This window comes from Actinoplanes subglobosus (assembly GCF_042650585.1).
GTDB lineage: Bacteria > Actinomycetota > Actinomycetes > Mycobacteriales > Micromonosporaceae > Actinoplanes > Actinoplanes subglobosus.
On record NZ_JBHSBL010000027.1, the window covers coordinates 1 to 103,448 of the forward strand.

Sequence of the window (103,448 nt, forward strand, 5' to 3'; positions counted from 1 at the left end):
CGCGCTGCCGGCACGTCGCCCTCCGCGCTGCCGGCACGTCGCCCTCCGCGCTGCCCGCTCGTCGCCCTCCGCGCCGCCCGCACCTCGCCCCCTCCGCCCCCGCTCGCCCGTCGTCCCTCCGCCCCGTCTTACTCGCCCGCCTTGCCGGCCTTGCCTGCCCGTTCCGCGTTCCGGCGCCGGTTGCCCGTTCAACGTTTCGGCTGGCCATCCCGTCCACGGCCTCCCGTTCCTGTCCTTTCTTTATTTTTTGTCGGTTTTGGTCGAATCGTGGAACGGTTCTGCTCCATCCGCAACGACGACGGGAGCACCCGCAACGCGACCGTGTGATCTCACCGTCGTCCTCACGCGTTACCGGGAGGATGAACGCACCCAATCCCTTGATGGGGATCGCTGAGCGCTGCTATAGCGGCGATGGGAGCCCACGGTCGCGGATTGGGTGCGTTGACCGACGCTGCTGGCTCCCACGGCGCTCACGGTGCGGTCGCGGCGCAAGGCGCAGTCGGCCATGGCGGCCGGCAGTGGATCGGTAGAGCCGGCAATGAACCGGTAGAGCCGGCAGTGGATCGGTAGAGCCGGCAATGAACCGGTAGAGCCGGCAGTGGACCGGTAGCCCCAGCAGCCGATCCACGGGCAACCCGACGGGCGGATCGTTTGCGGGCCTGACCCCTCGATCCCACTCGGGTGGGGTGTGGCGGTGGTGTGTGCGATCCGTGCGGATTCGGTGAAGGGTGCGGTTTCGGGGAAGTGGCCGGGGCGCGGGGTGGTTCGGTGTCCGGCATGACTGCCTTGCAGAAGTTGGTGTACACGGGCTACGCGCGGCGGCTCCGGAAGCGCCTCGACGGGGCGAACCTGCCGCGCCATCTGGCGATGGTGATGGACGGCAACCGGCGGTGGGCCCGGCAGATGGGGTTCGAGGACGCGCGCGTCGGGCACCGGTACGGCGCCGAGCACCTGGACGAGGTGCTCGGCTGGTGCGTGGAGATGGGGATTCGGCACGTCACGGTCTTCGTCGCGTCGGTCGACAACGTGCGCAAACGCGATGCCGGTGAGGTCGGCAACCTGATGCGGATGATCGAGGAGGTGGTGGCCGAGCGGCTGTCCCGGCCGTCCAGCGTGTGGCGGCTCCATCTGGCCGGTCGTCTCGAAGTGCTTCCGGATTCCACCCGCGACGCCCTGAAGCTGGCCGCGGACTCCACCCGGGACGCTCCGGGGGTGCTCGCGGAGTCCACCGGGGACGGTGGCTTCCACCTGAACATCGCCATCGGCTACGACGGGCGAGAGGAGATCGTCACCGCCATCCGTTCTCTGCTCGACGAGGAGGCGAGTGCCGGGTACAGCGCCGCCGACATCGCGCAGCGGCTCACCGCCGAGCGGATCGCCGCCCACCTGTACACCGGCGGTCAGCCCGACCCGGACCTGGTCATCCGCACCAGCGGGGAACGGCGGACGTCCGGGTTCCTGTTGTGGCAGGCCGCCTACTCGGAGCTGCACTTCTGCGACGTCTACTGGCCCGGCTTCCGCAAGGTCGACTTCCTCCGGGCGCTGCGTTCCTACGCGGCCCGCAACCGTCGCTTCGGCGCCTGACCACGGCTGCCGTCGGTCAGGTGTCTTTCGGGTGGCGAGGGCGTTGTGGGCGACGGCTGGCGGTCGGGTGGGTTCGTCGGCCGTCGGTCTGGTGTGTTTCGGGTGGCGAGGGCGTTGTGGGCGACGGCTGGCGGTCGGGTGAGCTTGCGGGGCGTCGGTCAGGCGGAGCAGGCGGCGGGCGGTGTGGGAACGCCCTCCGGGCGGGGAGCGCTCGGAGGGCGTACCGGGAAGGAGGGCGTACCGGGAAGGAGGGCGTACCGGGAAGGAGGGCGTACCGGGAAGGAGGGCGTACCGGGAAGGAGGGTTTAAAGGACCGCGGCCGCCAGGGGGAGCGGGTTGCCGAATCGGTGGGCGGTGATGCTGATCGCCTGTTCGTGCAGGAACGGCAGCAGCTCGACGCGTCCGGCCTCGGTGACTGGTCCCGACCAGACCGCCAGGTCAGGGCGTCCGCCGGTGGCGGCGGCCAGTGCGGGTGCGTCGCCGCCGATCAGGCGGACCCGGCCCGCGGTGAGGCCGGCCGCGAACGTCGCGTCGTCCTCGACGGTGAGGCCGGGGCAGCGGGCGGCCAGCGCCTCGGGCAGCGGGACCGCGCTGGAGACCCGCAGGTCGGAGCCGGTGAGCACGCCGGCCGCGAGGACCCGGACCAGGTCGGTGACCGAGCCGTCGGTAGCGAGCCGGACGGTGACCGGAACCGGCAGGTAGCGGAGGACGTTGCGTTCCACGGCTAGCCCGGTGACGTCCGACGGCGTGCTGAAATCGAACGCGGCGTCACTGCGGGCGGCACGTTCCACCGAGGCACGTCCGGCGGCGTCGAGCACCGTCGACGAGGAGGCGAGCAGTGCCCGTACCCCGGGGTGGGTGATCTCGGCGCCGGAGGTCGCCGGCCGGGACGCCCAGCCGGTGAGGCCGACCAGGTAGTTGGGGCCGCCGGCCTTCGTGCCGGGCCCGACCGCCGAGCGCTTCCATCCGCCGAACGGCTGCCGCTGCACGATCGCGCCGGTGATGCCGCGGTTGACGTACAGGTTGCCGGCCTGGATCCGGTCGAGCCAGGTCCGGATCTCGTCCTCGTCGAGCGAGTGCAGGCCCGAGGTCAGGCCGTAGTCGACCTCGTTCACGATGTCGATGGCCGCGTCGAGGGTGTCGGCGGTCATGATGCCGAGGATCGGGCCGAAGTACTCGGTGCGGTGGTAGGCCGACCCGCGGGCCACCCCGTCCCGCACGCCGGGGCTCCACAGTTTGCCCGAGTCATCGAGTTTGCGGGGTTCGACGAGCCACGTCTCACCGGCGCCGAGCGTGGTCAGCCCGTCGAGGAGTTTCCCGGCGGCCGGTTCGACGAGCGGGCCCATCTTGGTACGCGCGTCCGCCGGATATCCCACTTCGAGCGACGACACCGCGTCCAGCAGCTGGGTGCGGAACCGCTGTGACCGGGCGACACTGCCGACCAGCACGACCAGCGACGCCGCCGAGCACTTCTGGCCGGCGTGCCCGAACGCCGACGACACCACGTCCTTGACGGCCAGGTCGAGGTCGGCGCTGGGGGTGACGATGACGGCGTTCTTGCCGCTGGTCTCGGCGAGCAGCGGCAGGTCCTGGCGGAACGACCGGAACAGTTCGGCGGTCTCGTAGGCGCCGGTCAGGATGACCCGGTCGACGAGCGGGTGCGCGATCAGCTCCCGGCCGAGGGTGCCCTCGTCGACCTGGAGCAGGGTGACCAGGTTCGGGTCGGCTCCGGCGGCGGAGAGGGCGTCGCGGAGGATGCCGGCCAGCACGGTTCCGCAGCGTTCGGTGGGCCCGGCCGGCTTGAGCACGACCGAGGATCCGGCGGCGAGGGCGGCCAGCACCGATCCGGCGGGGATGGCGACCGGGAAGTTCCACGGCGGCGTGACCAGGGTGAGCCGGGCCGGAACCGGGACGGCGCCGTCGGTTTCGAGCAGAGCACCAGCCAGCTCGGCGTAGTAGTGGGCGAAGTCGATCGCCTCGGACACCTCGGGGTCGGCCTGGTCGATCGTCTTGCCGGCTTCGGCGGCCATCACCTCGAGCAGCGTGTACCGGTGCTCCTCCAGCGCGTCACCGACGGCGTGCAGCACGGCCCGGCGGTCGGCGGCGCCCCAATTCGCGGCGGCCGCCTTCTCCAGGGCCTCGTCCAGGTGCTCGCGGTCGCTGATCCGCGGCACGTCGGCACCGAGCGTGGACGACTCGACCCGGGCCAGGACCTCGCGGACCCGGGTGCGGTTGGCGGCGACGGCCGGGTCGGTGTCGGGGGTGCTGACGAATGAGCCGGGAGTCGACCGCGGGACGGCGGCGAAGCGATCGGCCACCCGGTGCGGCTGCGGGACCTCGGAGTCCAGGTCGGCCAGCGAGGCGAGGAAACGGTCCTTCTCCCGCTCGAACAGAGCCGAGTCACTGTGCAGTTCGAACACCGCCGACATGAAGTTGTCGGAGCTCGCGCCCTCTTCGAGACGGCGGATCAGGTAGGCGATCGCCACGTCGAACTGCTCCGGGCGTACCACCGGCGTGTAGAGCAACAGACCGCCGACCTCGCGCCGGACCGCCTCGGCCTGGCCCTCGGCCATGCCGAGCAGCATCTCGAACTCGATGCCGTCGCGGACGTCGCGTTCACCGGCCAGAACCCAGGCGTAGGCGACGTCGAACAGGTTGTGCCCGGCCACGCCGAGACGCACGTTACGGATCCGGTCCGGGTGCAGCGCGTAGTCGAGGACCCGCTTGTAGTTGGTGTCGGTGGCCTGCTTGCTGTCGCAGGTGGCGACCGGCCAGCCGTGCAGCTCGGCCTCGACCCGTTCCATCGGCAGGTTGGCCCCCTTGACCAGGCGGACCTTGATGCCGGCGCCGCCGCGCTCGCGCCGGGACGCCGACCACACCTGGAGGCGCATCATGGCGCTGAGCGCGTCCGGCAGGTAGGCCTGGAGCACGATGCCGGCTTCGAGGCCGAGCAGTTCGGGGCGGTCGAGGAGCCTGGTGAAGACCGCGATCGTGAGGTCGAGGTCCTTGTACTCCTCCATGTCGAGGTTCACGAACTTGCGCTCGGCGGCGGCCAGCGTGAACAGCGGCAGGAGTTTGCCGGCGATCTCCTCGACGGCTTCGTCGAACGCCCATGGGTTGTGCGGGGCGACGGCGGAGGAGACCTTGATCGAGACGTAGTCGACGTCCGGGCGGGCGAGGAGTTTCTCGGTGCTCTTCAGGCGGTGGGTCGCCTCGTTCTTGCCGAGGACCGCTTCGCCGAGGAGATTTACGTTAAGTCGGACATTTCGCTTTCGGATCCGCTTGATCGCCTTGCCGAGGCGAGCGTCGGTCGCGTCGACGATCAGATGTCCCACCATGTGACGCAGTGCGCGCCGAGCGACAGGAACGACAATGCCCGGCATGAGGGGCGCAAGCGCGCCGCCCGCGCGGACAGCGAGACGCAGATGCCGCGGAAGAAATGACGGGATATTCTGGGACAAGTCTGACAAAGTGCGTGCGCTGACCCGGACGTCCTCCGGCCGGATCACCCCGTCCACGAAGCCCACGGTGAACGCGAGCCCGTTCGGATCGCGAAGAACACCGGCGAGCTGCGCGGCTGAACCGCCGACCGGGATCGACGCCGCCTCGCGCAGCCAGCGCCGGACAAGGGCGATCGTCTCTTCGGCGATCTCAGACATCGGGATGCTCCTTCCGTAATGCGCAACAGTCTGCGTCCCGAATCAGGTAAGGAAAAGCGATGCTTTGTTAGTGGTGTAGTTAAGTTCAGCTAACGTGACGGGATGCTGGAGATCCGCCGTCTGATCCTGCTCCGCGAACTCGCCGTCCGGGGCACGATCGCCGCGGTCGCCGAGGCCCTCAACTTCACCCCGTCGGCGGTCAGCCAGCAGCTCAGCCAGCTGGAGAAGGAGACCGGCACCCAGCTGCTGCGCAAGGCCGGCCGCCGGGTCCAGCTCACCCCGCAGGCCGAGGTCCTGGTCGAGTCGGTGGGCGAGGTCCTGGACACCCTGGAGCGTGCCGAGACCCGTCTGCAGGCCGCCGCGACCCGGGTCACCGGCCGGGTCCGGGTCGCCGTCTTCCAGTCCGCGGCGCTCGCCTTCATGCCCACCACCCTCCGTGCGATGGCTCAGCGTCACCCCGACGTCCGTGTCGAGATGGTCCAGCGCGAACCCGAGGAGGCGCTGCGCGAGACGTGGGCCCGCGACTTCGACATGGTCATCGCCGAGCAGTACCCGGCGCACGCCGCGCCACACCATCCCGGCCTCGACCGGCGCGACCTCACCACCGACGCGATCCGCCTGGCGCTCCCGTCGGAGACGGAGTCACTGCACCCGGTCGACTCCCTCGACAGTGCCCGCCACATGCCGTGGGTGATGGAGCCACGCGGCGCCGCGTCCCGCCACTTCGCCGAGCAGGTCTGCCGCGTCGCCGGCTTCGAACCCGACGTCCGCTACGAGACGGCCGACCTCCAGGCCCACATGCGACTCGTCGAGTCCGGCAACGCCGTCGCCCTCATCCCCGACCTGATCTGGGCCGGCCGCGAAACATCCGCGAGGCTCCTGCAACTCACCGGTTCCCCGCGCCGCACGATCTTCACCGCCCAGCGCACCGCGGGCGCGGCCTCACCCGCCGCCCGCGCCTTCCGCGACATCCTCGAACAAAAGGCCTCTTCCGGTACGGCCACCCGCCCCGCCTGAACGCAAGAGGCCTCGTCAGCCGCTGACCCATCGGTACCGGTGCTCCGGCCGGCCGGGGACCGCGTAGCGCAGCCGCACCTCGGCCCGGCCGCTGTCGCGCAGGTGCTCCAGGTAACGCCGGGCGCTGACCCGGGAGATCCCGATCCGGTCGGCGCACTCGGCCGCCGACAGGGTCTCCGCCGCCGACCGCAGCGCCTGCTCCACGAGCCGCGCCGTTTCGGGGCTGAGCCCTTTGGGTAGGCCGGCGGCCGGTGCGGCGCCGGCCCGGGCGAGTGCCCGGTCCACGTCGGCCTGGTCGCGCACCAGCACCCCGTCGAGTCCGGAACGGCGCCGGGCGTACTGCTCCAGCCGCTGCCGCAGATCGTCCACCCCGAACGGCTTGAGCAGGTAGTTCACCACCCCGTGCCGGACCGCCGCGCGGACCGCGTCGGCCTCCTTCGCCGCCGTGATCACCATGACGTCGCAGTCGTGCCCGGCCGCCCGCAACCGCACCACCACGTCGAGCCCGAACATGTCCGGCAGGTAGAGGTCGAGCAGCATCAGGTCGGGGGTGAGCGCGGCCGCGGCGTCGATCGCCTCCTGCCCGGTGTGCGCTGTGCCGACCACCCGGAAGCCAGGCACCTGCTCGACGAAACCGCGATGGATCCGCGACACCATGAAGTCGTCGTCGACGACCAGGACGCCGATCATGTCGTCATCCTCTCCGGGACGGTCAGCCGCGCGGTGAACATCGCGCCGTCCGGAGTGTTCGTGACGGCCACCTCGCCGCCGTGCCGCTTGCAGATCAGCCTGGTCAGCGCCAGCCCGATGCCGCGCTCGCCACCCTGCGCCGCCTTCGTGGTGAACCCGTGCGAGAACACCTCCTGCGCCAGCTCCGGCGCCACCCCCGGCCCGGAGTCCCGGACCACGATCTCCACCGCCGTCGAATCCTGCCGCAACTCGACCTCCACCCACGCCTCCGGCTCGAGATCGCCGGCGGAGGAGGGGTGGGCGGCGGAGGAGGGGTGGGCGGCGGAGGACGGGTGGGCGGCGGAGGAGGGGCGGCCGGCAGCGGGAGGCGGGCCGGCGGCGGCCGCGTCGACCGCGTTGTCGACCAGGTTGCCGACGACCGTGGCCACGTCCGCCGATCGGTCCGCGGGCAGCCGGCCCAGATGGGTGCCCTCCGAGATGCGCAGGCGTACCCGGCGCTCGGCGGCCTGTGCCGACTTCGCCATCAGCAGTGCCGCCACCGCCGTGTCGTGTATCCGGCTGGTCAGCGTGAGGTCGAGCGACTCACGGTGCCGGGCCAGCGCGTTCACGTACCGCACCACCTCGTCGTAGTCCCGGATCTGGATCAGCCCGGAGATGGTGTGCAGCTGGTTGGCGAACTCGTGCGCCTGCGCCCGCAGCACCTCGGCCGAACTCCGGAACGATCCCATCTCGCGCTCCAGCCGCGCCAGCTCGGTCCGGTCCCGCAGCGTGGTGACCGACCCGAGCCGCCGCCCGTCCTTGGCGACCGCCATCCGGTTCATCACCAGCACCCGGCCGCCGCGGACCACCACCTCGTCGCGTTCGCCCAGCTCGCTGCCGCTCAGCACGTCGTGCAACCGCCCGTCGATGCCCAGCTCGGCGAGACTCCGCCCGGCGCAGTCCTCGGGCAGGTCGAGCAGGGCCCGGCCGACCGCGTTGACCATCGTGATCCGGTGCTGCGGGTCGAGTGCGACCACCCCCTCGGCGATCCCGTAGAGCATCGCCTCCCGGTACTCGGCGAGCCCGGCGATCTCCCGCGGCTCCAGCCCCAACGTCTGGTGCTTGATCCGCCGGGCCTCCAGCCAGGACCCGGCGATCCCGACGAGACTGGCGATGCCCAGGAAGATGGCGAGGTTGCCGGCACCGTCGCGGGCCCGCTGCCAGATCGTCGGCGACCGTTCGCCGATCATCACGGTGCCGAGCCGCTGCCCGAGGGTGCCCGGTTCGGCGCTCAGCACCGGCACCTGCGCCACCAGCTCCCGCGACCCGTCGACGACCAGCTCACCGGACCAGCCGCGGCCCTCGGCCACCCCCGGGTCGCCGAGCGGCAGCAGGGTGCGGACCAGGATCGGGTCGGTCGAGCTGACCACCATGCCGCGGGCGTCGGCGATGGTCACCGACGTGATGTCCGACTGGGTGCGGAACGCCTGCACCAGGGGCGCCAGCGTCTCGCCGGGCGCCGGCCGGGGCAGCCGGTCACGGACCAGCGGACTGTCGGCCAGTTGCTCGGCGAGCGCGGCCACGCGCCGGCCCTCGACGCTGCTGAACGCGGCCGCCGACTGGGCCAGCGTCAGCGCCGCCACCGCCACCAGCACGACCAGGATGATCGTCACCTGCAGGGCGAGGAGCTGGCCGGCGAGGGTCGTCCGGCGGAACGTCATGACCACAATTAACTCAACCTCCGTTGTAGTCACAACGCAGACCGGGCGGCCGCCGAAGGGCCACCATCATCGCGCCGGACATCGACGAAACGAAAGAGAAACCGCGATGAAATCTGTGGCCAGGGCGTTCCTGGGCGTGGCGGCCGCCGTGACTCTGGCGGCGGCCGGCGGTTGCGGCGCGACCGCGGACAAGGGCGGCGACGGCGCGGACGGCGGTCCGGTCGCCGGGCTTCGCCTGATGGTGCCGAACAGCCCGGGCGGCGGGTACGACACCACCGCCCGCAGCATCGCCAAGATCATGGAGGACGACGGGATCGCCTCCGGGGTCGAGGTCTTCAACCTGTCCGGCGCCGGCGGCACGGTCGGCCTGCAGCGGACCGTCAACGAGAAGGGCAACGGCAAACTCGCCATGCAGATGGGGCTCGGCGTGGTCGGAGCCTCCTACACGCAGAAGTCCCCGGCGAAGCTCACCGAGACCACCCCGCTGGCCAAGGTGATCGAGGAGCCCGGCGCCATCGTGGTGGGCAGGGACTCGCCCTATCGGACCATCACCGACCTGGTCACCGCGTGGAAGGCGGACCCCGGGAAGATCGCGGTCGGTGGCGGATCGTCGCCCGGCGGCCCCGACCACCTGCTGCCGATGCAGCTCGCCCAGGCCGTCGGCATCGATGCCCGGCAGGTCAGCTACGTCTCCTACGACGGTGGCGGCGAGCTGCTCCCGGCCGTCCTCGGCGGCAAGGTCGCGTTCGGCGCCAGCGGTGTCGGCGAGTTCCTCGACCAGGTCGAGGCCGGTCAGGTCCGGGTCCTCGCGGTCACCAGCGACAAGCGCATCGACGCCGTCGCCGAGGTGCCGACCCTGAAGGAGTCCGGCATCGACCTGATCTTCACCAACTGGCGGGGCATCGTCGCGCCGCCCGGCATCACCGACACCGACAGGCAGACCTGGATCGACGCGCTGACCCGCATGCACGGCACCGAGGCGTGGCGGGCCGAGCTCACCAAACACGGCTGGACCGACGCGTTCGTGACCGGCGACCAGTTCGCCACCTTCCTCACCGAGCAGGACAAGGCGGTCGCCGACATCCTGACCGGGCTCGGTCTGGCATGAGCCACGGGCCCCTCGACTCACCGGAGACGGAGGCCCCTCCTCCGGTGGGCGGCCGGGGCCGGGATCGCGCGCAGTACGGCATGTGCGCCTTCCTGGCCCTGGCCGGCGTCCTCGTCATCGTCGACGCCCTCCGCACCGGCAGCGCCACCAGCAGCAACGACCCGATCGGCCCGCGCCCGGTGCCACTGCTGCTCGGCGCGCTCCTGCTGATCGCCGCGGCCGTCTACGCCCGGGACGTGCACCGGGGCGGCCGGGGCGAGCCGGAGGGCGGCGAGGACGTCGACCCCACGTCGCCGATCGACTGGCGCACGGTCGTGCTGGTGGCCATCGCGTTCGCGGTCAACGCCGTCCTGATCGAACCGCTCGGCTGGGTGATCAGCGGCAGCGTGCTGTTCTGGTCGACAGCGTTCGCGCTGGGCGCCCGCCGGCACCTGCTCACCGCCGTGGTCGCGATCGCCCTGGCCCTGGCCACCTTCTACGGGTTCGCGATCGGTCTCGGTGTGAACCTGCCCGCCGGAATACTTCAGGGAATCCTGTGATCAACGACCTGACCCAGCTGCTGGACGGCTTCGGGCACGTCCTCACACCGATGAACCTGCTGGTCGCGCTGATCGGCGTCACCGTCGGCACCGCGGTCGGGGTGCTGCCCGGCATCGGCGCGGCGATGACCGTGGCCCTGCTGCTGCCGCTCACCTACGGGCTGGAGCCGACGCAGGCGTTCATCATGTTCGCCGGCATCTTCTACGGCGGCATGTACGGCGGCTCCACCACGTCGATCCTGCTCAACACCCCCGGCGAGTCGTCGTCGGTGGTCACCGCCATCGAGGGCAACAGGATGGCCCGGTCCGGCCGGGCCGCGCAGGCCCTGGCCACGGCCGCGATCGGCTCGTTCGTCGCCGGCCTGATCGGCACCCTGCTGCTGGTCCTGATCACCCCGGTGATGGTGGCGTTCGCGATCGACCTGGGCGCCCCCGACTACCTGGCCATCATGATCCTCGGGTTCATCGCGGTCAGCGCCGTCCTCGGCACCTCCCGGGTCCGCGGGTTCTCCGCCCTGCTCCTCGGCCTGGTCATCGGCCTGGTCGGCATCGACCGGGTGACCGGTCAGCCGCGGCTCACCATGGACATCCCGCAACTCGCCGACGGCATCGACGTGATCGTCGTCGCGGTCGGCATCTTCGCCGTCGGTGAGACCCTGTGGGTCGCCGCCCACCTGCGTCGACGCCCGGCCGAGGTGATCCCGGTCGGTCAGCCGTGGCTGGGCCGCGACGACTGGCGCCGCTCGTGGAAGCCGTGGCTGCGCGGCACCGGCCTCGGCTTCCCGTTCGGGGTGATGCCGGCCGGCGGCGCCGAACTTCCCACGTTCCTCTCCTACGCACTGGAGAAACGGCTCAGCCGCCGCCCGGAGGAGTTCGGGAAGGGCGCCATCGAGGGCGTGGCCGGGCCGGAGGCCGCCAACAACGCGTCGGCTGCCGGGACGCTCGTGCCGATGCTGGCACTCGGCCTGCCCACCAACGCGACGGCCGCCGTCATGCTCGCGGCGTTCCAGACCTACGGCATCCAGCCCGGGCCGCTGCTGCTGGAACGCGAGTCGACACTGGTGTGGACACTGATCGCCAGCCTCTTCGTCGGCAACCTGATGCTGCTGCTGCTCAACCTGCCGCTGGCGCCGGCGTGGGCCCGCCTGCTGCGGATCCCGAGACCCTATCTGTACGCCGGGATCGTCTTCTTCGCCTCGATGGGCGCCTACGCCGTCAACGCCCAGCCGTTCGACCTGTTCCTGCTGCTCACTCTCGGGCTGCTCGGGTTCGCGATGCGCCGTTTCGGGTTGCCGGTGCTCCCGCTGATCGTCGGCGTGATCCTCGGGCCGATGGCCGAACGGCAGGGCCGGATGGCGCTGCAGCTCTCCGGGGGCGACCTGTCCGGACTGCTCGGCGGGGCGGTGTCCTACCTCGTCTACGCCGTCGTCGCGGTCATCCTGGCGTGGCCGTTGATCAGGCGGTTCCTGCCGGCCCGCGCCCGCAGGAGTCCGGAGCGTACTCCGGCCGTACCCCAACCGTGAAACGGCAACCGAATGTCGCTGAGGCCACCTTGCGCCGGTCGAGGATCGCGTCGCCCGCGGGGCGAAGGCCCCGGTCGGTCCAGGCGATTAGCTCGTCGAAGGCACGGCTGAGCTCGGCAGACGTGAACCCGCAGTGGGCGGCGGTGCGGATCGCCCGGGAGACGAACAGGCGGGAGCGCCCGTTGGCGGCGGCGCGGCGGGCGTACTCCTGCTCCATCGAGAACGGCACGAACAGGTCGCCGACACCGTGCAGCGACAGCACCGGAACGCTCGGCCGCCCGTCGACGCGGGGGACGCCGGCAAGGTGTGGGTCGGCGGTGGCGGTGCGCCGGACCCGCAGGACCGATTCGTTGAGCGCGCGCTCCGCGGCCGTCGGCCACCAGCCGTCGGTCGACCGGTAGACGGTGCGGCGGTTGTCGGTGAGGTTGCCGGGCGCGATCCCGGCGGTCCCGCCGCTCAAGCCGGGGTAGAGGCTGAACAGGAAGGGCAGCCCGCCCTGGCTCGCCGCGTTCCAGTAGGCGAACGCCGCCGGGAATCCGGGACGCTCGCCACCGCTGCGCCGCTCCAGCACGTCCGACCAGGTCCTCCCGGCCTCGGTGCCGGTGAGCGCGGCCTTGATCCGGGCGACCTGGCCGGCGAACCGGAGCGGGTAGGCGGCGTCCGGCTGCAACGGGAACTCGATGCCGACACCGGCCAGCGCGGCCGCCGACACGTTCGCGTCCAGGAACCAGTCGAACAGCTCGGCGTCACCGAGGACCCCGCAGTACGGCATCGCGCCGGCGAACGTCCGCGGGTACTCCTCGATCGCGACCGCCGTGACGTGCCCGCCCATCGACGCGCCGGAGATGAACACCTTCCGCGCCGTCCGGCCGGTGACCTGCCGGAACAGGCCGGTCAGCGCGTACGTGTCGCGGACGCCCTGGCCGACGTCGTAGCCGTTCGTCGCGTAGCTCGACGCCGCCCACGCGTAGCCCTCGTCCAGGTAGTGCTGCCGCAGCTCCGGGTTGCTCACGTAGACGGTCGTGCCGGTCCCGCGGTAGCCGTGCGCGTAGACGACGAGCCGCCCGTTCCACCTCTTCGGAACCTCGATCCGGTACGCCGCACCCGCCCGGATCCCGGTGTGCACGGTCGCGCCCGGCAGCGCGGTGAAGGCGGAACCGTCGAGCTCACAGTCCGGATCGGCGACCAGATAGCCGGGTCTCGTATCGCTCGGCACCGGCGCCGAGCACGACGGCGGGGCAGCGGTGGCGGGTGAACCGGTCAGGAACCCGGCGACGAGAGCGGCGACGAGCGCGGCACGGCGGACCATGGCGTTACCTCCCGGTAACACTTAATGGTGGTCATCGATCCCTGTCAAGGACCCCCTTCAGAGCCGCCCACTGCAGCAGCATGATCGTCTTGGCGTCGGCGATCTCCCCGGAGTCGACCATCGCGAGCGCCTTGTCGAACGGCAGCTCCACCGCCTCGATGTCCTCGCCCTCGTCGGCCAGCCCGCCGCCCGCGCCGGTGCGGGACTCCACCGAGTACGGCGCGGCGAAACAGTGCAGCCGCTCGGTCACCGAACCCGGGCTGGTCCACGGCTGGAACACCGGGATCAGCTCGCCGACCGTGACGCCCAGCTCCTCGGCCGCCTCCCGCCGGATGGCGGCGGCCGGGTCGTCGCCGTCGAGCAGGCCCGCCGCGGTCTCCAGGAACATGCCGTCGGGGTGGCCGTTCACATACACCGGGAAGCGGAACTGCCTGGTCAGCAGCACGGTCCGGCGGTGCGGGTCGAAGAGCAGCACGGTCGCGCCGTCACCCCGGTCGTAGGTCTCCCGCTGCTCGGTGGTCCAGCTGCCGTCCCGGCGCCGGAAGTCGTACGTCGTCCGCCGCAGCACGTGCCAGGCGGCCGCGAGCAGCTCCACGTCACGCACCACCACCGACGGGTTGCCGGTCAGGTCGTGACCCACCCGGTCGAGCCCGGTGCGACCCCGGGCGTCCGGCACGTCTATCCCTGGTGTGTTCACGACCGGGAATCTACACTCGGAAACGCGCAACAGTCGACAACAATGAGGAGAAACACGGAATGCTTGCCGCCGAGCGCCGTGATCTGCTGCTCGCCCGGCTCGCCGCCGAGGGCAAGGTCGTGGCCAAGGACATCGCGTTCGAGCTGGGCGTCGCCGAGGACAGCATCCGCCGCGACCTGCGGGAGATGGCCGCGGCCGGGCTGTGCCAGCGGGTCTACGGGGGAGCGCTGCCGGTCTCGCCGGCGGTCGCCGACTACGCGACCCGGGCCGGCGTCGCCACGTCGAGCAAGGAGCGGGTCGCCGCCGCGGCCGCCGCGCTGATCCGGCCCGGGCAGACGGTCCTGCTCGACGGCGGCACCACGGCTCTCGCCGTCACCGCCGCGCTGCCCCGCGACCTGCGGGCCACGATCGTCACGCACAGTCCGACCGTCGCGGCGGCACTCGTCGGGCATCCGGCGGTCGACGTGTTCGTGCTGGGTGGCCGGTTGTTCAAGCATTCGGCGGTGACGTGCGGGGCGGCGGCGGCCGAGGCCGCGCAGGGGGTCACCGCGGATCTGTTCCTGCTCGGCGTGACCGGTGTCCACCACGAGGCCGGCCTGACCACCGGCGACCCGGACGAGGCCGCGATGAAACGCGCACTCGCCGCCCGGGCCGCCGAGACCTACGTGCTGGCCAGCACCGAGAAGATCGGCGCGGCCTCGCCGTTCCTGGTCCTCCCGTCCGCCGCGGTGACCGCCGTGATCACCGACGCCCCACCCGCACACCCGGCCCTCCGGGGCATTCCGCTGCACCCCGCCTGAACGGGAGCGGGGCTGGGAGCGGGGCGCGGTGGCGGGCGGGGCGCGGTGGCGGGCGGGGCGCGGTGGCGGGCGCGGCGCGGTGAGTGAACCCGGGTGCGGTGAATTGACCCGGGTGCGGTCAGTGAACCCGGGCGCGGTGAGTGAACCCGGGCGGTGGGGGTCAGGCCTTGCGGAGGCGCAGGGCGATCGCGTCGCCCTGCTGGACCAGGGTGGCCCGGTAACCCGGGGTGGTCACGACGACCCGGGCGAACTGGCCGCGGACCCGGCGGGCCTTGAGGACCGGGACCGGGGAGTCGTACTTGTCGGCCTGCGGGACCGACACCTCCAGGACCGTGTTCGCGCCGATCACGACGTCGTCGCCGACGGTCAGCGGGGCCGCGCCGTGCGGGCGGACCGTCACCGACAGGGTGCCCGAGGACAGCCGGGCCGAACCGCTGACGTGCACCTTCGGGGCGGTCAGGCGCAGGGTTCCGCCGGAGAGCGTCACGTCGCCGTCGCCGAGGGCCTTCCTGTCCGCGGCGACCAGCGTGCCCTGTGCGACGGTGGTGCCACCCCGGTAGCCGTTGTCGCCGGCCAGCGTGAGCGTTCCGGTGCCCAGCTTGACCAGGCCGCCGCAGCCGTCGATATCGTTGCGCCACGTGTCGGCGGCGGCGAACCCACCGGCGGCCGCGTCGAGGGTGACGGCGACCGTCGCGTCGAAGGCGCCGTAACCGTCGGCGGCCGCGAACAGGTTGATCCGGCCCCACTGCTCGGGGCCGTCGAGGATAGGGTTGCCGGCGGCCAGGCCCGTGGTCCGCAGCACCTCACGGCGCTGGGCGGCGTCCAGGTACGGCAGACGCGTCTCCAGCAGTACCTCCGCCCCGGTGGGGACCTCGAACCTCAGGTTCGACCGGCGCGCGGGGAGCCCGTACGTCTGCTTGGGTTTGACGATCGCGGCGTTGGAGTCCCGCTCCTCGCCGGACCGCGCCGCGGCGGTGACGTCCGGACCGAATCGCGCCTGGAAGAAGGCGAGGGCCTGGGCGCGGGCCTCGGCCTTGAGGGCCGCGTTCGCCGGGTCGCCGAGGATGGCGGCGGTGAGCGCGGTGCCGAGGACCCGGCCGCCGATCACGTCGGCGGGGGAGTGCATGCCGGTGACGATCCGGGTGTGCGCCAGGTCGTAGGCGGCCGTGACCATCTCCTGGAACCGCTCCGGGACGGCGTACGCGAAGGCCAGCGCGGCCATGTACAGGGCGTTGGTGTGGCCGCTGACGTAGCCGCCGTCCTCGGCCGGGTTGGTGCTGCGCTGCCGGAGCAGCTGCGGGGTGACGACGACGTCGGAGTCGTAGACCGGGTAGCCGAACTCGTCGACCGTGCCGGTGTCGACGACCAGGCTGTCCTCGGTCATCCGCCACGGGCGCGGGTACTGGAAGGCGAACTTGCTCGGATTGCCCGAGGACCAGTTGCCGCGGACCGTGTTGACCAGCGTGACGACCTTGCCGAGGGCGGAGGCCGGGTTGCCGGCGCCCAACGTCGAACCGGCGGGCGAGCCGGCCGGGACGGCGTCACTGACCGTGGTCGCCGGGGTGGTCTCCGGGGCCGTGGTGATGCCGGTGACGGCCTGCGCGCCGGCCTTGTAGGCGTCGGCGAGCGGGCCGAGGCCGGCGATCACCGAGTAGCTCTGGTGCTGGCGGTCCACGACGAACGACCGGGCGGCCTCGGCGGCGGTGCGCCGGCGTGTGGTGCTGACGACGTAGCGGACGTTGGCGCGCAGGAACGCCTCGTCGAGGACGGTGCCGGTGTTCCAGGCGGTGCCGGTGCTCCACACCTTCTGGAAGCCGGAGAGGATGCGGACGGCGGCGTTGGTCTCGGCGGTCAGGTTCGCCGTGGTGTTGGTCTTGTAGGAGTCGACGAAGGGGGCGGCGACTGCTGCCGCCGCCGCGGCAGCCGGACCGCCGGGAGCGGCAGGTCCAGTGACCAGGCCGGCGGTTCCGGCGGCGCCAGCGAGGAGAAGAGTGCGGCGGCTGACGTTCACGAGGGCTCCACAGGAAAGCAAGGGGCAAGATCGCCGTTAAGCCTTGGTGGATCAAGCGACCTAAAACGGAACGCGCGCTGTTGTGAACGTGAACAAAACCCGAAGGAGCTTTCGGTCGGCGTCGATCGATGGCTACTCTCCGGTAACCGTTCCCTCCGTCCGCCGGAAGGTTCCCCCGATGAAACGCTCTCTCGTGGCGCTCGCCGCCCTCGTGAGCCCGCTCCTGCTGGCACCGGCCCCCGCCCATGCCGCCAGCGGATCGTTCTCCGTCCTCACCTACAACGTCGCCGGCCTGCCGGACATCATCTCCAGCGCCGAGGTCGACCGGCAGACCGCGCACACCGCGATCGGCCAGCGCCTGACCCCCTACGACATCGTGCACGTGCAGGAGGACTTCAACTACCACGCCTACCTGTACGCCGCCGACACCTCGCACGCCTACCGCACCCCGACCAGCGGTGGCGCGGGCATCGGCTCCGGGCTGAACAGCCTGTCGAAGTACGCCTACGACACCGACGACTTCGAGCGCGGTGACTGGGACTCCTGCCAGCTGGACTCGGGTGACTGCCTGACTCCCAAGGGCTTCACCTTCGCCCGGCACCGGCTCGCCGAGGGTGCCTACGTCGACTTCTACAACCTGCACACCAACGCCGGCACCAGCACCGGCGACCAGGAGTCGCGGGCCGACAACCTCAACCAGCTGACGGCGTTCATCGCCACCCACTCGGCCGGCAACGCGATCGTCGTCATGGGCGACACCAACACCCGATACACGCGTACGGCGGACACGATCCGGACGTTCGTGTCGGCGAACGGCCTGACCGACGCCTGGGTGAAGCTGGAGCGCGGCGGCACCCCGCCGGCGGCCGGCTCGGACGCGCTGGTCTGTGACGCGGCCGCGGTGACCGACACCTGTGAGGTCGTCGACAAGATCCTCTACCGGAGCAGCCGGTTCGTGACGCTGAACGCGACCGGCTACCACAACGAGGACGCCGGATTCCGGACCAGCGACGGGAAGATGCTCTCCGACCACTTCCCGATCAGCACCGCGTTCACCTGGTCGACGAACACCGCGTTCGAGTTCAGTGAGCAGTTCGGCGGCCCGCACGGCGACCACTACAACGACATCGACTCGGTGGTCGCCCGGCCGGCGACCGTCGGGCTGCGGGCCGGCTCGCGGGTCGACCAGGTCAGTATCGGCGCCCTGGCCCACGGCGGCACCGGCGGCACCGCGCAGTCGCTGACCCTCGGCTCGTCGGAGTACGTGACGAGCGTCTACCTGTGCCGGGCCCAGTACAGCGGGCGTACCCGGATCTTCTACGCGAAGTTCACCACCAACCTGGGCAACAGCATCGCCGGCGGTACCACCACGTCGGACTGTGTGACCCGGACCGCGCCGAGCGGCTTCCAGCTCGCCGGTTTCCACGGACGTTCCGGGACCGCCGTGGACAAACTGGGCCTCATCTACAGCCGTCGCTGACTCGTACGTCTCATCATGGCGTCGGGCGGCACCCGGACGGGTATCCGGGTGCCGCCCAATCGAGCGCTGGAGGCGCACATGAAACTGTGGCGGCGCGTTTTTCTGACCGGCTTCGCACTCTGGCTGCTGACGGTGGTCGTCACCTTCGCCACCGGCAACCCCAACCTCATCCCCACCCTGGTCCTGCTCGGCAGCTTCCTCGTCCCGGTCACGTTCGTGCTCTGGGCGTTCACCAAGCGCCACAGCGGTGAGGTCACCGCCGAACTGCTGTTCAGCACGTTCGTCACCGGAGGCGTCCTCGGCGTGCTCGCCGCGTCGCTGCTGGAGACCTACCTGCTGCACCCGAACCCACTGTTCTTCCTCGGCGTCGGCCTGATCGAGGAGGCCGCGAAACTCGCCGTCCTCGCCTTCCTCTGCCGCCGCCTGGCGCACAAGTTCGCCATCGACGGGGTGATCCTCGGCGCGGCCGTCGGGTTCGGGTTCGCCGCGTTCGAGTCGGCCGGGTACGCCTTCACCGCCCTCTTCACCCAGCAGGGACTCTCGCTGATGACGCTGGTCGAGACCGAGCTGCTGCGGGGTGTCCTCGCGCCGGTCGGTCACGGGCTGTGGACGGCGATCCTCGGTGGCGTGCTGTTCTCGGCGAGCGGGCAGCGGCACTTCGCGTTCACCGGGCGGCTGCTGGTGTCGTACCTCGGCGTCTCGGTCCTGCATGCCCTGTGGGACGGCTGGCAGAGCATCGCCCAGGTGATCACCGACATCGAGGGCGACCCGCACCTGTTCACCCTGGTGTCGTGGGGCGGCCTGATCGGGGTCTCGCTGATCGGCATCGGCTGGCTGGCGGTGGTCCGCCGGCAGGCCGACCGCGAGGTCACCGCCCCGCTGTGGCGGGTCCCGATCCGCTACTGACGGGCCGGGACGTACTGACCGCCGGGACGGGGCCGGGCCGGAGCACGAGGTGCTCCGGCCCGGTGTGGGCAGACGGCGCGCGGGGCAGCCCGGGGACGGTGTCGGCCGGTGCGCGTACGTCTACGGCCGGCTCCCCGCCTTCGGGTGACGGGGAGCCTGTGCAGAGGTCAGACCGCGATGTTCCACTGCTGGCAGGCGTTGCCCAGCGAGGCCCACTGGCGGACCGCGACGCCGTCGGCGGTGCCGCAGTTCGTGACGTCGAGGACCAGTCCGTTGCCGCGGTTGGCGATCAGGTAACCGCCGTTGATCGGGGTCAGGCTCCACTCCTGGCAGAAGTTGCCCAGGTTGGCCCACAGGTTGAGACCCGTGCCGTTGGCGGTGCCGCAGTTGACCGAGTCGAGGACGGTCCCGCTGTTCACGTTGGTGATCCGGTAGTAGTTGCTGGTCGTCTTCGTGAACGTCCATTTCTGGCAGTTGTTGCCGAGCGACGACCACTGGTCGATCGCGGTGCCGTTGGCGGTGCCACAGTTCACCGCGTCCAGGACCTTGCCGCTGGCCTGGTTGGTCAGGCGGTACTGGGTGCCGGCGACCGGGAACGAGACCGTGCCGCCCGGGTCGCCCGAGGGGGCGGTCAGGGTGGTCGAGAGCTTGTCCGGCGTACCCAGGTTGGGGCTGTCGTCGCTGTTGAAGTTGACCTTCTTGATCCGGGTGGTCCGGGTGCCGCCGCAACCCTGGGCGGTGGTCTCGTTGGCGTGGTAGGCCATCCACGTCTCGGTGCCGTCGGGCGAGGTGAAGAACGAGTGGTGGCCCGGGCCGTAGACGCTGTTGCTGTCGGACCGGGAGAAGATCGGTGTGCTCTTCTTCGTCCAGGCGCTGGCCAGCAGCGGGTTGGTGCCGGTCAGGGTGAGCTGGCCGAGCTTGTAGTCGGGGGTGTTGCAGGAGCTGGCCGAGAAGGTGAGGAAGGTCTTCCCGTTACGCTGCAGCACGTACGGGCCCTCCTCGGTGTTGCCGCCGACCTTCTCCCAGTCATAGGTGGGGTACGAGATCCGGGTGCCGTAGGCGCTGACCGTCCACGGGTTGCTCATCGGTGCGATGAACAGGCTCTGCAGGTCGCCCACCCACGACGAGTAGAGGAAGTAGTTGGCCCCGTTGATGGTGGCCACACTGCCGTCGATCGCCCAGCCGTTGTTCGCCTGCACGTTGAGCTGGCCCTTGAACGTGTACGGCCCGAGCGGGTTGTCGCCGGAGCTCTCCAGCACGAACGAGCGCTGCCCGTCGCAGCAGGCCGCGGTGCCGGCCGAGTAGTAGAAGTACCACCGGTAGCCGTTGGGGCCGTTGAGCCGGTGCATGGACGGCGCCCACACGTTGCAGCAGCTGGCGGTGGCGGTGCCGGTGAAGACGACGTTCTCGGTGGCGCCGGGCAGCGCGGCGACCGAGGTGGCGCGCTTGATGACGATCTGGTTGTTCCAGGTCGTGGCGGCCAGGTAGTAGTAGCCGTTGTAGTAGCCCATCCACGGGTCGGCGCCGTAGGGGGCGGACGCGACCGGGTTGGTGAAGGTGGCCGCCGCCCGGGCCGGTGCGGCCGAGCGGGCCTGGACGGCGACGGCCACCGCGAGCAGCAGCAGGACGACGGCTCCGACGGATTTGAGGCGTGCAAGAGACATGGCAGTCCCTCCGGGGGAAAGGAACGCGGGGTGAGCGGGTGCCCGCCGGTGGGCGGGGCGCGTCGATCCGTCCTGGACGGTGGGGAGGAGACGGAACGGTGACTCACGTGTTGCCGTTATGTTAACGATCACAAATATGCTGTCAAGGGCGCTGCGCGCGTTCCACCACCGAGGCCGCCACATCGCGCAGTTTCCGGTTGCCCTCCTGCGAGGCCCGGGACAGGATCGCGAACGCCTCCTCGGGGCCGCACCGGCGCTGGCTCATGACGACACCCTTCGCCTGTTCGATCACCGCGCGGCTCTCCATCGCCGCCTGCATGTGCCGGGCCAGCGACGCCGTGGAGTGGAAGAGATCGGCGTTGGACAGGGCCACCGAGGCGTACCCGGCGAACGTCTCGGCCAGCAGCACCGCGTCGCCGTCGAACGCCCGGCAGCTCGCGGCGTAGATGTTCAGCGCCCCGGTCACCTCATCCCGGATCGGCAGGCCCACCGAGAGCGCGCTGCACACTCCGACACTTCCGGCATGGGCCGACCAGCCCGGCCACCGGTGCTCCCCGGCCACATCGTCGACACAGATGGTCGTTCCGGCCGCGGCGGCGTCCAGGCACGGGCCACGCCCGTTCCGGTACTGCCAGCGGTCCAGAACCGCGGCCGGCTCACCGGTGCCGGCCACCGTGCGCGGGCCGGTGTCGCGGATCAGGGTGACCGACACCTCGAACGCCCCCGGCACCGCCTGCCGGGCCAGCTCGGCCACCCGGGCCAGGACATCGTCGAGGCCGAGGCCGCCGAGATCGATGCGGCCCAGCTCACGGAAGACGTCGACGGTGTCCAAGTAAACCGGAGTACCCGGTCGGGGGCGTACGAACCCACCCGGCGGGTTCGGTAATATCGTCAGCCTGCGACCGGAGTCGACGACACCGGCGCAGCCAGCGTCAAGCAGCGGCGCGGGTCCGTGGGCCGTCGGCCCACGGGCGACTTCGATCGACAGGCACGGCCGCCCGGTGCGGCCCGTGCACCGCTGCGGGGATCCTCTGACGTTGAAGGCGTACGACCCGACCGCTGCCGCATTCGCGGAGTTCGGTCGCATCAAGCTGGGCGAGACCGATCTCGACGGAGTCCTGTCGCGGGTCGTGGACCTGGCCGGGCGCACCCTGCCCGGGGCCGCGCAGGTCTCGATCACACTGCTGCGCGGGCGTGGGGCGGCCACCGCGGCACACACCGGGGAGGCGGCGCTCCAGCTCGACGAGCTCCAGTACGAACGCGGCGCCGGCCCATGCCTGGAGGCGGCCACGACAGGCTCGACCGTCGAGGTCCCGGACACCGCGGCCGACGACCGGTGGCACCGCTGGGGCGCCGACGCGGCCCGGGCCGGCATGGGCAGTGTGCTGTCGCTGAGCCTGCCGATCGGTGACTCGGTGAACGGCGCGCTCAACGTCTACGGTGTCCCGCCACGCGCCTTCGACGCCGGGGCGGTGAACCTGGCACAGACCTTCGCCCGGTACGCGGCCGTCGCCCTCACCAACGCCCAGCTCTACGACGCGACGGTCGGACTGGCCCGGCACATGCAGGCCGCGATGGAGAGCCGTGCCGTGATCGAGCAGGCCAAGGGCATCATCATGGGCGAGCACCGGTGCACTCCGGACGAGGCGTTCGCCATGCTCACCCGGGTCTCCCAGGACAGCAACCGCAAACTGCGCGACGTTGCCGCCGCCCTGGTCGAGCGCACCCAGCGCGGCTAGGCCGTCACGTCGAGGCGGCCCCCGCCGGCGCCGGTCTGCTCCAGGTGGCGCAGCGCCGGCTCCAGGTAGCCGGCTATCGGGTTGCGGCCGGTGGGGCTCTGGTCGTACCGGCGGAACAGGTCCTTCAGGTACATCGCGGTGATCTCCTGGGCCGGGCCCAGCCGGCCGGCCGCCCGGTCCGCCGCGATCGCCGCGGCCAGCGAGTTGATCCAGCCGGCGTTCGCCTCGCCGGTCCGGATGCGCTGCCCGGTGGCCTGGTAGATCAGTTCCCGGTCCCGGTCGGTGAGGGAGGCGGCGTCCTCGCGGGCGTTCTGGTTGCGGTCGCGGGTCACCGGGCGGGCGGCGGTGACGTGCGAGGTGGCCGCGGAACGGTACGGGTTCAACCCGGGGATGGACATGGTCGGGACCTCCGGCCGTGGAGCGTTCGTTGTTCTCCAGATCGGTGCGGGACGGGTGCTGCTGAGGGGTTTTCCGCCCTACCAGCGGGTATCCCCGGACTGCGGAGAACCGTCCCCCGGTACACCCCGTAACGGATCAGAAGGGACGGACGATGACGACGTGGATGACCCGGGAACGGATCGACCTCGGGCCGGTGCGCCTGGACGGCGACCTGACCCTCCCCGAGCACGCCACCGGAGTGGTGCTCTTCGCGCACGGCAGCGGCAGCTCCCGGCACAGCCCCCGCAACCGGCAGGTGGCGGCCGAGCTGAACCGGCGCGGCCTGGCCACGCTGCTCACCGATCTGCTGACGGCGGACGAGGACGCGATCGCCGACCTGCGGTTTGACATCGGTCTGCTGGCCGACCGGCTGACCGCCCTGATCGACTGGCTGCGGGCCCAGCCGCAGACGGCGGCGCTGCCGATCGGCCTGTTCGGAGCGAGCACCGGCGGTGGGGCGGCGCTGGTCGCGGCGGCCGACCGGCCGGAAGCGGTGCACGCAGTGGTGTCCCGCGGCGGCCGTCCCGATCTGGCCGGCCCGGCCCTGCTGGAGGTCCGCGCGCCGACACTGCTGATCGTCGGGGAGCGGGACACCGTCGTGGTGGACCTCAACGAGGAGGCCCGCAACACCATGCGGATCCGGGCCGAGCTGCGGATCGTTCCCGGTGCCACGCACCTGTTCCAGGAGCCGGGGGCGCTGGACACGGTGGCGGAGGAGGCGGGTCACTGGTTCGCGGCGCATCTGTCCGCCGCCATGACGAGGTGAGTCGGATGATCTTCGCGAACCGGTCCGCGGCCGGGCGGATACTCGCCGAACGCCTCGCCGCGGACTTCGGTGATCACGCGAACCCACTGGTCCTGGCTCTGCCGCGGGGTGGCCTGCCGGTGGCCGGGCCGGTGGCGCGACGGCTCGGCGGCGAGCTGGACATCGTGGTGGCCCGCAAGATCGGGGCGCCGGACCGGCCGGAGTTCGGGGTCGGCGCGATCGCCGAGGACGGCCCGCCGGTCTACGACCCGGACAATCTGCGCTGGGCCGGGGTCACCGAGCACGGGGTGGCCGGGGTGCTGGCCGCCGAGCGGGAGGAGCTGCGGCGCCGGATCCGGCTCTACCGGGGCGACCGCCCCGCCCCGGCGCCGGCCGGCCGGACCGTGATCGTGATCGACGACGGGCTGGCCACCGGCGTGACCGCGCACGCGGCGCTGCGCTGGGTGCGTGAGCAGGGCCCGGCCCGGCTGGTCCTGGCGGTCCCGGTGTGCGCGCCACAGGCCCGGGACGCCCTGGCCGGCGAGGTGGACGCGGTGGTCTGCCTCAGTGCGCCCGACCCGTTTCACGCCGTGGGCCGCTGGTACGAGGACTTCGAGCAGCTCACCGATGCCGACGTGGGAAATTTCATCATGTGTTGAGTTAGGTGCTTGCCCCGGAACCGGAAACTCATCTAGCGTTGAGTTCAACACTTGATGAGTTTCCGGGGAGGAACCATGGAAACCGCGATCGAGGTCCGCGACCTCGTCGTGCGACGCGGAGCGAGGGCCGTCCTCGACGGCTTCTCCTGCGCCATACCGAAAGGCAGCGTCACCGGGCTTCTCGGCCCGAGCGGCAGCGGCAAGACCACCCTGATGCGCGCGATCGTCGGCGTGCAGATCGTCGCCTCCGGCACCGTCACGGTGCTCGGCCATCCGGCCGGTTCGGCGCCGCTGCGCCGCAGCATCGGCTACCTGACCCAGGCCCCGAGCGTCTACGCCGACCTCACCGTCGCGGAGAACGCGCGCTACTTCGCCTCGCTCTACCGTCTCAAGGCGGCCGACGCCGACGCCGCCGTCGAGGCCGTCGGCCTGACCACGGCGAGGAACCAGCTGGTCTCCGACCTGTCCGGCGGCCAGCGCAGCCGCGCCTCACTGGCCTGCGCCATCGTCAGCCGCCCCGAGGTGCTGATCCTCGACGAGCCGACCGTCGGGCAGGACCCGGTGCTGCGCGACGAGCTGTGGGACCACTTCCGCCGGCTCGCCGCCGACGGTGCCACCGTGCTGGTCTCCAGCCACGTCATGGACGAGGCGAACCGCTGCGACCGGCTACTGCTCATCCGCGAGGGTGTGCTGATCGCCGACGACACCCCGGCCGCGGTGAAGCGGTCGGCCGGCACCGACGACCTGGACCAGGCATTCCTGAAGCTGATCCGCCAGCAGGAGAAGGGGGTGGCGGCGTGATCCTGGCGAGCACCGTCAAACGCATCCTCGGCCAGCTGCGGCACGACCCACGCACCATCGCGCTGATCATCGTGGTGCCGACACTGCTGATCACCCTGATCTACTTCATGTACGAGGGGCAGCCGCACGTCTTCGACCGGATCGCCCTCACCATGCTCGGCGTCTTCCCGTTCATCGTGATGTTCCTGATCACCAGCATCGCGATGCTCCGGGAACGCACCACCGGCACCCTGGAGCGGCTGTTCACCACCCCGGTCGGCAAGCTCGACCTGCTGTTCGGTTACGGCATCGCGTTCGGGGTGGCGGCCACCGCGCAGGCCGCGGTCGCCGCCGGGTTCGCCTACTGGGCGCTGGACATGCACACCGCCGGCAGCATCGGGCTGGTCATCCTGATCGCCGTCGCCAACGCCGTCCTCGGGGTCGCGCTCGGCCTGCTGTGCAGCGCGTTCGCCCGCACCGAGTTCCAGGCGGTGCAGTTCATGCCGCTCGTGGTGGCACCCCAGCTGCTGCTCTGCGGGCTGTTCGTGCCGCGCGAGGACATGGCCGGCTGGCTGCAGGCGATCAGCAACGTGCTGCCGATGTCCTACTCCGTGGAGGCGCTGACCGAGGTGGGCATGCACTCCGAGCCGACGGGCATCATGTGGCGTGACCTCACCGTCGTGGTGGGCGCGATCGTGGTGGCGCTCATCCTCGGTGCGGCCACCCTGCGGCGCAGGACTGCTTAGGACGTACGAGCGAAGGAGTTTGACGCGATGGTGCGACGGACCGGACGCCGGCCCGGCAACCCGGACACCCGTGAGGCGATCCTCTCGGCGGCGCGCAGCGCGTTCGCCGAGAAGGGCTACGACGGAGCGTCGATCCGGGCCATCGCGACCGGCGCCGGGGTCGACCCGGCGCTGGTGCACCACTACTTCGGCACCAAGGACAAGCTGTTCCTGGAGACGATGAACTCGCCGATCGACCCGGCCGACATCATCAACGAGGTGGCCGTGGGGGACCGGGACGAGATCGGGGTCCGGTTCGTCCGGGCCTTCCTGGCCATGTGGGACGGCCCGCGCGGCGCGGCGGCGGTGGCGCTGCTGCGCTCCGTGGTCGGCACCGAGTGGACGACGAAGCTGTTCCGCGAGTTCATCATCACCCAGATCCTGCGCCGGGCCGTGTCCCGGCTGGACCTCGACCCGGCGGAGGCACACCTGCGGATCACCCTGGCCGCCAGCCACCTGGTCGGCCTGGCCCTGGCCCGCTACGTGATCAAGGTGGAGCCGCTGGCCTCCGCCCCGACGGAGACGCTGGTCGCGGCGGTCGGCCCGGCGGTGCAGCGCTACCTGACGGGCGACCTTCCCGGCGTCTTCCCGGCATGAAACCGGCCCGGCGGGGGCATGCAGCGCTGCGTGCGATGGACGACGGTGGTGATGTCGGCGCTGCTCCTGACCGGGTGCGCGCCGGTCGAGCAGCGTTCGGACGCCGCCGAGCAGACCGCCCGGCGGTTCCTCCAGGCGGTCGCGGACGGTGACGGGCCGGCCGCCTGCGGCGTCCTCGCTCCGGAGACCGAGGCCCAGATCGACGCGCCGTGTGCGGAGGGCATCGTGGGCGAGGCGCTCACCGCGCCGTCCGATCAGGCCGATGCGCAGGTGTACGGCCAGCGCGCGCTGGTGAGGTTCGCCGGCGACACGGTGTTCCTCGCCGCGTTCCCGGACGGCTGGCGGGTGGTGGCCGCCGGTTGCGAGCCCCGCGGCGAACGTCCCTACGACTGCGCGGTCCAGGGCGGGTGACCCGATGCGCTTCCAGTACCTGCTGCTCCTGTTCGTGGTGACCGCCGGTCTGCTGTACTTCGCCACGCTGGGGGTGCTGCACCGATGAGGCGATTCTGGCGGGACAACTCGCTCGGCCTGGTCTTCGGCGTGCTGTTCCTGGTCGTGCTGGTCGCGCAGGCCTTCGCCGGGCACGCCGACTTCAACCAGCAGCAACTGGCGTCCGGCATGGAGCCGATATCGCTCGGCCGCTACCTCACCTCGGCGTCGTTCGCCGCCGACGTGGCCGAGAACTGGCAGTCCGAGTACCTGCAGTTCTTCCTCTACATCTTCCTGACCGTGTGGCTGGTGCAGCGCGGCTCGCCGGAGTCCAAGAAGCCGGGGGAGCAGGGCCGGGAGTCCGACGAGAAACAGAAGGTCGGGCCGTACGCCACCGACGGGTCACCGGTATGGGCCCGGGCCGGCGGGCTGCGCCGCATGCTGCTGTCGAACTCGCTCGGCATCGTGATGGGCCTGCTCTTCGTCGCGTCGTGGCTCACCCAGTCGATCGCCGGGGCGGCCGCCTTCAACGAGCGGCAGCTGCGCGACCTGCAGGAACCGGTCACCTGGGCGGAGTACCTGACCGAGCCGGACTTCTGGAACCGCACCCTGCAGAACTGGCAGTCCGAGCTGCTGGCCGTCGCCTCGATGGTGATCCTGTCGATCTACCTCCGGCAGCGTGGTTCCCCGGAGTCCAAGCCGGTCGGCAGCCCGCACGACGCGACCGGAGTCGAAGGCTAGGCCTCCGCGCTGATCCGGGCCAGGAAGCGGTTGATCTCGTGGCGGATGTGGTCGGGGACGCCGGAGAACTGGAGGCCGATCTCGGCCGAGCTACCGCGGTCGACCCGGCGCACCACCTGCGCGTCAGCCGCCGCGGCCAGGCCGTCGAGGGCGAACTCGGCGCGGACCAGGTCGCCGACGACGATCCGGGTGCCGGCCGGGATGTTGCAGCCCAGTCCGTCCGAACTGAGGTCGAGCATGTCGGCGACGACCTGCGGGCCGATCGCGGTCTGCAGCCGGACCGCGCCCTCGACGCGCAGCCGGTCGTGGCGGCGGCGTTCCAGACGCTCGGCCACATCGGAGAGATCGCCGATCTGGGCCATCGTCGCCTCGACACTGCGGTGCAGCCGTCCGACGATGTCGTGCTGCTGGTCGGCGATCCCGCCGAGGTGCCGCATCGCGTCCTCGATGTCCCCGACGTCGGAGATGATCGCGCTGAGCGTCTGTCCCATCTGGGCCACGTCCGACTCGAGGGCGGCGATGGTGCTGGTGATCTGCTCGGTCGAGCGGGCGGTGGTGTCGGCCAGGCTCTTCACCTCGTCGGCGACCACCGCGAACCCACTGCCGGCCACACCGGCCCGGACCGCCTCGATCGTCGCGTTCAGCGCCAGCAGCCGGGTCTGCGAGGCGATCCCGGAGATCACGCTGGCGATCCCGGCGACCTGCCGCAGGCTGTCGTTGAGCGCGGTGGCCGCCTCGTCGGCACTGTGCGCCCGCTGGACCAGGGCGTTGGCCGCGTCGCTGGTGACGGTGACCCGCTCATGGGTGGCGGCCGCCGCGTCCCGGGCCGCGCCGACCTGCACCACCACGTCCTCGAGTTTGCCGCCGATCACCTCGGCCGTGTCGTCGATCGCCTCCCGGGCCCGGCGCCGCAGCCGCTGGGTGAGCTCGCGCTGCTGGGCCTGCGCGTTCTGCGCTCGCGTCTCGAGTTCGTCGCGCAGCCGCGCCAGCTCGGCGTCACGCTCGCGCAGGGTCCCGGCGAGGTCGGCCGCGGCCGGGCCCTCATCGGCGACGCCCGGGCCGGGCGCGGTCCGGCGGCCCAGCCGGAAGGCCACGAGCGCGCCGCACACCACCGCGATCAGCGTCCCCAGCAGGGCCAACCAGCTCGGCATAATGCTCAGACCGTACCCCGGCCGGATCGTCGTCGTGCGGCGTTTCAGCCCTGCGCCAGGAGGTCGTCGATCTGGCCCATCGCCAGCCGCATGCCCTCCTCCATGCCCATCTCGGCCATCCGTTCCAGCTGCTCGGCGCTGCGGAATGTGGACACCGTCGTCATCCGCGTGCCGCCGCCGACGGCCTCCAGGGTGACCACGGCGTGCGTGACGTCCTCCGGGTCGGCCGGCTCGCCCTGGTCGTCGGCGAAACCGTCGTCGAACTCGAGCCGGTGCGGCTCCTCGATCTCGGTGATCACCCACCAGCCCCGTGCCTTGGTCCCGTCCGGGCCGGTCATGTGGTAACGCACGTCGCCGCCGGGCTTGAACTCGTACCGCTCGAAGGTGGCCGGCCAGGTCGGCGGCCCCCACCAGCGCTCCAGCTTGCGTGGATCGGCCCAGACCTGCCAGACCCGGTCCACCGGCGCCGTGAACTCGGCGACGAACGTCAGCGTCAGCGCGCCGACGTCCTTCTGTGAGCTGATGACCGTCATTGCTCCTCCTCGAGAATCCGGTCGATCCCGGCGGCCCGCTGCCGCCAGAGTTCCTCGTACCCGTCCAGCAGGCGTGCCACCCGGCGCAGCGCCTCGACCTCCCCGTGCACGATCTGCTCCCTCCCGCGCCGGGTCTTGCGCACCAGGGCCGCCCGCTCCAGCACCGCGACGTGTTTCTGCACGGCGGCGAAACTCATCGGGTACGCCCGGGCCAGCTCCGACACGGACTGACCGGAACGGATCACCCGGGTGAGGATGTCGCGCCGGGTCGCGTCCGCCAGCGCGTGGAAGACGAGGTCCGCATCTACAACCATGTGGTTGTACGTTAGACGCCTTCCCCGTCCCCGGCAACCCGAAGTACCCGGACGGGACCGACCAACGGCCGTGCCGCCGGAGGTGACGCCGGAACTACCGTCCGAACATGCGGACCTCCGAAGCTCAGCCCGTGGTGGCCGCCGTCGACGGCTCCCGCACCCACCCCGTCACCCTCGACCTGGCCGCCGACGAGGCGGCCCGGCGCGGCGTACCCCTCCATGTCCTGCACGTCTGGCCGGGGCAGTACACCGGCCGCTACCGGTGCCGTGGCCCGGTGCCCGGCGAGACCGACGGCCGGCGTCTGCTGGACGCGGCCACCCGTCGCGCCCGGCAGCGCGCACCCTGGCTGCCCGTCCGCGCCGAGCTCGTCACCGGCAGCCCGGCCGGGATCCTGGCCGAGCACTCCGAGACCGCCTCACTGGTGGTGATCGGCCGCCGCGACGAGGGGCCCGGCCGGCCCGGCTGGGGTTCCACCGCCGCCTACCTGGCCCGGCACAGCCGCAGCCCGCTCCTCGTGCAGCGCGGCGCCGGGCTGCGCACCGGGCCGGTCGTGCTCGCGGTCGCCGGGCCGGACGGTCCGGCCCCGGCGGTGCGGTGTGCCTTCGAGGAGGCCGATCTCGCCGGGGCCCGCCTGGTCGCGGTACGGGTCTGGCAGCCCGGCGGCGGCCAGGACGGACGACAGGCCCGGCGCCAGCTGACCGAACTGCTCGCCGGATGGGCCGTCCGCTATCCACGGGTCCAGGTGGAGCCTCTCGTGGTGGCGGAGCCGGAGCTGGCGTACACCCTGGGCCGTGCCTCGCGCCGTGGGCGGCTGCTGATCGCCGCGGCCGGGCAGCGCGGATGGTTCGCCGAACTGGTCCGCGGTGTGCCGGGCCCGGGGCAGAGCCCGGTGCTGCTGGTGCCCCCGGTTTCCTTCAGCGCGGGGGTGGCCGGCCGATAGTCGGGGCCCGCAACCCCGCGAGATCATCACGGAGGCCCCACGATGACCATCAGTATCGGAACGTCACAGGCGCCCTCGGCCTGGGAGACCCATGCCGCCTGGCTGCGGCTCCGCGAGGACTGCAACCGGCTGGCGGCCGACGTCATGACCGGTGTCAAGGACCCGGCACTGAGCGCCGACCGGGCCGCGGTCCTGGAGAGCCGGGACGCCATCGCGCGGATGACCCCACCGGGCATCGTGGACGTGCTGATCTGACCGGCCGTACCCGGCGCCGTCTCAGTGCAGAACGGCCAGCGCCTCGGCGAGCACGTCGGTGGCGTCCTTCACGTCGACCTCGCGCATCCGCAACGGGCCGCCGGTCTCGGTGAGCAGGGCGGCGTGCGCCCCGCCGGCGTAGACCGGCGCGAACCCCAGATCCCGGATGATCATCGACGCGGCCTCACGTGCCTCCCGGTCGTCGCTGCACACGTACTCGGTGAGCAGCGGGTCGTGCCACCGCCGCCGGCTGAGCACCTCGGTCGAGACCGTGTTGAACGCCTTCACCCAGTGCGCCTCGGGCGCCCGGTCGATCAGCGTCTCCAGCCCGGAGATGTCGTCGGGGACGTCCGGGTTGGTCGCGTCGATCACCACCTTGTCAGCGATCACGCCGCGGGTGAGATCCACCGCCTCGTTCGCCGACGACCAGTTCGGGCTGAAGATCACCACGTCACCGAAGGCCGCCGCCTGCGGGATCGACATGATCCGCATCGTCTCGCCGTCCATCTCGGCCCGCAGGCGCTCCGGATGCCGCGACGTGATCGCGACGTCGTGCCCGCTCTCGACGCACCACCGCGCGAGTGTGCCGCCGAGCTGACCTGCTCCAATGACACCGATACGCATGTCCTCAGGGTGCCCCCGCGATCACTCGCCCGGGTGGTGAATCGGCAAATCACCGTAGATCATCCGCAACTCGACGGTGACCAGGTCGTCCACCAGCGCCTCCGGATCGGTGCTCCCGGCCAGCGCGCCGGTGCGCAGATCGTCGATCAGGCCGGCCAGCACGTGCGGCGCCGGGCCGGCCGGTGCCAGGCCCGCCGCGCGGTCCCGGGCGATGCGGGCGGCCAGCCGGTCCACATGGGCCGAGCGCAGGCTCTCGCGCCACTGCGCCAGCGGCGGGCAGCCCGGGGCGGCGGCCAGTGCCCCGGCCAGCATCCGCCCGTGCTCGCGCCAGAGCCGGGCGAGCGGGAGCAGGGCCTCGCGCAGCGCCGCCGTGTCGGGGCCGGAGCCGTCCAGCCAGGGGCCGGCGTCGCGGCCCAGCTCGCCGGCCATCCCGTCCAGGAGGGCGACGAGCACCGACAGCTTCGAGTCGAAGTAGAAGTAGAAACTGGACCGGGAGATCTCGGCACCCGCCGCCAGCTCGTCGATGGTGATGTCGGCGAGCGGCTTGCGGGCCAGCAGCTCGCGCGCCGTCTCCAGGATCGCCCGCTCCCGGCGGTCGCCCTTGCTCGGGCCACGGCGCCTGCCCGGAGACGGAGGTGTGCTCATCCGGACACTTTAACGCGGTGTCGATTTTTTCGACGTACTGTCGAAAAGCAACGACGACTTGTTGGGAGATCCGATGAAAGAGATCCGCCTCGCCGCCCGCCCCGTCGGCTGGCCCACCGCCGAGACGTTCGAGGTCGCCGAGACCGCGGTTCCCGAGCCCGGTCCCGGCCAGGTGCTGATCCGCAACCTCTACATGTCCGTCGACCCCTACATGCGCGGCCGGATGAACGATGTGAAGTCCTACATGCCGCCGTTCCAGGTCGGTGAGCCGCTCGACGGCGGCGCGGTGGGCGAGGTCGTCGCCTCCCACGCGGAGTCCGTCCCGGTCGGCGCCCACGTCGTGCACGGTCTGGGATGGCGCGAGTTCGCGGTGTCCGACGCCGAGCGGGTGCGCGTGGTCGACCCGGCCGCGGCCCCGTCCCTGTCGGCCTATCTCGGCCTGCTCGGCATGACCGGGCTCACCGCGTACGCCGGGCTGCTCGACATCGCGCAGTTCCGCGAGGGCGACACGGTCTTCGTCTCCGGCGCGGCCGGCGCGGTGGGCAGCGTGGCCGGCCAGATCGCCCGGCTGCGCGGGGCGAAGCGGGTGATCGGCAGTGCCGGTTCCGCCGGCAAGGCCCGTCACCTGATCGACGACCTGGGCTTCGACGCGGCGTTCAACTACAAGGACGCGCCGGTCCGTGACCAGCTGAAGGCGGCCGCTCCGGACGGGATCGACGTCTACTTCGACAACGTCGGGGGCGACCACCTGGAGGCCGCGATCAGCGTGATGAACAAGTACGGGCGGATCGCGATGTGCGGCGCCATCGCTCAGTACAACGACACCGCTCCGCCGGCCGCGCCGCGCAACCTGGCCTCCGCCATCGGCAAGGAGATCAATCTCCGCGGCTTCCTGGTCGGCAACCACTCGCACCGGATGCCCGATTTCGTGGCCGAGGTCGGCGGCTGGCTCCGCTCCGGTCAGATCACCGCCCGCGAGACGATCGTCGAGGGTCTGGAGAACGCGCCGGACGCGTTCCTCGGTCTGCTCCGCGGTGAGAACACCGGCAAGATGGCGGTCAAGCTGCGTTAACCAGGGCTTGAGGTGCCCCCGGCGACCTTTTCGTACGGGTCGCCGGGTATCTCCTGGAACTGAACGGTAACTCAGTAGCTCTCGCGAGCGGACCGGATACGGAACGTACGGATGATCGCCGTCAACCGTACGGGTGAGGTGACTGACGGAAAGCAGACACTAGCGTTCCCGTGTGGCGAATCGGTTCCCCCTCTGGGGACAAGCGGGCTGGGCTAGTGCCGAGGTGGTCGGCGAGACGCACTACGCGAAGGCGATACGTGCTCTCTTCGGCAGCGACTTCGACCCGCGGGGCACCGACATAAACATCACCGTGCAGCTCATCCCGGACCGCAACAACCGCCACGACCGTAACGCCGTCGGAGTCTGGTCCGGAAGTGCCCTGCTGGGCCACCTTCCCCGCCCCGAGGCCGCCCGCTACGTCACCGCGCTCACCGCGCTCACCAACCGTGGCCTGCTCCCCGAGGTCAACGCCCGGATCACCGGCCGTGAGTGGGGTGCCGCCGACGGCCGCCCCGCCGCGTTCGACGGCACCATCCGCCTCGACCTCGCCGAGCCGCACATGCTGGTCCCGGCCAACCAGGCCCCGGTCCAGGAGCACCGCCTGCTGCCGTCCGGCTCGGCCGTACAGGTCGTCGGCCAGCAGCAGAACCTCGACGCGCTCATCCCGCTGCTGCGCCAGGAGGGCGAGTGCTGGGCGTACGTGACGTTGCACGAGACCGCCGACCACCTGGTCGAGGTGCGGATCGGCGACACCCGCGTCGGTGACCTCAGCCCCAAGATGAGCGGCGAGCTCTCCCCGGTGCTGCGGCACCTTGCCGAGCGTGGCCTGGTCACCGCGGCCCGCGCCGTGATCAAGGGCAACGGAGGCAAGAGCGAGGTCATGCTCTACATCGCCCGTGTCCAGGACCTGCCGGAGAGCTGGCAGGCCGGCCCGAGCCGCCCGGCCGCCCCGCCGTCGGCCGGCCGGGGCACGGCGAGCGTTCCGGGACCCGGCGTGGCCAGCACGGGACCGGCCACGCCGGGCCCCATCCCGGTCTCGTCCCCGATCGCCCCGGTCTCGCCGTCGGCGCCGCTCGCGCCGGCCGCGGCGGGCGCCTCCGCGGTGCCCGGGATGAGCATGCCCGGCGGCCTGATGACCGGCGGCCCGGCCTCCGGCGGCCTGGTGCCGAACTGGGTGGCCCCGGCCGACGCGCTGCCCAGCTGGGCCTCGCCGCCGTCGGCGATGCCCGCGGTGGCCCCGCTGCCGCCGTCCGGCCTGCCGGTCTCCCCGGCCGTTCCCGGCGCTCCGGCCTGGAACAACGCGAGCCCACCGGCCTGGAACAACGCGAGCCCGCCGGCCTGGAACCGCGGGAGTTCCTCGACCCCCTACGTGTCCGGGTCCCGTTTCGAGCCGCCGGTCACCATCCCGGTCCGGCAGACCGACGGACTCGCCGAGGCGCCGGCCGGTGTCCGCCCGGTCAGCCCGGCGCCGCCGGCACCACCGTCGCCGGCACCACTGTCGCCGCATTTCGACGCCCAGGAGCAGCTCGCGATCGCCGAGACCACCGTCATCCCGGCGCTGGCCGCCGTGGTGAAGGCGAACTCGGGCGCGCTGGCCGGGTTGTCCCCGGTCTCCCCGGCCCCGGTCTCACCCGCACCGGGCGCACCGGCAACGGTCGCACCGGCAACGGTTTCACCCGTCCCGGTTTCACCCGCGCCGGTCTCACCCGCGCCGGTCTCACCCGCACCGGGCGAGGGCAATCAGCACGCGCCCATCCCGGCTGCCCCGACCGGCATCCGGTTCATGGTTCCGCCCGGCTGGCCGCAGCCCCCGGAGGGGTGGTACCCGCCCGACGGCTGGCGTCCCGATCCGTCCTGGCCGCTGGCTCCGGCGGGCTGGCAATGGTGGGTCCCGACCTGGGAGTGACCCCTCCCGGACGCCTTTCTTGACCGGATACGTCGGATTAACCCGGAAAACCCCCACGGTGACCCACCTCGCCTTGCTGGAATGGGCGAATGCGGTGGGATGAAGCTGACGGGTTGACCGGGCGGCCGGACGCACGCGTCCGGGGAGTGCTCGAAAGCTGGCGTGCCGGTCTGCTCGACCTCACCGCCTCCAACCCGCTCATCCACGCGGACCCGTGGGGTCCCGGCGTGGTGGCGATCGACAGTCCGTCACCGCGTGGTGTGCTCGAAGCCCTGCAACAGGGCCGCGAGTGCGGCTTCCTCGGCGTGGAGGAGCAGGAGGAGGGTCCGCGCCCCCGGACCGCCAGCGTGTTCCAGACGCACATGACCGACGCCGAGATGGACACGACGCTGCGCGCCCTGCGCCGCACCGACCACCGTGACCAGCTCGAATACGGTATGTCCGCGCTCTACCTGGCGCTCGGCACGCTGCACTGGAAGGACGACGAGCAGGAGTACGCCAGCCCGATCCTGCTCATCCCGGTCGACCTGGTCGACTCCGACCCGCTGGACTACCCGCGGCTGCGCGCCCGGCCCGACGACCCGCTGGTCAACCCGGCCCTCGCCATCCGGCTCAAGCACCACGGGGTGGAACTGCCCGTCGTCGAGGGGCTGACCGGGCTGGACGTGACCGTCTTCTGGGCCCGCCTGGACGCCGCGATCAGCGAGCACCCGGAGTGGCGTACCGACGAGGCGATCCTGCTGTCCCGGTTCACCGTGCACCGCGAGGTCGTCTACCACGACCTGGTCGACAACGAGCGGCAGATCCTCGCCCACCCGGTGGTCCGCGCGCTGGCCACCGAGGCCCGCTCGCAGATCGACGCGTTCAAGTTCGAGCCGATCAGCGCCCGCCGCATCGACGACGTGGCCTCGCCCGATGACATCCCGCTCGTGCTCGACGCCGACGCCGCCCAGCGGTCGTGCGTCGCCGCCGCTCTCGCCGGCCGCAGCTTCGTCCTGCGCGGCGCACCCGGCACCGGCAAGTCGCAGACCGTCGCCAACATGATCGCCGCGCTGATCTTCGCCGGGAAACGGGTGCTGCTCGTCTCCGAGAAGGCGGCCTCCCTCGACGTGGTCAAGGACCGTCTCGCCCACGCCGGGCTCGACGACTACCTGCTCGAACTGCACAGCGACCAGACCGGGCGCGACCAGGTGGCGGCCACCCTCGCGGCGGCCCTCGACTTCATCCCGCTGCCGCCGCCCAGCCTGTCCACCGACGAACGGCAGGAGCTGCGCGAACACCGGGAACGGCTGAACGCGTACGCCGAGGCCATGAACGAGGTCCGGGAGCCGCTCGGCCACCGGCTGCACGACGTGCTCGGCATGTGCGCGCAGATGACCGACGTGCCGGCCGCCCCGGTCCCGCCGTCCCTGCCGGTCCCGCTCACCACCCAGTCGCTGCAGAAGGTCCGGGACGCCGCCGAACGACTCGGGCGCGCCTGGCGGCCGGCCCTGCAGGGTGACGCCTTCCTGTGGCGTGACGTCGTCGACCGCAACCGGCTCGACGCCCGCCTGCACCAGGCCCAGACCGCCCTCGAACACCTCGTCGAGGCGGCCGGCGACGACCCGCTCGCCACCGCGTTCCGGGCCCGGCACCTGGCCGACGCGATCGCCCTGACCACGCTGATCGGGCACGCCGCACGCCGTCCGCCGGAGGCCGCCGACGAGTGGCTCACCCTGGACAGTCTGGAACCGGTGGCCCGCGCCGCCGAGGGCCTGCTGCGCCACCTCAAGTCGCTGCACCAGGCCGAGGACGCGGTCCGGTCCCGGGCCGGCGTGACCTGGTCGGCACTGCCCACCCCGGGCAAGCTGCCGATCGTGCCGAGCCTCGTGCACCTCGACCCGCCGGCGGTCGAGCTGCTGCCGCTCACCGCGGCGCAGGCCCGCGGCCTGGCCCGGCGGTTCGCCGACGAGGCCGACCGGCTCGAACAGCACCAGCACAGCCTGGACCGGGTCACCGCCCGGCTCGGTCTGCCCAACGTGGTCGCGTTCTCCGACATCGGCCGGGTGGCGGCCATCGTCGACCTGCTCAACCGGCCGGACAAGCCGGAGTCCGGGTGGTTCGACGCCGCCGGGATGGCCGCCGCGCACACCGCGTCCCGGCTGCTCCAGCGGGCCGTCGACCAGGTGCGGGCGGCCGAGGACCGGGCGCGTGAGCACTTCAACGAGGGTGCGCTCGCCCACCCGGTGGACGAACTGGCCGAGCGGTTCGCCAGCGTGCACAAGGGGTTCCGGAAACTGCGGGCGCCGTACCGGCGGGACAAGAAGGCAGCCGCCGAGATCGCCCGGCCGGACGTCAAGCGCAAGCAGGCCGTCGCCAACCTCGCCGCCGCGGCCGCGTGGAAGAAGGCGCTCACCGAGCTCGACGAGACCGAACGCGAGTACGGCCGGATCCTCGGCCGCCACTGGCAGCGGATGGACACCGACTTCGACGCCATCCGCAACGCCCTCGGCACCGCCGAGGAGGTGATGCGGGTGACCCCGCCGGAGGCACTGCCCGCGGTCATCGAGCGGGTCAGCGCGCCCACCCCGAACAGCGCGATCATCCGGATCGTCTCGGAGGCCCGCAAGGAGTTCGACCGGTGGACCGCGGCCCTGCGGCCACCACCCGAGGCGGCGCCGCGCCCGCAGCTCGCGGCCGGGCCCGTCCACGACGCGGTCACCTGGCTGCGGGCGCACGTCGAGCCGCTGACCGCCACGGCCGAGCTGGTCCAGGCGTACAGCGTCGCCGCCGGGCGGGACTTCTCGCTCGCCGAGTCGGCCGCCATCGGACTGCTCCGGGAGAGCGCCGCCGACGCCGCCGCGGCACTGGCGGCCAACGCCGGCGACTACGCCAAGGTTCTCGGTAACGCGTACCGCGGCACCCAGACCGATGTGGAGGCCCTGGCCACCGCGATGGCGTGGACCTCGGAGGCCCGGCGCATCCGGGTCGGCGTCGACACCGCGCTCACCACCGAGCAGGTCGAGGCCCTCGGCCGGTCCCGGCCCACCGACACACTGCCGTCCCGGGTCGCCGAGTGGCAGGCCGCCCGCGACTGGATCCTGCGCGCCTTCGCACCCCGCCGGCACGCTCAGCTCACCACCGTCCTGGACGACTACGACCACGCCCGGCAGCTGATCCAGGCGCTGATCGAGGACGGCAAGGGCCAGCAGGAGTGGTTCGACTACCAGGCGGCCCGCGAGATCCTCGCCGAGCACGGCCTGGACGCGGTCGTCGACTTCTGCGCCCGTGAGGACCTGGCGGTCGAGCAGATCCTGCCGGTCCTCGGCCGGGCCCTGTTCCAGTCGTGGGCGGACACCGTGATCCGGGAGGACGACCGGCTGCCACCGCTGGACGCGGCCGCCCGGGACCGGCTCGTCGAGGAGTTCCGCGTCTGGGACGGCCGGTTGCAGCGGGCCGCGTCCGCCGACGTGATGAACGCGGTCGACGAGATGCAGCCCACCGGCACCGCCGCCGCCGAGGCCGCGCTGCTGCGGGCATCCGCCGCACAGCAGGGCCGTCGCCTGCCGGTCAGCGAGCTGATCGGGCGGACCCGGCACGCCACCCTCGCGGTCAAGCCGTGTTTCCTGACCGTGCCCGCCGACGTGAGCCGGCTGGTCCCGGCCGACCTCACCTTCGACGTGGTGATCATCGACGAGGCGTCACGGGTGCCCGTACCGGATGCGATCACCTGCATCTACCGCGGCGCGTCGTTCGTGGTCGTCGGCGACGACCGGCAGCTCACCGCCCTGCCCACGCCCGGCGAGGGCCGGTCCGTCCTGGACCTGGCGATCGGCTGCGCGGCCTTCCCGGTGCTCGACCTGACCACCCACTACCGCAGCCGGCACGAGTCACTGATCGCGTTCGCCAACCACACCTTCTACCAGGGGATGCTCAGCACCTTCCCACCCGCCGGCCCGGCCGGACCGGACACCGGGGTGCAGCTGTTCCCGGCGATCGCCGAGAACGGGGACGCCGGACTGGCCGACCTGGTCGCCGGCCGGGTCGCCCACCACTTCGTCACCCGCCCCGAACTCAGCCTCGGCGTCATCGCCTGCACGCCCGAGCTCGCGATGCGGATCGAGGCCGCGGTCGCCGACATGGTCGTGCCACCCGACGACGACCGGCTCCGCGGGTTCTTCGTCAAGGACCTGGACACCGTGCAGGGCGACGAACGCGACGTGGTCCTGCTCGCCATCGGCGCCGACCTGGGCGGGCTGGCCGGGCCGGACGGCTGGCGGCGGCTCAACGTCGCCACCACCCGGGCCTCCCGCCGGGTCGAGGTGATCTCCACGATCCGCGGCCGCGACCTGCCGGACACCGAGGAACTGCGGCCGCTGGCCGGATATCTCGACTACGCGACCCGCGGGGAGGCGGCACTCGGGCTCGACGACACCCGGCCCGAGGCGCAGACGCCGTTCGAGGACTCCGTCCGCGACGTCATCCGGGCGTGGGGCTACCGGGTACGTACCCGGGTCGGCACCGGCGCGTTCCGGATCGACCTGGCCGTACGCCGATCGGCCCGGCGCAACGCCCCGTTCGCGCTAGGTATCGAGTGCGACGGCACCACCTACGACTCGGCGCCCGCCGCCCGTGACCGCGACCGACTCCGTGAGCAGGTCCTGGAGAGTCTCGGCTGGAAGCTGCACCGGATCTGGGGCACCGCGTGGTACCTGGACCGCGAGCACGAGGAACAGCGGCTGCGCGCGGCCATCGACGAGGCGCTCGCCGAGTTCCCGCCCGAGGAGCAGGCGGCCGAGCTCGAGGTGTCCACGATCCCCGAGGGGGAGCAGCGCGAGCCGGTCACCCTGGTGGAGACCGAGGACGGGTACGCCACGGCGGAGCCGGAGCTTCTCCACCCGGAGCCGGACCTTCCTCACACAGAGCCGGACCTTCTTCACACAGAGCCGGAGCTTCTCCACCCGGAGCCGATCGAAGAAGAAGAGGTCGTCCCGGTCGACGCCCTCGGCACGCTGGACGACGAGACCGACGCCTACCTCGCCGGTGTGGACGACGTCGAGGAGCATGTCACCGAGGAGTGGGCCGGCACCGGCTGGGCGGAGACGCCCGCCGAGGAGACGGCGGAGGAGGAGCCCCAGGTCCGGGCCGCGATCTTCGACCGGGTCACCCGGGCCGAGATCGTCGAGGAGTACGAAGAGTACGAGGAGCACGAGGAGCACGAGGAGGACGGCCCCCGAGTCACCGCCGCCGTGTTCGAGCGGGTCACCCGTACCGAAAAGGTCGCCGACCTCGACGACTACGAGGACTTCGACGAGCCCCGGATCATGCCGGCCACCTTCGAGCACCTCAGCCGGGCCGACGTGGAACGTGCCGAGGCGGCGCGGGTCGAGGCGGCCCGGGTCGAGGCCGCCCGTGCCGAGGCGGCGATTGCCGCGGCGGCCGCCCTCGCCGGTGCCGCCCGGAGCGAGCCCGCGTCGGTCGAGGGGCTGCCGATCGCCCAGCCGGTCTTCGTGTCTCCCGAGTACACCGTCGAGCCGCCGCCGGTGGCGCCCAAACGCACCCGGACCCGGCCGGCCCGGAAAGCCGGCAAGCCGGTGCCGGTGGCCCACGGGATCCAGGAGTGGGCCCACCCGTACCGGAAGGCGAAGCTCACCGCCCTGCCGGACGGCGCGAGCCTGGCCGAGCCGGAGACCGCGCGGCGGATCGCCGACGCCATCCGCCGGATCGCCGCCGTCGAGGGGCCGGTGCACATCAGCATCGCCCTGCAGCGGATGCGTGACGAGTGGGCGCTCGTCCGGATCACCAAGCAGGCCCGCGCCGCCATCGACGCGGCCATCGCCAAACTGGCCGCCAAGGGTGACGTGACCTGGACCGACGAGTTCCTCGGCGACCCCGGCCAACTGGTGCCCACGGTCCGGCTGCGCGCCGACGGTGTGGCCCGCAAGGCCGACCAGATCGCCGGCTCCGAACTGCGGGTCGCCATGGAACACCTGGTCACCGAGGCCGGTGCGATCGACGTGGACGGGCTGCTCGCCGCGACCGGCCGGCTCTACGGCTGGGCGTCCCGGCGATCGACCGAACTGGACGCGCGACTGACCGGCCTGATCGCCGACCTGGTCGCCGAGGGCCGGCTGAACCGGCAGGCCGACGGGCTCAGCGCCGTGCACGACCTGCCCGACCCGCTGACCCTGCCGCGCCACGACACGGCGCCCGCGCCGTCCAGGAAGGCGAAGGCCTGAGGCCATCGGATCGTCGGCAGTGGTTCACCCGGGGCTCCTAACGTCCGGCCACATGCGAAAGTTCGTCTACAGCGGATCGCTGGTCGTGGCGCTCACTCTCACGCTGACCGGCGGGGCCCGGGCCGGTGACCACTCCAAGGTCACCGTCCCGACCCTGACCGGCTTCGCGTCCCTTCCCGCGGCCACCTTCGTGCCCGGCAGCGAGCCGTCCGGGGCGCTCGTCACCGGCAACACCAACGGTTTCCCGGTGCCCTTCGCCGACCAGCCGGTCCAGGGTTTCTCCGGGATCGTCAACAACGGTGACGGCACCTTCGACGTGCTCTCCGACAACGGCTACGGCAACCAGGCCAACTCCGGCGACTTCCTGCTGCGCGTCCAGCGGCTGGCGCCGGCGTTCGCCGACAACGAGGTCGACGTGCTCGGTGGCGTCAACCTGACCGATCCGGCCGGCCACGTGCCGTGGAAGCTGACCCGCGAGGACCGGGTGCTCACCGGTGCGGACTTCGACGTCGAGTCGATCGTCAAGGACGCGGCCGGCGGCTACTGGATCGGTGACGAGTTCGGGCCGTACCTGCTGCATTTCGACCGCGCCGGCCGCCTGCTGTCGGCGCCGGTCCCGCTGGACGGCGTCACCGCGCCGGAGACCGCCACCCGCACCGGCACCACCGCGAACCTGGGCGGCAGCAAGGGCTTCGAGGGCCTGGCCAAGTCGCCCGACGGCCGCCACCTCTACGCGCTGCTGGAGGGCTCGGTCACCGGCGACACGCCCGGCGACCTGCGGCTCAACGAGTTCGACACCCGGACCGGGAAGTACACCGGCAAGCGGTACGTCTACCGCCTCGGCGCGCCGAACCTGGCCATCGGTGACGCCATCGCCATCGACCGGCACCGCTTCCTGATCATCGAGCGGGACGGCGGCCAGGGCGCCACCGCCGTCATCAAGCGCCTCTACATCGCCGACACCCGGGACCGGGACAAGGACGGGCTGGTCGACAAGACGCTGCTCGTCGACCTGATGAACATCGCCGACCCGCGTGGGGTCGGCGGCTTCGGCGCCACGTTCACCTTCCCGTTCCAGACCATCGAGGACGTGGTCATCCTGAACGAGAAGACCGTCGCGGTATTGAACGACAACAACTTCCCGTTCTCCAGCGGGCGCACCGCCGGAGTGGCCGACAACAATGAGTGGATCACCATTGAGCTGCCCTCGTCGCTGAATCCGGACAAGCGCATCTTTCCAGCTCAGAGCCGGTAGGTAAACGATTCTTTAATCGACGGTAAACGAGCGGGCGCGCTGTCACGGAATTGCGCTAATGGCCTACCGTGGCGGCGTGCCCGCGATAGAACTCCGGCGCGACACACCCGGAATCCTGCGCTTGCTGACCGCCCTCACCGCGACCGTCGCCACCGTGCTGCTGGCCGCCCTCACCCTCGTCATGGTCAGCGTCCGGGACCAGGTGCGCGTGATCGGCCACGAGGCGGCACCCCGGGCCGCCACCGCCGCCGACCTCTACTTCGCCCTCAGCGACCTCGACGCCCAGGCGACCCGCATCCTCCTGGCCGGCGACCGATTCCTGCCGGCGGCCATGAATCCGTCGCCGGCCGCCGCCGAATCCGCCGCCGAATCCGCCGCCGCTCAATCCGCCGCCGCTCAATCCGCCGCCGCTCAATCCGCCGTCGACGAACTCGCGGGGATCCGGGTCGACGCGCTCGGCGTCTACCGCGACCGCGGCTACCAGGCCGACCAGGCCCTGCGGGGCTTCACCGCCGACGACGCCGTCACCCTGCGCGTCACCGACGGGCTGGCCGTCTACCGTCAGCGGATCGGCCAGGCCCTCGCCGCGCCCACGGCCGCCGACCAGCTCGGCTACTGGACGCAGGCCACCAACCTGCTGCACCAGCGCCTGCTGCCGGACGCCCAGGAGTTACGTGAGCAGAGCCAGCGGCGTCTCGATGACGCGTACGCCCGGAAATCCGCCACCGAAACCACCGCCACCGCCGTCATCGTCCTGCCCGGCGGCGCCCTGGTGGCGCTGTTGATCTTCCTTCAGGTGTGGACGGCCCGCCGTTTCCGCCGCCTGTGGAACCCGGCCCTGATCACCGCGACCGCGGTCAGCCTGCTGCTCCTGCTCGCCGCCACGGCCGTCCTGCAGGTGCAGGCCCGGCAGCTCGCCGACGGCCGCGACACCGGGCTCGGCCCCTACCTGGCCCTCTCCGAACTGCGTTCCCTCGGCTACGACGCCGCCGCCGACACGGGCCGCTACCTGGTCTCGGCCAACCTCGGCTACTACCGCGACGACTTCACCGCCAAGTCGGCCTGCCTCACCGGCGACCCGGCCTGCCGGATGTCGTCGCCGCACCCGGCCTCGGGCCCGGTGACCGCCGTGGCTTCGGCGCGCGCAGGTCTCGCCCGGCTCGCCGGTCCGGTCGCGGCCGAGCGCTGGGCCACCTACCAGGCCGTCCACCAGCGGATCGTCGCTCTCGCCGACAGCGGCCGGACGGCCGAGGCGGTCCGTCTGCTCACCGGCATCCGCCGAGGCGACGCGGCCTTCGACTTCGCCTACTTCGACGCGTCGGTCGCCGAGGCCACCGACGCCCGCCGCGACCGTTTCGACCGCGCGCTGCGCGCCGCGGAGACCACGCTGACCGGCTGGTCCTGGTTGCCGGCCCTGTTCATCGCCGCGGTCCTCACTCTTCTTCCTTCAGCGGTACGCCCACGCCTGGCCGAATACCGATGAGGCGGACACGCGCCCCGCGCTCCGCGCCATTCCAGCCTCCCACCCCGACGGCCGCTCCCACGCCGGCGCCCGTTCCCGCCTGGACCGCCGTTCCCGAACCGGCGCCCGTTTCCGCCTGGACCGCCGTTCCCGAACCGGCGCCCGTTTCCGCCTGGACCGCCGTTCCCGAACCGGCGCCCGTTTCCGCCTGGACCGCCGTTCCCGAACCGGCGCCCGTTCCCGCCCGGACCGCCGTTCCCGAACCGGCGGCTGTTCTCACCCGGACTGGCGTTCCCGGGTCGGCGGTTGTTCTTGCTCGGACTGCTGTTCCGGGGTCGGCGGTTGTTCTCGCCCTGGCGGCTGTTCCGGGGTCGCCGCCCTTTCCCGGGTCGGCGGCTGTTCTCTTGCTGGCGGCCGTCGTCGCGCTGGCGGCCGTTCCCGTCTCAAGAGGTAAACGTATGAGGCTGCGAGCCCTGACCGTCATCGCCCCACTCCTACTGGCCCTGACCGCATGCGAGGCCCCCGCCGAGCCGGAGCCGTCGATCGCCTGCGCCGCCGGTGCGGTCACCGGCCAGGGCAGCTCAGCCCAGACGAACGCGGTGAACGCCTGGATCAAGGCCTACCAGATCGCCTGCCCCGACGCCGCCGTCGAGTACACGAGCACCGGTTCCGGCTCCGGAGTGAAGGCTTTCCTCGACGGAACCGGGGACTTCGCCGGCACCGACACCCCACTGTCCACGGCCGACCTGAACCATGCCACCGCCCGCTGCGACGGCCCGGCCGTCCACCTGCCCCTGGTGATCGGCCCGATCGCGCTCACCTACAACGTCGCCGGAGCCGATGACCTGCGCCTGACCCCGCGGACCATCGCCGGGATCTTCAGCGGGACGATCACCATCTGGAACGACGAGGCCATCGCCGCCGACAATCCGGGTACAGTCCTGCCTGCCACCAGGATCCGGACCGTCCACCGCGCGGACAGCTCCGGCACGACCGGCAACTTCCTCCGCTACCTGACCGCGACCGCCCCGTCCGACTGGCCACACGGCTCCGGCAACGACTGGCCGGCCCCCGGCGGTATCGGCCAGCGCGGCAGCCACCGGGTGGTCGACGCGATCGCCCGGACGGACGGCGCGATCGGCTACGTCGAGTCCTCCTACGCCAGGGTCACCGACCTGCCCACGGCCAGTGTCGGCACCCCTGACGGAAGCTGGTCCCAGGCCACCGACTGGGCGGCCGCGCAAACCGTCGCATCCGCCGAGGTCTCCGACGATCTGCGCCTGTCGATCGACTACACCGCGGCGCGGGCCGGGGCCTATCCGCTTGTCCAGGTCACCTACGAGGTGGTCTGCCGCAATACGGTCTCGGACGTGGCCCGCAGTTTCCTTGTATACGCGGCGGGGGAGCCGGGTCAGCGCGCCGCCGAACAGGCCGGCTACGCCCCGCTCCCCGAATCCCTCCGCAACCAGGTGGTCCGGGCCCTGGCAACCCTCCGCTGACCCCACTCACCCGCCAGCCCACCACCCGCTTAGCGGTTTCCCACCGCCGCCCGCCGCCCGCCGCCCGGCTGCCCGTCGCCGTTCGTGCGGCCCACCGCCGGGCTGCCCGTCGCCGTTCGTGCGGCCCACCGCCGGGCTGCCCGTCGCCGTTCGTGCGGCCCACCGCCGGGCTGCCTGTCGCCGTTCGTGCGGCCCGCCGCCGGGCTGCCTGTCGCCGTTCGTGCGGCCCGCCGCCCGGCCGCCCGCCCGTTGCCCGCCCGTCGCTGGCCGCCCGTTGCTGTTCGCGCGGGCCGCCGCCGCTCGCCGCGCCTTCAGCCGATCTTGACCGTTTGGCCACCGCATGCGGTGGTATGCCGGTCAAGATCCGGCGCGGGGATCACCGCAGGCGGCGGCAGATCTTGATTGCTTGGCCACCGCATGCGGTTCATTCGGTGGTGAGTCGGTCAAGATTCACCGTCCACGGCTGTTCACCGCGGTGTCCCCAGCCGATCTTGACCGTTTTACCACCGCATTCGGTGGTGAAACGGTCAAGATCCGCGGCGGGGATTCGCTGAGCGAAGGTGGTTCAGCGTGTGGCCGTGCGAAGGCAGTGTTGATGTCAACCGCAGAGATCCGCCTGGCCGTCAGTGTCGTCTCCGCGTCGCTGGAGCGTCGCGGAGGACGGTGGTTCGGGTGTGAAGGCGCCCGGACCGGGCCGTTGCCGGACCGAGGGGCTGCCTGGACACCGAGGGACTGCCCGGACCGAAGGGCTGCCCGGACATTGGGAAGCCGCCTGGACGCCGAGGGACCGCCTGGACGCCGAGGGGCCGCCTGGACGCCGAGGGGCCGCCTGGACGCCGAGGGGCCGCCTGGACGCCGAGGGGCCGCCTGGACGCCAAGAGGCCACCCGGACACCGAGGGACTGCTCGGACACCGAGCGGCCACCCGGACACCGAGGGACTGCTCGGACACCGAGCGGCTGCCTGGACACCGAGCGGCCGCCTGGACGCCGAGCGGCTGCCCGGACCGAGGGGCTGGGCCGGGCCGAAGGGGTGGGCCGGCGGTGTCGATGGGGTCAGGGGCGGGGGTTTCCGTAGTACGCGCCGGGGCCATGCTTGCGCTTGAAGTGACGTTCCTGCAGGTGAGGTGGGGTGCTTGCGTTCGGGTTCAGGGCGAGGGTCTTCAGGGCCATCTCCGCCACCGCCTCGAGGATGATGCCGTGGTCTACCGACTTCTGCGGAGTGGCGCCCCACGTGAACGGTCCGTGGTTGGCGGCCAGCGCGGCCGGGATGGCTGCGGCCGCCTCGTCGTCGCCGATCGTCTCGATGATGACGCGGCCGGTGTTGAGCTCGTAGTCGGTGGCGCACTCCTCGGGGGTGAGGGTGCGGGTCACCGGGACCGGACCGTTGAACGTGTCGGCGTGCGTGGTGCCGAGAACCGGAACGTCGCGGTTGGCCTGGGCGAAGGCGGTCGCGTTCGCCGAGTGGGTGTGCGTGACACCGCCGATCGAGGGCCAGGCCAGGTAGAACGCGCGGTGGCTCTCGCTGTCGACCGACGGGCGCAGGTCGCCGGCCAGCACCTTGCCGGTGTGCAGGTCGACGGGGACCAGGTGGTCCTCGGTCAGCTCGTCGTAGGCGACACCCGACGGCTTGATCAGGTAGAAGCCGCCCTCGCGGTCGATGCCGCTGACATTCCCCCAGGTCAGCTTGGCCAGGCCGGCCGCGGGGATGGTCTGGTTGGCCAGCAGCACGGCCCGGCGCAGGGCCGGCGAACCGTAAGTCACGTCGTCTTCTCCTCGAACGCCGGATGTTAGCGCTCACGATAACGGAACGGGAGTGGTCCGACACAAGGCCGAAACGCACTGGACTTGCCTGGCGGGCGGCATGTTAACGCAAACACGCTGCACTCGGCACTGCGGAGGCCACCACCCCGGGCCCTCCGTGGGCGCCGCTGTAGCGATCCTCGCGCGCGGGGAACGCCACCCCGGACTCTCCGTGAGTGCGCCGTCGCGGGCTCTCCGCGGGCGGTGCCGTCCGCGACAGCCGGGAGGGGCAGGTCTTCCGCCTGCGCCGCGGGAGGAACGGGGACCCCAGGGGGCGGTGGGGACCGCGGGGAGCGGTGGGGATCCCGGGAGGGATGGGGACCCAGGGGGGGAGCGGGGACTCCGGGAGGAGCGGGCACCCCGGAGTGGTGGGCACTTCGGGAGGGGCGGGGACCCAGGGGGGAGCGGGGACTCCGGGAGGAGCGGGCACCCCGGAGTGGTGGGCACTTCGGGAGGGGCGGGGACCCAGGGAGGAGCGGGCACCCCGGAGTGGTGGGCACTTCGGGAGGGGCGGGGACCCAGGGGGAGCGGGGACTCCGGGAGGAGCGGGCACCCCGGAGTGGTGGGCACTTCGGGAGGGGCGGGGATCCCGGAGTGGTGGGCACCCCGGGATTGGTGGGGACCCCGGGAAGGGCGGGCGCCCCGGAATGGTGGGCACTCCGGGAGGGGCGGACGCCCCGGAGGAGCGGGCCCTCTGCGGGCTGTGCCGTCCCTGGGTGCCCCGGGAGGGGTAGCCAGCCCTCTGTGGGAGTGCCGTTCACCGGGCCGACGCTACCCGCAATCAGTGGCGGGTGGCCTGGGTTACCACACGGACCATGTTGCGCAGCCGGGAGCGCAGCCCGACCGCTGAGGCCTGGTCGGAGCGGGTGTTGGAGGAACGGGCCGGCGGGGTGCGCAGGTTGCGGGGCAGCCCGGCGGGTGCCTGTCGCTGGCGGGGGACGCTGTTGGGTGGGACGCCCGGTGCCCGCCATGTGAAGGTTGCCCCGTCGAGGACGATCGTCTGCCCGGCGGCGCACAGGCCGGATGCCAGGTCGCCGCGGCCGGACCGGCTGTAGGTGATCATCAAGCTGGTCTCGGCGGCGGGTGCGGTGGTGTGGACGGCCCACACCTCGCCGTACCCGCGGAGGCCGGTGCCGCCCGCGGTCAGCAGGGACGCCTTGCCACGTAGGGGGACGGCCAGCTCTCGGCCGGTGGCGTCGAGGATGTGCAAGGTCCCGGAGAGCCGGGGTGATCGTCGGCGGAACCATCCGTTCGATCCGGGAGCCACGTGCTCACCGTCCCTTCGCGACCACGTCATCGGCGGGGGCACGACGGGACCGCCCAGCGCCGGAACGCCAGGGCTCCGCGAACGGTGTGTCGTCGTCGAGCACTCCTCGGACTGTAGTGGCGTGACGCCAGAGCGCAATGGCCCTCACCGGCGAGGATGAGCCCGCCCGGGTGAGATCCGCCGAGCCCGAGACTGCCCGGGTGGGATCCGCCGAGCCCGAGACTGCCCGGGTGGGATCCGCCGAGCCCGAGACTGCCCGGGTGGGATCCGCCGAGCCCGAGACTGCCCGGGTGAGATCCGCCGAGCCCGAGACTGCCCGGGTGGGATCCGGCGGGCCGGAGCCGGCCCGGGTGGATCCGGCGAGGATGAGTCCACCCGGATCGACTGGCCCGTCCCGGACCGGGGTGCCGGCACCGGTCCGGGTGCGGGTTCAGGGGCGCGCGATCAGGACCGCGGCGCCGTGGCGCTGGACCGGGGCGTCAGCCGGGGCGCCACCACCACGTCCTCCAGGGCGTCACCGTCCGGCAGGCCCAGGTTGCGCAGCAGCAGGGCGAGCGCCCGCCGCCCCAGCTCGGCGAAGTCCTGGTGGACGGTGCTCAGTGGCGGGAGGAAGTACCCCGAGTCGGGCATGTCATCGAATCCGACGACGCTGACGTCGTCGGGGACCCGTCGGCCGGATTCGTGCATCGCACGGAGGACCCCGAGGGCGATGCGGTCGTTGGCGCAGAACACCGCCGTGACCGACGGGTCCTCGGCGAGCCGCCGCCCCTGCTCGTATCCGGCGGCGGCGTCCCACCAACCGGCGGTGACCGGTGGCACGACGGCTCCGGCCGCGTACAGGGTGTCGCGCCAGCCGTCGACGCGGGCCTGTGCCTCGGGCCAGTCGAGCGGTCCGGCCACGTGGTGGACGGTGGCGTGGCCGAGATCGAGGAGATGCTGAGTGGCGATGCGTGCGCCGGCGGCGTTGTCGACCCGTACCGTCGGGAAGCCGGCTTGGCCGTCGCCGCCGACCGCCACGCAGGCCATGCCGCCGGGGGCGTGGGTGAGTGCCGTGGTGACGGCCGGTTTCGGCGCGATCGCGATGATGCCGTCGACGCCGTGCTGGACGAGCCGGTCGACGGCTTCGAGGACGGGCCGGTGCGACAGGTCCCGGACGGTGGCGACGCTGACCAGGTAGCCGGCGGCCCGGGCGGCGCTCTCGATGCCGTAAAGCATCGATTCGGGACCGAACAGGGTGGTCTCGAAACCGACGATGCCGAGGGTTCGTGACTCTCGGGTGGCGAGGGTGCGTGCCGCCAGGTTGCGCCGGTAGTTGAGCGAACGCATCGCGGCGAGCACCCGTTCCCGGGTCTCGGCGCGCACGTTGGGGTGTTCGTTGATCACTCGCGACACGGTCTGGTGCGAGACGCCGGCGAGTTTGGCCACGTCACGCATGACGCTGCCACGCTCCTTGCCGGATCTCGGCCGGGGCGCGGGCGCGGGTGGTTCGGTGGCCGGTTCAGTGCTCGGCACCTGTTCAGATGTCGCCATTGGACGATTCCTAGCAGCTTCGGTTCGATCACCACGGGTGAGGAGGGCGTTCTTGCAACAGATCCGAAACGTTGATCCGGATCTCTTGACGAGCGGGATGAGAACGGTAACACTCCAGAAACGCAAGCTGTGACGGCGGTCGCAGAAGGACGCCGATCTCCGCGGATTTGGGCTGGTAGCCCTACCCGCTGCTTATTTGTGAACGGTAACAGTTTCTTGGAGGTTGTAGTGCGTAAGACCTTGTCTGTGGCGGTGTTCGGTGGCCTGCTGGCCGTCTCCGCTCTTGCCGGTTGCAGCAGCGACAGCGGCACCGAGAGTGGCAGCGACGACGGCCAGATCGTCCTCGGCTTCTCCCAGGTCGGCGCCGAGAGTGGCTGGCGCACCGCGAACACCGAGTCGATCAAGGCGTCGGCCAACGCCGCCGGTATCAAGCTGCAGTTCTCCGACGCCCAGGGCAAGCAGGAGAACCAGATCGCGGACATCCGCGGCTTCATCACGCAGAAGGTGGACGTCATCGCCTTCTCGCCGGTGGTCACCTCCGGCTGGGACGCGGTGCTCAAGGAGGCCAAGGACGCCGGCATCCCGGTCATCCTGACCGACCGCGCCGTCGACTCGACCGACACCTCGCTGTACGAGTCCTTCATCGGCTCGGACTTCAAGGTCGAGGGCGAGAAGGCCGGCGACTGGCTGGTCAAGCAGTACGAGGGCAAGACCGGCGAGGTCAACATCGTCGAGCTGCAGGGCACGACCGGTTCGGCTCCGGCCATCGACCGGCAGACCGGTTTCGCCGACAAGATCAAGGCGAACCCGAACCTGAAGATCGTCAAGTCGCAGACCGGTGACTTCAAGCGTGCCGACGGCAAGACGGTCATGGAGACCTTCCTGCAGTCGGTTCCGAAGATCGACGTGCTGTACGCCCACAACGACGACATGGGCCTCGGCGCCATCGAGGCGATCAAGGCGGCCGGCAAGGTGCCCGGCAAGGACATCCAGATCATCACGGTCGACGCGGTCAAGGACGGCATGACCGCTCTGGCCGCCGGCGAGATCAACTTCATCGTCGAGTGCAGCCCGCTCCTCGGTGACCAGCTGATGGAGACCGTCAAGGCGGTCAAGGCCGGCCAGCCGGTGGAGAAGCGGATCCTCACCAAGGAGGGCACCTTCACCCAGGAAGAGGCCAAGGCGGCTCTGCCCACCCGCAAGTACTGATTGAACCGCCCGCAGGTCGCCCCGGTGCAAATCCGGGGCGGCCTGCGGAGCTCGAAACGGAGCCAGAATGGGCGAGCAGTCCCCGGTCCTCGAGATGACCGGGATCCGAAAAGTCTTCCCCGGCGTCGTCGCCCTCGACGGCGTCGATTTCCGTTTGTTCCCGGGCGAGGTCCACGCCCTGATGGGCGAGAACGGCGCCGGCAAGTCCACCCTCATCAAGACCCTGACCGGGGTGTACGAGATCGACGGCGGCGAGATCAAGCTGGGCGGGGAGACGGTGACCATCTCCGGTCCGCTGGCCGCCCAGCAGGCCGGTGTCAGCACCGTCTACCAAGAGGTCAACCTCTGCACCAACCTCTCCGTCGCGGAGAACATCTTCATCGGCCGTGAGCCGCGCAGGTTCGGCAAGATCCAGTGGGGCAAGATGCGGCAGCGTGCCGCGGAGCTGCTCGCCCGGCTCGACCTCGACCTCGACGTGTCCGCGCCGCTCAGTTCGTACTCGCTGGCGATCCAGCAGATGGTCGCCATCGCGCGCGCGATCGACGTCGACGCCCGGGTGCTGATCCTCGACGAGCCCACCTCCAGCCTGGACACCGCCGAGGTGGAGCAGCTGTTCCGGGTGATGCGCCGGCTCAAGGAGTCGGGCGTGGCGATCCTGTTCGTCTCGCACTTCCTGGACCAGATCTACGAGATCTCCGACCGGCTCACCATCCTGCGCAACGGCAAGCTGATCAGCGAGCACCGGACCGAGGAGCTCTCCCAGGTGCAGCTCGTCGAGAAGATGATCGGCAAGGAGCTGGCCGCGCTGGAGGACCTCGAGGACAAGGCGCAGAGCAACCGGGAACGGTCCGCCGAGGCCAAGCCGCTCCTGGAGGCCAAGGGACTCGGCCGTACGGGCGCGATCGCCCCGTACGACCTGACCATCCACGAGGGTGAGGTGGTGGGGCTGGCCGGCCTGCTCGGCTCCGGCCGTACCGAGCTGGCCCGTCTGCTCTTCGGCGCCGACAAGGCCGACACCGGCGAGGTGCTGGTCGACGGCAAGCCGATCAACCTGCGCGATCCGCAGGTCGCGATGAAGCACCGGATCGCCTTCTCCTCGGAGAACCGGCGCACCGAGGGCATCATCGGCGAGCTCAGCGTCCGGGAGAACATCATCCTGGCGCTGCAGGCCACCCGGGGCTGGACGCGCCCGATCCCGCGCAAGCAGCAGGACGAGATCGTCGACAAGTACATCAAGGCGCTGCAGATCCGGCCCGCCGACCCGGAGCGCCCGGTCCGCAACCTGAGCGGCGGCAACCAGCAGAAGGTGCTGCTCGCCCGGTGGCTGATCACCGAGCCCCGGCTCCTGATCATCGACGAGCCGACCCGCGGTATCGACGTGGGCGCCAAGGCCGAGATCCAGCGCCTGGTGGCCGAGCTGTCCGACGGCGGCATGGCGGTGCTGTTCGTCAGCGCCGAGCTGGAGGAGGTCCTCCGGCTCAGTCACAAGATCGCGGTGCTGCGGGATCGGCGCCTGGTCGAGGAGCTGGAGAACACCGCGGACGTCGACGCCGACCGCATCATGCAGACCATCGCCAGCGGAGCAACCTCATGACGAACATCCTGAAGAACCGGCTGTTCTGGCCGTCGCTGATCCTGGTGGTGATGCTGGCGGTCAACGCGTTCACCTCGAACCAGTTCATCACCATCCAGGACGGCCACCTCTTCGGCTCCCTGATCGACATCCTGCGCGGCAGCGCGCCGCTCATCCTGGTGGCCCTGGGCATGACGCTGGTCATCGCGACCGGCGGTATCGACCTGTCGGTCGGCTCGGTGATGGCGATCTCCGGCGCGGTCGCGTGTCTGCTGATCAGCGACCTGCCCGACCAGAACAGCATCGGTGGCGTGTTCATCGCGATCGGTGTCGCGATCCTGGTCTCGCTGGTGGCCGGTCTCTGGAACGGGTCGCTGGTCGCGCTGGTCGGTATCCAGCCGATCATCGCGACGCTGATCCTCATGGTGGCCGGTCGTGGCCTGGCCCAGCTGTTCACCAAGGGCCAGATCATCAACGTGCAGTCCGGGCCGTACGCCACGCTCGCCTCGGGCTTCTTCCTGACCCTGCCGGTGGCCCTGCTGATCGCCGCGGCCGCTGTCGGCCTGACCGTCCTGCTGACCCGGCGCACCGCGCTCGGCCTGCTGCTGGAGTCGGTCGGCGGCAGCCCGACCGCCAGCCGCCTGGCCGGTATCGGCGCCCGCCGGATCACGATCATGACGTACGTGGTGGCGGGCGGCTTCGCCGGTCTCGCGGGCCTGATCGCCAGCGCCGACATCAAGAGCGCCGACAGCATCTCGGCCGGCAACCTGATCGAGCTCGACGCCATCCTGGCCGTGGTCATCGGTGGCACCGCGCTGATCGGCGGCCGGTTCTCGATCATCGGCACGGTGCTCGGCGCGATCATCATCCAGACGCTGCGGGTCACGGTGGTCGCGATCGGCATCCCGCCCGAGGCGAACCTGCTGTTCAAGTCGGTCGTCGTGGTGGCGCTCTGCCTGTCCCAGTCGCCGGACTTCCGCGCGAAGGTCTTCGGGCGCTTCAAGTCGCGTCCCGCACTCCAGAAGGTTGCCTAATCATGACCACCGTGGACACTCCTCCGGTCACGACGGGCGGTGGCCCGGGGCTCAACAAGCGGCGCCGGGTCTACAAGCCGAACACCAAGTACATCCCGATCCTGGCGACCCTGTTCCTGCTGGTCGTCATGTACGGCAGCGGTGTCGCCAACTACCGGAACTTCGACGACCCGAGCGTCATCGTCAACCTGTTCCGGGACAACGCGGTGCTGCTGGTCGTCGCGGTCGGCATGACCTTCGTGATCCTCACCGGCGGTATCGACCTGTCGGTCGGCGCGGTCATCTCGCTGACCACGATCCTGACCGCCACCCTGCTGAAGGCCGACTGGCCGCCGCTGGTCGTCCTGCCGCTGGTGCTGCTGCTCGGCGCGCTGATCGGTGCCGGCCAGGGTGCGGTGATCCACTTCTTCAAGGTGGAGCCGTTCATCGCCACGCTGGCCGGGCTCTTCCTCGCCCGCGGTCTGGCCCTCTTCATCGACCAGGACTCGATCCCGATCCGCGACGAGATGTGGCGGGCGATCTCCGACTACCGCATCGTGCTCGCCGACGGTGTGGTCACCAAGCCGATCGCCATCGTGGCGGTCCTCGCCGTGCTGGTCGCCGCCGCGGTGCTGGCCTGGACCCGGTTCGGCCGCAACGTGTACGCGATCGGTGGGAACGCGGACTCGGCACTGCTGATGGGTCTGCCGGTCGGCCGTACCAAGATCGCTGTCTACACCCTCAGCGGTTTCTGCGCGGCGCTCGGCGGCGTGCTGTTCAGCATCAACTCCACCTCCGGCTGGGCCCTGCAGGGCAACGGCATGGAGCTGGACGCGATCGCCGCCTGCGTCATCGGTGGCGTGCTGCTGACCGGCGGCTCCGGCTTCGTCTGGGGCACCCTTCTCGGTGTCCTGGTCACCGGCCTGATCCGGACGATCATCAACTTCCAGGGCGATCTGAACGCGGCCTGGGCCCGGATCATCATCGGCGTGCTCCTCTTCGTCTTCATCGTGATGCAGCGACTCGTCACGAGAAAAGCGAAATAACCAGCATGACTACGAAAGTACGAGAAAGGCGTCCACATGAGTAACGGGGAAATCTGGTTCCTCACCGGCAGCCAGGGACTCTACGGACCGGAGACCCTGGATCAGGTCGCCTCCCAGTCCCGGGAGATCGCCGGACAGCTGGACGCGCAGCTCGACGCGGACGTGGTGTGGCAGCCGGTGCTGACCAGCGCCGAGCAGATCCTGGAGATCTGCCGGCGGGCCTCGTCGACGCCCGGCGTGCTCGGTGTGGTCGCGTGGATGCACACGTTCTCCCCGGCCAAGATGTGGATCGCCGGGCTGGACGCGCTGCGGGCCCCGCTTCTGCACCTGCACACCCAGCACAACGTCGAACTGCCCTGGTCCGAGATCGACATGGACTTCATGAACCTCAACCAGGCCGCGCACGGCGACCGGGAGTTCGGGTTCATCGAGGCTCGTCTGGGCGTACCCCGCAAGACCGTCGCCGGGCACGTCAGCAACCCGGCCGTGGCCGCCCGCATCTCCACCTGGGTGAAGGCCGCCCGCGGCTATGCCGCGATGCGGAGCCTCAAGCTCGCGCGTTTCGGTGACAACATGCGCGACGTCGCGGTCACCGAGGGCGACAAGGTCGAGGCTCAGCTACGGTTCGGCGTCTCGGTCAACACGTACGGGGTGAACGATCTCGTCGCGGTCGTGGACCAGCAGTCGGACTCCGAGATCGACAAGCTGGTCGAGGAGTACAAGGACACCTACGAGGTCGCGCCGGAGCTGCTGGGGGAGCGGCTCGACTCGCTGCGCTACGGCGCGCGGATCGAGCTGGGCCTGCGGCAGTTCCTGACCGAGGGCGGCTTCCGCGCGTTCACCTCGAACTTCGAGGACCTCGGCGGGCTCCGGCAGCTGCCCGGCCTGGCGGTCCAGCGGCTGATGGCCGACGGGTACGGGTTCGGCGGCGAGGGCGACTGGAAGACGTCGGTCCTGGTGCACACGCTCAAGGCGATGGCCCCGGGTGGCGGCACCTCCTTCATGGAGGACTACACCTACGACCTGACCCCGGGCAACGAGGTCATCCTCGGTGCCCACATGCTCGAGGTGTGCCCGACCATCGCGTCCGGCAAGCCGAAACTGGAGATCCACCCGCTCGGCATCGGCGGCCGTGAGGACCCGGTCCGCCTGGTCTTCGACGCCGCCCCCGGCAAGGCGATCGTTCTCGGTCTGGCCGACCTGGGGGAGCGGTTCCGCCTGGTCGCCAACGAGATCGAGGTGGTCCCGCCGACCGCGCCGCTGCCGAAGCTGCCGGTCGCCCGGGCGGTCTGGAAGCCGGCGCCGTCGCTGTCCACGTCGGCCGAGTGCTGGCTGACCGCCGGCGGCCCGCACCACACCGTGCTGTCCTCGGCGGTGGGCGCGGAGGAACTGGCCGACCTGGCCGAGATGGTCGGCACCGAGCTGCTGGTCATCGACGAGGCGACCACCACCCGGTCGTTCGTCAAGGAGGTGCGCTGGAACCAGGCGTACCACCGGCTGGCCCGCGGCTTCGGCCGCTGATCGATTTCCCGGTCACCCCGCCCGGATGGTGTGGCGGGTGGGGTGACCGGGAATGCTCGTCGTCATGCCCGGTTGGCTGGAAGCGGGCGGATGGGGCCTGCTGGCCGGATCCGCGCTGCTGCTCGGCGCGGCGGTCGGCTATCTCGTCGACCTGCCGCGGAAGATCATCGCGTCCATCATGGCGTTCGGCGCCGGGGTGCTGCTCTCGGCGGTCGCGTTCGAGCTGGTCGGTGAGGCCTACGAGCAGGCCGGCATGGAGTGGGCCGCGTCCGGGGCGATCGCCGGCGCCCTGATCTACACCGGCTGCAACGTGCTGCTGGCCCGTCGTGGCGCCCGCAACCGCAAACGGTCGGACGACCGCAAGGACGACGGGTCCGGGCTGGCGCTGGCGCTCGGCGCGCTGCTCGACGGCATCCCCGAGTCGATCGTCATCGGCACCAGCCTGCTCGCCGGCGGCGGGGTCAGCGTGGCCACGGTGGTGGCGGTCTTCGTCAGCAACGTGCCCGAGGGGCTGTCCAGCGCGGCCGGCATGCGGGCGGCGGGGCGGAGCCGGGCGTACGTCTTCGGGCTCTGGGGCGGCATCGCGCTGATCAGTGGTCTCGCCGCGATCGCCGGTTTCACGGTCCTCGCCGGCGCGCCGCCCGCCCTGCTCGGCTGGATAACCGCGCTGGCCGGCGGCGCCATCCTGACGATGGTCGCGGACACCATGATCCCGGAGGCGTTCGAGGACGCCCACCTGCTGATCGGCCTGATCACGGTGACCGGCTTCCTGCTCTCCTTCGCCCTGTCCCACCTGTAGCGGCGTCAGGCGGCTTCGATCGTGATCCAGTCCAGGTCGCCGGCGTAGTAGTCGCAGCCGACCTCGACCTGGTCGCAGTCCAGCTTGCCGCCGATCGTCACCGGCCAGTCGTTGTCGATCGTGCCGGTCCACCCGTCCCGGGAGGCGGCCCGGAAGCCGTCGATGCTGAGGAAGACCCCCTCGTCCAGCCGTACGCACCGGACGACGTGCCAGTCCCCGTCATTGATCCGGTAGGGCGCGATCAGCTCGATCGTCCCCCGGGAGCCCCGGTAGGTGCAGGTGGCCCGCCCGTTGGGGATCTGCATCTTCCAGCTCCCGCCGGGGACCGTGGCCTGGCCCTTCTGGATGATGTTGCCGAACTTGTGGGTGGTCCGGAGGCGGACGGTCACGGCGAACTCCCGGCCGCCCGGGTCGAGGTCCGAGTGGTCGGCGACGCTGACCAGATGGCCGGGACGGGCGGGCGGTGTGTCCGGTTCCAGCCGTTCGAATCGGTAGCCCCGCTCGTACTCGGTGGTCAGACCTGTGCCGACCTCCGGTCCGATCTGCCCGTGGTGCCCGCGGCCGCTGACATCGTCCATCCAGCTGCTTCCGGTCGTTTCGTCCATCGGCCAGACCGCCATCTTGACGTCCCCGGCGCTCGCCATCGCCGCGTCCGGCGAGGCGGCGGCGAGGAACAGGCAGGTCAAAAGCGCGATTCGCATGGATCGTCCTCCGAAACCTCGCACACAAGATCCAATTCATATTAATACGCGAAATGTCGGAAAAGACGCTTGATGGCGGAAATGTGATCGTCCGCTGACCCCTCGCCTATCAACAGTTCAGCTTGGTAGCATCCGCCGATCATGGCCATGCGCGCCGGCCCACCCCCCAAGAGTCCGCCGGTCGCCGGACCTCACCCCTCGAGTAAGGATCGTGTCGAAGTGCTGCTCAACGGTACGGACAGTCAGACCTCGGAGCATGCGGTGATCGCCCCCAACCCCGGCCTGCCGAACCAGGCGCTGCAGGTGCTCGCCCTCGCGCAGCGCACCGCCGAGGAGCACGTCGCGAGCGCCCAGCACCACGCGGACAAGATCCGTACGGATGCGCTCGCGGCCGCCGAGCAGATCGCGCGGGACGCCCAGGCCCATGCCAACAACGTGCGCCGAGAGGCGGACCGGGTGCTGGCCGAGGCCCGTGCCGGCGCCGAGCAGATGGCCCGCGACGCGCAGGCCCGCGCCGAGGAGGCCCGCCGCACCGCGGAGAAGATCGTGGCCGACGCCCGCAACCGGGCCGAGACCATCGGCGCCGACGCCATCGCCGGGGCCGAGCAGCTCAAGCACCAGGCGCAGCAGCGCTACGACGACGTGGTCGGCAGTCTCGGCGCCAAGCGGGAGTCCCTGCAGCAGCAGATCGAGGCGCTGGAGCAGTTCGACCGGGAGTACCGTGGCCGGCTCACCGGGTTCATGCAGAGCCAGCTGCGCGCCCTCTGGGTCGACGCCCCGCAGATGAGCGAGTACGTCGAGGAGGAGCCGGTCGCCGAGGTGATCGAGGCGGCCCCGCGGCACGCGCAGCCGGCCGACGAGGTCGAGGACGACGACCAGCAGCCGCAGCCGGACGAGGACGACGAGAAGTGAGAGAAGGGGCCCCGCGGGGCCCCTTCTCTCATGCGGAGTAGACCTGCCGGCCGTCGACCCAGGTGCCCGCGACGGTGGCCGAGGCGATCTCCGACGGCGGCGCGGCGAACGGGTCCCGGTCCAGCACGACCAGGTCGGCCCGGTTCCCGGGGCGGATCGTGCCGGTGTCGTCGAGCCGGTTCACATAGGCCGACCCGGCGGTGTAAGCGGCCAGCGCCGTGGCCAGGTCCAGCCGCTGCGCCGGCAGGAACGGCTCGTAGTCCTCGCCCTGGTGCACCCGGTTGACCGCCACGTGGATCGCCTGCAGCGGGTCGGGGGTGCTGACCGGCCAGTCGCTGCCGGCGGCCAGATGCGCCCCGGAGCGCCACAGGTCACCGAACGGGTACTGCCGGTCCACCAGCGCCGGGTCCAGGAACGGGATGGTCAGATCGTCCATCTGCGGTTCGTGCGACGCCCAGTAGGCCTGCAGGTTCGCCGTCGCGCCGAGCTGCCGGAACCGTGGCACGTCGTCCGGGTGCACCACCTGCAGATGCGCCAGGTGCGGCCGGGTGTCGGTGAAACCGTTCGCCGCCCGGGCCGCCGCGATCGCGTCCAGACCGTCGCGCACCGCCCGGTCGCCGAGCGCGTGGAAGTGCACCTGGAAACCGAGCGCGTCCAGCTCCGTCACATGTGACCGCAGTGCCGCCGGGTCGATGAACGACAACCCCGTGTTGCCGGTGGCGCATCCGCAGCCGTCCCGGTACGACTCGGTCATCGCCGCCGTGAAGTTCTCCGCCACCCCGTCCAGCATCAGCTTGACGCTGTCGCAGCGCAGCCGGCCCACGGTGAGGCGCTCCCGGTTGGCGACGATCTCCGGGATCTGCTCGGGCCCGCGGTCCCGGTCCCACCACAGCGCACCGACGACGGTCGCGGTCAGCCAGCCCTCGGAGGCGGCGGCCAGGTAGGCGTCGGACACCTCCGGGTAGCCGTTCGTCGCGCAGACCATCGCGTCCTGCCAGGCGGTCACACCGAGCGAGTGCAGCAGTCGCTGGGCCCGTCGCAACCCGGCGATCCGGTCGGCGGTGGTCACCTCCGGCAGCAGCGGCGTGACCAGCTCCATCGCGCCCTCCTGCAGGCCACCGGCCGGACTGCCGTCGGCGGCCCGGTCGATGCGGCCGTGCGCCGGGTCCGGCGAGCCGGCGGTGATCCCGGCCAGCTCCAGCGCCCGGCTGTTGACCCAGGCGCCGTGGTGGTCGCGGTTGGCCAGGAACACCGGCCGGTCCGGGACGACCCGGTCGAGCAGCTCCTTGGCCGGCACACCACCGGGGAACGTCTCCATCGACCAGCCGCCGCCGACGATCCACTCCACGTCCGGGTGATCGGCGGCGTAGGCGGCGACGCGGCGCAGATATTCGTCGAGATCGGTGGTCTCGGTCAGGTCGCACTGGTTGAGCTCGACACCGCCCATCACGGCGTGCACATGGGCATCCTGGAAGCCGGGCAGCAGCAGCCGCCCCGCCAGGTCCACCACCTCGGTGGACGGCCCGGCCAGGGCACGCAGGTCGTGGCCGGTGGCGATGATCCGGCCGTCACGGACCGCCACCGCGGTGGCCGGCCCGCCACCGGCGGTGAACACCGGCCCTCCGGTGAAGAGCAGGTCGGCGTAGGGGTGGGACATCAGCGCATCCGATCTGTGCGGGAGGGGCGTCGCCCCATTCAACCGTGGATCGTTTGAAGGGCGGCAACGGGCACAACTATGGTGGGCGCATGGCGTCGACCCTTGTCGATCTAGAGCACGCGTCCTATCGGAACGAGGGGTTCTGCGCCGCACTCGAGCTGGCCGTCGCCGCGGGCCGCGAGCTGGGCCCGGAGCCCGGCGTGCGTGACGCCGGCCTCGACGAGCGCATCCAGCGTGACGCGATCCTGCGGCTGCGCTCCGGCGCCACCGTCAACCCGGGGCTGCTGCCGCTGCTGGCCGAGGGGCGCTTCGCCGAGATCGGGGACGACCGGGCGGAGACCGACGAGGTGTCGCGCGCACTGGCCGTACCGGATGTCTTCTGTCTCGTCGCCCCGCCCGGCACCGTGCGGACCCTGACCGTTCTGGAGATCGTGCGCGAGGCCGCGGAACGCGGCGAGCGGGTGCTGCTGGCCGCCCCGGCGGCGCCGGCCGTCGACGCCGTCCTGTCGCGGCTGCCGCCCGGCGCCACCGTGATCCGCGCCGACCAGCCGGGTGCCGGTCCGGGCAGCCTCACCGCCGCGGCCGCCGGCGTCCAGCAGCGCGTCCTGTCCCGTTCGCAGGCCGGCGCCCGTTCCCTGGAGCCGTGGTTCGGTGAGCCGTCGCCGGCGCTCGGCTGGCTGCGGCGGCTGACGGCCGCGCTGGGCGAGGCGGCCGACGCGCGCGAGCGCGCCGACCGGGCCGAGGCGCACCGGGTGGCGACGACGGAGGCCGCGCAGGACCGGCTCGGCGCCGCGTCGCGGGAGTGCGCGCGGGCCCGCGACATCGCCGAGACCGCCGCGGCAGAGGCTGCTGACCAGGTCGAACAGCTGACTTCAGCGTTGCGCCGGGCGGAGGCCGCCCGGCTTCGCCGGTGGCGGGCGAGAGGGCTCCGGCGCCGGCTGGGCGAGGCGATCCGGTTCGCCGCCGCGGCCCGCTCCCGCTCCTTTCAGACCCATGCGGCGTACGAGGAGAGCGCCCGACGATCCGCGGAAGAGGTCCGTCAGGACAGCGCCGTCCGCATGGCAGCCGACCGCGCCGCGTTCGCCGAGGTTGCCGCACAGCGTGCGCTGGAGTCCGCGGAACGCTCCGCCCACCAGCTGGCCCGGCTGCTCGACGGTGTTCTCGAATCACCCGGCTGGAGCGCCGACCCGGAGGGCCTGGCCGGCCTGGCCGCCCGCTGCCACGAGCTGGAGCCGGTGCTGCGCGCCCGGGCCGGACTGTTGCGCGAGTGGCGGCAGCGGGCCGCCCGCCCGGCCCAGCAGCTGCACGCCGAGTTGCTCCGCTACGCCGACGTGGTGGCCACCAGCTGCCTCGGCGCCGGCCGCCCCGAGTACGGCGACCTGGAGTTCGACCTGCTGATCCTGCAGGACGCGGCCCGGGTCCCGGTGCCGGCCGCGCTGGTGCCGCTGGTCCGCGCACGCCGGGCCGTGCTCGTCGGCGAGACCGGCCGCCCACCGCTGCGTGACCCCGAGGTGGCCCGCGCCTGGGTGGCCGCCCGCTGCCCGGCCGGCGCCGACGCCGGCGAGCTGACCGCGCTGCTGACCGGCAGTGTGTTCGAGCGGGTCGCGGCCCGTGCCCCGGCCCGCAACCGGGCGGTGAAAGGCTGGTGAGCGAGGCCGCGCACCTGCCGATGCGCGAGGTGGTCCGGCGGGCGGGCGCGCTCCCCGGTGTGCGGCCCCGGAGGTTCGTGCCGCTGCTGCTGCCGATGTGGGCCGTCGACGTGGTGGCGACGGTCCGGGAGTCGCACTCCTACGACGTCTTCGACCGCTACCTGGCCCGCGCGCTGGCCGAGGCTGGTCTGTCCGGTGTCGGTGACCTGGCCGGGTTCTTCGGGGTGGAGCCGGTGCTCGTGGAGCGGACGGCCCGGTTCCTGGAAGGGCTCGGGCACGTGCGGCGTACCCCGTCCGGTCTGGCCCTGACCGACCTGGGACGGCGGTCGGTGACGGACGGGCGCCGCTACCGGCTGTCCCGGGGCCGGCGGCTGACGCTGCGCTTCGACGGCGGTGCGGGGGAGCCGGTGCCGTTCGTCCACGCCACCCATGCGGTGTGGCTGCCCGCGCCGGCGCTCACCCTTCCCGACGGGACCGTGTTCACCGCCCTCACCGCCTCCCGGCGGCTGTCCCCGGACGCCGTCGACCGCCTGCTCGCCAGGGCGGATGTCGCCGACTTCACCGGCCTGGCGGTTCCGGTCGAGGTGGAGGCGCCGGCCCCGCGGCCGGTGTGGCTGCCGGTCTATCTCGTCGAGTGCGAGGACGATCCGCTGGTCTTCGGGTGGGCCGTGGACGGGCCCGATCCGTACCTTTTGCGGGTTTATCGGGGTTGCGCTGGGGAATCGGATTCTGACGTTCCGCAGTGTGGGGACCGCCACGGTCCCTGACGGACCAGTCTGGTCCATAAAGGTCTACGGTGGTCCCATGCCTCGCCCCACGAAGCAGCAGATCGACGACGAGATCCTGGAAGCAGCGGCACACCTGTTCGCCCGCCACGGCTTCAAGGAGACCTCGGTCCAGCGGATCGCGGACACGGTCGGTTACTCCAAGACCGGCCTGCTGCACCGCTTCCCGACGAAGGAGGCGCTGCAGACCGCCGTCATCGACCGGTGCGTGCAGCAGATCCGCGACACCGGGTCCGACGTCGCCGCACTCCCCGTCGGCCCCGGCCGTGACCGGGTCGTGCTCACCGGCCTGGCCCACCTGGCCGTCGCCCAGCCCGGCATGGTCGCCCTGCTGCTCTCGTCGATGCTCGCCGAGCCGGAGAGCGAGATCGGCAACGCCTGCGCGATGATCGGCCAGTCCCTGGCCGAGGCCTTCGGCGACGAGCTGAACGCCGACACCGACCGGGCCCTCCGCATCACCGGAGCCCTGGGTGCGGTGGCGGTCGCCAGCCTGGCCCTCTGCGACCAGCTGACAATCGTCGACGCCCCGTCCCGCCTGGCCGAGATCGGCTACGACGCCCTGGGCCACTGACGCCCCCGCCGTCGCGCCGCCCCGCTCCCGTTCCCCTTCCGCTCCGCCCAGCCTGGCCGCCGCTCCGCCTGTTCCGCTGTTCCGCCTGTTCCGCCCGCTCCGCCTGTTCCGCCGCTCCGCCCGCCTGTTCCGCCCGCTCCGCCGCTCCCGCCCTGCCGCTCCGCCCGCCTGTTCCGCCCGCTCCGCCGCTCCCGCCCTGCCGCTCCGCCCGCCTGTTCCGCCCGCTCCGCCGCTCCGCCCGCCCTGCCGCTCCGCCCGCCTGTTCCGCCCGCTCCGCCGCTCCGCCCGCCCTGCCGCTCCGCCTGCCTGTTCCGCCCGCTCCGCCGCTCCGCCCGCCCTGCCGCTCCGCCCGCCTGTTCCGCCCGCTCCGCCGCTCCGCCCGCCCTGCCGCTCCGCCCGCCCTGCCGCTCCGCCCGGGCTCCACCCGGCCTGTTTTCGGGCCCGAGTGGCCGTACCTCGACCCTCTTCTGTCCGATATTTCGGTTTTATTGCGAGAAAAGGACCACCTCTCATGGCAACGCTGCTGCACCGGCTGGGGCTGGCGTCAGTACGGCACCGGATACTCGTCACGATCGCCTGGCTGGTCGCCCTCGTCGCGGTCGGCGTCGGGGCCGGCACCCTGTCCGGTGCCACCGCGAACAGCTTCAGCATCCCCGGCCAGGAGTCGACGACGGCTCTCGCCCTGATGAAGGAGAAGTTCGGCGAGGCGTCGGCCGGCGCCACCGTCCAGATCGTGTTCGAAGCCCCGGCCGGCCAGAAGATCACCGACCCGGCGAACGCCGCCAAGGTCGCCCAGATCGTCGCCGGCCTCGGTGAACTGCCCGGCGCGGTGGCCGCCAGCAACCCGCTCGACCCGAAGGCGCCGACCGTCTCCCGGGATCAGGTGGCGGCGTACAGCTCGGTGACCTTCCCGGTGCAGCCGTCCGAGGTCACCGACGATCAGCGGGAGGCGATCACCGCCGCCGTCACCGAGGCTCGCGCGACCGGTCTGACCGTAGAGGCCCGCGGTGAGGCGCTGAGCAACCCGGCCGACATCGGCGGTGCCTCCGAGATCCTCGGCGTCGTCGTCGCGCTGATCGTGCTGGCCCTCACCTACGGCTCCCTGGTCGCCGCCGGCATGAACCTGCTGACCGCGATCGCCGGTGTCGGCATCGGTGCCGCCGGTATCGTCACCCTCACCGGCTTCACCGAACTCCAGTCGACCACCCCGATCCTGGCCGTCATGCTGGGTCTCGCCGTCGGCATCGACTACGCGCTGTTCATCGTCACCCGGTTCCGCCACGAGCTGCGCCGCGGCCTGTCCGTCGACGCCGCCGCCGCGATGAGTGTCGGCACCGCCGGAGCGGCGGTCGTCACCGCCGGCCTCACCGTGGTCATCGCCCTGGCCGGCCTGTCCGTCGTCGGCATCCCGTTCCTGTCCGAGATGGGCATCGCCGCTGCGGCCACCATCGTGATCGCCGTCCTGGTCGCGATCACCCTGGTCCCGGCGATCCTCGGTTTCATCGGCACAAAGGCCCTGCCCCGCAAGCAGCGCTCGGTGCCGTCGGTAGTCGTCGGGCCCTATGCCGCCGTTGCTCCGGCCCCCGCCACCGACGAACTGCCGGCCGGGCGTGGTTTCATCCGCGGCTGGGCCCGGCTGGTCTCGGAGCAGCGCTGGCTCAGCCTGATCGCCGCGGTCGCCGCTCTGGCCGTCATCGCGATCCCGTTCTTCTCGATGAAGACCACTCTCGCCCAGCGTGCCGCCGAGGGCACCACCCAGGCCCGCGCCCAGGCGATCATCGACAGCCGTTTCGGCCCCGGCATCACCAGCCCGCTGATCGTCCTGATCGACGGCCCCGACGCGGTCCAGTTCGGCCCCCAGGTGCAGAAACACCTCACCACGGTGCTGCCCGAGGGCACGCTGGTCCTGCCGCCGCAGCCCGACCGGGCGGGTACCGCCGCGCTGATCACGGTCATCCCGACCACCGGCCCCGAGGACGAGCGGACCCTGGACGTGGTCCACGACATCCGCGATTCGATCAACCCGGCGGAGGGCACCCGCGTCTACGTGACCGGTAGCACCGCCGTCAGCATCGACGTCTCCCAGAAGCTCAACGACGCCCTGCCGGTCTACCTCGGTCTGGTCGTCGGCCTGGCGTTCGTGCTGCTGGTGCTGGTGTTCCGCTCGCTGCTGGTCCCGGTGGTGGGTGTCCTGGGCTTCCTGCTGACGATCGGCGCGGCGTTCGGCGCCACGGTCGCCGTCTTCCAGTGGGGCTGGGCGGCCGACGCCGTCAACGCCGGCTCCACCGGCCCGATCCTGAGCCTCGCGCCGATCATCATCGTCGGCATCCTGTTCGGCCTGGCCATGGACTACCAGGTCTTCCTGGTGTCCCGCATGCACGAGGCCCACGCGCACGGTGCCGCACCTCGGGACGCGATCGTCACCGGTTTCCGTCAGGCCGCCCCGGTGGTCATCGCCGCCGCCACCATCATGTTCGCGGTGTTCGCCGCCTTCGTCCCCGAGGGCAACGACACCATCAAGCCGATCGCCTTCGCCCTGGCGGTGGGCATCGCCTTCGACGCCTTCATCGTCCGCATGATCGCCGTCCCCGCGGCCCTGGCCCTGCTCGGCCACGCGGCCTGGTGGCTCCCGTCCTGGCTGCGCTGGCTCCCGGAACTCGACGTCGAGGGCGCCGCCCTGGAACGCCACCCACCCGCCGTCGACGACAACGCCACCCCGTCCGACCAGGTCCCCGCGGGCGTCTGACCGCACGAACCCGGCCGGCCGTCGCTCAGCGTCGTCCCGCATTCCGCGGGAGGCGGCTGGGCGGCGGCCGGAGTCCGTTCCTTGTCGAGGACCCCTGCGTCCGGGGCGACCAGCAGCTCCTGGTCGGGTCATCGGTGTGCGTGCGGTGCTTATCCATTGCGACACCGAAGCCGCCCGGGACTTCTACCTGCGCCTGGCCGAGTCCGAGGCGAGTCCCACGGACCCGATGCATCTGCTGTTGTCGATGAATGGCCTGTGCCGGGCACTCGCCGGATAGATATTGCCGGGGAGCGAGGCCCTGGCGGGAGCCTCGCTCCCCGTCCCCTCTGACCCGAAACCGACCCTGACCGGAAACCGATCCTGACTATGGACACAGGAAACTGCCCGGCGGACCGGATCCGGGTCGGGGCGGCGATACCGCGGATGGGTCGTCGGGAAGCGGGCGCCCCGGCAGCCGCACTCGTCATCGCCGATGGTGAGGCGTCGTGACATGCCCGGCCATCCTCGTCACCCCGCCCAGCGACAACCGTGACCACGACGCGGGTTCCAGGCCCCGCGTGATCAACCCCGGGTGGTGAAGACTCAGAGGTCGGGGCGGGAGTTCAGCGGTGAATCTCGCATCCTGTCTGCTCAGGTCGACTCGTCAAGGATCGCCCCGTGACGAGGACCGTCTAGAGCGCCCGTTGCCGGGTCGGGTGCGTGTGCCGTCCTTCGACAGGGCGCCGGGCGCGCCCAGCGCCGGGTCGGGTGCGTGTGCCGTCCTTCGACAGGGCGCCGGGCGCGCCCAGCGCCGGGTCGGGTGCGTGTGCCGTCCTTCGACAGGGCGCCGGGCGCACCCAGCGCCGGGTCGGGTGCGTGTGCCGTCCTTCGACAGGGCGCCGGGCGCACCCAATGCCGGGTCGGGTGCGTGTGCCGTCCTTCGACAGGGCGCCGGACGTACCCGTCATCGGGTCTGGGTGCGATCACCGCCCACAGGGGGGCGGTGACGGCGCCCGCATCCGGCTCCGGGTGCCGACAGGACACCCCCACCGAGAAGTCGTTCGCATGCCAGGCCATCCTCCTCACCTCGGCCAGCGACAACCGCTCACCTCGGCCAGCGACAACCGCTCACCTCGGCCAGCGACAACCGCGACCGGACCGCAGGTTCCACCGCCCCGCGCGATCAACCCCCGGTGTTGAAGACTCAGGGGGTCTCGGCGGTGGAGGTGGTGCGGGCGACCACCTCCACCGAATCCAGGGCGAGCAGCTGGGTTTCGCTGGCGGTCAGGCGGGTGCGGGCCTCGGTGGGGAGCGAGACGGGGGAGCCGGCGGCCAGGGGGAGCAGGTGGAGGGTCACCTGGGCGCCGGCGCGGTAGCCGGCGTCGGTCAGGTTGACCGTCCAGTCGGCGCCGTCCCAGTAGCGGTCGGTGACCGTGTGGCCGTCGATGCGCAGTTCGCCGATGTCGCCGGCCCAGGTGATGCGCAGCAGCGGGTCACGGGACGGGTCGGCGGCGAAGTCGGGCAGGTGCAGGCGGTAGACGGCGGCCAGTTCGTCGAGTGTCTCGGTGGACGGGGCGGACGGGCGGCCGTCGTGTTTGCCGTAGCTGACCGGGACCGTGGGGGCGGCGGGGCGCAGCTGTTCGACGGTCACCGGCCGGCGCTCCGGTGCCGTGGATTGGGGGACGGTCATCGCGGTGAATGCTCCGGCTGTGGGGTCGTATAGCCGTACATCCGCGGTTTTGGAGGCCTTGACCGTGAGCGTTCCCGAAGCGTCCCATTGCAGCTCGTCGTCGGTGAGCAGCAGGCGGCGGCCGCCGTCCTCGGTGACCCAGGCCGATCCGGCCGTCTCGGCCGGGAGGACGAGGACGTCGAGGCCACCGAGACGGACCGGGGTGAGCGCCGGCGTCACGATCTGAACGGAATCGGCCACGGCGATCTCGACGTCTATGCCGGGTTCGGCAATCAGGACGAGCGTGGGGATGTCGCCGGGCAGCAGGGTGAGCGCCGACGCGGTGGCGTAGGTGATCGTGGTGCCGCCGGCGGTGAGGTTGAGCGGCCAGCGGGCCAGGGTGCCCGCGGGGATGTCGATGGGCTTCGACGGCAACTCGATGACGCTGTTGTCCAGGGAGATCCGGAAGCGGGCGTCGCGGTGGGCGGAGAGCGGGAAGTGCGGCTGGTGCCAGGAGAGGAACAGGAATCCGCTCTCTCCGTCGGCGCGCAGGGCCCACCGCAGGGTTGTGGTGTCGTCGACGTCGGCGGGCCGGATGTCGGGGAGGCTGGACGGCATCTCCGCCAGGCGGTGGCCGAAAGCGGACAGGAACGCGTGCTGGCGACGTAGTTCGGCGTGGCTGGCGGCCAGGGTTCCGGCTTCGCCGATGGGGGCGTGGAAGTCGTAGCCGAGTGGCGTGATGTCGTTGGGGTAGCCGGTCGCGTGTGACTCGTGCAGGCCGGGGCCGGGGTTGGTGCCGCCGGTGTACATGTAGTAGCCCTGCCAGGCCGAGCCGTTGCCGATCTTGCAGTGGGCGATGGCGGCGACGTCGAGGGCGGCCGGGCGCGGGCGGCGGTGGTAGGCGGTGGCCATGCCGCCGCCGAGTTCGCAGGTCGCGGCCGGGAACTCGTCGGACGGGGTGCGCGGGCCGCCGGACGCGGCCTCGATCGCCTGCGCGCGCCGGACGTCGGCGCCGATGCCCGCGTCGTCCCAGACGTGCGAGAAGAAGTAGTGGTCACGGAACGTCGGGTCCCACGGGGCGTCGGCGTCGACCCAGAAGCCGTCGCCGTAACCACCGTACAGCGGCAGCACCTCGGCCGCGGGCAGGTCGGCACCGCCCCACGCGGTGGCCGTCCAGAGTGGCGCGGACATGCCGGCCTCGCGTGCCAGGCGCTTGAGCGTGACCAGGTGCTGCGGCTGGTCGTAGAGCTCGTTCTCCAGCTGGATGCCGATCACTTTGTCGAAGCGGTCGCCGACGGCCGCGCTGATCTCGGCGAACCACTCGGTGACCAGCGCGAGGTAGGCCGGGTCGTCGGTGCGGTGCCGGACCGGGGCGTGCTGCACCCAGTCGGGGAAGCCGCCGTTGCGGCTCTCGCCGTGGCACCAGGGGCCGATGCGCAGCACCACGTCGAGACCGGTCTCGACGGCGAGGTCGACGAACGCGGCCACGTCGAGGTTGCCGTCGAAGCGGGTCGCGCCCTGTTTCGGCGAGTGGTGCAGCCAGAAGATGTAGCTGGCCACGACGGTGACACCGCCGGCCTTCATCTGCCGTAGCCGCTCGGCCCAGCGCTCGCGCGGGACCCGGCTGTAGTGCATCTCGCCGGAGACCGGGATGACCGGCACCCCGTCGCGGCTGAGGTAGCGGTTGGTCAGCGCGAGGCCGGGCCGCGTGTCCTCGTCGTTGCTCATCCGCGGCCGGCGCAGCGGAGTCGCCCAGGCTTGGTGGCGAACGGAGAGCGGCTCGGGCCACGACATGGGATCAGCTCCTTGCGATGTTGACTGTAACCGGTCACAGGCCGGTCGGCCCGAACGATACACAGGCGTAACGGGTAGGACGCAAGGGCTTGACACAAGGCCGTAACACCAGCACTGTAACCGGTCACAGGGGCTGACCGGAGCACGCGCTTCCCGGCCGGTCCCGTCCCCGGCTTCCGTCTCCCCGGCCAAGCCGATCAAGGAGGATCGATGAAGATTAAATTCGCCCCGCTCATGGCGACCCTTGCCGCAGCGGCTCTTTTCACCACCACGGCGTGCAGCAGCTCCGACTCCGCTGCCGAGAACCAGAGCGACCCGAACGAGAAGGTCGAGCTGACCTACTGGACCTGGGCGCCGAACATGGACAAGGTCGCCGCCGCCTGGAACGCCAAGAACCCGAACATCCAGGTCACCGTCAACAAGCAGGACGGCGGCGACCCGGCCGTCACCAAACTGCTGACCGCGATCAAGGCCGGCTCCGGTGCGCCGGACGTCATGCAGGCCGAATACCAGAAGATCCCGACGCTGGTCTCCTCGGACGCGATCGCCGACATCTCCGCCGAGGTCGGTTCGGTCAAGGACAAGTTCCCGGCCGGCATCTGGAACGGCGTGACGCTGGGTTCCGACGCCGTCTACGGCGTTCCGCAGGACTCCGGCCCGCTGATGTTCTTCTACCGCGCCGACGTGTTCGAGAAGAACGGCCTGCAGGCGCCGAAGACCTGGGACGACTACGCGGCGGCCGCCGAGAAGATCCACAAGGCGAACCCGAAGCAGTACCTGGGCACCTTCTCCGCCAACGACGCGGGCCTGTTCACCGGTCTCGCGCAGCAGGCCGGCGCCTCCTGGTGGGGCGTGAACGGTGACGCCTGGACCGTCAACATCAACGACGCCGCCACGCAGAAGGTGGCGGCGTACTGGGGTGGGCTGGTCGAGAAGGGCACCATCGACAACAAGCCGATGTACACGCCGGAGTGGAACGCCGCCCTCAACGACGGCACCCAGGTCGGCTGGGTCAGCGCGGTCTGGGCGCCGGGCGTCCTGGACGGCTCGGCCAAGGACACCAAGGGCAAGTGGAAGGCCGCCCTCATGCCGCAGTGGGACGCGGCCGCACCGGCGACCGGCGCGTGGGGTGGCTCGGCCACCAGCGTGACCACCCAGACCAAGCACAAGAAGCAGGCCGCCCAGTTCGTGTCGTGGCTCAACAGCGACCCGGAGGCCCTGAAGCTGCTGGCCACCGAGGCGTTCGTCTACCCGGCCGCCAACGAGTCGACCAGCGTGCTGACCAGCCCGCCGTCCTTCTTCTCGGACCAGGCCGACTTCTACACGATCGCCTCCGAGGCCTCGAAGGCGATGAAGCCGTTCACCTACGGCCCGAACGTGAACGTCGCCTACAGCGCCTTCAACGACGCCTTCGGCAAGGCCGCGGAGGCCAAGAAGGCCGCCGCGTTCACCGAGTCACTGGTCACCATGCAGAAGACCACCGTCGACGACATGAAGAACACCGGGTTCACCGTCACCGGATGAGTGCGACTCCGGGCGGGCGGCCCCCTGGCCCGCCCGGAGCGTTCGGAAAGGAAATTCGGCGATGTCGTTGACGACCACCGCCCCGAGAAAGACCGCGGCTCGCCCGGCCGCGGCACCCCGGCGGCGCGCCGGAAGGAAGGCCGGGACACCGTACGCCTTCCTCGCCCCCGCGCTGATCCTGTTCACCGCGTTCCTGGCCGCGCCGATCGTGTACGCCGGCTACCTGAGCCTGCGCAAGGTCAAGGTCAGCGGCCTCGGCCTGGGCGCGAAGTCCCGCACCGAGATCTGGGCCGGCTTCGACAACTACGTCCGGTCGCTGACCGACCCCGACTTCCTGCCGAGTGTGTACCGGGTCGGGGCGTACGGCCTGATCGTGGTCCCCACCATGCTCGGCCTGGCCCTGCTGTTCGCGCTGCTGCTGGACGCGAACCGCACCCGTGAGTCGATCGGCAAGTTCGCCCGGATCTCGATCTTCCTGCCGTACGCGGTGCCGGCCGTGGTCGCGTCGCTGCTCTGGGGCTTCCTGTACCTGCCGCGGGTCAGCCCGATCAACGACGCCATCGAGGCGCTCGGCTTCACCGCCCCGAACCTGCTCTCCAGCGACCTGACCCTGTGGGCGGTCGCCAACATCGCGGTCTGGGGCGGCACCGGCTTCAACATGATCGTCATCTACACGGCGTTGCGGGCGGTCCCGACCAGCCTGTACGAGTCGGCGCGGATCGACGGCGCGTCGGAGCTGGCCATCGCCTGGCGCATCAAGATCCCGATCGTGATGCCGTCGCTGGTGATGACGTTCGTGTTCTCGCTGATCGCGACGCTGCAGGTGTTCGCCGAGCCGATGACGCTGCGGCCGCTGGCCAACACCATCTCGACCACCTGGACGCCGCTGATGAAGGTCTACCGGGACGCGTTCGCCCGCAACGACCTCTACGCGGCCGCCGCCACCTCGGTGATCATCGCGCTCGCCACGTTCATCCTGTCCTTCGGCTTCCTCAAGCTCGTCGGGCGCCGGGCCTTCAACCAGGAGGACTGAGTTGACCACCACGTTGAAGCGCAGCCCGATCGCCACCACGCTGCTGCTGCTCGGCGCCGCCTACTGCCTGCTCCCCGTTCTCTGGGTGCTGATCGCGTCGTCGAAGAGCTCCGGCGAGCTGTTCTCCACGTTCACGCTGGCGCCGAGCACCCACCTGTTCGACAACCTGGTCGACCTGGCCGGTTACCGGGACGGCCTGTACTGGCGCTGGATGGGCAACACGGTCATCTACGCCGGCCTCGGCGCGGCCGTCTCCACGCTGATCTCGGCGATGGCCGGGTACGCGCTGGCCAAGTTCGAGTTCCGGGGCAAGAGCACGGTCTTCAACATCATCCTGGCCGGGGTCCTGGTGCCCGGCGTCATCCTGGCCATCCCGCAGTACCTGCTGCTGGCCAAGCTGGGGATGACCAACACCTACTGGGCGGTGCTGCTGCCCAGTTTCATCAGCCCGTACGGCATCTACCTGGCCCGGATCTTCGCGGCCGCGGCGGTGCCGACCGAGATCCTGGAGGCGTCCCGCATCGACGGCTCCGGGGAGTGGCGCACCTTCGGCACGGTGGTGCTGCCGATGATGCGGACCGGCCTCGTGACGGTGTTCCTCTTCCAGTTCGTGGCGATCTGGAACAACTTCATGCTGCCGTACATCATGCTGGGCGACGACAAGCTCTACCCGATCACGGTCGGCCTGAACGGGCTGCTCAACCAGGGCTCCAACCAGCCGTCCATGTACACCTCGGTGGTGACCGGCGCCCTGGTGTCGATCATCCCGCTGATCGCCCTGTTCCTCACGCTGCAGCGCTACTGGCAGGTCGACCTGGCCGCCGGTGGTGTGAAGGCCTGACTATGATCCCGAACGTGTCGCGCAAACGGCCCACCATCCGCGATGTCGCTCGAGAGGCCGGCGTGTCCTACGCGACGGTCTCCCGGGTGCTGAACGGTCGTGACTGGGTCAGCCCGGAGGCGGTCCGGGCCGTCCGCGACGCCATCGCCCGCACCGGCTACACGGCCAACCCGCACGCCCGGTCGCTGGCCACCGGAAAGTCCGGGTCGATAGCGTTCCTGCTCACCGAGCCGCAGCACCTGCTCTTCGAGGACCCCAACTTCTCGGTGCTGCTGCGCGGGGTGGCGCAGGCGCTCTCCGACCGGGAGCTGACGCTGATCCTGATGATCGCGTCGACCCCGGACGAGCGCAGCCGGGCCATCGCCTACCTGTCCGGCGGGCACGTCGACGGGGTGCTGCTGGTGTCGCCGCACTCCGGTGACCCGCTGCTGAGGCAGCTGGTCGAGGCCGAGGTGCCGATCGTGGCATGCGGCCAGGTGCTCGGCTTCGAGGACCGGATCAGCTCGGTGTCGGCTGACGACTGGGGCGGCGGCCGGTCCGCGGTCGAGCATCTGCTCGGCCAGGGCTGCCGGCGGATCGCCACCATCACCGGGCCGCAGGACACGTTCGGCGGCGTCTTCCGGCTGCGCGGCTACACCGACGCGCTGACGGCCGCCGGGATCACCGTCGACCCGGCCTACGTCGTGCACGGCGACTGGAGCCGGGCGAGCGGCGCGGCGGGGATGCGCACGCTGCTCGACCGGGTGCCGGATGTGGACGGCGTGTTCGCCGCGTCCGACGCGATGGCCGCGGCCGCCCTGCCGGTGCTGCGCGAGGCCGGGCGCGAGGTGCCCGGCGACGTACGGGTCGTCGGCTTCGACGACTCGGGGCTGGCGGCCACCACCGAGCCGCCGCTCACCACGGTCCGTCATCCGCTGGAACGGATCAGCGAAGAGATGGTCCGGCTTCTCACGGATGTGATCGCCGGGCGTACCCCGCTCTCCATCACCGTGCCCACGAGCCTCGTGGTGCGCGGAAGCTCCCCCGCCTGATCAACACCCCTTTTCGTCATGGACGACCTCAAAGGAGTGCCATGAAACCGTCCCTTGCCGTCGCCGCCTTCCTCGCGGTGGCCCTCATCCCCTCACCCGCCGTGGCCCACGAGAAGCCCGGATTGACCATGCGTGGCGCCGACGTCTCCACCCTCCAGCGGTCGATCGAGCTCGGGCAGAAGTTCTACGACGCCCGCGGCCGCCGGGGCAACCCGTACGAGATCCTCGAGAAGGCCGGCGTCAACTACGTCCGGCTGCGCATCTGGAACGACCCGACCAGCGGCTACTCCAACAAGGAGAAGGTGCTCAAGCAGGCCCGCGCCGCCAAGGCCGCCGGGCACAAGCTGCTGATCGACTTCCACTACTCCGACACGTGGGCCGACCCGGGCAAGCAGTTCGTCCCGAAGGCGTGGGCCGGCCACGACCTCGCGCAGCTGGAGCAGGACGTCTACGACTACACGTACGACATCTGCACCAGCCTCAAGCGGCAGGGCACCACGCCGGACAGCGTGCAGATCGGCAACGAGATCAACGTCGGCATGCTGTGGCCCACCGGCTACGTCAACAACAGCGACTTCACGCCGCTGGTCGGCCTGCTCAACGCCGGCTACGACGCCACCAAGGCGTGCAGCAAGCGGACCCAGGTCATGGTCCACACCGCGCTGGCCGGGAACATCGACGCCGCCCACTGGTTCTATGACGGCATCACCGCGGCCGGCGCCAGGTGGGACATCACCGCGCTCTCCTACTACTGCATGTGGCACGGGTCGCTGACCAACCTGGCCACCGTCATCGGTGACGTGAAGTCCCGGTACGGCAAGCCCGTGGTGATCGCGGAGACCGCCTACCCGTACACCACCGAGAACTACGACCATCTGGAGAACATCATGCTCTCCGCGGCCCCCTGCGACGGTATCCCCGCCACGCAGCAGGGTCAGGCGCAGGAGTTCGCCGCCGTGCAGACCACCGCACGGGACGCCGGTGCCATCGGCGTCTTCTACTGGGAGCCCACCTGGACCGGCATCGCCGGCAACGGCTGGGACACCGAGGACATCGAGAACTCGGGCAACGCCTGGGAGAACATGGCGACCTTCGACGACAGCGGGCGTATCAACCCGTACGTCCGCTGGCTCCGGTAGATCCCCGTTTAAGGAGCAGCACCATGAAACCGTCCCTCCGAGCCGCCTTCTCGGCCGCGGTCCTCGCGGTCGCGCTGGTGGTGTCACCCGCCCCCGCACAAGCAGCATCCCTCACCATGCTCGGCGCCGACGTGTCGTCGCTGCAGCGCACGCTCGACCTCGGCGGCAAGTACTACAACGCCTCGGGTGTCCAGGCCAACCCCTACGACATCCTGAAGACGGCCGGCGTCAACTACGCCCGGCTGCGCGTCTGGAACAACCCGGCCTCCGGTTACAACAACAAGGCCAAGGTGCTCCAGCAGGCCGCGGCGATCAAGGCCAAGGGCCTGAAGCTGATGGTCGACTTCCACTACTCCGACACGTGGGCCGACCCGGGCAAGCAGTATCCCCCTGCCGCCTGGGCGTCCTACTCGCTCACCCAGTTGCAGACGGCCGTCTACAACTACACCTACGACGTCTGCACCAGCCTGAAGTCGGCCGGGCTCACCCCGGACAGCGTGCAGATCGGCAACGAGATCAACGTCGGCATGCTGTGGCCCAAGGGCCAGGTCGTGAACAGCAACTTCGCCCCGTTGGCGTCCCTGCTGAAGCAGGGCTACAACGCGACGAAGGCCTGCAACAGCGGCACCCAGGTGATCATCCACGTCGCTGACGCGGACAGCATGACCAACATGCGGTGGTTCTACGACGGCATCAAGGCGGCCGGCGTGACCTGGGACATCACCGGCCTGTCGTACTACTGCATGTGGCACGGCACGCTCGCCAACATGTACAACGTGGTGGTCGACGCCCGGACCCGTTACGGCAAGCCCGTGGTGATCGTCGAGACGGCGTACCAGTTCACCACCGCCGACGCCGACAGCGAGAAGAACTCCATTCCGGGCACGGTGCTCTGCGACAACATCCCGGCCACCTCGGCGGGCCAGGCCCAGCAGTTCACCTGGGTCCAGAACACGGCCCGCAACGCCGGCGCCATCGGTGTCTTCTACTGGGAACCCACCTGGTACGCCATCGCCGGCAACGGCTGGGACCCGGCGAACATCAACGGCACCGGCGACGGCTGGGACAACATGGCCACCTTCGACTGGGGCGGCAAGGTCAACCCCTACATCAAGTGGACGGCGTGACCTTCTGATCGACGGCCCGGTCCGGGTTCCTCCCGGGCCGGGCCACTTCCTTCTCCGGTACGGCCATCAGAGCCCGAAATCGGCGGGAACCTCGGCGATCCTGCGTTCGAAGGCCTCGTTGACGGGTCGCCCGTGCCCAGCCAGACCTCCGGGCCGACGTTGTGCGAGGCCGGCCGGCGCCGACAGGATGGAGAGGTGCCGAAAGCCTTCAGCTATGCGCAAGCGGTGCAGATCCTCGGCGGAGGACCCGGGACCGAGTGGGTGAAGAGGCTCAACGACCTGACGTGCGGTGTGATGCTCGGTGCCGCCGCCACCACATCCGCGGTGCTGGCGTGGTTCGACGCGCACACCGCCTTCGCCCGGGTGTCCGAACAGCTCGTGAGGACGGTGTCACTGCGTCTCGCCGGCTCACACCGCCTGGAACGCACCGAACGGATCGCCGCTTCGCACAGCGTCATCGTGATCGCGGCCTATTTCGACGCCCTCGGGTCGGCACACCTTCCGTTCGACCTCGCACAGGCGGCTATCACCGCCGAGGATCAGCTGAGACTGGCCGACGCGCGGGAGACCGACAGCCGGAGTCTCGCCGAGTCGGCTCTCACGGTCGGCGTCCACCTTCCCGAACCACACGGGCTTCGAGCGGATCACCTGGCCGAACTGGCGAAGACGTATCGGGGACTGTCGGAGTCGGTGGGCCGGTTCCTGCGGGGGCTGGCCTTCTGGGACGTCCTGTCACCGGGCGAGGAACGCCGGGTCGAGGAGGAACTCGGTCGTCTGCCGGAGACCGCTGTCCTCCGCTACGAGCAGATGCTTCTCGATCTGCGGGCCGAATGTCCGGAGGTCGACCTGTGGATCCGGGACTGGGACACCCTGCGCGAGATCTATCAGCCGGCCCGGTTCCGCGTGCTGGAGGCCGTGTCGGGCATCCCGGCCAGTGCGGAGCGATCCTGGACGCCACTGCCGATTCACGCCGACCTCCAGTCGTACCTGCTGGGTTTCCTGACCTCCCCGCGAGCGCAGTCGGCGCCGCTCATGGTTCTCGGTCAGCCCGGCGCGGGTAAGTCCGTTCTGACCAAGATGCTCGCCGCTGACCTCGCGACGTGCGGATTCGTGCCGGTTCGGGTCTCCCTGCGTGATGTGGACAGCGGCGTCAGCCTGCAACGCCAGATCGAGCAGGCGATCCAGGACGCCACCGGTGAATCGCTTCCCTGGCCGCGACTGGCCGAGGCGGCCGCGGGCCGGCTGCCCGTCATCCTGTTGGACGGGTACGACGAACTGCTACAGGCGACCGGCTCGAATCAGAACGGCTACCTCCGGCGGGTCGCTGATTTTCAGCAACGCGAGCGGGATCTCGGCCGTGGTGTCGCCGTGGTGCTGACAACGCGATCCAGCGTCGCCGATCGGACCGCGGCCCCGGCCGGCACCCTGATGGCCAGGCTGGAACCGTTCGACGACGGCCAGGTGACGGCGTGGCTCGACGTCTGGCGGGCGGCGAACGAGAAACGCCTGGCTGCCCGGGGATCACGTGCCCTTCCGGCCGAGGACGCCCTACGGTTCCGGGATCTGGCCGGCCAGCCCCTGCTGCTCCTGCTCCTGGCCCTTTACGACGCCGATGGAAACGCGCTCCAGCGAACCACCGAGCTCTCCCTCGGAGAACTCTACGAAAAACTGCTCACCAGCTTCGTACGCCGGGAGGTCGGCAAAGCGGGCCCCGGCGCCTGGACGCTGCCGCCCTGCTCATCGGCCGGTTCTTCTTCGTCCATCGCGCCCGCGCGACACGGGGTCACGAGGTCCTGCACACCTACGAGTTCCTGCACACGTACGAGTTCCTGCACGCCACGTTCGGTGAGTTCCTCGTCGCGCGATACACGTGGCACCTGCTCCGCGAGATGGTGGCCGGATTCGATCTTTCCGCCGAGCCCGCCGGGGGTACCGATGACGGCCTGCTGTCCCGCCTGCTGTCCTTCACCGCCGTGGCGGTCCGGCAGCCGATCGTCGGTTTCCTCGCCGAGCGCGTGGCGGAACTGTCCGACGACGAACGGGTGGTGTGGGGCAGGGCCCTGTCCACCCTGTATCGGAGGAGTCAGTACCTGACCTGGGGAATCCGGCCGACCGACTATCTCCCCGTGACCGCGCGCATGCCGTCCCGCTATGCGGCCTGGACCGCGAATCTGATTCTGTTGAAAGCCCTGGTGTCCGGGGACTTCCGATTCTCGGAGCTGGTCGAGTCGTCCGACGACGCAACCCGCATGACCTGGCATGACCAGGCCGTTCTCTGGAGCGCCGAATCGTATGCCACCTTCGCCACGCAACTCCTTGCCGCGCTGCGGTCGGATGTCCGCGTGTCCGCCGCGCTGGCGGAAGAGGTGATCGCGGAGATCATCGAACCGGGCGTGCCCGCGGGTCTCGACGAGGCGATCGCGCAGACATGCCGAGCCGTTCTCGAACGTGGCCCGGACGGCGAGGAGGCCGCCGTCCGGCTGAGGCGGACGTGGGACCTGGTCGCCGGGCGTGAGGGGGCATCCTCGCTGGTGATCGCTCGTTGAGATGAGTGACGGCACGGCGCGCGTTACCGGACGGGTTGTTGCATAGTAGGGTCCGTTCATGGGCGATGATCGATCTTTGGCCGGGGTGCAGCACCTGGCCGAGGAGGAGGCCGCCGCGCCCGCTGTGCACTACGACGACGAGGAGCGGCCGGCCCGGGCGTTGGGCGGACGGGTCGGCGCGGCGGTGTCGATCGTCGCGTTCGCGGTTGCGGGGCTCGTGCTGTGGCAGGTGTTCCGCCCCCTCGCCCAGGGCAGTCAGTACTACCTGATCATCTTCCTGGCCGGCACACTTCCGCTCGTCTTCCTGGCGTACCGATCGGGCTGGGGTAGAGGGCGGCAAACGCCCACCGTGAGCGACTGGGTCCTCGCCGCCGCCGCACTGGTCGTCTGCCTCTACCCGCTCAACCCGTTCGACGGCGGCTACAACGGCTTCCTGCTGCGACAGGGACTCCTCGAACCGGTCGACATCGTCTTCGGCGCGGTGCTGCTGGTCCTGCTGATCGAAGCCTGCCGCCGCACCACCGGCTGGGCACTTCCGGTCGTCTGCCTGCTCTTCCTCGGGTACGCCTACTACGGTGGCCTGCTGCCGCAGACCTGGCCGATCGCCCACGCGGGGCTCGATTTCGGACAGATCATCGACGCCCTCTACAACTCCGGCAGCGGCTTCTACGGCACCCCGCTCGATGTCGCGGCCACCTACATCGTGCTGTTCACCATCTACGGCGCGGTTCTCGACCTGTCCGGGGCGAGCCGGTTCTTCGTCGACCTCTCGGTCGCCGCGTTCCGGCGATCGCGCAGCGCGGCGGGACGCACGGCGGTCGCCGCCGGGTTTCTTCTGGGCACGGTCTCCGGCTCGGGTACGGCCACCGCCGTCAGCGTCGGCGCGGTCACCTGGCCCATGCTCCGCCGTGCCGGATACCCGCCGGAGCAGGCCGGTGGCATGCTGGCCGCGGCCGGTGTCGGCGCGATCCTCTCCCCGCCGACGCTCGGTGCGGCCGCGTTCATCGTCGCCGAGTACCTGAACGTCTCCTACCTGACCGTCCTCGGCTGGGCGATGATCCCCACGCTCCTCTACTACCTGGGCATCCTGCTCGCCGTGGAGATCGACGTGCGCCGGTTCGCGGTCCGCGCCGTCGACGCCCCGCCGACCAGCGCGTGGCGGCTGCTCACCCGCTTCGGATACCACTTCTCGTCGCTGATCGTCATCGTCGTGCTGCTGGCGCTGGGGCAGAGCGCCACCCGCTCGGTGGTCTACGCGACGATCCTCGCCGGCGCCCTGTCGTTCCTGGACCGGGACTCCCGCCTCACCCCGCCGCGGATCTTCGCCGCCCTGGCCGCCGGGGTCCGCGGTGTGCTGCCCGTCGTCGCCGTCTGCGCCGCGGCCGGCGTGATCACCGCGACCACCACCAAGACCGGCCTCGGCGCCCAGCTGGCCTCCCTGCTGGTCAACGGGGCCAAGGCGATCACCGACGAACCGGCCGCGGTGCTGGCGCTGACCGCGGTGCTGGCCGCGTTCGCGCTGGCGCTGCTCGGTCTGGCGGTCCCGGTCACGGCCAGCTTCATCATCGGCTGGGTCATCATCGGGCCGGCCCTGCTGACACTCGGCGTGCCGGCGCCGGCCGCGGCCATGTTCGTCTTCTACTACTCGGTGCTGTCCGAGGTCACCCCACCGACAGCGCTGGCCGCCGTCGGCGCGAGCGCGATCACCGGCGGCCGCACCATCCCGACCATGTGGCAGGCCCTCAAGTACGCGCTGCCCGCCTTCCTCGCCCCGCTCGCCTTCGTCCTCACGTCCGAGGGTGAACACCTGCTGGCCCGCGGATCGTTGTTCGGCATCGTGTGGACGACACTGGTCGCCGGGCTCGCGGTGCTCGCGCTGGCCGTCGCCACCGGTGCCTGGGTGCCGGGAGTCGGGCCCGCCGGGTGGGCGAGCCGGATCGCGGCGGGGCTCTCCGGGCTCCTGCTGCTCTACCTGGCCCCGGCCAGCATCGTCGCCGGGCTGACCGCGCTGCTGGTGGCCGTACTCCTCGCCGGTTTTGACAGAAGACGGACCGGCCCGCAGACCCCCCTTTGAGATTCGCCCCTTGCCGTACCACCCCTCCTGGAGGAGAGCATGAGACGAATAGTGGGAATCGCGCTGGTCAGCACGCTCGCGGCCGCCACCGCGGCGTGCGGCGGCCGGCAGGACACCGCCGCCACCGACACCGGCGGCGCCGTCACCTGTGAGGTGGCCCAGGCCACCCGCGTCGGCATAGCGACCGGCAACGCCACGGGCGTCTACTTCGCCCTCGGCAACGCGTTCGCCGAACAGGTGAACGCCGCCGGTGAGAACGTCCAGGCCACCGCGGCCGAGACGGGCGCGTCGGTGCAGAACATCCAGCAGCTCGCCGCCGGCACCTACGACGTGGCGTTCTCGCTGGCCGACACCGCCGCCGACGCGGCCAACGGCACCGGCAGTTTCACCGAGAAACAGCCGGTGCAGGCGCTGGCCCGCATCCACACCAACTACACCCAGGTGATCGTCCGCAAAGACGCGGGGATCACCGACGTCGCCGGGATGAAAGGCAAACGGGTCTCCACCGGCTCCCCGAAATCCGGCACCGAGGTCATCGCCAACCGGGTGCTGAAGGCCGCCGGGCTCGCCGAAACCGACGTCCAGGCGCAGAAACTGGACCTGACCAAGACCGTCGACGGGATGAAGGAGGGCACGATCGACGCCCTGTTCTTCTCCGGCGGACTGCCCACACCCGGCATCACCGACCTGCTCACCACCAGCGGGGACAAGGTCGAGTTCCTGGACATCACACCGGTGCTGCCGGAGATGCAGAAGATCAACGAGGTCTATCAGGAGGGGGTCATTCCGGCCGCCACCTACAAGACCCCGGCCGACGTGAAGACGATCGTCGTTCCCAACGTCCTGCTCGTCCGCGAGAACCTCGACCCGAACGTGGCCTGCGTCCTGACGAAGACACTGTTCGAACGCAAGGCGACACTGGAACAGGCCAACGCGGCGGCCAAGGAGATCAGCCTCGACACCGCCCGTAAGACCAGCCCGGTGGTCGTGCACCGCGGCGCGGCCAAGGCGCTCGACGACCTGGGCGCTCCGAAGTAGTGGGTCGCGGGGAGGCCGATCCGGCGGCCTCCCCGCGATTTCTCGCGATCCCGTGCAACCCTGCGGGGCGGTCGCCTCGTGTTTACGCGGACCGACAGGATGGGGGACCGGCATGAGCGACCGCGACAACGCGTTCGCCGAGTATTTCGCGGCACGGTCGTCCGCTATGCGGGCGACGGCTTTCCTGCTGTGCGGGGACTGGCATCGGGCCGAGGACCTCACACAGAACGCCTTCACCAAGCTCTATCTGCGATGGAACCGTGTGCAGAGGCACGAGTCGCTCGACCCGTACCTCCGCAAGGTCCTGATCTCGTCCTTCATCGACGAGGGCAGGTGGGGGTGGTGGAAGCGGGAGCGGCCGCACGACACCCGGATCGAGCGGGCGGCGGACCCGGAGCCGACCGAGGACCGGGTGACGCTGATGCGGGCGCTCGCCCAGGTGCCACCACGGCAGCGGGCGGTGCTGGTGCTGCGCTACTGGCTGGACCTCTCGGTGGAGGAGACCGCGGCGGCGCTCGGCTGCACCGCGGGGACCGTCAAGAGCCAGGCGGCGCGCGGCCTGGAGACGCTGCGCACCCTGGTCGTCCATCCCGTCACGGCCGACTGAGGGGAACCGACATGGAAGAGAACGAACTGCGCGCCGCGCTACGGGACACGATCACGCTCCACCCGGAGCCACCACCGATGGAGTCGAAGACCGCGATCGCCGCGGCCCGCCGGACCGCGATGCGGCGCAACCTGCTGGCCGGCATCGGCTCCGCCGCCGCGATCCTCGGCATCACCCTCGCCGTCATCCCGGGGCAGGGTCAGACCACCGGCAGCGGTACGGGTATCCAGGTGGCCGGCGATCCGTCGGGGGCGTCGCTGCCGTTCCCGACCGAGACGCCGAGCTGGGCCGACAGCACGCCGTCCGCCGGTGAGAAGACCGGGCCGTCGTGGCCGCCGGAGAACAGCGGTGACGCGACGGCCGACACCGGCCCGCACTACCAGAACGGGAAGAAGCTGCTGACCGCCGTGGTCGCCGCGGTACCGGACGGGTACACGGCGAAGACCGGCAGTACCAGCGACGGGATTCCGTTCCGCTCGCACCAGTCGACGATCGAGGGTGAGTTCTGGCGCAACATGGCCGCCGTCGCGATCGGGAAGGGCGACGGTGTCGGTGAGCTCCTCGTCGAGGTCAGCGAGCCCGGCAACGACCTGCCGTCCGACGCGTGCGCGCTGGCGAAGCAGTTCTGGGGCCGTGGTGGCGACTGCACGCCGGTGACCGTGGGCAAGGCCGAGGTCGGCGTGATCCACGAGGGCGACGGGACGGCGTGGGCGGGGTACCGGCACTCCGACGGCACCGTCGTCTACGTGATGCAGGCGACGGCACCGACCTACGGCGACCCGGCGACCAACGGGCTCCAGCCACTCGCCGACCTGCCGCTGACCGACGCCGAACTGGCCGCGCTGGCCACCGACGCGAGTTTCCGCTGACCACGTCGCCCACCTCCGCTCCCCCGGAGGTGGGCGGTATCGGGTTTCTGTCGTGAACCGGATGGCGATGATCGCGGTACAACGCTGAGGATAGGGGTTCAGCAGGGGAGACCACCGTGACTCAGCCGTTCGTCGCACGTGCCGCGATCGCGACGTACCTAGTCGTCAACCTGATCGTCATTCACGCGATGTTCCTCATCGCCGGGCCGCCCGCGCACAACCTCTTCGGACAGGTGGGCCGGCTGCTCGGCCTCTACCTGGCGTTCGCCATGACCGTGCAGGTGCTGCTGGTGGCACGGTTGCCGCTGCTCGACCGGGCGATCGGCATGGACCGGCTGACCGGCTGGCACCGGTGGGCCGGTTTCACCGTCTTCTGGCTGGCCGTCCTGCATCCGACGTTCGTGATCCTCGGGTTCGCCCGCTACGACCGGGTCTCGTTCCTCGCCACCTTCCTGACGCTGTCGAAGCAGGTGCCCGTGCTCCTCGGCCTGATCGCCGTGGCGTTGATCGTGGTGGTCGTCGCGGTGTCGGTGCGGATCGCCCGGCGCCGCCTGTCCTACGAGGCCTGGCACGCCGTCCACCTGCTGCTCTACGTCGTGCTGCTGCTCGGCATCGTGCACCAGATCTACGAGGGCACCGCGTTCACCCTCAACATCCTGACCCAGATCTACTGGTGGGGGCTGTGGACGTTCGCGCTCGCCGCCCTCATCACCTATCGCGCGATCGTCCCGCTGATGAGCAACAACCGGCACCGGATGCGGGTCGCCGCCGTCGTCCCCGAGTCCGGTGACGTCGTCTCCGTCCACGTCACCGGGCGCGACCTGCACCTGCTCGGCGCGAAGGCCGGCCAGTTCTTCCTGTGGCGTTTCCCCGGTCACAACCCGTGGTGGCAGGTCAACCCGTTCTCCCTGTCGGCGGCCCCGAACGGCCGCTCGCTGCGGCTCACCGCCAAAGGCATCGGCACCACCAGCGCCGGATTGCGGGACCTGCAGGTCGGCGCGCGGGTCTTCGCCGAGGGCCCTTACGGTTCCTTCACGATCGACCAGCGCAGGGGTACGGCCACCCTGCTGATCGCCGGCGGTATCGGCGTGACCCCGATCCGCTCGTTGCTGGAGGACCCGGCCCTGGGCGGCGACGTGATCGTCCTCTACCGGGTCCGCTCCGGAGCCGACGCCGTCCTCATCGGCGAACTCCAGAACCTGGCTCGTGAACGGGGTGCCCGCCTGCACGTCCTGACCGGCCGCACGTCCCCCACGAACCAGCCGTTCACCCCGGCGAACCTGCACGCCCTGGTCCCCGACATCACTGCCCGGGACGTCTACGTGTGCGGCCCGTTCCCCCTGACAAGCGCGATCCTGACGAGTCTCCGCACCTTGAAGGTCCCCACCCCGCAGATCCACGCCGAACTGTTCCGCCTGGCCCCCTGACCCCGCCCCCGGCGGCCCTGTCGGGCGGGGTGTCTCTGGCGGCCCTGTCGGGCGGGGTGTCTCTGGCGGCCCTGTCGGGCGGGGTGTCTCTGGCGGCCCTGTCGGGCCGGATGCCTCCGGGGGCCCTGTCCGGCCGGGCCGATGCCGCCGCTACGGGTGGACCAGGCCGCACTCGTAGCCCAGGATCACCGCCTGGACGCGGTCGCGGAGGCCGAGTTTTGCCAGGATGCGGCTGATGTGGGTCTTCACCGTCCCCTCGGAGACGCTCAGGTCGCCGGCTATCTCCGCATTGGACAGGCCCCGGGCGATCAGGGTGAGTACCTCGCGTTCCCGGGCGGTCAGGGCCGTGAGCCGTCCGTCCGGCCGGGCCGGCGGGACGGCGGGGGCGTTGACGAAATGTGCGATCAACCGGCGGGTCGCGCTCGGTGCGGTGACCGCCTCGCCGGTGACCACCACCCGGACCGCGGCGATCAGGTCGTCGGCGAGGGTGTCCTTGAGCAGGAACCCGCTGGCCCCGGCCCGCAGCCCGGCGAACAGGTAGTCATCCAGGTCGAACGTGGTCAGGATGATCACCTTCGGCGCGGGGGACAGGGCCCGGATCCGTTCGGTGGCGGTGATCCCGTCGACGCCGGGCATACGGACGTCCATCAGCACCACGTCCGGCCGGGTGCGGGCGGTGACCTCCAGTGCGGCGGCGCCGTCCCCGGCCTCGCCGACCACCTCGATGTCGCCGGTCTCGTCCAGGATCATCCGGAACCCGGTCCGCACCAGAACCTGGTCATCGACCAGCACGACCCGGATGCTCATCGGTCCCTCACCGTCCACACCGGCAGATCATCCCCGACGCCCGCCTCCGGATCCGCCGGCGAGGGACCCGCGGACGGCACGGGAGGTGCGAGGGCCGCGGGGCCGGTGGGCGACGCTGGTGGGGTGGCCGCGGTCAGGTCTGGTGGGAGGGTCGTCGGGCGCAGGGGCAGACCGGCCAGGACCCGGAAACCGCCCGCCGCCAGCGGCCCCGTCTGGAGTGTGCCGTCGAGGAGGCGGACCCGTTCGGCGATGCCCCGCAGCCCGTTGCCGGGGGCGCCGAACAGGCGGGCCGGTGGCTCACGGCCGTCGTCGGACACCTCGATCTCCAGCATGTCCGGGTGGAAACCGAGCCGGACCCGGGCCGTCGCGCCTTCGCCGGCGTGTTTCAGCGTGTTGGTCAGTGCCTCCTGCGCGATCCGGTAGGCGGACAGGTCGACGCCGGCCGGCAGCGGGGACGGGTCACCGTCGACGGTGAACGTGACGGTGGTGCCGGCGGCGCGGACGCGGTCGATCAGCTCGGGCAGGGCGTCGACGCCGGGCTGTGGGACGAGTTCCGGTTCCTCGCGGACGATGGCGAGCAGGCGCCTCATCTCGGCCAGGGACGAACGGCCGGTGGTGACGATGTCACGGAGCGCGGTCTCCGTACGCTCAGGGTGTCGTTTCAGAGCCGCCGCCGCCCCCTGTGCCTGGACCACCATGACGGACAGGCCGTGGGCGACGACGTCGTGAAGCTCGCGGGTGATGCGGGCCCGCTCGGCGGCGGTGGCCAGCGCGACCCGCTGCCGCCCCTCACGCTCCAGATCGGCGGCCCGCCGCTCCACGATGCGCAGATGGATGCGACGGCCACGCAGATTGTCACCGAGCAGGTAGGCGGCGACGAGCGCGAGCATCAGCCCGCTGCTCTGCATCAGCCGGTCGGCGATGCTGGGCATCTCCGGCTCCGGGAACGGGATCATGGCCCGCTGCTCGGGGACGGCGATGCCCCGGGTGTCGATCGACAGGTTGGCGATGTCACCCGCGGGCAGGGGCAGTGTCAGGCTCAGTACCGTGATGACGGCCATCATGACGCCGCAGGCGATCGCACCGGTCCGTCGCCGCCGCTCGTCCGCGGCGGCCAGCGCGAACAGCGCGATCGGCACGGTGAGGTCGAGTGCCTCGACACCGGACGGCTCGGGCACATGATGGCCGAGCGCGCCGACCGATGTGAGGACGACAGCGACGAGCGGCCGGTGCCGGCACAGCAACAGGCCGGTGACCATGAGGACGGTGAACGTCCACCACCGGTCGGCGTCGTCGTGCAGCTCCTCGGCCGACGCCGCGGTCAGCACCAACGCCACCGCGAGGTCGACAGCGAGCCACCACAGGCCCTTCACCCAGGACATTCGCCCAGTTTAGATAGTCGGCAGCCCGCTGCCGTCGGCCCGCGGTCTGACGTTCCCGTCATACCGTGGGCATACACGGGCGCAGGAGAATCCGACCGTTCGCGGACGATCGGGGTGCCCGCCGGGGGCCAGCCTGACTGCCATGAGAATCGTCATGAGATGTGTGACGGCCGTGGCGCTGATAGCGGTGGCCGGCTGTGGCCCGTCGACCGGCGGCGACCCGTCGGCCGCGCCGTCGTCGTCGATGTCCGATGCGGACCTGCTGGCCCTGGGTAGGCAGATCGTCCAGTGCATGCGCGACAACGGCATCCCCGACGTGTCCGAGCCGTTCGTCGACGAACACCGCCTTAAGCTGCCCGACGGCGAACAGGAAGCGCTGGAGGAGAAGTATTCCGACGAGCAGTTCGACAACGCCCGGACCGCCTGCCAGGACCTCTACGACAAGGTGCCGCAGGGCGCCATCGACCGGGAGCCGCCGGACGGCCCGGACCAGGCTCCCGGTCCGGACGATGTCGACGCGCTCCGGACGTTCGCCCAGTGCCTGCGCGACAACGGCGTAGCGGAATGGCCGGATCCGAATTCCGACGGCAGGTTCCCGCTGGCCGGGACCCCGCTGGAGAAGGAGAACCCGGAGAACTCGCCGCGCCTGAAGACCGCACTCGACACCTGCCGCCAGCACTGGTCCGGCCCGATCTCGATCGGCAGATGACCGTGCGGCGCACAGGCCGGCTGGTCGCCGGCTCGCTGACGGGAGTGGTGGTCGCCGCCGGGGTGCTGGTCACCGGATGGACGCTGACCGCGAAACCGGAGGCCGCCGCGGGCGCCACCGAGGTGCCGACGACGACGGCCGAGGTGACCCGCGGATCGGTCAGCCAGCGGTTCCGGCTCTCCGGCACATACGGCTTCGACGGCTCCTGGACGGTGACGCACCGTGGCCCGGCCGGCGTGCTGACCGGGCTCGCGGCCGCCGGGTCGCGGGTGTCCCGCGGCGGCGTCCTCTACCGGGTCGACGGCGCGGCGATCCGCCTTCTCCACGGCGACGTCCCCGCCTACCGCGACCTGAACGTCGGGACCACCGACGGCGCGGACGTCCGCCAGCTGGAACGCAACCTCCGGGCGCTCGGCATGGACCCGGACCACGAGATGGCCGTCGACACCGACTTCACCGCGGCGACCGCGGCCGCCGTCCGGCGCCTCCAGAAGAAGTGGGGCGTGACCAGGACCGGAGGCCTGACCCTCGGCTCGATCGTGTTCCTGCCCGGCGAGATCCGGGTGGGGGAGCCGGCCACGTCGGTGGGTGCCGGCACCGGCCCGGACCAGCCGGTGCTGACCGGCACGACCACGCGGCGGGTGGTGACGGCGCAGGTGACGGCCGAGCGGCAGAACCAGATCAGGACCGGCGACGAGGTGACGTACGTGCTACCCGGCGGCGCCCGCACGAAGGGGCGGGTGCTGCGGATCGGGAAGGTGGCCACCTCGGCGACCGACGGTGAGGGCAACGCGCAGCAGGCCACCGTCGACGTGACGATGAGCATCGAGGTGCCGGCCGGGTCACCCGACTACGACCAGGCGTCCGTGCAGGTCAGCCTGGCCACGGCGGTCCGCGCGAACGTGCTGACAGTCCCGGTGTCGGCGCTGATGGCCGATCCCGGCGGCGGCTACCGGGTGCGACTGGCCTCCGGGGCGTACGCGGAGGTGAAACCCGGCCTGTTCGACGAGGCGACCGGGCTGGTCGAGGTGACCGGCGGGGTGACCGCGGGCGACCGGGTGGAGGTGCCGCAGCGATGACCGCCGCCCTGGAACTCGTCGACGTGCACAAGACGTACCCCGGAAGCCCGCCGGTGGAGTCGGTCCGCGGCGTCGACCTGGCCGTGCGGAGCGGCGAGATGGTCGCCGTCGTCGGCCCGTCCGGATCGGGCAAGAGCACCCTGCTCAACCTGGCCGCCGGACTGGACCGGCCGACGTCCGGTTCGGTGCGCATCGCCGGGGAGACCCTGGAGGACCTGAGCGAACGCCGCCTCGCCGGCCTGCGGGCACACCGGCTGGGCGTGGTGTTCCAGCAGTTCTTCCTCCTCGACCACGCCGACGCCCGCGACAACGTGGCGGCCGGCCTGCTCTACCGTGGAGTGCCGGCCCGGCAGCGCAGGGCCGCCGCCGAACAGGTCCTCGACCAGGTCGGCCTCGGTCACCGCATGCGGCACCGGGCGCGCCTGCTGTCCGGCGGCGAACGTCAGCGGGTGGCGATCGCGCGGGCCCTGATCGGCCGGCCGGCGGTCCTCTTCGCCGACGAGCCCACCGGTAACCTCGACTCGGCCAGCGGCGACGCCATCCTCGACCTGCTGCGGGAACTGAACCGGGCCGGCACGACGATCGTGGTGATCACCCACGACACACACGTCGCGTCGGCCGCCCAGCGCCAGGTCACGATCCTGGACGGGCGGGTGGCCGGATGAGCAGCCCGCTGTCCCGGCTGCGGCTCGCCGACCTGCTGCCGGTGGCCACCATCGGATTGCGGACCCGGCCCGGCCGGGCCGGCCTGTCGGTGCTCGGTGTCGCGATCGGTATCGCCGCGATGGTGGCGGTCCTCGGCGTGACCCGCTCCAGCCAGGCCGAGGTGCTGGCCCAGTTGGACCGGCTCGGCACCAACCTGCTGACGGTGACGAGCGCCGACCCCCGCGGCGGTGAGGAGCAGCGGCTGCCGTCCGCGGCCGGGCCGTCGACCGCCCGCACCGAGGGCGTGCTCGCCGCGTCGGCGACCGCACAGCTCGACGACCTGCACGTCTACCGCTCCGATCTGGTGCCCGCCACCCAGCGGGGCGGCCTGGACGTCCGGGTCACCGACACCGCGCTGCCGTCCACCCTGGACGCGGGATTGCTGACCGGCGTGTTCCTGGACGAGGCGACAGCGAACTATCCGGTGGTGGTCCTCGGGTTCGAGGCGGCGACCGTGCTCGGCATCGCCGACCTGTCCGGTGACGACCGGATCTGGCTCGGCGGCCGCTGGTACGTGGTCGTCGGCATCCTCGAACAGGTCGACCTGGCGCCGGAGATCGACCGGGCCGCGCTCATCGGTGCCGGCACGGCCGCTGCCGACTTCGGCTGGGACGGCCACCCCACCCGGGTGTACGTGCGAGCCGACACCGGCCGTACCGCCGAGGTCGCCTCGATGCTCCCGCGTGCCGCGAACCCGCAGGCCCCGAGCCGGGTGTCGGTCAGCCGCCCCTCCGACGTGCTGTCGGCGCGACTGGCCGTCGCAGACGCCACCACCTCGCTCTTCCTCGGCCTGGGCGCGGTGGCGCTGCTGGTCGGCGGCATCGGCATCGCCAACGTCATGGTGATCTCGGTGCTCGAACGGCGCGGCGAGGTGGGCCTGCGCCGGGCACTGGGCGCGGCACGCCGGCACGTCGCCGCCCAGTTCGTCGTCGAGTCGGTGCTGCTCGGTGCGGTCGGCGGCGGGGCCGGCGTGCTGCTCGGCGCCGCGGTCACCGTCGCCCTGGCCCAGAACCGGGGCTGGCAGCCGATCATCCCATCGGTCGCGGCGGCACTCGGCCTGGCCGCCGCGCTGCTGGTGGGCACGGTCGCCGGTCTCTACCCGGCGCTGCGGGCCGCCCGCATGGCCCCTACCGAAGCCCTGCGGACGGCGTGAACGACACCAGACCCAGCAGCGTGTCGCTGAGTTTGCCGATCAGGGCCAGCAGGATGATGGCCAGCAGCATCACATCGGTACGCCCGGTGTTCTGACTGTCGATCAGCAGGAAACCGAGCCCCATCGACGAGGCGATCAGCTCCGCCGCGACGAGGAACAGCCAGCCCTGTGCCAGCCCGAGCCGCAGCCCCGACAGGATCGCCGGGGTCGCGGCCGGGAACAGCACCGTTCCGAGCAGTGACAGCCCGGACCGCCCGTAGGCCCGTCCCACCTCGACCAGGTGCGGGTCGATGTGGGACAGCGCCGCCGACACCGTGGTGTAGACGGGGAAGAACGCGCCGATCGCCACCAGCACGATCTTCGGCGTCTCCCCGATACCGAGCCAGAGCAGCAGCAACGGCACCCACGCCAGCGACGGCACCGCCCGGATCGCCTGCACCGTCGGCGACACGACGGCGCTCGCCGCCCGGGACAGGCCGACCAGCCCGCCCAGGGCGAGCCCGAGCGCCGACCCGGCGGCGAACCCGATCAGCACCCGCTGTGTGCTGATCGCCAGGTGGTGCCAGAGCTCGCCGCGCCGGATCAGCTCACCGAGCGCGGCCAGCACCTCGCCCGGCGGCGGGAGTTGCGCGGCGGAGTAGATCCCGGCCGACGCGGTGAGCTGCCACGCGACCAGGATCGCCACCGGGAGCAGGGCCCCGGCGGCGATCCGGCCGGTCCAGCCGGTCCAGCCAGTCCGGCCAGTCCGGCCAGTCCGGCCAGTCCGCAGCAGCGTCACGAAACGGTCCGGGCGGTGGCGTATTTCGGTTCGAACAGCGTGTCGATCGCGGTACGCGCGTCCGCCTCGCTCTTCACGTTGGCGTCGGCCACGAGCACCGGCAGGATCTTCTCGAACACGGCCTTCTGGGCGGCGCCGGGAACGGGGTCGATGTCGAGCACCGTCCGCTCGGTGAGGACGGCCTTCGCCACCGGCTCGGAGATCTTGGCTTCCCGGGCGTACAGGGCGACGGCCTGATCGGGGTTGTCCTTGATCCACTGACGGGCCTTCTCATAGGCGTTGACCACCGACTGCGCCAGATCGGGGTGCTCGGCCAGGAACGCCTCCCGCGCATTGAGCACGCCGTAGGAGTTGAACGCCACGTTCCGGTAGATCAGTTTGGACCCGGCGTCCACCTCGGACGTCGCCATCAGCGGATCGAGGCCGGCCCACGCGTCGACGTCACCACGCTCCAATGCGGTCTTCCCGTCGGCGTGCTGCAGGTTGGTCACCGTCACGTCAGCCGGTTTCAGCCCGGCCCCGTCGAGCGCCTGGAGGAGGAAGAAGTAGGGATCCGTACCCTTGGTCGCCGCGATCTTCTTGCCCTTGAGCTGCGCGACCGACGTGATCGTGGAGTCCTTCGGAACGACGATCGCCGCCCACTCCGGCTGGCTGAACACGTCGATCGTCTTGATCGGCGACCCGTTGGCCCGGGCGACCAGCGCCGCCGCACCCGCCGTCGAACCGACGTCGATCGCGTCCGCACGCAGCGCCTCGTTGGCCTTGTTGCTGCCGGCCGACAACTGCCAGCTGACCGTCACACCCTTGGTGGCGAGCTCGGTCTCCAGCCACTTCTGCTCACGCAGCACCAGGCTCGCCGGGTTGTAGTAGGCGTAGTCGAGCCGCAACGCGACCGGCTTCGCGCCGTCGCCGCTCGCGGTGGGCGCGTCCTCGCCCTGCACGCAGCCGGCCAGCAACGCGGTTGCCGCTGCCGCCACGACAACGGCACGCAAAATCTTCATATCGGTCCTTCCAGGGGGATTTCTCGCGGTGGTGCGGTGGATCAGGAGACCCCGGCGGGGGTACGGACGCCGAGCTCGCGCAGCAACTCGGAGCGCAGAGCGGCCAGGCCGGCGTCGCCGCGGTCCCGTGGGCGGGCGCCCGGCACGTCGAGCACGAGGCGGATCGAGGCGGCGGCGTCCACATCGGCCGATGGGCCCGTGCCCAGCAGCACGACCCGGTCCGCCAGGTGCAGCGCCTCGTCGACATCGTGCGTGACCAGCAGCACCGTCGTCCCGGCCGTGCGCTGCACCTCCGCCAGCAGGTCCTGCATCCGCAGCCGGGTCAGCGCGTCCAGCGCGGCGAACGGCTCGTCGAGCAGCAGCACTCCGGGCCGCCGGGCCAGCGCGCGGGCGAGTGCGGCCCGCTGCGCCATCCCGCCGGACACCTGCCGGGGCCGGTGCCTGGCGAACCCGGCGAGCCCGACGACGGAGAGCCAGTGAGCGACCTCGGCGCGGCCCTTCTCCCGGTCGGTGCCGCGCGGCAGGCCGTAGGCGACGTTGCGTTCGATGGTGCGCCAGGGCAGTAGTCGCGGCTCCTGGAAGACGACGGCGCAGCGGGGTTCGTACCCCCGGACGGGCTGCCCGTCGACGAGCACGCGACCGGAGGTCGGGGTGTCGAGTCCGCCGGCCAGTCGTAGCAGTGTCGACTTGCCGCAGCCGGACGGGCCGAGCAGCGCGACGACCTCACCGGCGGCGACGGTGAGGTTCACGTCGGCCAGGACGGCACGCCGCCGCCCGCTCGCGGTGAACTCCTTACCGGCACCGGAGATCTCCAGGGGCACAGCGCTCATGCCGCGCAGCTTACCCATTAATCCTATTGAATTACTAGAGTGTGAAGGAGATGACCAGCGCTCCCACCGTCGCCGCCACGTAGAGGACGGTCGCGACGGCCATCACCCGCGTCCGCTCCCGCTCGTCCCGGCCCAGTCGCCGCAGCGCCACCGCGAGCAGCGGCAGCACCAGCACGGCGTGCAACGCGACACCGTGCACCGGCTTGAGAAAACCCCCTTCGCTGTACGCCGCCGGCGCGCCCTCGGTCCGCAGGAGCACCGTCCCGCGCGCGATCATGGCGATCCCGCTCGCCAGGCTGACCAGCAGCAGCCCGAACCCGGCCCGCACCGCCAGCCGCATGTCAGCCGGCCCGCGCACCCGCCCGCGCAGCGCCGTCACCGCATACGCCCCGAGCACCACCACCAGGATCACCCCGCCCACCGCCAGGGTCGTCGCCACCGCCCGGTCGACCGGTGTCCCGGTGTTGAAGTGCGACGGCACCCCGCGCCACGCCTGCAGGGTGATCCCGGCGACCTCGAGGGCGCAGTCGGCGGTGAACACCCCGAGCAGCCAGGCCCGCGCCCGGTCCCCGAGCACCAGATGCCGGGTGATCCACACGACGGTGATCAGGGTCAGCCCGAACGACAGCCCGAACGTGACCGGCTTGCGCCACGACACCGGGCCGGCCCACGGCACGTCGTCGGCGAGGAAGACGCCGAGATGCACGACGCCGGAGACGATCAGGAGCAGCCCGATGCCGTACGCCGTGACCTCCACCGGCTTTCTCATGAACGGATGGTGCGCCCCGCCGGCCGTGGCTGTCGTCATGTCCCGGGCGTAGCGCCGGCTACGCCCACGGGCGTAGCCGTGCCGAAAACCCGTGGAGCCGGGGCTGCCCGGTCCGTCATGATCACGGGCATGAGCGGCAGGTTGCGGGCGATCGCCCAGGAGACGGTCTCCATCGTGGAACGTGGGTGGTACGAGGGCCCGGACGGTGCCGTCGACATCGCCGCCGACGTGGCCCGCGCGGTCGAGGGCACCCGCCTGTACCTTCCCGGCGACCCGCTGGCCGAGCCGGTCGCCGCGGCCGGGCCGCCGGTGGTCGAGGTGACCGGCGAGAGCAGTCTCGACGCCGCGCGCCGGCTGTCCGCCGGAGGGGACGCGGTGGCCTGCCTCAACTTCGCGTCGGCACGCAACCCGGGTGGCGGCTTCCTCAACGGCGCCCAGGCGCAGGAGGAGAGCATCGCCCGCGCCTCGGCCATCTATCCGGCGCTGCGGGCGGCCGGCGACTTCTACGCCTTCCACCGGGCGAACCGGGGACTCCTCTACACCGACCGGGTCATCTGGTCGCCGGCGGTTCCGGTGTTCCGCGACGACCGCGGGCGGATGCTCGTCCGGCCGTACACCGTCTCGTTCCTGACCTCGGCCGCGCCGAACCGTGCCATGATCGTCCGCGACCAGCCCGGTCTCCTTCCGGAGGTGCCCGGTGTGCTCGCCCGGAGGGCGGCGCGGGTGTTGCGGGTGGCCGCCGCGCACGGCTGCCGTGAGCTGGTGCTGGGCGCCTGGGGCTGCGGGGTCTTCGGCAACGAGCCGGCGCGGGTGGCGGCGGCGTTCGCCGCGGCGCTCCGCGACGGGCCCTGGTTCGACCGGGTGGTCTTCGCGATCCTGGACCGGCGCGAGACGGTCCGCGACGAGTTCCGCGCGGCCTTCGGCCTGACCTGACCGGCCGGTCGCGGCCCGCGTTTCCCGCAGTCCGATTTCCCTCGGTACGCGCGCCCCGCGCCGAGGTCACGGAAGGTAGGGTGTTCCTCACCGCCCGTCCGTGGATCGTGTACGGCTGGAGTGCGCATGACGACGGCTACCGATGATCCGCTGATCCGCTTCGGACGCTGGGCACTTGCCAAGGTGTGGTTCGGGGTGATGCTGTCCGGCGGTTACGCCCTCGGCCGGCACTACGACTGGCCGCAGGTCTTCCTGACCGCGGCGGCCGTGCTCGGCGCGGTGACTCTCGCGCTCGCCTCGTCGTTCCTGCCGGTCTGGACCAGGCAGCGGCCCAGCGGCATCCCGGTCGCCGACGTCGGACTGCGCGTGATGGTCTGGGGTGGCCTGGTCGTCGCGGTGATCGCCCTGCTGGTCGGCATGCCCTCGGTCGGCATGGTCTCGGCCGCGCTGCTGCTCAACACGGCGGCCCGCACCTTCGGCGACCCGTTCGCCCCGCTGCTGCGCCGGTTGCGCATCACGCCCGAGGTCCGTCACCGCACTTCCGCCCGTGGCCCGTCCCTGCGGCGCCCGTCCCTGCGGCGTTCGCCGGCCCGGCGCCCGGCGCCGCCGCCACGGACCGCCCGCCCCGGCTCGGACCTCTCCGCCGCCGCCTGACCCCGGTGCGCCTTCAGGCCTGACGTTTTCCCTGGTCCGGATGGTTGCTCAGAGGTTGCTCCCGGGTGCCGACGTGAAGGATGCGGAAACCATCCGGACCGGGAGAGACAGGATGACTGATGTGGCGGCTGAGGCCGGTGGGCGGAAGCTCTGGGCGGACCTCAGCGTGAATCTCAAGATCATGATCGCGATCACCGTCGCGGCCGTGATCGCCCTGGTCATAGGCATTCTCGGACTCCGTGCGCTCGCCTCGGCCAGCGACTCCGCCCAGTGGATCTACCGCAGCAACGTGGTCGGCGTCTCCGCCCTCGGCGAGTTCAAGTCCTGGGTCAACCAGGCCCGGCTCGACCTGGTCAGCCACGTCGTCTACCCGGACGCCGCGGTCAAGCAGAAGTACCAGGCGGCGTTCGAGACCGCCGCCGGCGAGGTCGAGGCCGCGATGGCCGCCTACGAGGCCACCTCCCCGGCCGCCTCGCCGGAACTCGTCGCGGCCGTCAAGGACGGCTGGCAGCAGTACCTCGTCATCGCCAACGAGCAGCTCATCCCGACCTCCGAGCGCAACGACCTCACCGCCTGGGGCGACATCCGGGACAAGCAGGTCACCCCGCTGATCTCGCAGATCCGGGAGCGGATCGGCGAGATCGACGCCGCCGAGAACGCGGCGGCCGCCGCCTCCGCCGCCGAGGCCCGGTCGGCCTACGAGTCCAGCCGTCTCGAATCGATCGTCCTGCTCGTCCTCGGCATCGCCGCGGCCCTGGCGCTCGGCATCATCGTCGCCCGCGGCATCGTACGCTCCCTCCAGCGGGTCACCGCCGTCTGCGAGGGCCTCGCCGAAGGCGACCTCACCCAGCAGGCCGGACTCACCAGCCGCGACGAGCCCGGCCGGATGGGCCGCGCCCTGGACGCCGCGATCATCCGGCTCCGCGACACCGTCAGCACCATCGGCGGCTCCGCCGTCACCCTGGCCAGCGCCTCCGAGGAACTCTCCACCGTCAGCGCCCAGCTCCAGGCCGGTGCCGCCGACGTCGCCGACAAGGCCGGCTCGGCCAGCACCGCCAGCGAGAACGTCAACGTCGGCGTCCAGTCGATCGCCGCCGGCGCCGAGGAGATGAGCGCCTCCATCGCCGAGATCGCCACCAACGCCGCGGACGCCGCCCGGGTCGCCCAGGAGGGCATGGCCGTCGCCGAGCGCACCAACAACCAGGTCGGCGAACTCGGCGCGGCCAGCGCGGAGATCGGCGACGTGGTCCGGCTCATCACGAGCATCGCCGAACAGACCAACCTGCTCGCCCTCAACGCGACCATCGAGGCGGCCCGCGCCGGTGAGCTCGGCAAAGGCTTCGCGGTCGTCGCCGGCGAGGTCAAGGAGCTGGCCCAGCAGACCGCCAAGGCCACCGAGGAGATCACCGGCCGGATCGGCGCCATCCAGGAGTCCAGCGACTCGGCGGCCGTCGCCATCGGAGACATCACCCAGGTCATCCAGCGGATCGGTGACTACACCACCACGATCGCCTCGGCCGTAGAGGAGCAGACCGCTACGACCGGTGAGATGAGCCGATCCGTCGCCGAGGCCGCCACCAGCAGTGGAGAGGTCGCCCGTACCGTCTCCGGCGTCGCCGAGGTCGCGACCGCGACCGCCGACGGCGCCCGCGCCACCCAGCAGGCCGCCGCCGATCTCACCCGCCTCGCCGGCGACCTGACCAACCTGGTCGGCGGGTTCCGGCACTGACGCATTCCACGCCGAAGGGAAACACGGTGCTCTCGGAGACGCCCTACGGGCTGGCCCGGCCCACATTGGACGACGCGCGCGCCGCCGTCCACCGGGCCCACGCCGGAGACGGCCCCCGCATCTGGCACGAGCTGATGCGGACCGCCGGCCTCGCCGGCACCGACGGCGGCAGCCTCGAACGGATGCTCGCCGTGATGAACGATGCCGACCCGGCCAGCCGGCTGTGCGCGCTCGCCCTCCGGATCCGGATAACTTCGCACACCCAGCTGTCCCTGCTCGTGAAGGAGCTGTCGTGAACACCGACCTCTTCGACCGGCTGGGCGTACCGGAACGGATCCGGGAGATCGCCGGCTACGACCTCTTCGACCCCGACCTGCGCACCAGCCTCGACGCCATCGCCCAGCGCAGCGCCAGCCTCCTCGAAGCGCCGGTCTCCCTGGTGTCGGTCGTCCTCGACACGTCCCAGTTCATCCTCGGCTCGCACGGCGTCGCCGGATGGGTCGCCGACGCGCAGGGCACACCGGCCGAATGGGCCATGTGCACCCACACGGTGCTGGCCGGCGAGCCGTACTGCGTCGTCGACGGGCTCAGCGACCCACGGCACGCCGACAACCCGTTCCTCCAGATGACCGGGCTGCGCAGCTATCTCGGGGTGCCGCTGACCGGAAGCGGCGGGCACACCCTCGGGGCGCACTGCGTGATCGACGCCCGGCCCCGCATCTTCAGCGACGTGGATCTGGCCGTACTCAGCGACGGCGCGGAGAAGGCGATGAAACTGCTCTGCGCCTACCGCCTCCGATGATCCAGGGCCGGCCGTTCCGCTTCCCCTCGGTCCGCTAGGGCCGGCCGTTCCGCTTCCCTTCGCTCCGCTAGGGCCGGCCGTTCCGCTTCCCTTCGGTCCGCTAGGGCCGGCCGTCCCACTTCCACTCGGTCCGCCGGTCCTGACCGGGCAGATCGCCACGGCCGGTCGCCCACAACAGTGTCGCCCAGCGGCCGGTCGTCTCCGGCGCCTCCCGGAACAGCCGGCGCAGCGCCCGGTCGCACAGATCCTCCGGCGGCGCCCACGGCAGACCCAGCGCCTCCGCGACGTCGTGCAGATGCACCAGCGTCTCCACCACGCCCATCGCCGCGAACCCGCCCGGATCCGAGACGCCGTAGGGATGGAACGCCCGGCGCTCCGGCGGCGCCACCGTCACCACCGCCGCGAGCAGACCACCCGACGCCTCCAGCACCTGGACCAGGCCCTCGGCGGTCGCGCCGTCCTCGGCGAAGACCGTCAGCGCCGGCCCGTCCGGCCGGGCACGCCGCCATCCGAAGGGGACATATCCTTCCGGCGGCGTGTTCTCCGAGGCGACCTGGGCGGCGTACGCGAAAAGGTCGTCGGCGACATGCTCCACCGTCTCCCAGCAGGTCCAGGTGAGACCGGCGGCGGGCACACGCCAGTCCCGGCCGAGGGCCGTCCGGAGGGTGGCGGCGGCGAGAGAGACGGCGGTGCGCACGTCGTCGGCGGTGGTCATCGCCGGAATCTATCGGTACGGGTGACCGGCGGCCCACGCATTTTTGTCATACCCCCGGCGCATCATCGCGGTATGGGAGAACCAGCAACGCCGATTCGCCGCCGGATCGAGCTCACGGTCGCTGAGGCTCGCCTGCGGTTCCAGCAGCTCGTCCGGGTCACCGGGCTGACCGGCCAGATCACCGTCGTGGTCGACGGGGGCCGCCCGATAGCGGCCATCGTCCCGGTCTCCGAGGCCCTGGGAAACGGTCCGTCCCCACCCGCCGTCTCCTCGTCCCCACCCGCCGTCTCCTCTTCCGCCACCGGTCCCTCCGTTTCCTCCGCTCCGCCCGTTCCCGCCGGGCCACCCTCCTTCCCATCCGCGGCCGCCTCTTCCCTTTCCGCCGCCTCACCGCGCTCTCCATCCGCGGCCGCCCCTTCTCCTTCCGCCACCTCCGCGTCTTCCTCGTCCGCGGCTGCTTCTTCTCATCCCGTGGTGCGGCCGTCTTCCTCGTCCGCGGCTGCTTCTTCTCATCCCGCGGTGCGGCCGTCTTCCTCGTCCGCGGCTGCTTCTTCTCCTCCCGCGGTGCCGCCGCCCTCCCCATCCGCGGCCAGCGCCGAGGGTTGGATGCGGCGGATCGAGAAGGTGCGGGAGGACGTCCGCCGTCAGCACGCCCAGCGGATCGGCGAGCTGTCCCAAGCCTTGGACGAGGCCTGGCGACTGCTCGATACGGTTCGGCCACCGGGCACCGACCGCGCCGCCGACACCCTGCGTGCCAGCCATGCCGACCTGCGCAAGGCTCGCTGATCAATCACGACTTGACCGATAGGAGCGTGGCTAAGATCGGATGATGGCGCGACCGCTCGACCTCTTCGTCCCGGGAGTCGTCTACCTCGACGTGATCTTCACCGGCCTCCGCGAGCTGCCTGCCCCCGGTGAGGAGGTGTGGGCGAGCGGTATGGGTTCCTGCCCCGGCGGGGTCGCCAATCTGGCTGTCGCCGCGAGCCGGCTCGGCCTGCACACCGGTCTGGGCACGGCGCTCAGTTCGGATGCCTACGGCGAGTTCTGCCATCGGGTGCTCAGCCGACAGGAGGGCATCGACCTGTCCGCGTCGCGTCGCGTCGACGACTGGCATTCCCCGGTGACCGTGTCCCTGGCCTACGACCGCGACCGCAGCATGATCACGCACGGCCATCCTCTCCCGACCGACGAGGATGGCCTGGTCAACGGCCTGCCCCCGGCCCGCAGCGCCGCGGTGAGCCTGTCACCGGAGGGCACCGGTTGGGTGCGGCGCGCCCGGGCGGCCGGCACGATGGTGTTCGCCGACGTCGGCTGGGACGAGACGGAGCGCTGGTCCTGCGACGTGCTCGGCGACCTGTCCGACTGTCACGCCTTCCTGCCCAACCAGGTGGAGGCGATGCGCTACACCCGTACCGACGACCCACGCCAGGCCTTGGAGAAGCTGTCCGGCCTGGTCCCGGTGGTGGTCGTGACATGTGGTGGCGACGGGGCGATGGCCGTCGACGGCACCACGGGCGAGGTGGCGACGGTCCCTGGTGTACCGGTGGAGGCGCTCGACCCGACCGGCGCCGGCGACGTCTTCACCGCCGGTTTCATCACCGGCACCCTGGGCGGCTGGCCGCTGGCCGACCGGGTCGCCTTCGCCACCCTGGTCGGTGCCCTCTCGGTTCAGCATTTCGGCGGTTCCCTCTCGGCTCCCGGCTGGGGCGACATAGCCGACTGGTGGCGATCCACCCGAGCCGAGGCCCGCGACCCGGACCTGCTGACCCGTTTCGGCTTCCTGGACGACGTGATCCCCCCGGGAAGCCGCAACGCCGTCCACCGGGCAACCGCCACCATCGCCCGCCTCTCCGACGCCCAGGCCGACCACTGACTCGCCACCCGCGCCCCCTCCGCGCGTTTGCGCCTCCGCGCGCTCGCTGCTTCGCGCCTGTGCCTCGATTCGCGTCCGGGTCGGCGTCTCGTCGGCGCCCACGCCCGCGCTGGTCACCCTGCGCTGCTCATCCCCGCGCCGGTCACCCCGCGCTGCTCATCCCCGCGCCGATCACCCCGCGCTGCCCATCCCCGCGCTGCTCATCCCCGCGCTGCCCATCCCCGCGCCGGTCACCCCGCGCTGGTCACTCTGCGCTGCTCATCCCCGCGCCGCCCATCCCCGCGCTGGTCACTCTGCGCCGCCCGTCCCCGCGCCGGTCACCCCGCGCCGATCACCCGCGCTGCCCAGCCCCGGCACCGGTCGCCCTGCGCTGCCCACCCCCCCCGGCGCCGGTCACTCCACGCCACCCGCCCCCGCGCCGGTCACCCAGGTCGCGCACCCCATGCCGTCCGCGGCTCTGGCCCGGGCGCAGAGGCCGTGTTTCGATGCGAGGCGCGTCTTCTTTCGGGCAAATTGGGCGATTCCGAATGACGGCTGACCGAATCATGGAGATGGGATGCGACTGACGATTCTCGGTGGCGGCGGGTTCCGGGTGCCGCTGGTGCACCGGGCACTGCTCGCCGACCGCCGCCGGACCGGGATCACCGAACTCGTGCTCCACGACGTCGACCCGGGACGCCTCGGCGCGATCGGCCGGGTGCTGGCGGCTCAGGCCCGGGACGTTCCCGATGCGCCCGCGCTGATCACCACCGCCGACCTGGACGAGGCCGTGACCGGCGCGGACTTCGTGTTCTGCGCGATCCGGGTAGGCGGCCTCCGCGGCCGGGTCGTCGACGAGCGGGTCGCCCTGAGCGCCGGAGTGCTCGGCCAGGAGACCGTCGGCGCGGGTGGCATCTCCTACGGCCTGCGTACCGCTCCCGAAGCCCACCGCATCGCCGCCCGGATCGCCCGCCTCGCACCCGCCGCCTGGACGATCAACTTCACCAACCCGGCCGGCCTGGTCACCGAGGCGATGTCCGCTCATCTCGGCAACCGGGTCATCGGCATCTGCGACTCCCCGGCCGGCCTGGTGGACAGGGTGGTCCGGTCGATCGGCGCCGACCCGGCCACGGTCCGCGTCGACTACGCCGGCCTCAACCATCTCGGCTGGCTCTACGGCGTCCACCACATCAGCCGGCCGGAGACCGCGACGACGCCGGCCTCAGCGGATCGGCCGGAGACCGCGACGACGCCGGCCCCAGCGGATCGGCCGGAGAACGCGACGACGCCGGCCCCAGCGGATCGGCCGGACGGGACCACCGGACTCCTGGGCGACCTGCTCGCCGACCCGCGGCGGCTGGCGTCTGTCGAGGAGGGACGGCTCTTCGGCGCCGGCCGGCTTCGGGAGCTTCAGGCCGTACCCAATGAATATCTGCACTATTACTACGACGCCGCGGGAACCCTCGCCGCCGTGCGGGATGCCGCGCGCACGCGCGGTGAGTTCCTGCTCGGTCAGCAGGACCGATGCTATGCCGAGATCGCCGCCCGGGACCCGCTCGACGCCTGGTCGGAGGCCTGGCGGGAACGCGAGGCGACCTACATGGCCGAGAACCGTGACCTGACCGGCGCCGGCGACCGCGAACACGACGAATCCCGCCCGGCCGGCTACGAGGGCGTGGCTCTCGCGGTCATGCGCGCCCTGGCGCACGACGAGCCGGCCGGCCTGATCCTGAACGTCCGCAACGGTGGCACGCTGGGCGTTCTCGACGACGATGCGGTGGTCGAGGTTCCCTGCACGGTCACTGCTGCCGGCGCTGTTCCGCAGCCGGTCGCTCCGCTCCCGGCGCACGGCATCGACCTGGTCAGGGCGGTCAAGACGTCCGAGCGCCACATCCTGGAGGCGGCCGCTTCAGGATCAAGGACTTCGGCGGTACGGGCGATGGCCGCCCACCCCCTGGTCGGCCCCGAGGTTGCCGCCCGTCTGATCGACACGTACCGCTCCGAATTCCCCGAACTGGCATACCTGCGCCCTGACCAGGCCGGATAGGCGCTCACCGGAATCGCGGGTCGACCGGCGCTCGTGTGGGGGTACCTCGGCCCGATCATGACTTACGAGTCTGGACCCACCTGAAATTGTCATACCCGGCTGGCAGGGTGATGGGCGGGAACGGGAGCGACCACGGAGGAGACGATCGTGAAATACGGCTACTTCGGTTCGATGAAGGCCAGGCCCGGCCAGCGCGATCAGGTGGTGAAGATCCTGTTGCGGGCTTCCGAGGGCGTGCGTGCCGCCGGCTGTCACCTCTACGTGATCGGGGTCGCCGACGACGACGATCAGACGATCTGGGTCAACGAGGTGTGGGACAGCAAGGAGCACCACGACGCCTCGTTGCAGCTGCCGGAGACCCGTGCCGCGATCGGCGAGGCCATGCCGATGCTGACCGGCGAGTTCACGAGCCGCGAGTTCGCCGTCGTCGGCGGCTTGGGCCTCCCCACCGAGTAGGGCCGCGCCCGCCCGGGCCGTGAGCCCCCGCGGCCCGAGGCGGAAGCTGCCCGAGCCGTGAGCCGCCGCGGGCCCGAGGTGGCAGCCGCCCGTG

General features: G+C 71.3%; 89 protein-coding genes. 62 read left to right on the plus strand and 27 right to left on the minus strand.

The window, feature by feature from the left end; translation table 11 throughout:
* Window positions 1-777 precede the first annotated feature (777 nt).
* Entirely contained in the window at window positions 778-1,584 is an 807-nt protein-coding gene (uppS, locus tag ACFO0C_RS39785) for a polyprenyl diphosphate synthase (protein ID WP_378071986.1), read from the plus strand.
* 305 nt (window positions 1,585-1,889) lie between these two features.
* Here the strand turns inward: uppS and ACFO0C_RS39790 are convergent, their stop codons facing one another.
* Window positions 1,890-4,922, minus strand: a complete 3,033-nt coding sequence (locus tag ACFO0C_RS39790; RefSeq protein ID WP_378071987.1) for a bifunctional proline dehydrogenase/L-glutamate gamma-semialdehyde dehydrogenase — start codon at window positions 4,920-4,922, stop codon at window positions 1,890-1,892.
* A gap of 423 nt (window positions 4,923-5,345) precedes the next feature.
* Here ACFO0C_RS39790 and ACFO0C_RS39795 point away from each other — a divergent pair, with 423 nt between their 5' ends.
* A complete protein-coding gene (locus ACFO0C_RS39795) occupies window positions 5,346-6,260 on the plus strand; it encodes a LysR family transcriptional regulator (RefSeq protein WP_378071988.1) in 915 nt (304 codons plus the stop codon).
* A 15-nt stretch (window positions 6,261-6,275) separates the two neighbouring features.
* On the opposite strand, the gene ACFO0C_RS39800 is transcribed toward ACFO0C_RS39795, so the two are convergent.
* Together ACFO0C_RS39800 and ACFO0C_RS39805 are read right to left on the minus strand one after the other, a co-directional pair.
* Window positions 6,276-6,950, minus strand: a complete 675-nt coding sequence (locus ACFO0C_RS39800; RefSeq protein ID WP_378071989.1) for a response regulator — start codon at window positions 6,948-6,950, stop codon at window positions 6,276-6,278.
* A complete protein-coding gene (locus ACFO0C_RS39805; RefSeq protein ID WP_378071990.1) occupies window positions 6,947-8,650 on the minus strand; it encodes a sensor histidine kinase in 1,704 nt (567 codons plus the stop codon). The genes ACFO0C_RS39800 and ACFO0C_RS39805 overlap by 4 nt, the downstream gene beginning before the upstream one ends.
* Window positions 8,651-8,756: 106 nt before the next feature.
* Here ACFO0C_RS39805 and ACFO0C_RS39810 point away from each other — a divergent pair, with 106 nt between their 5' ends.
* From ACFO0C_RS39810 to ACFO0C_RS39820, 3 genes are read left to right on the plus strand one after another with little or no spacing between them, the layout of a single operon-like run.
* Entirely contained in the window at window positions 8,757-9,758 is a 1,002-nt protein-coding gene (locus ACFO0C_RS39810) for a Bug family tripartite tricarboxylate transporter substrate binding protein (protein WP_378071991.1), read from the plus strand.
* On the plus strand, window positions 9,755-10,297 hold the full coding sequence (locus ACFO0C_RS39815) for a tripartite tricarboxylate transporter TctB family protein (protein ID WP_378071992.1): 543 nt from the start codon (window positions 9,755-9,757) through the stop codon (window positions 10,295-10,297). The genes ACFO0C_RS39810 and ACFO0C_RS39815 overlap by 4 nt, the downstream gene beginning before the upstream one ends.
* Window positions 10,294-11,820, plus strand: a complete 1,527-nt coding sequence (locus ACFO0C_RS39820; RefSeq protein WP_378071993.1) for a tripartite tricarboxylate transporter permease — start codon at window positions 10,294-10,296, stop codon at window positions 11,818-11,820. The genes ACFO0C_RS39815 and ACFO0C_RS39820 overlap by 4 nt, the downstream gene beginning before the upstream one ends.
* Here ACFO0C_RS39820 and ACFO0C_RS39825 read toward each other — a convergent pair.
* Both ACFO0C_RS39825 and ACFO0C_RS39830 read right to left on the minus strand, forming a co-directional pair.
* Entirely contained in the window at window positions 11,753-13,129 is a 1,377-nt protein-coding gene (locus ACFO0C_RS39825; RefSeq protein ID WP_378071994.1) for an alpha/beta hydrolase family protein, read from the minus strand. The two genes, ACFO0C_RS39820 and ACFO0C_RS39825, sit on opposite strands and share 68 nt — an antisense overlap.
* Before the next feature lie 31 nt (window positions 13,130-13,160).
* Entirely contained in the window at window positions 13,161-13,826 is a 666-nt protein-coding gene (locus tag ACFO0C_RS39830; RefSeq protein WP_378071995.1) for an NUDIX domain-containing protein, read from the minus strand.
* Between the two features lie 59 nt (window positions 13,827-13,885).
* Here ACFO0C_RS39830 and ACFO0C_RS39835 point away from each other — a divergent pair, with 59 nt between their 5' ends.
* Complete coding sequence (locus ACFO0C_RS39835; RefSeq protein ID WP_378071996.1) at window positions 13,886-14,626, plus strand: DeoR/GlpR family DNA-binding transcription regulator; 741 nt, start codon at window positions 13,886-13,888, stop codon at window positions 14,624-14,626.
* Window positions 14,627-14,786: 160 nt separating this feature from the next.
* Here the strand turns inward: ACFO0C_RS39835 and ACFO0C_RS39840 are convergent, their stop codons facing one another.
* Window positions 14,787-16,637 carry a phosphatase PAP2 family protein gene (locus ACFO0C_RS39840; protein WP_378071997.1) on the minus strand — a complete coding sequence of 617 codons (1,851 nt, stop codon included), beginning with the start codon at window positions 16,635-16,637 and terminating at the stop codon, window positions 14,787-14,789.
* Between the two features lie 178 nt (window positions 16,638-16,815).
* Between ACFO0C_RS39840 and ACFO0C_RS39845 the strand changes: the two genes are divergently transcribed.
* Window positions 16,816-18,117 carry a jacalin-like lectin gene (locus tag ACFO0C_RS39845; RefSeq protein WP_378071998.1) on the plus strand — a complete coding sequence of 434 codons (1,302 nt, stop codon included), beginning with the start codon at window positions 16,816-16,818 and terminating at the stop codon, window positions 18,115-18,117.
* Between the two features lie 48 nt (window positions 18,118-18,165).
* Complete coding sequence (locus ACFO0C_RS39850; protein ID WP_378071999.1) at window positions 18,166-19,023, plus strand: PrsW family intramembrane metalloprotease; 858 nt, start codon at window positions 18,166-18,168, stop codon at window positions 19,021-19,023.
* Between the two features lie 167 nt (window positions 19,024-19,190).
* On the opposite strand, the gene ACFO0C_RS39855 is transcribed toward ACFO0C_RS39850, so the two are convergent.
* Both ACFO0C_RS39855 and ACFO0C_RS39860 read right to left on the minus strand, forming a co-directional pair.
* The gene (locus ACFO0C_RS39855; RefSeq protein ID WP_378072000.1) at window positions 19,191-20,687 is read right to left on the minus strand and encodes a family 43 glycosylhydrolase; all 1,497 of its coding nucleotides are present in this window, start codon (window positions 20,685-20,687) and stop codon (window positions 19,191-19,193) included.
* A 142-nt stretch (window positions 20,688-20,829) separates the two neighbouring features.
* Entirely contained in the window at window positions 20,830-21,519 is a 690-nt protein-coding gene (locus tag ACFO0C_RS39860; RefSeq protein WP_378072001.1) for a GAF and ANTAR domain-containing protein, read from the minus strand.
* Between the two features lie 199 nt (window positions 21,520-21,718).
* Between ACFO0C_RS39860 and ACFO0C_RS39865 the strand changes: the two genes are divergently transcribed.
* Window positions 21,719-22,426 (plus strand): GAF and ANTAR domain-containing protein, encoded by a 708-nt coding sequence (locus ACFO0C_RS39865; protein WP_378072130.1) that lies wholly within the window; start codon window positions 21,719-21,721, stop codon window positions 22,424-22,426.
* On the opposite strand, the gene ACFO0C_RS39870 is transcribed toward ACFO0C_RS39865, so the two are convergent.
* Window positions 22,423-22,824 carry a hypothetical protein gene (locus ACFO0C_RS39870; RefSeq protein ID WP_378072002.1) on the minus strand — a complete coding sequence of 134 codons (402 nt, stop codon included), beginning with the start codon at window positions 22,822-22,824 and terminating at the stop codon, window positions 22,423-22,425. The two genes, ACFO0C_RS39865 and ACFO0C_RS39870, sit on opposite strands and share 4 nt — an antisense overlap.
* 152 nt (window positions 22,825-22,976) lie before the next feature.
* On the opposite strand from ACFO0C_RS39870, the gene ACFO0C_RS39875 reads away from it, so the two are divergent.
* The 7 genes from ACFO0C_RS39875 (at window position 22,977) to ACFO0C_RS39905 (ending at window position 27,600) form a co-directional block, all read left to right on the plus strand.
* Window positions 22,977-23,630: a dienelactone hydrolase family protein gene (locus ACFO0C_RS39875; RefSeq protein WP_378072003.1), complete on the plus strand. Its 654-nt coding sequence runs from the start codon at window positions 22,977-22,979 to the stop codon at window positions 23,628-23,630.
* 5 nt (window positions 23,631-23,635) lie between these two features.
* Complete coding sequence (locus tag ACFO0C_RS39880; protein ID WP_378072004.1) at window positions 23,636-24,268, plus strand: phosphoribosyltransferase; 633 nt, start codon at window positions 23,636-23,638, stop codon at window positions 24,266-24,268.
* A gap of 75 nt (window positions 24,269-24,343) precedes the next feature.
* Window positions 24,344-25,069 carry an ABC transporter ATP-binding protein gene (locus ACFO0C_RS39885; protein ID WP_378072005.1) on the plus strand — a complete coding sequence of 242 codons (726 nt, stop codon included), beginning with the start codon at window positions 24,344-24,346 and terminating at the stop codon, window positions 25,067-25,069.
* Window positions 25,066-25,794 (plus strand): ABC transporter permease, encoded by a 729-nt coding sequence (locus tag ACFO0C_RS39890; RefSeq protein ID WP_378072006.1) that lies wholly within the window; start codon window positions 25,066-25,068, stop codon window positions 25,792-25,794. The genes ACFO0C_RS39885 and ACFO0C_RS39890 overlap by 4 nt, the downstream gene beginning before the upstream one ends.
* Window positions 25,795-25,821: 27 nt before the next feature.
* The gene (locus tag ACFO0C_RS39895) at window positions 25,822-26,430 is read left to right on the plus strand and encodes a TetR/AcrR family transcriptional regulator (protein ID WP_378072007.1); all 609 of its coding nucleotides are present in this window, start codon (window positions 25,822-25,824) and stop codon (window positions 26,428-26,430) included.
* A gap of 30 nt (window positions 26,431-26,460) precedes the next feature.
* A complete protein-coding gene (locus ACFO0C_RS39900; RefSeq protein WP_378072008.1) occupies window positions 26,461-26,841 on the plus strand; it encodes a hypothetical protein in 381 nt (126 codons plus the stop codon).
* An 84-nt stretch (window positions 26,842-26,925) separates the two neighbouring features.
* Window positions 26,926-27,600: a DUF6766 family protein gene (locus ACFO0C_RS39905; protein ID WP_378072009.1), complete on the plus strand. Its 675-nt coding sequence runs from the start codon at window positions 26,926-26,928 to the stop codon at window positions 27,598-27,600.
* On the opposite strand, the gene ACFO0C_RS39910 is transcribed toward ACFO0C_RS39905, so the two are convergent.
* The 3 genes from ACFO0C_RS39910 to ACFO0C_RS39920 are packed head-to-tail and all read right to left on the minus strand — an operon-like array spanning window position 27,597 to window position 29,598.
* Window positions 27,597-28,751, minus strand: coding sequence for a methyl-accepting chemotaxis protein (locus ACFO0C_RS39910; RefSeq protein WP_378072010.1), 1,155 nt, complete (start codon window positions 28,749-28,751; stop codon window positions 27,597-27,599). The genes ACFO0C_RS39905 and ACFO0C_RS39910 overlap by 4 nt on opposite strands.
* A gap of 44 nt (window positions 28,752-28,795) precedes the next feature.
* Window positions 28,796-29,284, minus strand: coding sequence for an SRPBCC family protein (locus ACFO0C_RS39915; RefSeq protein WP_378072011.1), 489 nt, complete (start codon window positions 29,282-29,284; stop codon window positions 28,796-28,798).
* Entirely contained in the window at window positions 29,281-29,598 is a 318-nt protein-coding gene (locus tag ACFO0C_RS39920) for an ArsR/SmtB family transcription factor (protein WP_378072012.1), read from the minus strand. The genes ACFO0C_RS39915 and ACFO0C_RS39920 overlap by 4 nt, the downstream gene beginning before the upstream one ends.
* A 107-nt stretch (window positions 29,599-29,705) precedes the next feature.
* On the opposite strand from ACFO0C_RS39920, the gene ACFO0C_RS39925 reads away from it, so the two are divergent.
* Both ACFO0C_RS39925 and ACFO0C_RS39930 read left to right on the plus strand, forming a co-directional pair.
* Window positions 29,706-30,539, plus strand: coding sequence for a universal stress protein (locus ACFO0C_RS39925; RefSeq protein WP_378072013.1), 834 nt, complete (start codon window positions 29,706-29,708; stop codon window positions 30,537-30,539).
* A gap of 42 nt (window positions 30,540-30,581) precedes the next feature.
* A complete protein-coding gene (locus ACFO0C_RS39930; protein WP_378072014.1) occupies window positions 30,582-30,794 on the plus strand; it encodes a hypothetical protein in 213 nt (70 codons plus the stop codon).
* Between the two features lie 21 nt (window positions 30,795-30,815).
* Here the strand turns inward: ACFO0C_RS39930 and ACFO0C_RS39935 are convergent, their stop codons facing one another.
* Window positions 30,816-31,418 carry an NADPH-dependent F420 reductase gene (locus ACFO0C_RS39935; protein WP_378072015.1) on the minus strand — a complete coding sequence of 201 codons (603 nt, stop codon included), beginning with the start codon at window positions 31,416-31,418 and terminating at the stop codon, window positions 30,816-30,818.
* Window positions 31,419-31,439: 21 nt separating this feature from the next.
* Window positions 31,440-32,063 carry a TetR/AcrR family transcriptional regulator gene (locus tag ACFO0C_RS39940; protein ID WP_378072016.1) on the minus strand — a complete coding sequence of 208 codons (624 nt, stop codon included), beginning with the start codon at window positions 32,061-32,063 and terminating at the stop codon, window positions 31,440-31,442.
* 73 nt (window positions 32,064-32,136) lie between these two features.
* On the opposite strand from ACFO0C_RS39940, the gene ACFO0C_RS39945 reads away from it, so the two are divergent.
* The 6 genes from ACFO0C_RS39945 (at window position 32,137) to pstS (ending at window position 45,475) form a co-directional block, all read left to right on the plus strand.
* Entirely contained in the window at window positions 32,137-33,135 is a 999-nt protein-coding gene (locus tag ACFO0C_RS39945) for an NADP-dependent oxidoreductase (protein WP_378072017.1), read from the plus strand.
* 172 nt (window positions 33,136-33,307) lie between these two features.
* On the plus strand, window positions 33,308-35,041 hold the full coding sequence (locus ACFO0C_RS39950; RefSeq protein ID WP_378072018.1) for a hypothetical protein: 1,734 nt from the start codon (window positions 33,308-33,310) through the stop codon (window positions 35,039-35,041).
* Between the two features lie 89 nt (window positions 35,042-35,130).
* Window positions 35,131-41,259, plus strand: a complete 6,129-nt coding sequence (locus ACFO0C_RS39955) for a DUF4011 domain-containing protein (protein ID WP_378072019.1) — start codon at window positions 35,131-35,133, stop codon at window positions 41,257-41,259.
* A 52-nt stretch (window positions 41,260-41,311) separates the two neighbouring features.
* Entirely contained in the window at window positions 41,312-42,514 is a 1,203-nt protein-coding gene (locus ACFO0C_RS39960) for an esterase-like activity of phytase family protein (RefSeq protein WP_378072020.1), read from the plus strand.
* Between the two features lie 76 nt (window positions 42,515-42,590).
* Window positions 42,591-43,997 (plus strand): hypothetical protein, encoded by a 1,407-nt coding sequence (locus tag ACFO0C_RS39965; protein ID WP_378072021.1) that lies wholly within the window; start codon window positions 42,591-42,593, stop codon window positions 43,995-43,997.
* A gap of 437 nt (window positions 43,998-44,434) precedes the next feature.
* Window positions 44,435-45,475 (plus strand): phosphate ABC transporter substrate-binding protein PstS, encoded by a 1,041-nt coding sequence (gene pstS / locus ACFO0C_RS39970; protein ID WP_378072022.1) that lies wholly within the window; start codon window positions 44,435-44,437, stop codon window positions 45,473-45,475.
* Between the two features lie 1,054 nt (window positions 45,476-46,529).
* On the opposite strand, the gene araD is transcribed toward pstS, so the two are convergent.
* The 3 genes from araD to ACFO0C_RS39985 all read right to left on the minus strand — a co-directional run bounded on the left by araD (window position 46,530) and on the right by ACFO0C_RS39985 (window position 49,977).
* A complete protein-coding gene (araD, locus tag ACFO0C_RS39975; protein WP_378072023.1) occupies window positions 46,530-47,237 on the minus strand; it encodes an L-ribulose-5-phosphate 4-epimerase AraD in 708 nt (235 codons plus the stop codon).
* An 820-nt stretch (window positions 47,238-48,057) separates the two neighbouring features.
* A complete protein-coding gene (locus ACFO0C_RS39980; RefSeq protein ID WP_378072024.1) occupies window positions 48,058-48,543 on the minus strand; it encodes a hypothetical protein in 486 nt (161 codons plus the stop codon).
* Window positions 48,544-48,987: 444 nt separating this feature from the next.
* Window positions 48,988-49,977 (minus strand): LacI family DNA-binding transcriptional regulator, encoded by a 990-nt coding sequence (locus ACFO0C_RS39985; protein WP_378072025.1) that lies wholly within the window; start codon window positions 49,975-49,977, stop codon window positions 48,988-48,990.
* 324 nt (window positions 49,978-50,301) lie between these two features.
* Here ACFO0C_RS39985 and ACFO0C_RS39990 point away from each other — a divergent pair, with 324 nt between their 5' ends.
* The 6 genes from ACFO0C_RS39990 to ACFO0C_RS40015 all read left to right on the plus strand — a co-directional run bounded on the left by ACFO0C_RS39990 (window position 50,302) and on the right by ACFO0C_RS40015 (window position 57,234).
* A complete protein-coding gene (locus ACFO0C_RS39990; RefSeq protein ID WP_378072026.1) occupies window positions 50,302-51,282 on the plus strand; it encodes an ABC transporter substrate-binding protein in 981 nt (326 codons plus the stop codon).
* 67 nt (window positions 51,283-51,349) lie between these two features.
* Window positions 51,350-52,876 (plus strand): sugar ABC transporter ATP-binding protein, encoded by a 1,527-nt coding sequence (locus ACFO0C_RS39995; RefSeq protein ID WP_378072027.1) that lies wholly within the window; start codon window positions 51,350-51,352, stop codon window positions 52,874-52,876.
* On the plus strand, window positions 52,873-53,889 hold the full coding sequence (locus ACFO0C_RS40000) for an ABC transporter permease (RefSeq protein ID WP_378072028.1): 1,017 nt from the start codon (window positions 52,873-52,875) through the stop codon (window positions 53,887-53,889). The genes ACFO0C_RS39995 and ACFO0C_RS40000 overlap by 4 nt, the downstream gene beginning before the upstream one ends.
* A complete protein-coding gene (gene yjfF, locus ACFO0C_RS40005) occupies window positions 53,889-54,914 on the plus strand; it encodes a galactofuranose ABC transporter, permease protein YjfF (RefSeq protein WP_378072131.1) in 1,026 nt (341 codons plus the stop codon). Before ACFO0C_RS40000 ends, yjfF begins: the two co-directional genes overlap by 1 nt.
* Window positions 54,915-54,950: 36 nt before the next feature.
* The gene (gene araA / locus ACFO0C_RS40010; protein WP_378072029.1) at window positions 54,951-56,435 is read left to right on the plus strand and encodes an L-arabinose isomerase; all 1,485 of its coding nucleotides are present in this window, start codon (window positions 54,951-54,953) and stop codon (window positions 56,433-56,435) included.
* 64 nt (window positions 56,436-56,499) lie between these two features.
* Window positions 56,500-57,234: a ZIP family metal transporter gene (locus tag ACFO0C_RS40015; protein WP_378072030.1), complete on the plus strand. Its 735-nt coding sequence runs from the start codon at window positions 56,500-56,502 to the stop codon at window positions 57,232-57,234.
* Between the two features lie 5 nt (window positions 57,235-57,239).
* Here the strand turns inward: ACFO0C_RS40015 and ACFO0C_RS40020 are convergent, their stop codons facing one another.
* Complete coding sequence (locus ACFO0C_RS40020; protein ID WP_378072031.1) at window positions 57,240-57,935, minus strand: laminin G domain-containing protein; 696 nt, start codon at window positions 57,933-57,935, stop codon at window positions 57,240-57,242.
* Between the two features lie 219 nt (window positions 57,936-58,154).
* Here ACFO0C_RS40020 and ACFO0C_RS40025 point away from each other — a divergent pair, with 219 nt between their 5' ends.
* Window positions 58,155-58,847: a hypothetical protein gene (locus ACFO0C_RS40025; RefSeq protein ID WP_378072032.1), complete on the plus strand. Its 693-nt coding sequence runs from the start codon at window positions 58,155-58,157 to the stop codon at window positions 58,845-58,847.
* Window positions 58,848-58,875: 28 nt separating this feature from the next.
* Here the strand turns inward: ACFO0C_RS40025 and ACFO0C_RS40030 are convergent, their stop codons facing one another.
* Complete coding sequence (locus ACFO0C_RS40030) at window positions 58,876-60,504, minus strand: amidohydrolase (RefSeq protein ID WP_378072033.1); 1,629 nt, start codon at window positions 60,502-60,504, stop codon at window positions 58,876-58,878.
* 89 nt (window positions 60,505-60,593) lie between these two features.
* On the opposite strand from ACFO0C_RS40030, the gene ACFO0C_RS40035 reads away from it, so the two are divergent.
* The 5 genes from ACFO0C_RS40035 (at window position 60,594) to ACFO0C_RS40055 (ending at window position 66,532) form a co-directional block, all read left to right on the plus strand.
* Window positions 60,594-62,153 carry an AAA domain-containing protein gene (locus ACFO0C_RS40035; RefSeq protein WP_378072034.1) on the plus strand — a complete coding sequence of 520 codons (1,560 nt, stop codon included), beginning with the start codon at window positions 60,594-60,596 and terminating at the stop codon, window positions 62,151-62,153.
* Window positions 62,150-62,920, plus strand: a complete 771-nt coding sequence (locus ACFO0C_RS40040; protein WP_378072035.1) for a hypothetical protein — start codon at window positions 62,150-62,152, stop codon at window positions 62,918-62,920. The genes ACFO0C_RS40035 and ACFO0C_RS40040 overlap by 4 nt, the downstream gene beginning before the upstream one ends.
* A 37-nt stretch (window positions 62,921-62,957) precedes the next feature.
* Complete coding sequence (locus ACFO0C_RS40045) at window positions 62,958-63,509, plus strand: TetR/AcrR family transcriptional regulator (RefSeq protein ID WP_378072036.1); 552 nt, start codon at window positions 62,958-62,960, stop codon at window positions 63,507-63,509.
* A gap of 511 nt (window positions 63,510-64,020) precedes the next feature.
* A complete protein-coding gene (locus ACFO0C_RS40050) occupies window positions 64,021-66,255 on the plus strand; it encodes an MMPL family transporter (RefSeq protein ID WP_378072037.1) in 2,235 nt (744 codons plus the stop codon).
* A 136-nt stretch (window positions 66,256-66,391) separates the two neighbouring features.
* Window positions 66,392-66,532 carry a hypothetical protein gene (locus tag ACFO0C_RS40055; protein WP_378072038.1) on the plus strand — a complete coding sequence of 47 codons (141 nt, stop codon included), beginning with the start codon at window positions 66,392-66,394 and terminating at the stop codon, window positions 66,530-66,532.
* 906 nt (window positions 66,533-67,438) lie between these two features.
* On the opposite strand, the gene ACFO0C_RS40060 is transcribed toward ACFO0C_RS40055, so the two are convergent.
* On the minus strand, window positions 67,439-69,697 hold the full coding sequence (locus tag ACFO0C_RS40060) for a beta-galactosidase (RefSeq protein ID WP_378072039.1): 2,259 nt from the start codon (window positions 69,695-69,697) through the stop codon (window positions 67,439-67,441).
* A 210-nt stretch (window positions 69,698-69,907) separates the two neighbouring features.
* Between ACFO0C_RS40060 and ACFO0C_RS40065 the strand changes: the two genes are divergently transcribed.
* The 13 genes from ACFO0C_RS40065 to ACFO0C_RS40125 all read left to right on the plus strand — a co-directional run bounded on the left by ACFO0C_RS40065 (window position 69,908) and on the right by ACFO0C_RS40125 (window position 84,953).
* Window positions 69,908-71,221, plus strand: a complete 1,314-nt coding sequence (locus ACFO0C_RS40065) for an ABC transporter substrate-binding protein (RefSeq protein WP_378072040.1) — start codon at window positions 69,908-69,910, stop codon at window positions 71,219-71,221.
* Window positions 71,222-71,282: 61 nt separating this feature from the next.
* Window positions 71,283-72,254 carry a carbohydrate ABC transporter permease gene (locus ACFO0C_RS40070; RefSeq protein ID WP_378072041.1) on the plus strand — a complete coding sequence of 324 codons (972 nt, stop codon included), beginning with the start codon at window positions 71,283-71,285 and terminating at the stop codon, window positions 72,252-72,254.
* Window position 72,255: 1 nt separating this feature from the next.
* Complete coding sequence (locus tag ACFO0C_RS40075) at window positions 72,256-73,095, plus strand: carbohydrate ABC transporter permease (protein ID WP_378072042.1); 840 nt, start codon at window positions 72,256-72,258, stop codon at window positions 73,093-73,095.
* 14 nt (window positions 73,096-73,109) lie between these two features.
* Window positions 73,110-74,126, plus strand: coding sequence for a LacI family DNA-binding transcriptional regulator (locus tag ACFO0C_RS40080; protein WP_378072043.1), 1,017 nt, complete (start codon window positions 73,110-73,112; stop codon window positions 74,124-74,126).
* 41 nt (window positions 74,127-74,167) lie between these two features.
* Complete coding sequence (locus ACFO0C_RS40085) at window positions 74,168-75,265, plus strand: glycoside hydrolase family 53 protein (RefSeq protein WP_378072044.1); 1,098 nt, start codon at window positions 74,168-74,170, stop codon at window positions 75,263-75,265.
* Window positions 75,266-75,288: 23 nt separating this feature from the next.
* A complete protein-coding gene (locus ACFO0C_RS40090) occupies window positions 75,289-76,392 on the plus strand; it encodes a glycoside hydrolase family 53 protein (protein WP_378072045.1) in 1,104 nt (367 codons plus the stop codon).
* Window positions 76,393-76,587: 195 nt separating this feature from the next.
* Window positions 76,588-78,486, plus strand: a complete 1,899-nt coding sequence (locus ACFO0C_RS40095) for an NACHT domain-containing protein (RefSeq protein WP_378072046.1) — start codon at window positions 76,588-76,590, stop codon at window positions 78,484-78,486.
* Between the two features lie 32 nt (window positions 78,487-78,518).
* Window positions 78,519-78,938, plus strand: coding sequence for a hypothetical protein (locus tag ACFO0C_RS40100; RefSeq protein WP_378072047.1), 420 nt, complete (start codon window positions 78,519-78,521; stop codon window positions 78,936-78,938).
* 58 nt (window positions 78,939-78,996) lie between these two features.
* Window positions 78,997-81,012 carry a TRAP transporter permease gene (locus tag ACFO0C_RS40105; RefSeq protein WP_378072048.1) on the plus strand — a complete coding sequence of 672 codons (2,016 nt, stop codon included), beginning with the start codon at window positions 78,997-78,999 and terminating at the stop codon, window positions 81,010-81,012.
* 39 nt (window positions 81,013-81,051) lie between these two features.
* Window positions 81,052-82,050 carry a TAXI family TRAP transporter solute-binding subunit gene (locus ACFO0C_RS40110; protein WP_378072049.1) on the plus strand — a complete coding sequence of 333 codons (999 nt, stop codon included), beginning with the start codon at window positions 81,052-81,054 and terminating at the stop codon, window positions 82,048-82,050.
* Window positions 82,051-82,162: 112 nt separating this feature from the next.
* The gene (locus ACFO0C_RS40115; protein WP_378072050.1) at window positions 82,163-82,657 is read left to right on the plus strand and encodes a SigE family RNA polymerase sigma factor; all 495 of its coding nucleotides are present in this window, start codon (window positions 82,163-82,165) and stop codon (window positions 82,655-82,657) included.
* Window positions 82,658-82,668: 11 nt separating this feature from the next.
* Entirely contained in the window at window positions 82,669-83,526 is an 858-nt protein-coding gene (locus ACFO0C_RS40120) for a hypothetical protein (RefSeq protein WP_378072051.1), read from the plus strand.
* 116 nt (window positions 83,527-83,642) lie between these two features.
* Complete coding sequence (locus ACFO0C_RS40125; RefSeq protein WP_378072052.1) at window positions 83,643-84,953, plus strand: ferredoxin reductase family protein; 1,311 nt, start codon at window positions 83,643-83,645, stop codon at window positions 84,951-84,953.
* A 150-nt stretch (window positions 84,954-85,103) separates the two neighbouring features.
* Here the strand turns inward: ACFO0C_RS40125 and ACFO0C_RS40130 are convergent, their stop codons facing one another.
* Both ACFO0C_RS40130 and ACFO0C_RS40135 read right to left on the minus strand, forming a co-directional pair.
* A complete protein-coding gene (locus tag ACFO0C_RS40130) occupies window positions 85,104-85,760 on the minus strand; it encodes a response regulator (protein WP_378072053.1) in 657 nt (218 codons plus the stop codon).
* Complete coding sequence (locus tag ACFO0C_RS40135) at window positions 85,757-87,142, minus strand: sensor histidine kinase (RefSeq protein ID WP_378072054.1); 1,386 nt, start codon at window positions 87,140-87,142, stop codon at window positions 85,757-85,759. The genes ACFO0C_RS40130 and ACFO0C_RS40135 overlap by 4 nt, the downstream gene beginning before the upstream one ends.
* 142 nt (window positions 87,143-87,284) lie before the next feature.
* Here ACFO0C_RS40135 and ACFO0C_RS40140 point away from each other — a divergent pair, with 142 nt between their 5' ends.
* Genes ACFO0C_RS40140 through ACFO0C_RS40155 form a run of 4 tightly spaced genes read left to right on the plus strand, consistent with a single transcriptional unit; the run spans window position 87,285 to window position 90,788 of the window.
* Window positions 87,285-87,851, plus strand: coding sequence for a hypothetical protein (locus ACFO0C_RS40140; RefSeq protein ID WP_378072055.1), 567 nt, complete (start codon window positions 87,285-87,287; stop codon window positions 87,849-87,851).
* On the plus strand, window positions 87,848-88,930 hold the full coding sequence (locus tag ACFO0C_RS40145) for a peptidoglycan-binding protein (RefSeq protein WP_378072056.1): 1,083 nt from the start codon (window positions 87,848-87,850) through the stop codon (window positions 88,928-88,930). The genes ACFO0C_RS40140 and ACFO0C_RS40145 overlap by 4 nt, the downstream gene beginning before the upstream one ends.
* Window positions 88,927-89,595 (plus strand): ABC transporter ATP-binding protein, encoded by a 669-nt coding sequence (locus ACFO0C_RS40150; protein ID WP_378072057.1) that lies wholly within the window; start codon window positions 88,927-88,929, stop codon window positions 89,593-89,595. The genes ACFO0C_RS40145 and ACFO0C_RS40150 overlap by 4 nt, the downstream gene beginning before the upstream one ends.
* Window positions 89,592-90,788 (plus strand): ABC transporter permease, encoded by a 1,197-nt coding sequence (locus tag ACFO0C_RS40155; RefSeq protein WP_378072058.1) that lies wholly within the window; start codon window positions 89,592-89,594, stop codon window positions 90,786-90,788. The genes ACFO0C_RS40150 and ACFO0C_RS40155 overlap by 4 nt, the downstream gene beginning before the upstream one ends.
* On the opposite strand, the gene ACFO0C_RS40160 is transcribed toward ACFO0C_RS40155, so the two are convergent.
* From ACFO0C_RS40160 to ACFO0C_RS40175, 4 genes are all read right to left on the minus strand, one after another.
* Window positions 90,763-91,473 carry an ABC transporter permease gene (locus ACFO0C_RS40160; protein ID WP_378072059.1) on the minus strand — a complete coding sequence of 237 codons (711 nt, stop codon included), beginning with the start codon at window positions 91,471-91,473 and terminating at the stop codon, window positions 90,763-90,765. The two genes, ACFO0C_RS40155 and ACFO0C_RS40160, sit on opposite strands and share 26 nt — an antisense overlap.
* A gap of 89 nt (window positions 91,474-91,562) precedes the next feature.
* The gene (locus tag ACFO0C_RS40165; protein WP_378072060.1) at window positions 91,563-92,567 is read right to left on the minus strand and encodes an aliphatic sulfonate ABC transporter substrate-binding protein; all 1,005 of its coding nucleotides are present in this window, start codon (window positions 92,565-92,567) and stop codon (window positions 91,563-91,565) included.
* Between the two features lie 41 nt (window positions 92,568-92,608).
* Window positions 92,609-93,397 (minus strand): ABC transporter ATP-binding protein, encoded by a 789-nt coding sequence (locus ACFO0C_RS40170; protein WP_378072061.1) that lies wholly within the window; start codon window positions 93,395-93,397, stop codon window positions 92,609-92,611.
* 34 nt (window positions 93,398-93,431) lie between these two features.
* Window positions 93,432-94,166, minus strand: a complete 735-nt coding sequence (locus ACFO0C_RS40175; RefSeq protein ID WP_378072062.1) for a hypothetical protein — start codon at window positions 94,164-94,166, stop codon at window positions 93,432-93,434.
* Window positions 94,167-94,295: 129 nt separating this feature from the next.
* On the opposite strand from ACFO0C_RS40175, the gene ACFO0C_RS40180 reads away from it, so the two are divergent.
* The 5 genes from ACFO0C_RS40180 to ACFO0C_RS40200 all read left to right on the plus strand — a co-directional run bounded on the left by ACFO0C_RS40180 (window position 94,296) and on the right by ACFO0C_RS40200 (window position 98,284).
* Window positions 94,296-95,099 carry a TIGR02452 family protein gene (locus ACFO0C_RS40180; RefSeq protein ID WP_378072063.1) on the plus strand — a complete coding sequence of 268 codons (804 nt, stop codon included), beginning with the start codon at window positions 94,296-94,298 and terminating at the stop codon, window positions 95,097-95,099.
* A gap of 126 nt (window positions 95,100-95,225) precedes the next feature.
* Window positions 95,226-95,753, plus strand: coding sequence for a hypothetical protein (locus ACFO0C_RS40185; protein WP_378072064.1), 528 nt, complete (start codon window positions 95,226-95,228; stop codon window positions 95,751-95,753).
* Window positions 95,754-95,865: 112 nt separating this feature from the next.
* Window positions 95,866-97,482 carry a methyl-accepting chemotaxis protein gene (locus tag ACFO0C_RS40190; protein WP_378072065.1) on the plus strand — a complete coding sequence of 539 codons (1,617 nt, stop codon included), beginning with the start codon at window positions 95,866-95,868 and terminating at the stop codon, window positions 97,480-97,482.
* Window positions 97,483-97,508: 26 nt separating this feature from the next.
* The gene (locus ACFO0C_RS40195) at window positions 97,509-97,778 is read left to right on the plus strand and encodes a hypothetical protein (RefSeq protein ID WP_378072066.1); all 270 of its coding nucleotides are present in this window, start codon (window positions 97,509-97,511) and stop codon (window positions 97,776-97,778) included.
* Window positions 97,775-98,284: a GAF domain-containing protein gene (locus ACFO0C_RS40200; protein WP_378072067.1), complete on the plus strand. Its 510-nt coding sequence runs from the start codon at window positions 97,775-97,777 to the stop codon at window positions 98,282-98,284. Before ACFO0C_RS40195 ends, ACFO0C_RS40200 begins: the two co-directional genes overlap by 4 nt.
* 100 nt (window positions 98,285-98,384) lie before the next feature.
* On the opposite strand, the gene ACFO0C_RS40205 is transcribed toward ACFO0C_RS40200, so the two are convergent.
* Window positions 98,385-98,999 (minus strand): hypothetical protein, encoded by a 615-nt coding sequence (locus ACFO0C_RS40205; RefSeq protein WP_378072068.1) that lies wholly within the window; start codon window positions 98,997-98,999, stop codon window positions 98,385-98,387.
* 72 nt (window positions 99,000-99,071) lie between these two features.
* On the opposite strand from ACFO0C_RS40205, the gene ACFO0C_RS40210 reads away from it, so the two are divergent.
* The 4 genes from ACFO0C_RS40210 to ACFO0C_RS40225 all read left to right on the plus strand — a co-directional run bounded on the left by ACFO0C_RS40210 (window position 99,072) and on the right by ACFO0C_RS40225 (window position 103,354).
* The gene (locus ACFO0C_RS40210) at window positions 99,072-99,785 is read left to right on the plus strand and encodes a hypothetical protein (protein WP_378072069.1); all 714 of its coding nucleotides are present in this window, start codon (window positions 99,072-99,074) and stop codon (window positions 99,783-99,785) included.
* A 43-nt stretch (window positions 99,786-99,828) separates the two neighbouring features.
* Entirely contained in the window at window positions 99,829-100,872 is a 1,044-nt protein-coding gene (locus tag ACFO0C_RS40215) for a carbohydrate kinase family protein (protein ID WP_378072070.1), read from the plus strand.
* 556 nt (window positions 100,873-101,428) lie between these two features.
* Window positions 101,429-102,898, plus strand: coding sequence for a family 4 glycosyl hydrolase (locus tag ACFO0C_RS40220; protein WP_378072071.1), 1,470 nt, complete (start codon window positions 101,429-101,431; stop codon window positions 102,896-102,898).
* Between the two features lie 147 nt (window positions 102,899-103,045).
* A complete protein-coding gene (locus tag ACFO0C_RS40225; RefSeq protein ID WP_378072072.1) occupies window positions 103,046-103,354 on the plus strand; it encodes a putative quinol monooxygenase in 309 nt (102 codons plus the stop codon).
* Window positions 103,355-103,448: the final 94 nt, after the last annotated feature.

Coding starts and splice junctions, on each gene's coding strand:
- uppS (WP_378071986.1), top strand. CDS start 778: ATGACTGCCTTGCAGAAGTTGGTGTACACGGGCTACGCGCGGCGGCTC.
- ACFO0C_RS39790 (WP_378071987.1), bottom strand. CDS start 4,922: ATGGTGGGACATCTGATCGTCGACGCGACCGACGCTCGCCTCGGCAAG.
- ACFO0C_RS39795 (WP_378071988.1), top strand. CDS start 5,346: ATGCTGGAGATCCGCCGTCTGATCCTGCTCCGCGAACTCGCCGTCCGG.
- ACFO0C_RS39800 (WP_378071989.1), bottom strand. CDS start 6,950: ATGATCGGCGTCCTGGTCGTCGACGACGACTTCATGGTGTCGCGGATC.
- ACFO0C_RS39805 (WP_378071990.1), bottom strand. CDS start 8,650: ATGACGTTCCGCCGGACGACCCTCGCCGGCCAGCTCCTCGCCCTGCAG.
- ACFO0C_RS39810 (WP_378071991.1), top strand. CDS start 8,757: ATGAAATCTGTGGCCAGGGCGTTCCTGGGCGTGGCGGCCGCCGTGACT.
- ACFO0C_RS39815 (WP_378071992.1), top strand. CDS start 9,755: ATGAGCCACGGGCCCCTCGACTCACCGGAGACGGAGGCCCCTCCTCCG.
- ACFO0C_RS39825 (WP_378071994.1), bottom strand. CDS start 13,129: ATGGTCCGCCGTGCCGCGCTCGTCGCCGCTCTCGTCGCCGGGTTCCTG.
- ACFO0C_RS39835 (WP_378071996.1), top strand. CDS start 13,886: ATGCTTGCCGCCGAGCGCCGTGATCTGCTGCTCGCCCGGCTCGCCGCC.
- ACFO0C_RS39845 (WP_378071998.1), top strand. CDS start 16,816: ATGAAACGCTCTCTCGTGGCGCTCGCCGCCCTCGTGAGCCCGCTCCTG.
- ACFO0C_RS39855 (WP_378072000.1), bottom strand. CDS start 20,687: ATGTCTCTTGCACGCCTCAAATCCGTCGGAGCCGTCGTCCTGCTGCTG.
- ACFO0C_RS39870 (WP_378072002.1), bottom strand. CDS start 22,824: ATGTCCATCCCCGGGTTGAACCCGTACCGTTCCGCGGCCACCTCGCAC.
- ACFO0C_RS39875 (WP_378072003.1), top strand. CDS start 22,977: ATGACGACGTGGATGACCCGGGAACGGATCGACCTCGGGCCGGTGCGC.
- ACFO0C_RS39880 (WP_378072004.1), top strand. CDS start 23,636: ATGATCTTCGCGAACCGGTCCGCGGCCGGGCGGATACTCGCCGAACGC.
- ACFO0C_RS39885 (WP_378072005.1), top strand. CDS start 24,344: ATGGAAACCGCGATCGAGGTCCGCGACCTCGTCGTGCGACGCGGAGCG.
- ACFO0C_RS39895 (WP_378072007.1), top strand. CDS start 25,822: ATGGTGCGACGGACCGGACGCCGGCCCGGCAACCCGGACACCCGTGAG.
- ACFO0C_RS39905 (WP_378072009.1), top strand. CDS start 26,926: ATGAGGCGATTCTGGCGGGACAACTCGCTCGGCCTGGTCTTCGGCGTG.
- ACFO0C_RS39910 (WP_378072010.1), bottom strand. CDS start 28,751: ATGCCGAGCTGGTTGGCCCTGCTGGGGACGCTGATCGCGGTGGTGTGC.
- ACFO0C_RS39915 (WP_378072011.1), bottom strand. CDS start 29,284: ATGACGGTCATCAGCTCACAGAAGGACGTCGGCGCGCTGACGCTGACG.
- ACFO0C_RS39920 (WP_378072012.1), bottom strand. CDS start 29,598: ATGGTTGTAGATGCGGACCTCGTCTTCCACGCGCTGGCGGACGCGACC.
- ACFO0C_RS39925 (WP_378072013.1), top strand. CDS start 29,706: ATGCGGACCTCCGAAGCTCAGCCCGTGGTGGCCGCCGTCGACGGCTCC.
- ACFO0C_RS39930 (WP_378072014.1), top strand. CDS start 30,582: ATGACCATCAGTATCGGAACGTCACAGGCGCCCTCGGCCTGGGAGACC.
- ACFO0C_RS39935 (WP_378072015.1), bottom strand. CDS start 31,418: ATGCGTATCGGTGTCATTGGAGCAGGTCAGCTCGGCGGCACACTCGCG.
- ACFO0C_RS39940 (WP_378072016.1), bottom strand. CDS start 32,063: ATGAGCACACCTCCGTCTCCGGGCAGGCGCCGTGGCCCGAGCAAGGGC.
- ACFO0C_RS39945 (WP_378072017.1), top strand. CDS start 32,137: ATGAAAGAGATCCGCCTCGCCGCCCGCCCCGTCGGCTGGCCCACCGCC.
- ACFO0C_RS39955 (WP_378072019.1), top strand. CDS start 35,131: ATGCGGTGGGATGAAGCTGACGGGTTGACCGGGCGGCCGGACGCACGC.
- ACFO0C_RS39960 (WP_378072020.1), top strand. CDS start 41,312: ATGCGAAAGTTCGTCTACAGCGGATCGCTGGTCGTGGCGCTCACTCTC.
- pstS (WP_378072022.1), top strand. CDS start 44,435: ATGAGGCTGCGAGCCCTGACCGTCATCGCCCCACTCCTACTGGCCCTG.
- ACFO0C_RS39985 (WP_378072025.1), bottom strand. CDS start 49,977: ATGCGTGACGTGGCCAAACTCGCCGGCGTCTCGCACCAGACCGTGTCG.
- ACFO0C_RS39995 (WP_378072027.1), top strand. CDS start 51,350: ATGGGCGAGCAGTCCCCGGTCCTCGAGATGACCGGGATCCGAAAAGTC.
- ACFO0C_RS40000 (WP_378072028.1), top strand. CDS start 52,873: ATGACGAACATCCTGAAGAACCGGCTGTTCTGGCCGTCGCTGATCCTG.
- araA (WP_378072029.1), top strand. CDS start 54,951: ATGAGTAACGGGGAAATCTGGTTCCTCACCGGCAGCCAGGGACTCTAC.
- ACFO0C_RS40015 (WP_378072030.1), top strand. CDS start 56,500: ATGCCCGGTTGGCTGGAAGCGGGCGGATGGGGCCTGCTGGCCGGATCC.
- ACFO0C_RS40020 (WP_378072031.1), bottom strand. CDS start 57,935: ATGCGAATCGCGCTTTTGACCTGCCTGTTCCTCGCCGCCGCCTCGCCG.
- ACFO0C_RS40030 (WP_378072033.1), bottom strand. CDS start 60,504: ATGTCCCACCCCTACGCCGACCTGCTCTTCACCGGAGGGCCGGTGTTC.
- ACFO0C_RS40035 (WP_378072034.1), top strand. CDS start 60,594: ATGGCGTCGACCCTTGTCGATCTAGAGCACGCGTCCTATCGGAACGAG.
- ACFO0C_RS40045 (WP_378072036.1), top strand. CDS start 62,958: ATGCCTCGCCCCACGAAGCAGCAGATCGACGACGAGATCCTGGAAGCA.
- ACFO0C_RS40050 (WP_378072037.1), top strand. CDS start 64,021: ATGGCAACGCTGCTGCACCGGCTGGGGCTGGCGTCAGTACGGCACCGG.
- ACFO0C_RS40060 (WP_378072039.1), bottom strand. CDS start 69,697: ATGTCGTGGCCCGAGCCGCTCTCCGTTCGCCACCAAGCCTGGGCGACT.
- ACFO0C_RS40065 (WP_378072040.1), top strand. CDS start 69,908: ATGAAGATTAAATTCGCCCCGCTCATGGCGACCCTTGCCGCAGCGGCT.
- ACFO0C_RS40070 (WP_378072041.1), top strand. CDS start 71,283: ATGTCGTTGACGACCACCGCCCCGAGAAAGACCGCGGCTCGCCCGGCC.
- ACFO0C_RS40085 (WP_378072044.1), top strand. CDS start 74,168: ATGAAACCGTCCCTTGCCGTCGCCGCCTTCCTCGCGGTGGCCCTCATC.
- ACFO0C_RS40090 (WP_378072045.1), top strand. CDS start 75,289: ATGAAACCGTCCCTCCGAGCCGCCTTCTCGGCCGCGGTCCTCGCGGTC.
- ACFO0C_RS40105 (WP_378072048.1), top strand. CDS start 78,997: ATGGGCGATGATCGATCTTTGGCCGGGGTGCAGCACCTGGCCGAGGAG.
- ACFO0C_RS40110 (WP_378072049.1), top strand. CDS start 81,052: ATGAGACGAATAGTGGGAATCGCGCTGGTCAGCACGCTCGCGGCCGCC.
- ACFO0C_RS40115 (WP_378072050.1), top strand. CDS start 82,163: ATGAGCGACCGCGACAACGCGTTCGCCGAGTATTTCGCGGCACGGTCG.
- ACFO0C_RS40120 (WP_378072051.1), top strand. CDS start 82,669: ATGGAAGAGAACGAACTGCGCGCCGCGCTACGGGACACGATCACGCTC.
- ACFO0C_RS40130 (WP_378072053.1), bottom strand. CDS start 85,760: ATGAGCATCCGGGTCGTGCTGGTCGATGACCAGGTTCTGGTGCGGACC.
- ACFO0C_RS40135 (WP_378072054.1), bottom strand. CDS start 87,142: ATGTCCTGGGTGAAGGGCCTGTGGTGGCTCGCTGTCGACCTCGCGGTG.
- ACFO0C_RS40140 (WP_378072055.1), top strand. CDS start 87,285: ATGAGAATCGTCATGAGATGTGTGACGGCCGTGGCGCTGATAGCGGTG.
- ACFO0C_RS40145 (WP_378072056.1), top strand. CDS start 87,848: ATGACCGTGCGGCGCACAGGCCGGCTGGTCGCCGGCTCGCTGACGGGA.
- ACFO0C_RS40150 (WP_378072057.1), top strand. CDS start 88,927: ATGACCGCCGCCCTGGAACTCGTCGACGTGCACAAGACGTACCCCGGA.
- ACFO0C_RS40155 (WP_378072058.1), top strand. CDS start 89,592: ATGAGCAGCCCGCTGTCCCGGCTGCGGCTCGCCGACCTGCTGCCGGTG.
- ACFO0C_RS40165 (WP_378072060.1), bottom strand. CDS start 92,567: ATGAAGATTTTGCGTGCCGTTGTCGTGGCGGCAGCGGCAACCGCGTTG.
- ACFO0C_RS40170 (WP_378072061.1), bottom strand. CDS start 93,397: ATGAGCGCTGTGCCCCTGGAGATCTCCGGTGCCGGTAAGGAGTTCACC.
- ACFO0C_RS40175 (WP_378072062.1), bottom strand. CDS start 94,166: ATGAGAAAGCCGGTGGAGGTCACGGCGTACGGCATCGGGCTGCTCCTG.
- ACFO0C_RS40180 (WP_378072063.1), top strand. CDS start 94,296: ATGAGCGGCAGGTTGCGGGCGATCGCCCAGGAGACGGTCTCCATCGTG.
- ACFO0C_RS40185 (WP_378072064.1), top strand. CDS start 95,226: ATGACGACGGCTACCGATGATCCGCTGATCCGCTTCGGACGCTGGGCA.
- ACFO0C_RS40190 (WP_378072065.1), top strand. CDS start 95,866: ATGACTGATGTGGCGGCTGAGGCCGGTGGGCGGAAGCTCTGGGCGGAC.
- ACFO0C_RS40205 (WP_378072068.1), bottom strand. CDS start 98,999: ATGACCACCGCCGACGACGTGCGCACCGCCGTCTCTCTCGCCGCCGCC.
- ACFO0C_RS40210 (WP_378072069.1), top strand. CDS start 99,072: ATGGGAGAACCAGCAACGCCGATTCGCCGCCGGATCGAGCTCACGGTC.
- ACFO0C_RS40215 (WP_378072070.1), top strand. CDS start 99,829: ATGGCGCGACCGCTCGACCTCTTCGTCCCGGGAGTCGTCTACCTCGAC.
- ACFO0C_RS40220 (WP_378072071.1), top strand. CDS start 101,429: ATGCGACTGACGATTCTCGGTGGCGGCGGGTTCCGGGTGCCGCTGGTG.